At 71.7% G+C, this 115,343-nt stretch carries 91 protein-coding genes and 1 pseudogene (2 of these 92 only partly in view); 43 read left to right on the top strand and 49 right to left on the bottom strand.

The features are described 5' to 3' along the window. Nucleotides 1-322, top strand: the 3' portion of a protein-coding gene (locus tag LGI35_RS33935) for an HAD domain-containing protein (protein ID WP_227298099.1). It extends 212 nt beyond the left edge of the window; only the last 322 of its 534 coding nucleotides appear in the window; the start codon falls outside the window, past its left edge; the stop codon is at nt 320-322. A gap of 33 nt (nt 323-355) precedes the next feature. Here LGI35_RS33935 and LGI35_RS33930 read toward each other — a convergent pair whose 3' ends face one another. Together LGI35_RS33930 and LGI35_RS33925 are read right to left on the bottom strand one after the other, a co-directional pair. Further along, nucleotides 356-1,633, bottom strand: a complete 1,278-nt coding sequence (locus LGI35_RS33930; RefSeq protein WP_227298098.1) for an SWIM zinc finger family protein — start codon at nt 1,631-1,633, stop codon at nt 356-358. Next, a complete protein-coding gene (locus LGI35_RS33925) occupies nt 1,630-4,491 on the bottom strand; it encodes a DEAD/DEAH box helicase (protein WP_227298097.1) in 2,862 nt (953 codons plus the stop codon). The genes LGI35_RS33930 and LGI35_RS33925 overlap by 4 nt, the downstream gene beginning before the upstream one ends. 223 nt (nt 4,492-4,714) lie before the next feature. On the opposite strand from LGI35_RS33925, the gene LGI35_RS33920 reads away from it, so the two are divergent. From LGI35_RS33920 to LGI35_RS33910, 3 genes are all read left to right on the top strand, one after another. Next, entirely contained in the window at nt 4,715-5,308 is a 594-nt protein-coding gene (locus tag LGI35_RS33920; RefSeq protein WP_227298096.1) for a histidine phosphatase family protein, read from the top strand. Between the two features lie 116 nt (nt 5,309-5,424). Continuing rightward, nucleotides 5,425-6,063 carry a hypothetical protein gene (locus LGI35_RS33915; protein ID WP_227298095.1) on the top strand — a complete coding sequence of 213 codons (639 nt, stop codon included), beginning with the start codon at nt 5,425-5,427 and terminating at the stop codon, nt 6,061-6,063. A 61-nt stretch (nt 6,064-6,124) separates the two neighbouring features. Next, nucleotides 6,125-6,547, top strand: a complete 423-nt coding sequence (locus LGI35_RS33910; protein WP_227298094.1) for an acyl-CoA thioesterase — start codon at nt 6,125-6,127, stop codon at nt 6,545-6,547. 72 nt (nt 6,548-6,619) lie between these two features. Here LGI35_RS33910 and LGI35_RS33905 read toward each other — a convergent pair whose 3' ends face one another. After that, on the bottom strand, nt 6,620-7,474 hold the full coding sequence (locus LGI35_RS33905; protein ID WP_227298093.1) for an NAD(P)H-binding protein: 855 nt from the start codon (nt 7,472-7,474) through the stop codon (nt 6,620-6,622). A 102-nt stretch (nt 7,475-7,576) separates the two neighbouring features. Here LGI35_RS33905 and LGI35_RS33900 point away from each other — a divergent pair, with 102 nt between their 5' ends. Both LGI35_RS33900 and LGI35_RS33895 read left to right on the top strand, forming a co-directional pair. Further along, on the top strand, nt 7,577-8,482 hold the full coding sequence (locus LGI35_RS33900; RefSeq protein ID WP_227300639.1) for a helix-turn-helix domain-containing protein: 906 nt from the start codon (nt 7,577-7,579) through the stop codon (nt 8,480-8,482). Between the two features lie 196 nt (nt 8,483-8,678). Then, nucleotides 8,679-9,503, top strand: a complete 825-nt coding sequence (locus tag LGI35_RS33895; protein WP_227298092.1) for a chitosanase — start codon at nt 8,679-8,681, stop codon at nt 9,501-9,503. Nucleotides 9,504-9,634: 131 nt separating this feature from the next. Here LGI35_RS33895 and LGI35_RS33890 read toward each other — a convergent pair whose 3' ends face one another. After that, nucleotides 9,635-10,378, bottom strand: coding sequence for an AraC family transcriptional regulator (locus LGI35_RS33890; RefSeq protein WP_227298091.1), 744 nt, complete (start codon nt 10,376-10,378; stop codon nt 9,635-9,637). A gap of 153 nt (nt 10,379-10,531) precedes the next feature. On the opposite strand from LGI35_RS33890, the gene LGI35_RS33885 reads away from it, so the two are divergent. Then, entirely contained in the window at nt 10,532-11,710 is a 1,179-nt protein-coding gene (locus tag LGI35_RS33885; protein WP_227300638.1) for an MFS transporter, read from the top strand. Nucleotides 11,711-11,713: 3 nt separating this feature from the next. Here LGI35_RS33885 and LGI35_RS33880 read toward each other — a convergent pair whose 3' ends face one another. The 9 genes from LGI35_RS33880 to LGI35_RS33840 form a co-directional block, all read right to left on the bottom strand. Further along, nucleotides 11,714-13,180, bottom strand: coding sequence for a nucleobase:cation symporter-2 family protein (locus LGI35_RS33880; RefSeq protein ID WP_227298090.1), 1,467 nt, complete (start codon nt 13,178-13,180; stop codon nt 11,714-11,716). Nucleotides 13,181-13,309: 129 nt separating this feature from the next. Beyond that, complete coding sequence (locus tag LGI35_RS33875) at nt 13,310-14,686, bottom strand: nucleobase:cation symporter-2 family protein (protein WP_227300637.1); 1,377 nt, start codon at nt 14,684-14,686, stop codon at nt 13,310-13,312. Between the two features lie 345 nt (nt 14,687-15,031). Beyond that, nucleotides 15,032-16,420: an 8-oxoguanine deaminase gene (locus LGI35_RS33870; RefSeq protein ID WP_227298089.1), complete on the bottom strand. Its 1,389-nt coding sequence runs from the start codon at nt 16,418-16,420 to the stop codon at nt 15,032-15,034. A 45-nt stretch (nt 16,421-16,465) separates the two neighbouring features. After that, the gene (locus LGI35_RS33865) at nt 16,466-17,866 is read right to left on the bottom strand and encodes a nucleobase:cation symporter-2 family protein (RefSeq protein WP_227298088.1); all 1,401 of its coding nucleotides are present in this window, start codon (nt 17,864-17,866) and stop codon (nt 16,466-16,468) included. A 67-nt stretch (nt 17,867-17,933) separates the two neighbouring features. Then, nucleotides 17,934-18,866, bottom strand: coding sequence for a factor-independent urate hydroxylase (gene pucL, locus LGI35_RS33860; RefSeq protein WP_100591425.1), 933 nt, complete (start codon nt 18,864-18,866; stop codon nt 17,934-17,936). Between the two features lie 5 nt (nt 18,867-18,871). Continuing rightward, on the bottom strand, nt 18,872-19,261 hold the full coding sequence (gene uraH, locus LGI35_RS33855; protein ID WP_227298087.1) for a hydroxyisourate hydrolase: 390 nt from the start codon (nt 19,259-19,261) through the stop codon (nt 18,872-18,874). Continuing rightward, on the bottom strand, nt 19,261-19,776 hold the full coding sequence (gene uraD, locus LGI35_RS33850; RefSeq protein WP_376221601.1) for a 2-oxo-4-hydroxy-4-carboxy-5-ureidoimidazoline decarboxylase: 516 nt from the start codon (nt 19,774-19,776) through the stop codon (nt 19,261-19,263). Before uraD ends, uraH begins: the two co-directional genes overlap by 1 nt. Before the next feature lie 171 nt (nt 19,777-19,947). Continuing rightward, complete coding sequence (locus LGI35_RS33845; RefSeq protein WP_227298085.1) at nt 19,948-20,325, bottom strand: helix-turn-helix domain-containing protein; 378 nt, start codon at nt 20,323-20,325, stop codon at nt 19,948-19,950. Then, nucleotides 20,322-20,573: a YkoF family thiamine-binding protein gene (locus LGI35_RS33840; RefSeq protein WP_100591422.1), complete on the bottom strand. Its 252-nt coding sequence runs from the start codon at nt 20,571-20,573 to the stop codon at nt 20,322-20,324. The genes LGI35_RS33845 and LGI35_RS33840 overlap by 4 nt, the downstream gene beginning before the upstream one ends. Before the next feature lie 160 nt (nt 20,574-20,733). Between LGI35_RS33840 and LGI35_RS33835 the strand changes: the two genes are divergently transcribed. The 3 genes from LGI35_RS33835 to LGI35_RS33825 all read left to right on the top strand — a co-directional run bounded on the left by LGI35_RS33835 (nt 20,734) and on the right by LGI35_RS33825 (nt 24,183). Beyond that, nucleotides 20,734-21,573, top strand: a complete 840-nt coding sequence (locus LGI35_RS33835) for a TIM barrel protein (RefSeq protein WP_227298084.1) — start codon at nt 20,734-20,736, stop codon at nt 21,571-21,573. Between the two features lie 56 nt (nt 21,574-21,629). Then, nucleotides 21,630-22,520: a 2-hydroxy-3-oxopropionate reductase gene (locus LGI35_RS33830; RefSeq protein ID WP_227298083.1), complete on the top strand. Its 891-nt coding sequence runs from the start codon at nt 21,630-21,632 to the stop codon at nt 22,518-22,520. Between the two features lie 205 nt (nt 22,521-22,725). Beyond that, on the top strand, nt 22,726-24,183 hold the full coding sequence (locus LGI35_RS33825) for a catalase (RefSeq protein ID WP_227298082.1): 1,458 nt from the start codon (nt 22,726-22,728) through the stop codon (nt 24,181-24,183). Between the two features lie 316 nt (nt 24,184-24,499). Here LGI35_RS33825 and LGI35_RS33820 read toward each other — a convergent pair whose 3' ends face one another. Further along, the gene (locus LGI35_RS33820) at nt 24,500-25,756 is read right to left on the bottom strand and encodes a Shedu anti-phage system protein SduA domain-containing protein (RefSeq protein WP_227298081.1); all 1,257 of its coding nucleotides are present in this window, start codon (nt 25,754-25,756) and stop codon (nt 24,500-24,502) included. A gap of 106 nt (nt 25,757-25,862) precedes the next feature. Continuing rightward, nucleotides 25,863-27,650 (bottom strand): glyoxylate carboligase, encoded by a 1,788-nt coding sequence (gene gcl, locus LGI35_RS33815; RefSeq protein ID WP_227298080.1) that lies wholly within the window; start codon nt 27,648-27,650, stop codon nt 25,863-25,865. Between the two features lie 312 nt (nt 27,651-27,962). Between gcl and LGI35_RS33810 the strand changes: the two genes are divergently transcribed. Further along, a complete protein-coding gene (locus LGI35_RS33810; protein WP_227298079.1) occupies nt 27,963-28,763 on the top strand; it encodes a hypothetical protein in 801 nt (266 codons plus the stop codon). Nucleotides 28,764-28,877: 114 nt separating this feature from the next. Here LGI35_RS33810 and LGI35_RS33805 read toward each other — a convergent pair whose 3' ends face one another. Then, nucleotides 28,878-30,524, bottom strand: coding sequence for an AMP-binding protein (locus LGI35_RS33805; RefSeq protein ID WP_227298078.1), 1,647 nt, complete (start codon nt 30,522-30,524; stop codon nt 28,878-28,880). Beyond that, nucleotides 30,521-32,227, bottom strand: a complete 1,707-nt coding sequence (locus LGI35_RS33800) for an AMP-binding protein (protein WP_227298077.1) — start codon at nt 32,225-32,227, stop codon at nt 30,521-30,523. The genes LGI35_RS33805 and LGI35_RS33800 overlap by 4 nt, the downstream gene beginning before the upstream one ends. A gap of 109 nt (nt 32,228-32,336) precedes the next feature. On the opposite strand from LGI35_RS33800, the gene LGI35_RS33795 reads away from it, so the two are divergent. The 3 genes from LGI35_RS33795 (at nt 32,337) to LGI35_RS33785 (ending at nt 35,697) form a co-directional block, all read left to right on the top strand. After that, nucleotides 32,337-33,293: a helix-turn-helix transcriptional regulator gene (locus LGI35_RS33795; RefSeq protein WP_227298076.1), complete on the top strand. Its 957-nt coding sequence runs from the start codon at nt 32,337-32,339 to the stop codon at nt 33,291-33,293. 253 nt (nt 33,294-33,546) lie between these two features. Beyond that, nucleotides 33,547-34,191 carry a LysE family translocator gene (locus LGI35_RS33790; protein WP_227298075.1) on the top strand — a complete coding sequence of 215 codons (645 nt, stop codon included), beginning with the start codon at nt 33,547-33,549 and terminating at the stop codon, nt 34,189-34,191. 342 nt (nt 34,192-34,533) lie between these two features. Beyond that, nucleotides 34,534-35,697: a magnesium and cobalt transport protein CorA gene (locus LGI35_RS33785; RefSeq protein ID WP_227298074.1), complete on the top strand. Its 1,164-nt coding sequence runs from the start codon at nt 34,534-34,536 to the stop codon at nt 35,695-35,697. Between the two features lie 478 nt (nt 35,698-36,175). On the opposite strand, the gene LGI35_RS33780 is transcribed toward LGI35_RS33785, so the two are convergent. Continuing rightward, nucleotides 36,176-37,192 carry a hypothetical protein gene (locus LGI35_RS33780; RefSeq protein WP_227298073.1) on the bottom strand — a complete coding sequence of 339 codons (1,017 nt, stop codon included), beginning with the start codon at nt 37,190-37,192 and terminating at the stop codon, nt 36,176-36,178. A gap of 125 nt (nt 37,193-37,317) precedes the next feature. On the opposite strand from LGI35_RS33780, the pseudogene LGI35_RS33775 reads away from it, so the two are divergent. Further along, nucleotides 37,318-37,443: pseudogene (locus LGI35_RS33775) on the top strand (TetR/AcrR family transcriptional regulator); the annotation flags it as partial. 42 nt (nt 37,444-37,485) lie between these two features. Here the strand turns inward: LGI35_RS33775 and LGI35_RS33770 are convergent. Beyond that, the gene (locus LGI35_RS33770; RefSeq protein ID WP_385124365.1) at nt 37,486-38,823 is read right to left on the bottom strand and encodes a diacylglycerol/lipid kinase family protein; all 1,338 of its coding nucleotides are present in this window, start codon (nt 38,821-38,823) and stop codon (nt 37,486-37,488) included. Between the two features lie 125 nt (nt 38,824-38,948). On the opposite strand from LGI35_RS33770, the gene LGI35_RS46185 reads away from it, so the two are divergent. Further along, on the top strand, nt 38,949-39,077 hold the full coding sequence (locus LGI35_RS46185) for a hypothetical protein (RefSeq protein ID WP_264484692.1): 129 nt from the start codon (nt 38,949-38,951) through the stop codon (nt 39,075-39,077). A gap of 292 nt (nt 39,078-39,369) precedes the next feature. On the opposite strand, the gene LGI35_RS33765 is transcribed toward LGI35_RS46185, so the two are convergent. From LGI35_RS33765 to LGI35_RS33755, 3 genes are all read right to left on the bottom strand, one after another. Beyond that, nucleotides 39,370-40,062 carry a M24 family metallopeptidase gene (locus LGI35_RS33765; RefSeq protein ID WP_227298071.1) on the bottom strand — a complete coding sequence of 231 codons (693 nt, stop codon included), beginning with the start codon at nt 40,060-40,062 and terminating at the stop codon, nt 39,370-39,372. A gap of 140 nt (nt 40,063-40,202) precedes the next feature. Then, nucleotides 40,203-42,986, bottom strand: coding sequence for a molybdopterin-dependent oxidoreductase (locus LGI35_RS33760; RefSeq protein WP_227298070.1), 2,784 nt, complete (start codon nt 42,984-42,986; stop codon nt 40,203-40,205). Further along, a complete protein-coding gene (locus LGI35_RS33755) occupies nt 42,983-43,816 on the bottom strand; it encodes an FAD binding domain-containing protein (RefSeq protein WP_227298069.1) in 834 nt (277 codons plus the stop codon). The genes LGI35_RS33760 and LGI35_RS33755 overlap by 4 nt, the downstream gene beginning before the upstream one ends. Nucleotides 43,817-44,077: 261 nt before the next feature. On the opposite strand from LGI35_RS33755, the gene LGI35_RS33750 reads away from it, so the two are divergent. After that, a complete protein-coding gene (locus LGI35_RS33750; RefSeq protein WP_227298068.1) occupies nt 44,078-44,539 on the top strand; it encodes a VOC family protein in 462 nt (153 codons plus the stop codon). A 32-nt stretch (nt 44,540-44,571) separates the two neighbouring features. Here LGI35_RS33750 and LGI35_RS33745 read toward each other — a convergent pair whose 3' ends face one another. Both LGI35_RS33745 and LGI35_RS33740 read right to left on the bottom strand, forming a co-directional pair. Beyond that, the gene (locus LGI35_RS33745) at nt 44,572-46,422 is read right to left on the bottom strand and encodes a bifunctional sugar phosphate isomerase/epimerase/4-hydroxyphenylpyruvate dioxygenase family protein (RefSeq protein WP_227298067.1); all 1,851 of its coding nucleotides are present in this window, start codon (nt 46,420-46,422) and stop codon (nt 44,572-44,574) included. Between the two features lie 61 nt (nt 46,423-46,483). Next, nucleotides 46,484-47,359 carry a shikimate dehydrogenase gene (locus LGI35_RS33740; protein WP_227298066.1) on the bottom strand — a complete coding sequence of 292 codons (876 nt, stop codon included), beginning with the start codon at nt 47,357-47,359 and terminating at the stop codon, nt 46,484-46,486. Nucleotides 47,360-47,487: 128 nt separating this feature from the next. Between LGI35_RS33740 and LGI35_RS33735 the strand changes: the two genes are divergently transcribed. The 3 genes from LGI35_RS33735 to LGI35_RS33725 all read left to right on the top strand — a co-directional run bounded on the left by LGI35_RS33735 (nt 47,488) and on the right by LGI35_RS33725 (nt 50,803). Continuing rightward, a complete protein-coding gene (locus LGI35_RS33735; protein WP_227298065.1) occupies nt 47,488-48,153 on the top strand; it encodes a TetR/AcrR family transcriptional regulator in 666 nt (221 codons plus the stop codon). Nucleotides 48,154-48,370: 217 nt separating this feature from the next. Beyond that, nucleotides 48,371-49,735, top strand: a complete 1,365-nt coding sequence (locus tag LGI35_RS33730; RefSeq protein ID WP_227298064.1) for an MFS transporter — start codon at nt 48,371-48,373, stop codon at nt 49,733-49,735. A gap of 138 nt (nt 49,736-49,873) precedes the next feature. Then, complete coding sequence (locus LGI35_RS33725; RefSeq protein WP_227298063.1) at nt 49,874-50,803, top strand: oxygenase MpaB family protein; 930 nt, start codon at nt 49,874-49,876, stop codon at nt 50,801-50,803. Here the strand turns inward: LGI35_RS33725 and LGI35_RS33720 are convergent. Beyond that, on the bottom strand, nt 50,776-52,227 hold the full coding sequence (locus LGI35_RS33720) for a hypothetical protein (RefSeq protein WP_227298062.1): 1,452 nt from the start codon (nt 52,225-52,227) through the stop codon (nt 50,776-50,778). The two genes, LGI35_RS33725 and LGI35_RS33720, sit on opposite strands and share 28 nt — an antisense overlap. Nucleotides 52,228-52,921: 694 nt before the next feature. Here LGI35_RS33720 and LGI35_RS33715 point away from each other — a divergent pair. After that, nucleotides 52,922-53,722, top strand: a complete 801-nt coding sequence (locus tag LGI35_RS33715) for a polysaccharide deacetylase family protein (protein WP_227298061.1) — start codon at nt 52,922-52,924, stop codon at nt 53,720-53,722. Between the two features lie 26 nt (nt 53,723-53,748). On the opposite strand, the gene LGI35_RS33710 is transcribed toward LGI35_RS33715, so the two are convergent. Then, the gene (locus tag LGI35_RS33710; RefSeq protein ID WP_227298060.1) at nt 53,749-54,963 is read right to left on the bottom strand and encodes a cytochrome P450 family protein; all 1,215 of its coding nucleotides are present in this window, start codon (nt 54,961-54,963) and stop codon (nt 53,749-53,751) included. Between the two features lie 138 nt (nt 54,964-55,101). Here LGI35_RS33710 and LGI35_RS33705 point away from each other — a divergent pair, with 138 nt between their 5' ends. Then, nucleotides 55,102-55,542, top strand: a complete 441-nt coding sequence (locus tag LGI35_RS33705) for an SRPBCC family protein (RefSeq protein ID WP_227298059.1) — start codon at nt 55,102-55,104, stop codon at nt 55,540-55,542. Between the two features lie 18 nt (nt 55,543-55,560). Here LGI35_RS33705 and LGI35_RS33700 read toward each other — a convergent pair whose 3' ends face one another. Further along, nucleotides 55,561-57,024, bottom strand: coding sequence for a hypothetical protein (locus LGI35_RS33700; RefSeq protein ID WP_227298058.1), 1,464 nt, complete (start codon nt 57,022-57,024; stop codon nt 55,561-55,563). 85 nt (nt 57,025-57,109) lie between these two features. Here LGI35_RS33700 and LGI35_RS33695 point away from each other — a divergent pair, with 85 nt between their 5' ends. After that, on the top strand, nt 57,110-58,981 hold the full coding sequence (locus LGI35_RS33695) for a hypothetical protein (RefSeq protein ID WP_227298057.1): 1,872 nt from the start codon (nt 57,110-57,112) through the stop codon (nt 58,979-58,981). On the opposite strand, the gene LGI35_RS33690 is transcribed toward LGI35_RS33695, so the two are convergent. The 5 genes from LGI35_RS33690 to LGI35_RS33670 form a co-directional block, all read right to left on the bottom strand. Further along, nucleotides 58,930-60,105, bottom strand: coding sequence for an XdhC family protein (locus tag LGI35_RS33690; RefSeq protein ID WP_227298056.1), 1,176 nt, complete (start codon nt 60,103-60,105; stop codon nt 58,930-58,932). The two genes, LGI35_RS33695 and LGI35_RS33690, sit on opposite strands and share 52 nt — an antisense overlap. 55 nt (nt 60,106-60,160) lie before the next feature. Continuing rightward, entirely contained in the window at nt 60,161-61,618 is a 1,458-nt protein-coding gene (locus tag LGI35_RS33685; RefSeq protein WP_227298055.1) for an NCS2 family permease, read from the bottom strand. 307 nt (nt 61,619-61,925) lie between these two features. Further along, complete coding sequence (locus LGI35_RS33680) at nt 61,926-64,316, bottom strand: xanthine dehydrogenase family protein molybdopterin-binding subunit (RefSeq protein ID WP_227298054.1); 2,391 nt, start codon at nt 64,314-64,316, stop codon at nt 61,926-61,928. Nucleotides 64,317-64,318: 2 nt separating this feature from the next. Then, nucleotides 64,319-64,924 carry a (2Fe-2S)-binding protein gene (locus LGI35_RS33675; RefSeq protein WP_116508360.1) on the bottom strand — a complete coding sequence of 202 codons (606 nt, stop codon included), beginning with the start codon at nt 64,922-64,924 and terminating at the stop codon, nt 64,319-64,321. Further along, on the bottom strand, nt 64,924-65,814 hold the full coding sequence (locus tag LGI35_RS33670) for an FAD binding domain-containing protein (protein ID WP_116508363.1): 891 nt from the start codon (nt 65,812-65,814) through the stop codon (nt 64,924-64,926). The genes LGI35_RS33675 and LGI35_RS33670 overlap by 1 nt, the downstream gene beginning before the upstream one ends. A gap of 337 nt (nt 65,815-66,151) precedes the next feature. Here LGI35_RS33670 and LGI35_RS33665 point away from each other — a divergent pair, with 337 nt between their 5' ends. Beyond that, on the top strand, nt 66,152-67,882 hold the full coding sequence (locus tag LGI35_RS33665) for a PucR family transcriptional regulator (protein WP_227298053.1): 1,731 nt from the start codon (nt 66,152-66,154) through the stop codon (nt 67,880-67,882). Nucleotides 67,883-68,046: 164 nt separating this feature from the next. Next, entirely contained in the window at nt 68,047-68,808 is a 762-nt protein-coding gene (locus LGI35_RS33660; protein ID WP_227298052.1) for a hypothetical protein, read from the top strand. A 301-nt stretch (nt 68,809-69,109) separates the two neighbouring features. On the opposite strand, the gene LGI35_RS33655 is transcribed toward LGI35_RS33660, so the two are convergent. Beyond that, nucleotides 69,110-69,886: a GntR family transcriptional regulator gene (locus tag LGI35_RS33655; RefSeq protein ID WP_376567599.1), complete on the bottom strand. Its 777-nt coding sequence runs from the start codon at nt 69,884-69,886 to the stop codon at nt 69,110-69,112. 141 nt (nt 69,887-70,027) lie between these two features. Here LGI35_RS33655 and LGI35_RS33650 point away from each other — a divergent pair, with 141 nt between their 5' ends. Together LGI35_RS33650 and LGI35_RS33645 are read left to right on the top strand one after the other, a co-directional pair. After that, nucleotides 70,028-70,873 carry a (2Fe-2S)-binding protein gene (locus tag LGI35_RS33650; RefSeq protein ID WP_227298051.1) on the top strand — a complete coding sequence of 282 codons (846 nt, stop codon included), beginning with the start codon at nt 70,028-70,030 and terminating at the stop codon, nt 70,871-70,873. A gap of 216 nt (nt 70,874-71,089) precedes the next feature. Next, nucleotides 71,090-72,169, top strand: coding sequence for a DUF2637 domain-containing protein (locus LGI35_RS33645; RefSeq protein WP_227298050.1), 1,080 nt, complete (start codon nt 71,090-71,092; stop codon nt 72,167-72,169). Between the two features lie 61 nt (nt 72,170-72,230). Here the strand turns inward: LGI35_RS33645 and LGI35_RS33640 are convergent, their stop codons facing one another. The 4 genes from LGI35_RS33640 to LGI35_RS33625 form a co-directional block, all read right to left on the bottom strand. After that, nucleotides 72,231-72,707, bottom strand: coding sequence for an ATP-binding protein (locus LGI35_RS33640; protein WP_227298049.1), 477 nt, complete (start codon nt 72,705-72,707; stop codon nt 72,231-72,233). Nucleotides 72,708-72,954: 247 nt separating this feature from the next. Continuing rightward, nucleotides 72,955-74,700 carry a pyruvate dehydrogenase gene (locus LGI35_RS33635; RefSeq protein WP_227298048.1) on the bottom strand — a complete coding sequence of 582 codons (1,746 nt, stop codon included), beginning with the start codon at nt 74,698-74,700 and terminating at the stop codon, nt 72,955-72,957. 79 nt (nt 74,701-74,779) lie between these two features. Then, nucleotides 74,780-76,366 (bottom strand): protein phosphatase 2C domain-containing protein, encoded by a 1,587-nt coding sequence (locus LGI35_RS33630; protein ID WP_227298047.1) that lies wholly within the window; start codon nt 76,364-76,366, stop codon nt 74,780-74,782. 153 nt (nt 76,367-76,519) lie between these two features. After that, nucleotides 76,520-80,266, bottom strand: coding sequence for a S8 family peptidase (locus LGI35_RS33625; protein ID WP_227298046.1), 3,747 nt, complete (start codon nt 80,264-80,266; stop codon nt 76,520-76,522). A 198-nt stretch (nt 80,267-80,464) separates the two neighbouring features. On the opposite strand from LGI35_RS33625, the gene LGI35_RS33620 reads away from it, so the two are divergent. The 6 genes from LGI35_RS33620 to LGI35_RS33595 all read left to right on the top strand — a co-directional run bounded on the left by LGI35_RS33620 (nt 80,465) and on the right by LGI35_RS33595 (nt 88,280). Beyond that, entirely contained in the window at nt 80,465-81,490 is a 1,026-nt protein-coding gene (locus tag LGI35_RS33620) for a helix-turn-helix transcriptional regulator (protein ID WP_227298045.1), read from the top strand. Between the two features lie 85 nt (nt 81,491-81,575). After that, nucleotides 81,576-82,058: a DUF456 domain-containing protein gene (locus tag LGI35_RS33615; protein ID WP_227298044.1), complete on the top strand. Its 483-nt coding sequence runs from the start codon at nt 81,576-81,578 to the stop codon at nt 82,056-82,058. 153 nt (nt 82,059-82,211) lie between these two features. Further along, the gene (locus LGI35_RS33610; RefSeq protein ID WP_227298043.1) at nt 82,212-84,539 is read left to right on the top strand and encodes a glycosyl hydrolase family 95 catalytic domain-containing protein; all 2,328 of its coding nucleotides are present in this window, start codon (nt 82,212-82,214) and stop codon (nt 84,537-84,539) included. A gap of 176 nt (nt 84,540-84,715) precedes the next feature. Next, the gene (locus tag LGI35_RS33605) at nt 84,716-86,410 is read left to right on the top strand and encodes an MFS transporter (protein WP_227298042.1); all 1,695 of its coding nucleotides are present in this window, start codon (nt 84,716-84,718) and stop codon (nt 86,408-86,410) included. Continuing rightward, complete coding sequence (locus tag LGI35_RS33600; protein WP_227298041.1) at nt 86,407-87,837, top strand: amidase; 1,431 nt, start codon at nt 86,407-86,409, stop codon at nt 87,835-87,837. Before LGI35_RS33605 ends, LGI35_RS33600 begins: the two co-directional genes overlap by 4 nt. 74 nt (nt 87,838-87,911) lie before the next feature. Further along, complete coding sequence (locus tag LGI35_RS33595; protein ID WP_227298040.1) at nt 87,912-88,280, top strand: PPOX class F420-dependent oxidoreductase; 369 nt, start codon at nt 87,912-87,914, stop codon at nt 88,278-88,280. Between the two features lie 12 nt (nt 88,281-88,292). Here LGI35_RS33595 and LGI35_RS33590 read toward each other — a convergent pair whose 3' ends face one another. From LGI35_RS33590 to LGI35_RS33570, 5 genes are all read right to left on the bottom strand, one after another. Next, nucleotides 88,293-88,793: a methylated-DNA--[protein]-cysteine S-methyltransferase gene (locus LGI35_RS33590; RefSeq protein WP_227298039.1), complete on the bottom strand. Its 501-nt coding sequence runs from the start codon at nt 88,791-88,793 to the stop codon at nt 88,293-88,295. Continuing rightward, complete coding sequence (locus LGI35_RS33585; RefSeq protein WP_227300635.1) at nt 88,790-90,190, bottom strand: DNA-3-methyladenine glycosylase 2 family protein; 1,401 nt, start codon at nt 90,188-90,190, stop codon at nt 88,790-88,792. The genes LGI35_RS33590 and LGI35_RS33585 overlap by 4 nt, the downstream gene beginning before the upstream one ends. Before the next feature lie 127 nt (nt 90,191-90,317). Further along, nucleotides 90,318-91,421: a ribosome small subunit-dependent GTPase A gene (rsgA, locus tag LGI35_RS33580; protein WP_227298038.1), complete on the bottom strand. Its 1,104-nt coding sequence runs from the start codon at nt 91,419-91,421 to the stop codon at nt 90,318-90,320. Between the two features lie 229 nt (nt 91,422-91,650). Further along, nucleotides 91,651-92,628, bottom strand: coding sequence for a hypothetical protein (locus tag LGI35_RS33575; RefSeq protein WP_227298037.1), 978 nt, complete (start codon nt 92,626-92,628; stop codon nt 91,651-91,653). After that, complete coding sequence (locus LGI35_RS33570; RefSeq protein ID WP_227298036.1) at nt 92,625-96,098, bottom strand: DEAD/DEAH box helicase family protein; 3,474 nt, start codon at nt 96,096-96,098, stop codon at nt 92,625-92,627. Before LGI35_RS33570 ends, LGI35_RS33575 begins: the two co-directional genes overlap by 4 nt. A gap of 276 nt (nt 96,099-96,374) precedes the next feature. Between LGI35_RS33570 and LGI35_RS33565 the strand changes: the two genes are divergently transcribed. Together LGI35_RS33565 and LGI35_RS33560 are read left to right on the top strand one after the other, a co-directional pair. Then, nucleotides 96,375-96,716 carry a DoxX family protein gene (locus LGI35_RS33565; protein WP_227300634.1) on the top strand — a complete coding sequence of 114 codons (342 nt, stop codon included), beginning with the start codon at nt 96,375-96,377 and terminating at the stop codon, nt 96,714-96,716. After that, nucleotides 96,713-97,180 (top strand): peroxiredoxin, encoded by a 468-nt coding sequence (locus tag LGI35_RS33560; RefSeq protein WP_227298035.1) that lies wholly within the window; start codon nt 96,713-96,715, stop codon nt 97,178-97,180. The genes LGI35_RS33565 and LGI35_RS33560 overlap by 4 nt, the downstream gene beginning before the upstream one ends. A 67-nt stretch (nt 97,181-97,247) precedes the next feature. Here LGI35_RS33560 and LGI35_RS33555 read toward each other — a convergent pair whose 3' ends face one another. The 3 genes from LGI35_RS33555 to LGI35_RS33545 form a co-directional block, all read right to left on the bottom strand. Next, entirely contained in the window at nt 97,248-97,760 is a 513-nt protein-coding gene (locus LGI35_RS33555) for a cupin domain-containing protein (RefSeq protein WP_227298034.1), read from the bottom strand. Nucleotides 97,761-97,826: 66 nt separating this feature from the next. Next, nucleotides 97,827-98,249, bottom strand: coding sequence for a DUF4267 domain-containing protein (locus LGI35_RS33550; RefSeq protein WP_227298033.1), 423 nt, complete (start codon nt 98,247-98,249; stop codon nt 97,827-97,829). A 63-nt stretch (nt 98,250-98,312) separates the two neighbouring features. After that, the gene (locus LGI35_RS33545; protein WP_227298032.1) at nt 98,313-98,990 is read right to left on the bottom strand and encodes a hemerythrin domain-containing protein; all 678 of its coding nucleotides are present in this window, start codon (nt 98,988-98,990) and stop codon (nt 98,313-98,315) included. A 749-nt stretch (nt 98,991-99,739) separates the two neighbouring features. On the opposite strand from LGI35_RS33545, the gene LGI35_RS33540 reads away from it, so the two are divergent. Next, complete coding sequence (locus LGI35_RS33540) at nt 99,740-103,153, top strand: ATP-binding protein (RefSeq protein WP_227298031.1); 3,414 nt, start codon at nt 99,740-99,742, stop codon at nt 103,151-103,153. On the opposite strand, the gene LGI35_RS33535 is transcribed toward LGI35_RS33540, so the two are convergent. Together LGI35_RS33535 and LGI35_RS33530 are read right to left on the bottom strand one after the other, a co-directional pair. Further along, the gene (locus LGI35_RS33535; RefSeq protein ID WP_227298030.1) at nt 103,150-104,469 is read right to left on the bottom strand and encodes a radical SAM protein; all 1,320 of its coding nucleotides are present in this window, start codon (nt 104,467-104,469) and stop codon (nt 103,150-103,152) included. The genes LGI35_RS33540 and LGI35_RS33535 overlap by 4 nt on opposite strands. A gap of 61 nt (nt 104,470-104,530) precedes the next feature. After that, complete coding sequence (locus tag LGI35_RS33530; protein WP_227298029.1) at nt 104,531-105,223, bottom strand: pyridoxamine 5'-phosphate oxidase family protein; 693 nt, start codon at nt 105,221-105,223, stop codon at nt 104,531-104,533. Nucleotides 105,224-105,361: 138 nt separating this feature from the next. On the opposite strand from LGI35_RS33530, the gene LGI35_RS33525 reads away from it, so the two are divergent. From LGI35_RS33525 to mmuM, 5 genes are all read left to right on the top strand, one after another. Beyond that, nucleotides 105,362-106,588, top strand: coding sequence for an ROK family transcriptional regulator (locus LGI35_RS33525; RefSeq protein ID WP_227298028.1), 1,227 nt, complete (start codon nt 105,362-105,364; stop codon nt 106,586-106,588). A 15-nt stretch (nt 106,589-106,603) separates the two neighbouring features. Next, entirely contained in the window at nt 106,604-109,498 is a 2,895-nt protein-coding gene (locus LGI35_RS33520; RefSeq protein WP_227298027.1) for a glycoside hydrolase family 2 TIM barrel-domain containing protein, read from the top strand. Between the two features lie 99 nt (nt 109,499-109,597). Beyond that, nucleotides 109,598-110,680, top strand: coding sequence for a hypothetical protein (locus LGI35_RS33515; protein ID WP_227298026.1), 1,083 nt, complete (start codon nt 109,598-109,600; stop codon nt 110,678-110,680). Nucleotides 110,681-110,770: 90 nt separating this feature from the next. Then, nucleotides 110,771-111,691, top strand: a complete 921-nt coding sequence (locus LGI35_RS33510) for an SAM-dependent methyltransferase (protein WP_227298025.1) — start codon at nt 110,771-110,773, stop codon at nt 111,689-111,691. A gap of 51 nt (nt 111,692-111,742) precedes the next feature. After that, on the top strand, nt 111,743-112,657 hold the full coding sequence (mmuM, locus tag LGI35_RS33505) for a homocysteine S-methyltransferase (protein ID WP_227298024.1): 915 nt from the start codon (nt 111,743-111,745) through the stop codon (nt 112,655-112,657). Here mmuM and LGI35_RS33500 read toward each other — a convergent pair. After that, the gene (locus tag LGI35_RS33500) at nt 112,651-113,556 is read right to left on the bottom strand and encodes a LysR family transcriptional regulator (protein ID WP_227298023.1); all 906 of its coding nucleotides are present in this window, start codon (nt 113,554-113,556) and stop codon (nt 112,651-112,653) included. The two genes, mmuM and LGI35_RS33500, sit on opposite strands and share 7 nt — an antisense overlap. A gap of 117 nt (nt 113,557-113,673) precedes the next feature. On the opposite strand from LGI35_RS33500, the gene LGI35_RS33495 reads away from it, so the two are divergent. Together LGI35_RS33495 and LGI35_RS33490 are read left to right on the top strand one after the other, a co-directional pair. Continuing rightward, complete coding sequence (locus LGI35_RS33495; protein ID WP_227298022.1) at nt 113,674-114,501, top strand: oxidoreductase; 828 nt, start codon at nt 113,674-113,676, stop codon at nt 114,499-114,501. Nucleotides 114,502-114,578: 77 nt separating this feature from the next. Then, the gene (locus LGI35_RS33490; protein WP_227300633.1) at nt 114,579-114,986 is read left to right on the top strand and encodes a VOC family protein; all 408 of its coding nucleotides are present in this window, start codon (nt 114,579-114,581) and stop codon (nt 114,984-114,986) included. 15 nt (nt 114,987-115,001) lie between these two features. On the opposite strand, the gene LGI35_RS33485 is transcribed toward LGI35_RS33490, so the two are convergent. After that, nucleotides 115,002-115,343: the end of an amidohydrolase gene (locus LGI35_RS33485; RefSeq protein ID WP_227298021.1), read on the bottom strand. Its footprint extends 843 nt past the window's final position; only the last 342 of its 1,185 coding nucleotides appear in the window; its start codon lies beyond the right edge, outside the window — the gene reads right to left on this strand; the stop codon is at nt 115,002-115,004.

Here is a 115,343-nt window from a genome sequence, read left to right as displayed (position 1 = left end):
ACTGGCCTGGGCGACCACGTGGATGCACGAGGCGAACGAGATGATCGGTCCGGCGATCGGACTGCCCGCCGCGCTGCCCGTGATCGAGTGGCCCGAGCTGTTCGCCCGGGATCCCGACGGCCTCTACTGGAAGACGCGCCCGCTGCTCGACTGGGCGGCCGGCCGGCCCTTCGCCTGGGTCGACGACATGATCACGGACCTGGACTCCCGCCATGTGACGGCGCACCACGACGCCCCGGCGCTGCTTCTGCGTATCCACCCGCGCCATGGGCTGCGCGAGAGGGACTTCACGACGCTGACGCGGTGGGCCGAGGCGTTGTGAGTCGACGTGCTCGGCCGTCGCAGGCCCGGCCCGTCAGCGGCCGAGCAGTGCCGTGAGGGCGCCGACCGGGTCCGTGTCGGGGGTGCCTCTCGGCCACCAGTCCTCACGGCCGGGGTCCGACTCGTAGCCGTACCAGAGGCCTTCGCGGCCGAGGCGTAGCTGGAGGTTGTCGGTCGAGAGCCTGTTGCGGTGGGGGCGGAAGTGGGGGAAGTCCGCGGCGATGAGGGCCGGGCGGGCGCGGTCGAAGGGACCGGCCGGCGGGTCCCACTCCCCTTCGAGGACGTCCAGGCCCGCGAGTCCGCCCTGGCGCCAGGCGGCGACGGCGCGGGCCAGATCGGTGGCCGTGCGTCCGGTGCCCTGGGCGAGGGACTTGTACAGCGCGCGCGTGGACGCCGCGAGGCCGGAGCCGGGGTGGGCGGCGGCGAGCCGGACCGCGTCCTGCCAAGGGGTGAGTCCGGCGATGGGGTCGATACCCCGGGTGAGGAACGTGTGGGCGCGGGCCGCGGCCTCCGTGGCGAGGAGGTCGAGGGCGAGCGGGTCGGGGGCGCCGGACGCGTGCGGGTAGACGGGCGGGCGGCCCGGGTGCGCCGGGGCCGGGAACGGCGGGGGCAGGAGCGGCAGGGTGCGGGGGACGAGGGCTTCGCGGGCCTCGACCGAGGGCAGCGCGGGGGCCGTGGCGGAGCGCTCGCCCGCGGCATGCGCCGCGTTGCGCCGGGTCAGGTCGGCGAGGAGCTCCTGTTCGCCGCGGCCGCGCAGCAGGAACAGGACGAACGGGTCCTCGTCGAGCAGTCGTGCCGTCTGGTAGCAGAGCGCGGCCGCGTGCTTGCAGGGGTGACCGTCGTCCGGGCAGGAGCAGTCGGGGATCAGGTCGCCGGCGGCGGGCAGGAGGTCGGCGACGGCGGCCAGCGCGTGCGGCACGTCCTTGTCGAGGAGCGCGGCCATGTGGTCGGGGCGGGCGGCCGCCGTGTCGAGGACGCGCTCCCAGTCGTCGTCGTGGAGGGTGCGCAGACGGATCTCGGTGCGGTACGGCCGGGGGCGTGAGCCGTGGACGTAGGCCATGACGCGGCCGGGGGTCGCGGTGATGGCGTCGACGTGTCCTCGGTCGGCGTAGGCGCGTCCGCGGGTGAGGCGGGCCGGGTCGAGCGCCGTGTCCACGAGGGCGTCCACCCACGCGTTCCCCCACCACGTCAGCGCGAAGTCGTCGGCCGTGCGGGTGCGGGGCGGCAGGGGCGGGAAGGTGCGGCGGCGGTCGTCGACGCGGGCGCGGGCCTGGGCGTGCGCGCCGGCGCGGCCCGGCGTGTGGGGGGTCATGCCGTCCTCCTCAGGGAGACGAGGTCGGCGAGCTCCCGGTCGGTCAGCTCGGTCAGGGCGGCTTCGCCGGAGCCGAGCACGGCGTCCGCGAGGGCCTTCTTGGCGGCGAGCATCTCGGCGATGCGGTCCTCGACGGTGCCCTCGGTGATGAGGCGGTGGACCTGGACGGGCTGGGTCTGGCCGATGCGGTAGGCGCGGTCGGTGGCCTGCTCCTCGACGGCCGGGTTCCACCAGCGGTCGAAGTGGACGACGTGGCCCGCGCGGGTGAGGTTGAGGCCGGTGCCGGCTGCCTTCAGGGAGAGCAGGAAGACGGGGACCTCGCCGGACTGGAAGCGGTCGACCATGCGCTCGCGCTCGGCCACGGGCGTTCCACCGTGCAGGAGTTGGGAGGGGATCGCGCGGGCCGCCAGGTGGGTCGCGAGGAGTCGGGCCATCGACACGTACTGCGTGAAGACGAGGACGGAGCCGTCCTCCGCGATGATCGTGTCGAGGAGTTCGTCGAGCAGGGCGAGCTTGCCCGAGCGGCCGGTGAGGCGGGCGCGCGAGCCGTCCGCCTCCTTGAGGAACTGCGCCGGGTGGTTGCAGATCTGCTTGAGCGACGTCAGGAGTTTCATGATCAGGCCGCGGCGTGCGATGCCTTCGGCGGCCTCGATCTCGGCCATCGCCTCGCGGACGACCGCCTCGTAGAGCGAGGCCTGTTCGCGGGTGAGGGGGGCCGGGTGGTCCGACTCGGTCTTGGGCGGCAGCTCGGGGACGATGCCGGGGTCGGACTTCTTGCGGCGGAGCAGGAACGGCCGCACGAGGCGGGCCAGGCGCTCGACGGCCTCGGCGTCCTCACCGGTCTCCACGGCGCGCGCGTGCCGTGCGCGGAAGGACTTGAGCGGGCCGAGCAGCCCGGGCGTCGTCCAGTCGAGCAGGGCCCACAGCTCGGAGAGATTGTTCTCCACGGGCGTGCCGGTGAGGGCGACGCGGGCAGGGGACGGGATCGTGCGCAGCGCCTTGGCGGTGGCGGAGAAGGGGTTCTTGATGTGCTGCGCCTCGTCGGCGACGACCATGCCCCAGGTGCGCCCGGCGAGTTCGGCGGCGCGGGTGCGCAGGGTGCCGTACGTGGTGAGGACGAAGCCGCCGTCGAGGCCGTCGAGGGTGCGGTCGGTGCCGTGGAAGCGGCGGACGGGGACGCCGGGGGCGAAGCGGGTGATCTCCCGCTGCCAGTTCCCGAGGAGGGACGCCGGGCAGACGACGAGGGTGGGCGCCTCCCTGTTCCTGCGCAGGTGGAGCGCGATGAGGGTGACCGTCTTGCCGAGGCCCATGTCGTCGGCGAGGCAGCCGCCGAGGCCGAGCGAGGTCATGAGGTCGAGCCAGGCGAGGCCGCGCAGCTGGTAGTCGCGGAGCGTGGCGTGCAGGCCCGGGGGCTGGGTGGCGGCGGAGGGGCCTTCGACGAGGCGGTCGCGCAGGTGGGCGAGGACTCCGGTGGGGACGGCCTCGACGCGCTCGCCGTCGATCTCGGCCTCGCCGGTGAGGGCCACGGCGAGGGCGTCGACGGGCTGGAGCAGCCCCAGTTCGCGCTTGCGGGCCTTGCGTACGAGGTCGGGGTCGACGACGACCCACTGGTCGCGCAGCCGGACCACGGGCCGGTGGGCCTCGGCGAGTTCGTCCATCTCCCGCTCGGTGAGCGGGTCGCCGTCGAGCGCCAACTGCCAGTTGAACTTGAGGAGTTCCTCCCCGTCGAAGAACGGGGTGCCGTCGGTGGCGGAGCCGGGCGCGGCGGCGCGCACGACGGCGGTGGCGGTGAGGGCGCGGGCCAGGTCCCTGGGCCAGTGGACCTCGACGCCCGCGTCGGCGAGGCGGGCCGCGGCCGGGCCGAGGAGGTCGAGGAGCTCGCCCTCGGAGAGCGCGAGGACGTCGGGCACGTCGCGCTCCAGGACGCGGCCGAGCGGGGGCCAGACGCGGGCGGCCCGGCGCAGGGCGAGGACGGCGTCGATCCTGGCACGCGACCCGAAGTGCGCCTCGCCGTCGCCGGCCCAGAGGCGGGCCGCGTCGACGACCTGGGTGGGGTCGGCGAGGCTGTGCACCTGGACGAGCGCGGCCCCGGCCCGCCGCCGCTCCTCGGCACCGGCGCTCGGCGGACCGTCCTCACCGGCGGAGGTGTCGGCGGGGTCGGGGGCGTCGTCCGTGTCGAAGAGCGTGAAGTTCGACAGGTCGAGGCGCAGGGAGACCCGCACGCCCGCGTCCATGCCGGCAGCCGCCTCGACCGCCCACGCACGCGCGCGGGGCAGGTGCTGCGGCGCGAAGGAGGCGAAGGGCGCCCCGGCCGCGAAGGGGGCGGCGGGGCTGCGCGGCAGGGAGTCGGCGACCGCGTCGAGGAACGCGCGCACGAGAGCTTCGGGCTCGGGCAGCCGCAGCGGCTTGGATCCCTCCACGGGCGCGGCATGGGCCTCGTACGGCATGGCGGCGGCGATGGCGCGCAGCTGTGCGATGTCGTCCGCGTCGAGCGGACCCGCGCGCCACGCGTCGTGATCGGAGGCGGTGAGGCCGGGCAGGAGGCGGCCGCGGCCCACGAGGTGCAGGGCGTGCAGGGCGGCGGCGCCCCAGCAGGCCGCGGCGGGATGGGCGCCGGGCGTGTGCCGGGCCCGCACGAGCAGGGGCAGGGCGTCGGTGACGGGCAGCCGGACGGCGGGCACGGTCCTGGTGCGGGCGCCCGCGCCGTGCGGCCGGACGACGGTGAGCGGGGTGGCGCCGGGCAGGTCCGTGCCGTCCGGGTGCCAGAACGCGACCGTGCTGTCGCGCGGCAGGGGCGCGGGGAGGAACACGGCGGCCGCGGAGACGGTGACGCCCCTGTGGTCGGTCTGCTCCGTCATGGCCGGGCTCCTTTCCCTGATCCGCACGGCATGCGTCCGCCCTGGTCGGTGCGGCGCGCGTCGCCCTCGTCCGGTGGGACCGGCGACGTCTACGACCTTACGGGCGGGGTCTGACAATCAAGGCCGGGCGTCCCTCCCGCACCGCGTGTACGGTTCGAACGACGGGCCGGGCAAGATCGCCGGGCCCGACCGACGGCAGCCTCGGAGAGAACAGGACAGTCGCATGGGTGACCTGCTGCTGGTCCGGCACGGCGAGACCGAGTGGGCCCTGTCCGGGCAGCACACGAGCTGGACCGACATCCCGCTGACGGAGAACGGCCGCGAGCAGGCCCGCAAGCTCGCCCCGCTCGTCCACAGCTACCACGTGGGTGCCGTCTTCTCGAGCCCGATGGTGCGTGCGCACGAGACCGCGAAACTCGCCGGTCTCGGGAACGTGCGGGTCGACGCCGACCTCTGCGAGTGGGACTACGGCGCGTACGAGGGCGTCACCACGCTCGAGATCCAGCGCACCCGGCCCGGCTGGTTCCTCTTCACGGACGGGGTCGCGCCGGGACCTCCGGAGCACCCCGGCGAGAGCCCCGAAGAGGTCGGGGCGCGGGCCGACCGGATGCTCGCCAAGGTGGACGCCGCGCTCTCGGAGAACGAGGGCAGCGTCGTCCTCGTCGGCCACGGCCACTTCCTGCGGGTCCTCACGGCGCGCAGGCTCGGCCTGACCCCGGCGGACGGCGCGCACTTCCTGCTGGCGACGGGCACGGTCAGCAGGCTGAGCACGGAGCACGGCCGCCCGGTCGTCGCCGGGTGGAACCTGCGTCCCTGATACGCCGGCGGACCGGCCGTTGTCAGACCCTTGCTGCGCCAGTTGTCAGACCCTTGCTGCACCATCGGAACGTACGGAGCACGTACGGCCGAGGGACGGAATCAGGGGGTGGCTCCATGACCAGGCCGCTGTCCGCCGCGCAGCGGCGCATCGTCGAGGAGGCCGACCCGGTCACCGGGCGGCTGAAGGGCGGTGACGCCCAGCTCGCCCGCCTCGTCCTGATGAAGCTCGCGTTCCGGCACCCGCGCCCGCCGCACGACCACTTCCTGACGCCGGCCGGACACCGGATACGGGAGGCGGGGGACGAACCGGAGCGCGCCGAGCAGCCCCCGCCGCCGGACGCTTCGGGCGGCGGCCCGTTCGCGGCACGGGTGGGCGGAGAGACACCGGGTCCCCGCGGTCCGGCGCGGGCGCGCGAGGTGCGCAGCGCCTGGCAAGGGCTCGTGGAGATGCGCCGCATGACCAATCCGGACGGCGCCACCGACCGGCCGTGCGCCTGGGAGCGCGCGCATCTCGTGCAGGCCGCCGCCCTCGCCCTGGAGGCGGCGGGCTGCCCACCGGCAGAGGGCACCAACGGGGACGGCTACAGGGTCGGCGGCACACCACAGCCGGAGGCCGTGGCCGTGAGGGGGCGTGGGCCGGAGGGAATCGCGGGCTGCGCCGCCGCGTTGGAGCGGGCGGGGTGGCAGGTCAGCGAGCACGCGGAACCCCGCACCGGGGGCCGGTACTTGCTGGCGTCACCGAGAAGATCATGACGAACGAGCACCAGCCGTAGCGACCGAAGCAGCAGACCCAGTAGCCGACGAAGGGGACATCGTGGCCGAGCCGTTCACCGTGCACGTTCAAGTGCGCGGGTACGAGACCGACTCGCAGGGGCACCTCAATCAGAGCGTGTATCTGCAGTACGCGGAGCATGCGCGATGGGCGCTGCTCCAGCACGGCGGGATCCGGCAGGCCGACCTGCTGGCGAAGGGGGTCGGCCCGGTCACCCTGGAGACGACCATCCGCTACCGCCGCGAGCTGCGCGCGGGCGACGAGGTGGACGTGAGCTGTGCGTTCGTGTGGACGGAGGGCAAGACGTTCCGGATCGAGCAGTCGGTGCGCAAGACCGACGGCACGCTCGCGGCCGAGGTGACCGGGGTGGGAGGTCTGATGGACCTCAAGGAGCGCAGGCTCGTGGCGGATCCGCGCGAGTACTTCCGGGCACTCGCGTCGGATCCACGCGCCTTCGGTCTCTGATTCCGGAAGGACCACGCGCTTCCCGGGTCGGCGCGGCGAGCGACGGCGGGCAGGACCTTCCGCCCAACAGCCCTACACGAACGCCTCCTTGTGCTCCTCGGCCCACATGGCGAAGGTGCGGGGCGGGCGTCCGAGGATGCGCTCGACGTCGTCCGTGACGATCGCGTTGCGGCCGGCGCGGACGTACGCGAAGCCTTCGAGGACGCTGTCCACGGACTCCTCGGCGATTCCCGCGGCGAGCACGTACTCGCGAGCGGACTCCAGGGGCAGTTCGACGGTCTCGACGGGCCGGCCGGCCGCCGCGGCGACGGCGGCCGCCTGGTCGGGCACGGTGAGGAGTTCGGGCCCGGTGAGGGTGTGGACGCGGCCGTTGTGCCCGTCGGCGAGGAGGGCCTCCACGGCCGCTTCGGCGATGTCGCGCGGGTCGATCACGCCTTGGGCGCCGTCCCCGAACTGGTTGGGGACGGGCCGCCCCGCGCGGATCTCCGGCGCCGACCACAGGAAGTTCGACGCGAACGTCGTGGGGCGCAGCACGGTCCACTCCAAGCCGCTTGCCCGGAGCGCCTCTTCACCTGGGACGTGCCACATGCCGAAGCCTCCGGCGCCCGGCTCGCCCGTGCCGATCGCCGAGAGCTTCACGACCCGGCGCACACCCGCCGCCCCGGCCGCGTCCAGCAGGGCCTTGTCCTGGACGCCGGGCCCGGAGCCCGAGCCGGGCAGGGTCACCATGAAGACGGCCGTGGCGCCGGCCACCGCCGCGTCGAGGGTCCCGGGGTCGTCGAGGTCCCCGCGGACGACCTCGGTGGCGGGTCCGAAGGCGGCGCGGGCCGGATCGCGGGTCAGGGCGCGGTGCGGAACGCCGCGCACGGCGAGGAGACGGGTCACTTCACTGCCGATGGTGCCGGTGGCACCGGTGATGAGAATCATGACGTCGACGCTGCCGGTCAACGGGCCGCCGCAGCTAGGAAATTCCGGCACAGCCGGCGGTCTCCGGACGGCCCACCCCCCGGTTAACGTGGAGGGGTGACCATGCTGCGGGACAGGACGGCTGAACAGCCGGGGACGCCGGACCACACCGGCACCCCCGGGCGCTACAGCACCCCCGGGCGCTACGGCACCCCTGTCGCGCCGCCCGAGGCGCTGCGGCCCTGGATCACCGAGATCGACTCGGTCAACTCCGTCGACTCCCCGGACTTCGGCCAGGGGGACACCGGGGCGATCACCCATGTCCCGGACGCGGCGACGCGGCTCGTGTTCCGCGTGCTGCCGGACGGCGGCACCGACGTGGTCGCCATCGGGCCGCGCACCAAGGCGTCGTACTACGAGGAAAAGCGGCTCCCGCTGTGCCTGCAGCTGCGGTTCCGGCCCGGGGCCGCGCGCCCGCTGCTCGGGGTGTCCGTACGCGAACTCGTGGGCCGCGCCGAGCCGTTGGAGTCGCTGCCGGGCGAGGCGGGCCGGCGGATCGCGCGCGGGCTCGCCGCCCTCGGGCCCGCACCGGACCCGGACGCCGTGCTCGCGCGCATGGCGGAGCTGCTGCCGGCCGGTCTCACCCCCCGCGACCGGGGCGAGCGTGCCCGCGAAGGCCTGGTGCGGGCGGCGGTCGAGGCGCTGTCGACGGCCCCGGGGCGCGACCGGCCGGGGACAGTCACGGAAGTGGCCCGGCAACTCGCCGTGAGCGAGCGCCAGTTGCGCAATCTCTTCGCGGACGGCGTCGGCCTGTCCCCCAAGCATTTCGCGCGGATCGACCGAGTGCGCCAGGTGCTCGCCGGGGCGGGCGCCGAGGGGAACCCGCGGTGGGCGGGGCTCGCGCACGCCACCGGTTACTACGACCAGTCGCACATGACGGCGGAGTTCCACGCGCTGTTCGGTGTACCGCCGACGGCGTTCGTCTCGGGACGCCTCCCGGCCACGCGCCCCTGCGGCCCGGGTCACTGACCCCACCCGACATCTCCCCCTCTCCCCCACCACATACAAACCCGCCGTTCACGTGCAGGAACACCTGCGCAAGCGCGGCGACCCCCGCCCCGGACCCTCAACTCCCCTCCGCTTGACGGGTATACGTCACCCGCATTCTCTGGTAGGAAACCTTCCTAACAGTTCGCGGAAGAACGAGCTCCCCCATGGAGGTCCCGTGCACACCCCCCACATCCGCACGTCGCGTCGCACCCTGCTCGCCCTGATCGGCGCCTCGGTCGTCGCGGCCCCGCTCCTCACGACCCAGCTCGCGACGGCCACACCCGTCTCCGCGGGCGGGCTCGACAACCCGGCGAAGAAGGAGATCGCCATGAAGCTGGTGTCGAGCGCGGAGAACTCCTCGCTCGACTGGAAGGCCCAGTACGGCTACATCGAGGACATCGGCGACGGCCGCGGCTACACCGCCGGGATCATCGGTTTCTGTTCCGGCACCGGCGACATGCTCGACCTCGTGGAGCTCTACACCCAGCGCAGGCCCGGCAACGTCCTGGCGAAGTACCTGCCCGCCCTGCGCGAGGTGGACGGCACCGACTCGCACGACGGCCTCGATCCCGATTACCCACGCGACTGGGAGAAGGCGGCCGAGGACTCCGCGTTCCAGCAGGCCCAGAACGACGAGCGCGACCGCGTGTACTTCAACCCGGCGGTCGCACAGGGCAAGGCCGACGGCATCGGCACACTCGGGCAGTTCGCGTACTACGACGCCATCGTGATGCACGGTGACGGAGGCGACGCGACCAGCTTCCGCAACATCCGCAAGCGCGCTCTCGCCCAGGCGAAGCCGCCGGCGCAGGGCGGCGACGAGGTCGCGTACCTGAACGCCTTCCTCGACGCGCGGGTGTGGGCCATGAAGCAGGAGGAGGCCCACAGCGACACGAGCCGCGTCGACACCGCGCAGCGCGTCTTCCTGAAGAACGGCAACCTGAACCTGGACCCGCCGCTCGACTGGAAGGTGTACGGGGACAGCTTCCACATCGGCTGACAACTCCCCATGCGGGGCGGCGCGTTCGGCACTGATCCGTGCCGAACGCGCCGCATTCGTGGACGCCGAACAGCCACCCGCACGACGCGGTGCCCACCGCGGACAGCCGAAGGACTCACAACACACGACCCCTAGCGCCGGCTGTGCTCCCCCGGCGTGCAGCCGAACGCGCGGCGGAACACGTCGATGAACGCGCTGGTGGAGGACCAGCCGCAGCGGTGCGCGACCGCGGTGACCGCGTCGCCCTCGGCCAGCATCCGCAGCGCGTGGTAGAGCCGGAGCTGGGTGCGCCACTGGGGGAAGGTCATCCCCAGTTCGCGGCGGAAGAGGCGGCTCAGCGTGCGTTCACCGGCTCCGGACTCCCTCCCGAGCGCGGCCAGGGGGCGGGCGTCGGCCGGGTCCTCGTACAGGAGGTCGCAGACCGCTTTCAGGCGCGGGTCGGTGGGGGCGGGGAGTTGGAGGGGCTGCTGTGGGGACGCCCGCAGCTGGTCGAGGAGGACGGCGCGCAGGCGCCTGCTCTCGGGGCTGTCGTCGGAGGGGCCGCGCGTGGCGGCGAGGAGCAGTTCGCGCAGGAGCGGGCCGACGGTCAGGACGGTGGGCGCTTCCAGGCCGAGCGGGTTGACGCGGGCGGGCAGGCCGAGCGTGTGGAGGTCCAGGTGACCGTGGGCGCGGTGGGCGTGGACGCAGCCGGCCGGTACCCAGATGGCGCGGGTGCCGGGCGCGAACCAGGTGCCGGCGTCGGTGGTGACGGCGAGGACCCCTGAGCCCGCGTAGACGATCTGGTGCTCGTCGTGCCGGTGCGGGTCGATCCGCCCGCCCGCCGCCAGTGTCTGGGTGCGGGTGGGCGCCTGCGGGGTGTGGCGGATATCCGGCATACATTGACACTTTATCGGAAGCGCGCCAGCGTGGCCCGTACGGACGATGGGCGGGTGTCAGACAACCGGACCTCCGTTCCCCCTCCACCCACGACCGGGCCCACGACCGCACCGACATCGGTCCCCGGACCGCCGGCTTCCCGGCGCGGGTCCATCACCCTGCTCGCCCTGGGGCACGCCTGTGTGGACGTCTATCAGGGCGCGGTGGCGGCTCTGGTGCCGTTCTTCGTCTCCGAGCGGGCCTACACGTATGCCGCCGCCTCCGGGATCGTCCTGGCCGCGTCCCTGCTGTCGTCGGTGGTACAGCCCCTGTTCGGCGCGCTGACGGACCGGTGGGCGATGCCGTGGCTGCTGCCGGTGAGCTGCGTGGTGGGCGGGGCCGGTGTGGCGCTGGCCGGCGTCGGGGACTCGTACGCCCTCACCCTCTTGGTGGTCGCGGTGTCCGGGATCGGGGTCGCCGCCTACCATCCGGAGGCCGCGCGCGTGGCCCGCGTCGCGAGCCGTGGCAGCCACACGGCGATGGGCTGGTTCTCACTGGGCGGCAACCTCGGATTCGCCACCGCGCCCCTGCTGGTCGCCGCCGTCGTCGCGACCGGCGGGCTGCACGCCTCGCCGCTCCTCGTCGTCCCGGGCCTCGCCGGAGCGGCCCTGTGCGTGGCCGCCCTGCGCTCGGGCCGCAGAGTCGCCCCGGCGACGGGCGGGCCCGCGCTCGCGGCGGACGGCAGGGACGACTGGGCGTCGTTCCTCAAGCTGACGGGCGCCATCATGTGCCGCTCGGTCGTCTTCGTCGGCCTGAGCGCGTTCATCTCCCTGTACGCGCGCCAGCGGGCGGGCGGAGGTGAAGTGGCCGGGACGGCAGCGCTGTTCGTGCTCTACATCGGCGGCGCGGTGGGCACCGTGGCGGGCGGCAGGCTCGCGACCCGCTTCGGCCGCGTGCCGGTGCTCCGCTGGTCGTACGCCCTGACGGTCCTCGCCGTGGCCGGGGTCGTCTTCGTCCCCGGTCCCGCGCTCTACGGGTGCGTGGCGCTGACGTCGGCCGGTCTGTACGTGCCGTTCTCTCTGCACATCACGCTCGGCCAGGACTATCTGCCGAGGCGCGTGGGCACCGCGAGCGGCGTCACGCTGGGCCTTGCGGTCAGCGTCGGCGGCATCGCGAGCCCCGCGATCGGCGCCCTGGCTGACGCCACCTCCCTGCGGACCGCGCTCGCGCCTCTGACCGTTCTGCCGGCGCTCGGCTGGCTGCTCGTACGGACGCTGCGCGAGCCCGGCGGAAAGGCGGCGAAGAAGGAGACGAAGAAGGAGACGAAGGACGAGGCGAAGGAGACGAAGTAAGGGTCAGTGCGGGAGAGCCGGTTCGGGTGCGGTGGCCGAACTCGTCCTCCTGCCCAAGTGGTTGAAGAGAAGGTTCAGGCTGACCGCGAGGATGCAGCCCGTCGAGATGCCCGAGCCGAGGACGATCTGCGCCCAATCGGGGAAGGACGCGTAGAAGGAGCCGTTCACCGCCGGGATGAGGCCGACGCCGATGGTGACGACGGCGATCAGCGTGTTGTCACCGCGCTGCAGGTCGGCGCGGAGCAGCATCTGGATGCCCGAGAGGGCGATCGAGCCGAACAGGAAGAGGGAGACGGCGGCGAGGACCGGCATCGGGACCACCGCGATCAGCGCGCCCGCGGCGGGGCTGAGGCCGATGAGGATGAGGATCGCGCCGGACAGGGCGACGACGAAGCGGCTGCGGACGCCGGAGATCACGACCAGGCCGATGTTCTGCGCGAACGCCGAGTTGTGGAACCCGTTGAAGAAGGGGCTGACGGCCGAGCCGAGTGCGTCGGCCCGCAGGCCGCGGGCGATCGTCTTCTCGTCGACCGGCCGGTCCACGATCTTGCCGAGCGCGATCATGTCGGCGGTCGACTCGGTGAGGATCACCAGCATCACGACGCACATGGAGAGGATCGGCGCGAGGGAGAAGGACGGCGCGCCCCAGTGCAGCAGGCTCGGGAGGCCGAAGGCGTCCGCTTCCTTGAGGGCCGAGAAGTCGGCGAGGCCCATCGGGATCGCGAGGAGCGTGCCGAAGACCAGCGCGATGAGCATGGCGATCTGCTTGAGGAAGCCGGTGGTGAACTTCTGCAGGAGCAGCATGACCAGGACGGTCGCCGCCGTCAGGGCGATGTTCTTCGGGTCGTTGCGATGCGAGTGGGCGGTCGGGTCGACGATCCAGCCGTAGGCGACGGGGAACAGCGAGACGCCGATGAGAGTGATCACCGAGCCGGTGACGACCGGCGGGAAGAACTTCACCAGCCGCGAGAAGTACGTGGAGACGAGAAAGCCGAAGAGGCTGGACACCAGGATCGCGCCGAAGACGACCGGCATACCGGCCTGTACGCCGCCCTCGGTGGCGAGGATCGTCAGCATGACGCCCACGCCGGCGAACGAGACCCCGTTGACGAACGGGAGGCGCGAGCCGATGAAGTTGCCGATGCCGAGCGTCTGGAGGAGCGTCGCGAGGCCCGCCATCAGGAGGCTGCCGGCCATGAGTACGGCGGTGTCCCCCGCCGGCATCTTCGAGGCGACCGCGATGACGATCGGCACGGAGACCGCGCCCGCGTACATGGAGGCGACGTGCTGGAAACTCGCGACCAGCATCCGGCCGGGCGGCAGGATCTCGTCCACCGGATGCACGTCGGGCACGACGACCGCGTCGGACCCTTCGGACTCGGCGTGCGCGTCGAGGACGCCGGAACGGTGGCGCTCGCCGGGCACTTCGCGCCCGTCCCGTACGGCCTCCACGTCAGGGGTGTCATTCATGAGTGGCGCTTCTTCCGTGCTGTGACGCCGGGGCCGGTCCCGTCGCGCTGCGGCTCACGCGGGACCGGCAATCCGGGTTAACTGGAAAGTAACTTCCGCCATACGAACGGCGGCGTCACGCACGTTACGTCAGTGCACCCCTGCTGCGGAAGACCCTGCCGAGGTGGAGGACCCGGCGGCCGTACGCGTCTGAGCGATCTCACCGCCCGGCTCCATCGGGGCCGTCACGTCGTCCGCGCCTTCGCCGCGGCCGATGTGGTTGAACAGCAGGTTGAGGATCACCGCGGCCACACAGCCGGTGGAGATACCCGAATCCAGGATGATCTTCGCGGTCTCCGGGAACGCGTGGTAGAACTCCGGCGCCGCGATCGGGATGAGCCCGACGGCCAGCGAAACGGCCACGATCAGCACGTTGTTGTCCCGCTCCAGGTTCGCCTTGACGAGGGTCTGGATGCCGCTCGCCGCGACCGAGCCGAAGAGCACGACGCCCGCGCCGCCGAGGACGGGCCGGGGCACGACCGCGATCAGCGAGGCGGCCATCGGGCACAGGCCCATCAGAACGAGGAAGCCACCGCCCGTGGCGACGACGTACCGGCTGCGGATCTTCGTCATCGCGACGAGGCCGATGTTCTGGGCGAACGCGCTGCACATGAAGCCGTTGAAGAACGGGCTGAGCGCCGAGCCGAGCGTGTCGGCCCGCAGACCGGCCGCGATGGTCTTCTCGTCGGCGGGACGCTCCACGATCTCGCCGAGCGCCAGCATGTCGGCCGTGGACTCGGTCATCGAGACGACCATGACGACGCACAGGGAGACGATCGCCGCGGCGGCGAACTGCGGGGCGCCGAAGTGGAACGGCATCGGGAAGCCGATGACGTCCGCGTCGCCGATCGGGCTGAAGTCCGTGACGCCGAAGGGGATCGCGACGAGGGTGCCGATGATCAGGCCGAGGAGTACGGCGATCTGCTTCACGAAGCCCGTGGTGAACCTGCGCAGCAGCAGGACGATGACCAGGGTGATGCCCGCCAGCGTGAGATAGGTGGTCGAACCGTAGTCCTTCGCCGCGGGATTGGGTCCCTGGGCCCAGCCGAACGCGACGGGCATCAGCGAGACGCCGATGAGGGTGATGACCGTGCCGGTCACGACCGGCGGGAAGAACCGCACCAGCTTGCTGAAGAAGGGGGCGGCGATGAAGCCGAGAATGCCGGCGACGATCACGGCCCCGAAGATGATCGGTAGCGCGTCCTTCTTGTCGTCCGTCGAGTTGACGACCGCGATCATGGGCGCGACGCCGGCGAAGGTGACGCCGTTGACGAACGGCAGACGGGCGCCGATCTTCCAGAAGCCGAGCGTCTGGAGGAAGGTGGCGAGCCCCGCGGTGAACAGGCAGGCACCCGTCAGGAAGGTGAGTTCCTTCGGCGACAGGCCCACGGCGGCGCCCACGATGAGCGGCGGCGCGACGACGCCCGCGTACATGGCGGCGACGTGCTGAAGTCCGGTCGTCGCCATCTTCAGCGGCGGCAGCTTCTCGTCCACCGGGTGCTTGCCCGCCGGATGTTCGGTGTGCCCCTCGGATATCTCGTCGGGGGTGGTGCCTTGCTTGGTGAACCTGGGCTTGATGGCCACAGCGGCTCCTCCGTTTGTTTTCCAGTGCCTGGGCGGCACTCGCTTCTGGGAGGTGGTACGACGTGCAAGGACTTGCCGGTATTCGGTTGTGGGTACTGCGCCCAGGTAGTGCTGACCGCCCCGGGATCGTGAAGTGTTGGGCCACGATCCGGGGCGGCACTTGAGCAGCCCGCTCGGCAGCTCAAGTCCGGTCGGGGGCCGTCCCCCCCGACCGGAGTTCTAGGGTTGTCAGGCCTCGGCGGTGATCCGCGCGAGGCGCTGTGCCTCCTGACGCGCATCGCGGGCGATGGCGTCCTCGTCGGCGTGCAGCAGGCGTCCGCCCTCGACGACCGGCTTTCCGTTGACGAGGGAGAGGGTGACCGGGGCCGCCGCGCCGAAGACGATGGCGGTGACCGGGTCGGCGATCGAGGAGTGCCCGATGCCGTCGATCTTCCACAGGACCAGGTCGGCGAGCTTGCCCGCCTCCAGGGAACCGATCTCGCCGGCGCGGCCCAGGACCCGGGCACCGCCGGCGGTGCCGAGCCTGAGCGCCTGACGGGCGTTCAGGGCGGCCTCGCGGTGGGCGCCGAGCCGGTTGATGAGGAGCGCGTTGCGCAGCTCGGTGTGCAGCTCGCCGGACTCGTTGGACGCGGTGCCGTCGACGCCGAGACCGACGGGGACGCCGGCCTTGAGCATGTCGGGGACGCGGGCGATGCCGGCCGCCAGACGGGCGTTGGACGACGGGCAGTGCGCGACACCCGTGCCCGTACGGGCGAAGGCGGCGATGTCCGAGTCGTTCATGTGGACGCAGTGCGCCATCCACACGTCCTCACCGAGCCAGCCCGTCGACTCGAAGTAGTCGGTCGGGCCCATGCCGAAGAGCTCGTGGCAGAACTTCTCCTCCTCGACCGTCTCGCTGCCGTGAGTGTGCAGCCGTACCCCCAGGCGGCGCGCCAACTCGGCGCCCTGCTTCATGAGTTCGGTGGATACCGAGAACGGCGAGCAGGGCGCGACGGCCACCTGGGTCATCGCGCCGAAGGAGGCGTCGTGGTGCTTGTCGACGGTCTCCTCGGTGGCCGCGAGCGCGCCCTCAAGGGTCTCGACCGCGAAGTCCGGCGGCAGGCCGCCGTCCTTCTCGGAGCGGTCCATGGAGCCGCGGGCGAGCGTGAAGCGGACGCCCATGTCGGAGGCGGCGCCGATGATGGCGCCGGACAGGTCGCCGGAGCCCTTCGGGTACACGTAGTGGTGGTCCATCGCGGTGGTGACACCGCCGCGGGCCATCATCGCGAGGGAGCCCTGTGCGGCGACGCGGGCCATCTGCTCGTCGATGCGCGCCCACGTCGGGTACAGCGCGACCAGCCAGTTGAACAGGTTGTGGTCCGTGGCCAGGCCACGGGTGATCCACTGGTAGAAGTGGTGGTGCGTGTTGATCAGGCCCGGCGTGACGAGGTGGCCGGTGCCGTCGACGCGGCGCACGACGTTCTCCAGGCCCGCGGGGGCCTGACCTGCGCCGATGGACTCGATCTTGTTGTCGGCGACGACCACGTAGCCGGAGGCGTACTCGGTGTCGTCGGCGTCGACGGTCGCGATGGCCGCGTTCTCGATGACGATGCGGGAAGGGGCTGCCGAAGGCGCCATGGTGCTTCCTTCATGGGTGATTGGCGAGTGGGGCACGGCAGGACCCTAGGAGGATTTGAGTGCCGCGGCGGCGGTGGCGCGGCCGCGGGTGCCGAGATGGTGGAAGAACAGGTTCAGCGATACGGCGACCAGGGCGCCCGCGCTGATGCCGGAGCCGAGCACGGTCTGCGCCCAGGCCGGGAATTCGGCGTAGAAGGTGGGCGCGGCGAGCGGGATGATGCCCGCGCCGAGCGAGACGGCGACCAGGATGATGTTCGAGCTGTCGTCGAGGCCGGCCTCCGACAGCGTGCGGATGCCGCTGACGGCGATGGAGCCGAAGAGGACGATGCCCGCGCCGCCGAGTACCGGCATCGGCACCGTGGAGACCACCGCGCCGAGCACCGGGAAGGCGCCGAGGACCAGGAGCGCGCCTCCCGCGGCGGCGACCACGTAGCGGCTGCGCACCTTCGTCAGCGAGACGACGCCGACGTTCTGGGCGAAGGCCGAGGTGGGGAAGCCGCCGAAGACGGGGCCGAGGAGCGTGGCGAGGCCGTCGGTGCGCAGGCCGCGGGTGATGGTCCTGCCGCTGGTCTCGCGGTCGCAGATCTCGCCGATGGCGAGCATTCCGGCGCTGGACTCCGTCATCAGGACGAGCATCACCAGGCAGAGCGAGATGATCGCGGCGGGCTGGAACTCGGGCGTGCCGAACGCGAACGGCGTGGGCAGCGCGGCGACCGGCGCCGACCTGAGGGCGCCGAAGTCCGCCATGCCGAACGGGATCGCGGCCAGCGTGCCGATCAACAGGCCCAGAAGCAGGGCGACTTGCTTGACGAAGCCGCGCCCGAAGCGCTGGATCATCAGGATGACGACGAGCGTGAAGGCGGCGAGTCCCAGGTGCTTCATGTCGCCGAAGTCGGCGGCGGTCCTGTCGCCGCCCTGTGCCCAGGCCACCGGGACCGGCATCAGGGTCACCCCGATGAGGGTGATGACGACGCCCGTGACGAGCGGCGGGAAGAAGCGCAGGAGTCTGCCGAAGAACGGGCCGATCGCGAGGCAGAAGACGCCGGCGACCATCACCGCGCCGTAGATGGCGGGGAGTTGGTCACCCCGGGCGTTGGTCTCGGCGATGGCGAGCATCGGCGCGATGCCGGCCGAGGAGGCGGCGTTGACGAAGGGCAGCCGGTTGCCGACGAGTCCCTTGACGCCGAGGGTCTGCAGGAGGGTGGCCACGCCCGCGATGAGCAGGCTGGCGGCGATGAGCCGGGTCTGGCCCGCCGTGTCGAGGTGGACGGCCTGACCGATGATGAGCGGGGGCGTGACCACGCCCGCGTACATCGCGGCGATGTGCTGGAGTGCCGCGGGGACGAGCCGCGAGGGGTGGAGCTTCTCGTCCACCGGGTGGACCTCAAGTCCTGCCGGTGGGGTGGAACACGGGCCTTCAGCCGGCCCTTTTGCAGGCGTTGCCATTGCTGGTCCCTCCGGTGTGGCGCACCCCCCGTCCGACTGCGGGCGGGCGGGGGGTGCGCGCCCCGCGTCAGAGGTTGGTCATGTCGACCGGGATGTGCGGCTCGCAGCCGTCGCGCAGGATGGTGGCCTCGATCAGGCCGTAGGGGCGGTCGGCCGCGTAGTACACGGCGCCGTCCTTGGCTTCGTTCTCCAGACCGAAGGCGGAGAGGTCCTGCCGGAAGTGGTGCTTGTTGGGCGCGGAGAAGCGGATCTCGTCGATCTCGCTGCGGTTGTTGATGACCCGCGAACCCATTTGGTACAGCGTCTGCTGGAGCGAGAGCGAGTACGTCTCCACGAACGCCTGGAGGATGTGCTTCTTGGACTGCTCGTAGGACTTCTCCCACTGCGGCATGCGCTGCTCGTCGGAGGTCCAGTTGTGCCGCCACCACGTCGACAGGGACGTGGCGAGGATACGGTCGTAGTCCTCCTGGAGCGTCGTGTACTTGTCCTTGATGTAGCCCCAGAACTCGGAGTTCGTGGAGTTCATCACGGTCAGGTCCTTGAGCCCGGACAGGACTTCGAACTTCTCGCCGTCGTACGTGATCTGCGCGAGGCGGGTCTCCTGGCCCTTACGGACGAAGGAGTGCTTGACCTCGTCGGCGCCGATGAACTTGGAGTTGCCGTCGGAGCCGGCGATGCGCTCCCAGGAGTACTCCTCGATGCGGATGCGCGCGCGGTGGATGGACGGCTGGCTGTCCACGAAGTGCCGGGCGAGGTGGATGCCGTACTGCTCGGCCGACTCGATGCCGTATTCCTTGGCGAACGCGAAGCAGGTGTTCTTCGTCGTGTCCGTCGGAAGGCAGTTGGCGTTCGAGCCGTTGTAGTGGACGTCGTCGAGGTCGCCGGAGAGGGCGACGGAGACGTTCAGGTCCTTGATGTGGTGGGTGTCGCCGTCCCGCGTGATCTTGACGACGCGGTTCTCTGCTTTGCCGTACTGGTTCTGGCCGAGAATCGTGGGCATGTCTGCTAGCTCCCTCGGTAAACGGAGTAGCCGAACGGGTTGAGCAGCAGCGGTACGTGATAGTGCTCGCCCGGCTTGACGGCGAACGTGATCGCCACCTCCGGGAAGAACGCACCGCTGTCCCTTACGCGGGGGGCGTCCTGCTGCGCCTCGGCTTGCTTCTTTTCGAAGTACGTCTCGACGGCGAAGTCGAGGCGTACGTGGGTGGTGCCCTCCGGCAGCGCCGGCAGGTCCTTGCAGCGCCCGTCCGCGTCGGTCGCGGAGCCGCCGAGCGCCACCCACTCGGCGTCGCTGCCCGAGCGGGCGGCGAGCGAGATGGCGACGCCCTCGGCGGGGCGTCCGATGCTGGTGTCGAGAATGTGCGTCGACACCGACGCGGTGGTCGCGGTGCTCATCAGTCCTTGTCCTCTTCCACTTCTACGTCTTCTTCGGCGAGGCGGGTCAGGCGGATACGGTTGATCTTCCCCAGTTCGGTGCGCACGATCTCGCGCTCCGTCCCGGTGTCGTTCCCGATCCTGGCCTTCATCGCGTCGCGCATCTGCTCGCCGGTCGCCCCGGTGGCGCAGATCAGGAAGACATGACCGAACCGCTCCTGGTACGCCAGGTTCAGTTCGAGCATCTCGGCCTTGAGCTCCTCGGAGGCGCCGGCCATGCCCCGCTGCTCGCGGGACGAGGTCGGGTCGCCCGGCTTCGGGCGGCCGATCGGGGGGTGCCCCGCCATCGCCTCGGCGAGATCCTCCGCCTGGAGCTCGGCCATGGCGGCGTCGCTCGCGGCGAAGAGTTCCTCCGTGGTGGTGAAGGGGCGCTGGGCGAGGAGCTTGCTCCCCCACGCCGAGCTGGCACACACCTCGTGGAGCGTGGCGGCGGCCGCGTTCTCCTGAAGCGCGTTGAACCGGGAAAGCCCCGGCATCGGACGTGAAGTCACGGGAAGCCTCCGTGGCCTTGTGCTGAACGGGCTGCGGATAGCTAACGCCCTCCGAAACACCACGTCAACACTTTGTTGAAAACTCGGAGTTACAAAAACCGCCGCCCGGTATCCGGACGGCGGCTGGTTCGACACCTTGGCGTGCTAGAGGGCGACCTACTCCCCCTTGGCCGCGTTTTCCCTGTTCAGGTAGTTGTAGACGGTGAACCGGGACACTCCGAGCGCACCGGCCACGGTCTCCACTCCGTGCCGCACGGAGAAGGCACCTCGTGCCTCCAGTATGCGCACGACCTCCTGCTTGGCCTTGCGGTCGAGCGCGGACAGGGGCATGCCCTGTCCGCGCTCCATGGCCACCAGGATGTGATCCAGGGAGTCGGCCAGCTGGGGCAGCCGTACGGCGATGACCTCGCGGCCCTCCCAGTGCAGGACGACATCGTCCTTGCCCGCCTCCTGCGGCGGCAGCATCTCGCCCCCCATGGCGTCCACCAGCGGCTTCACCGCGTTGACGAAGGGGACGTCTCCTGTAGCGGTCACTTATCGCCCTCCCCCATCACATTGACCTGGAGCGAGACGCGGGTGGCGCCGGCCGCCAGGGCCTGGCGCAGCAGCGCGTCCACCGCGCCGAGCACGGCGTCCGCCTCCCCTTCGGCGGTGTTGCCGAAGGGTCCGACATCCACCGCGTCCAGTTCGGCCTTCTGGATGACGTCGCGGGCGACGACCGCATGGGGCGGCGCCTCGTCGAGGTCGAAGGGCTCGGTCGTGAACTCCACTCTCAATCGCACGGGGTCAACCTACTGCCGCGAGCTGTTTTTCCGGCAGCCCCTCTTGACAAGAGCGAAGCATCCCCGGCAGTCTTCCATCAAGCAGAAACGAACTTCCGCAATACGGAACTCGACACCGAGTGCCGTACGGATCTCGATACGGAAGGGAGCGCCGACCCCCATGGGATTCGCAGACCAGCGCTTCAACGTCAACCTGTCGATCCTCTTCACGGAACTCCCGCTCCTGGAGCGCCCCGCGGCAGCCGCCGCGGCGGGCTTCACCGCGGTCGAGCTGTGGTGGCCCTGGGTCGACGCCCCCACCCCCGAGCAGTCCGAGCTCGACGCCCTCAAGAAGGCGATCGAGGACGCGGGCGTACAGCTCACCGGGCTCAACTTCTACGCCGGACAGCTGCCGGGCCCCGATCGCGGCGCCCTGTCGGTCCCCGGCGAGGAGAGCGACAAGTTCCGCGCGAACATCGACATCGCGGCGGACTTCGCACAGTCCCTCGGCTGCACGGCGCTCAACGCGCTGTACGGCAACCGCGTCGACGGCGTCGACCCGGCCGTCCAGGACGAGCTCGCCCTGGAGAACCTGGCGCTCGCGGCCCGCGCCGCCGACCGCGTCGGCGCGATCCTCCTGATCGAGGCGCTGAACAAGCCCGAGTCGCCGCTGTGCCCGATCGTGAGCGCCCCCAAGGCGATCGAGGTCGTGGACAAGGTGAACGCGGCCACGGGCCTCGGCAACGCCAAGTTCCTGATGGACCTGTACCACCTGTCGATGAACGGCGAGGACCTGCCCGCGGTGATCGAGCAGTACACCGCGAAGACCGGCCACGTGCAGATCGCCGACAACCCGGGCCGCGGCGCCCCCGGCACCGGTTCGCTGCCGCTCGAGGAACTGCTCGACCAGCTGGCGAAGACGGGCTACGAGGGCTACGTCGGCCTGGAGTACAAGCCCGGCGACAAGCCGAGCGCCGAGGCCTTCGACTGGCTGCCCGCCGCGGCCCGCGCCGCGCGCTGAGCGCCCCGACGCGCGCCAACTCACTTACGTACGACCGCAGTTAGAGAGGCACCCTCATGAGCAACCTCCCCAAGATCGCGTGGATCGGACTCGGCATCATGGGCTCCCCCATGTCCGAGAACCTGATCAAGGCTGGTTACTCGGTGACCGGCTTCACCCTCGAGAAGGACAAGCTGGAGCGGCTCGCGGCCGCTGGCGGCACCGCGGCCGGCTCCATCGCCGAGGCCGTCAAGGACGCCGACGTCATCGTCACGATGGTGCCCGCCTCTCCGCAGGTCGAGGCCATCGCGTACGGCGAGAACGGCATCCTCGAGAACGCGAAGTCCGGCGCGCTGATCGTCGACATGTCGTCGATCACCCCGCAGACCTCGGTGGACCTCGCGAAGGCAGCCAAGAGCAAGGGCATCCGTGTCATCGACGCCCCCGTCTCCGGTGGCGAGGCCGGCGCGATCGAGGCCGTTCTGTCGATCATGGTCGGCGGTGAGCAGGCCGACTTCGACGAGGCCAAGCCGCTCCTCGACGCCCTCGGCAAGACCATCGTGCTGTGCGGTCCGCACGGCTCGGGCCAGACCGTGAAGGCCGCCAACCAGCTGATCGTCGCCGTGAACATCCAGGCGTGCGCCGAGGCCGTGGTCTTCCTGGAGAAGTCCGGCGTGGACCTGACGGCCGCGCTCGACGTCCTCAACGGCGGCCTGGCCGGCTCGACCGTCCTGACCCGCAAGAAGGACAACTTCCTGAACCGGGACTTCAAGCCCGGCTTCCGGATCGACCTGCACCACAAGGACATGGGCATCGTCACCGACGCCGCCCGCAACGTGGGCGCCGCCCTGCCCGTCGGCGGTGTGGTCGCCCAGCTCGTCGCCTCCCTGCGCGCCCAGGGCGACGGCGGCCTCGACCACTCCGCGCTGCTGCGCGGCGTCGAGCGCCTCTCCGGTCAGCAGGTCTGACCCCCCGGACTTCCGGGCCGTGGCGGCGCTGACACCTGTCCTGTCGCGCCCAGGCGTCGCCACGGCCCGGAACCATGCCTTTCAATTCAACAAACTGTTGACCACAACTTCAACAAACTGTTGACGTAGCTGTTCAGAGCCTCCTACGCTCCGGTTCACCGTCAGCAGTCCCAGCAGTTCCGTACGGAAGGTCACCCTCGCCACCATGTCGAAGCGTGTGCTCACGACCGAGTCCGGCGCTCCTGTCGCCGACAACCAGAATTCCGCCACCGCCGGCGTCGGTGGCCCGCTTCTCCTCCAGGACCAGCACCTCCTCGAGAAGCTCGCTCGCTTCAACCGCGAGCGCATCCCGGAGCGTGTCGTCCACGCGCGCGGTTCCGGCGCGTACGGCTACTTCGAGGTGACGGACGACGTCACCGGCTTCACCCACGCCGACTTCCTCAGCACGGTCGGCAAGCGCACCGAGACGTTCATCCGCTTCTCCACCGTCGCGGACAACCTCGGCGGCGCGGACGCGGTCCGCGACCCGCGCGGCTTCGCGCTGAAGTTCTACACCGAAGAGGGCAACTACGACCTCGTCGGCAACAACACCCCGGTGTTCTTCATCAAGGACCCGATCAAGTTCCCCGACTTCATCCACTCCCAGAAGCGCGACCCCTTCACGGGCAAGCAGGAGGCGGACAACGTCTGGGACTTCTGGGCGCACGCCCCCGAGGCCACGCACCAGATCACCTGGCTCATGGGCGACCGCGGCATCCCCGCCTCGTACCGCCACATGAACGGCTACGGCTCGCACACCTACCAGTGGACGAACGCCGAGGGCGAGGCCTTCTTCGTCAAGTACCACTTCAAGACGAACCAGGGCATCCGTTCCCTGTCCAGCGAGCAGGCCGCCGAGATCGCGGGCAAGGACCCCAACTCGCACCAGACGGACCTGCTCCAGGCCATCGAGCGCGGCGTGAACCCGTCCTGGACCCTGTACGTGCAGCTCATGCCGGTCGCCGAGGCGGACGACTACCGCTTCAACCCCTTCGACCTCACGAAGGTGTGGCCGCACAAGGACTACCCGCTGCAGCGCGTGGGCCGCCTGGTCCTCGACCGCAACCCGGACAACGTCTTCGCCGAGGTCGAGCAGGCCGCGTTCTCCCCGAACAACTTCGTGCCCGGCATCGGCCCCTCCCCGGACAAGATGCTCCAGGGCCGCCTGTTCGCCTACGCGGACGCGCACCGTTACCGCCTGGGCGTCAACCACACGCAGCTCGCGGTGAACGCGCCGAAGGCGACCAACGCCGACAACTACGGCCGCGACGGCCTGATGGCGTCGAACGCGTACGGCCGCGACCGCAAGAACTACGAGCCCAACTCGTACGACGGGCCCGCCGAGACCGGCCGCCCGCTGTCGGCCCCGCTCGCCGTCGCCGGCTACACCGGCACGCACGAGGCGCCCGCCCACACCAAGGACGACGACTTCTTCCAGGCGGGCGAGCTGTTCCGCCTGATGTCCGAGGACGAGAAGTCCCGTCTGATCGCCAACATCGCCGGCGGCCTCTCGCAGGTCTCGCGCGACGACGTGATCGAGAAGAACCTGGCTCACTTCCACGCCGCCGACGCCGAGTACGGCAAGCGCGTGGAGGAAGCGGTCCGCGCCCTGCGCGAGGACTAGCACCCGAGCCGCGTCCGGGGTCTGACGGGAGGTCAGGCCCCGGACGCGAAGCCCGCGCCACTGTGCAGACCCGGATGAGGGGTGGTCACACGGCGGTGCGGGCGGTCCGCCCCAGGCGGACAGGTACGGTCCGCGGCGGCTCTGCGAGCCAGTGCGGTGGTCAAGATCCTGGCGGCTCCTTCTCGACCTGAGGGAAAGGCAGCCGCCGGGGTTCATCTCAGGCCGCCGCGGTACCGTCCACACCACAGAATCCGCCCGGCGGCACGCATGCATGTCTCGCCAGTCGCGTGCCTTCGGGCGGCACCAACGTCAATGTTCATCTGACGTCAGGCCAGAGTGCCGGTACGGACGGTCCCGTACCGGCACTCTTCTGCGTGCCGAGCGCACGGTGCGCGTTGTCCAGGAGTTCCTTGTAGGTCAGGACCTCGACGCGGTTCACATGCGTGTTGAACGTGCGCAGTGCCTCGCTGATCTCGGTCTCCGGCACGTCGGCCTGAAGGGCGGGATGCCCGATCAGGACGATGGCACTCGCACGGCGTGCCTCGATGCGAAATTCCTCGCGGATGCGATGACGGTTCTCGTCAAGGCCCACGAGGTAGTTGACGGCCTGTCCCACGGCGTCGTGCACCTGGGCCGTCGGCACCCATGCGTCGCGGTACCTCTTGACCAGCGCTCCCTTCAGGCTCATCGCACGCTTGAGTTCCACGACGTGCAAAGCGCCGTCACCACGGATCAAAGGGATGTCCACCTCGTCGCCCGGCACCAGCCTTCGCCGAACGGCCTCGCCCACGTAGCGACCGCCGAAAATCCAGGGCTGGCCCTGGAGAGCCCGTTGCAGATCGTGCTCGGACGCCTCAGGGTTCTCGACGACCTTGCGCAACGCCTCCAGGCCGGCGGCTCTGCGCTGCAGCTCCACGGCCTGGAGCAGCAATTGCCCCTCGCCATCCGCCGCGAGCAGCGCCAGCATCTCCGGCCGCTTCACGATCTTCCGGGACGCCTCGACGGGGTCCTCCATGTCGATGCGGCTCTCGCGCAGTACGCGCTCCACCCACACCGCGGTTTCGGCCTGGCCGCGAGGGATGACGTAACGTCCTGGGCGGCTGTCGGGAGCTTCAAGGAACCTGGCGTCCTCGCCCTGGGCCCGGAAGTACTCCACCAGTTCCCCCGCAGTGGCGTCAGGACGGTCCTTCATGAACTCCCGGGCGGCAGACACCATCCAGTGGTGCGTCGCCCACAGGGTGCGCGCGAGGAAGTCACGGTTGCCCTCGTTGCGCGCCCCATCCTGGAAGAGCCGATAGCGCTCCTCGAAGTCGTGCCGGAGGATGTTCCCCTCCGCGTAGGCGATGGAATCGTGGAGCTGCCGCACGGCCTCCCACTCCCCCACTTGAGCGGCTGTCCGGCGCGCCAGGACGAGCAGGCGCACGAGCTCCTTGCCGCCGCGGCGTTTGCGGCCGCTCCCGCTGTTCATGTGCGTCACCACGGCGGAAATCGCCGCGCGCACCCCTTCGCCGGCGATCTGCTCCCCGATTTTGCGGAGCTGCCGCTCCAGCGACATGTCAACCCGTATCGGCATGCGCCGCATTCTGTCGCGCGGCACCGACAACGGCCCCGAGCACGCCGAAGGGGCGGCCCACCCCCCAACGGGTGGACCGCCCCCGGTCGGACCGGCAGGCGCCCGATCAGGCCGTCAGCGGCCGGATCGCGGTCGGCGCGTGGCCGGGCTCGGTGGCGAGCTCCTCGAACTCCTTGACGGCGCTGATGTCGGCCGTCGGGCTCATCGAGATGTTCGTGATGCGCTCCAGGATCGCCTCGACGACGACCGGCACGCGGTACTGCGCGGCGAGCTTCTTGGCCTCCTCGAAGGCCGGCAGGAGCTGGTCGGGCTCGGTGACGCGGATCGCCTTGCAGCCGAGGCCCTCGGCGACCTTGACGTGGTCGACGCCGTAGACGCCGAGCTCGGGGCTGTTCTGGTTCTCGAACTCCAGGTTGACCTGGAAGTTGATGTCGAGACCGATCTGCGCCTGGCGGATCAGGCCCAGGTAGGCGTTGTTGACCAGGACGTGGACGTACGGGATGCGGTGCTGCGCACCGACCGCCAGCTCCTCGATCATGAACTGGAAGTCGTAGTCGCCGGAGAGCGCGACGACCTGGGTGTCCGGGTCGGCGGTGGCGACACCGAGCGCGGCCGGGATGGTCCAGCCGAGCGGGCCGGCCTGGCCGCAGTTGATCCAGTGGCGCGGCTTGTAGACGTGCAGCATCTGCGCGCCGGCGATCTGGGAGAGGCCGATGGTGGTGACGTAGCGGGTGTCGGGCCCGAACGCCTTGTTCATCTCCTCGTAGACGCGCTGGGGCTTCATCGGCACGTTGTCGAAGTGCGTGCGGCGGTGCAGCGTGCCCTTGCGCTCCAGGTGGGAGGCGACCCACGCGGAGCGGTCGGGGAGCTTGCCCGCGGCCTTGAGCTCGCGCGCGACCTCGACGAACAGTTCGAGCGCGGCCTTGGCGTCGGAGGCGATCCCGTAGTCCGGGGCGAAGATCTTGCCGATCTGGGTCGGCTCGATGTCGACGTGGACGAACTTGCGGCCCTCGCGGTACACGTCCAGCTTGTAGCCGGTGTGACGGTTGGCCCAGCGGTTGCCGATGCCGAGGACGAAGTCCGACTCCAGGAACGTGGCGTTGCCGTAGCGGTGGCCGGTCTGCTGGCCGACCATGCCCGCGTTCAGGTCGTGGTCGTCCGGGATGGTGCCCCAGCCCATGAGGGTCGGGACGACCGGCGTGTTGGTGATCTCGGCGAACTCGACCAGGAGGTCGGAGGCGTCCGCGTTGATGATGCCGCCGCCGGCGACGATCAGCGGGCGCTCGGACTCCAGGAGGAAGGAGATCGCCTTCTCGATCTGGGCGCGGGTCGCGGCCGGCTTGTAGACGGGCAGCGGCTCGTACGTCTCCGGGTCGAAGTCGATCTCGGTCTGCTGGACGTCGATCGGCAGGTCGATGAGGACCGGGCCGGGGCGGCCGGAGCGCATCAGGTGGAACGCCTGCTGGAAGACGCCGGGGACCTGGGCCGCTTCGAGGACCGTGACGGCCATCTTGGTGACGGGCTTGGCGATCGAGGCGATGTCGACGGCCTGGAAGTCCTCCTTGTGCAGGAGGTGGCTGGGCGCCTGGCCCGTGATGCACAGGATCGGGATGGAGTCACCGGTGGCCGAGTAGAGACCGGTGATCATGTCGGTGCCAGCCGGGCCGGACGTACCGACGCAGACCCCGATGTTGCCCGGGTTCGTACGGGTGTAGCCCTCGGCCATGTGCGAGGCGCCCTCGACGTGGCGGGCCAGCGTGTGGCTGATGCCGCCGACCTCCTTGAGGGACTTGTAGAAGGGGTTGATGGCGGCACCCGGCACGCCGAACGCGTTCGTGACGCCTTCGCGCTTGAGGATCTCAACTGCCGCGCTGGCAGCGGTCATACGAGCCATTGAGTTCTCCTGCTTCGGCTGTCGGATTCGCGCTCCCGTCGCGCCCCGCGGCGAGCTGTGAGTCCGTGTCGTCTTCGTATCTGTCTTCAGCTTCTAATTTCCACATTGCGGAAACTAGGTTCTGCTATATGGAAGCAATGTAGGCGGCGGCCCCCCGACCGTCAAGGGACGGCCTTTCGCCGACGGGATCCGGAGGGATCTCGCCCGACTGCCTGCCGCGGCCGGGGAGTTTGGAGGACTATGGGCGCCGAGGGCGGCAAGCCATCGCGTGAGCCCGGGTGCGGAGCCCCGGGCGGATGCCGGGAGTGGGTCATGGCTCAGAACGTGCCGGTGCGGTGCCCCGCCTGCTGGCGTGAACAGGTGTATGCGCCACCGGTCTATCCGTGCTCGTGCGGCGCGCCCGTCGTGGCGCCGCTGCGGCGCGGAGCGCCCGCGGAGCCGGTCACGCACCGCACCTGGCTCGACGACTGGGTGACCGTGCGGTGCTCTGCCTGCGGGCGCCGGGACAGGTGGCCACGCCCGGAGCTCGGCTGCGCGTGCGGCACGGTGCTGCGGATCCCGGTCGAGGGCGATCCGGCGCCGAGCCATGACGCGTCGCCGGACACCGACGCGGTGGGCGGCGCGACGTGGCCGGGGCCCGCGCATCCCCCCACGGCGGACGGTCCGCATCCGGCCGATGCGGCGCGGCCGGGGCCCGCCCACATTCCGCTGCCGCCCACGGCTCCCGTCCCGCGCCCCGCGTTCCAGCCGGTGGCGATCCGCACGGCGCGCGACGCCGTGACCGCTGTCGCCCTCTATCTGCGCTGGCTCGGCTACCGGGACGTCCGCCGCGCCGATCAGCGCCCCTCGTCCGGCATCGGCCTCGCGGCCCGCGGAGTCGTCGCCCAGGTCGAGCCGTCGGTACGCCCCGCCACCCTGCGGGACGTGGAATGCCTGTGGCTGACCGGCATGACGGAGTCGGCGGTCTGCGTCTACTTCTCACTCGCGGGCTACGACGAGGACGCCCGCACCCGCGCCGACGAACTCGACGTCCCGCTCTTCGTCCTCGACCTGGCGGGGGTGCCCCAGCCGGTCAACAATCCGGCGGACGAACTCATAGCTGCCGGGGCGTAGGCCCTGCCGGGTCCCGTCTCCGGGACGGACAAGGGGGGCCGGGTACGCGCACGGGGGCGGGGCCCCACCCGCGCTGAACGCGCCCGGGTGAGGCCCCGCAGACATCCGTACGCCTCAGCCGGCGTCGCCGCCGTACCCCTCCCGCAGTTCGATCTTGCGGACCTTGCCGCTCACCGTCATCGGGAACGCGTCCAGGACGCGCAGCCGGCTCGGGGTCTTGTAGTGGGCCAGCCGGTCGCGGCAGTACGCGCGCAGTTCCTCCAGCGTGAGCATGTCCCCGGGGTCGCGGAGGATGACGCAGGCCAGGACCTCCTCCCCGTACCGCTCGTCGGGCACGCCCACGACCTGGACGTCCGCGATCTTCGGGTGGGCGTAGAGGAACTCCTCGATCTCGCGCGGGTAGACGTTCTCGCCGCCCCTGATGATCATGTCCTTGATGCGGCCGACGATCTGGACGTAGCCGTCCTCGCGCAGAACCGCCAGGTCACCGGTGTGCATCCACCGACCCGGGTCGATGACCTCGGCCGTCTTCTCCGGCTCGTCCCAGTAGCCGAGCATCACGCTGTAACCGCGCGTGCACAGCTCCCCCGGCTCGCCGCGCGGCAGCGTCACGCCGCTGACCGGGTCGACGACCTTGACCTCGATGTGCGGCAGGACGCGGCCGACCGTGCCGGTGCGGCGCTCCAGGTCGTCGTCGCGGCGCGTCTGCGTGGAGACGGGCGAGGTCTCGGTCATGCCGTAGCAGATGGACACCTCCGCCATGTGCATCTCGGCGACGACCCGCTTCATGACCTCGACGGGGCACGGCGAGCCCGCCATGATGCCGGTCCGCAGCGTCGACAGGTCGTACGTCGCGAAGTCGGCGAGGTTCAGCTCGGCGATGAACATGGTCGGGACGCCGTACAGCGACGTGCACCGTTCGCGCTCGACCGCGTGGAGTGTGGCGACGGGGTCGAAGGACGGGGCGGGGATGACGATGCAGGCGCCGTGCGACGTGGCGCCGAGGTTTCCCATCACCATGCCGAAGCAGTGGTAGAAGGGCACGGGCAGACAGACCCGGTCCTGCTCGGTGTAGCCGACCGTCTCGCCCACCCAGAAGCCGTTGTTCAGGATGTTGTGGTGGGAGAGCGTGGCGCCCTTCGGGAAGCCGGTCGTGCCCGAGGTGTACTGGATGTTGATCGGGTCGTCACAGCTCAGCTCGGCCTGTCTGGCGTCGAGTTGCTCGACCGTGACCGCTGCCGCGCCCGCCGTCAGGGCGTCCCATCCGTGGTCGCCGATGAAGACCGTCTCGCGCAGCTCGGGGCACCGCTCCCGCACCAGCCGGACAAGGGCCCGGTAGTCGCTGCCCTTGTGTTCGGTCGAGGCGACGAGGATCGAGACGCCCGCCTGCTTGAGCACGAACTCCAGCTCGTGGGCGCGGTAGGCAGGGTTGATGTTCACCATGACCGCGCCGATGCGCGCGGTCGCGTACTGCACGAGGACCCACTCGGGGCAGTTGACCGCCCAGATCCCGATCCGGTCACCCTTGAGCACGCCTCTGGCGAGCAGCCCACGCGCCAACTCGTCCACGTCCGCGCCGAACTGGGCGTAGGTCCAGCGCCGTCCTGACGGCACGTCGACCAGTGCGTCACGATCGGGGTGGGCGGCCACGGCCCGGTCGAGGTTGCGGCCGATCGTGTCGCCGAGGAGCGGCGCCGGGTCCGTCCCGTGCGTGTACGAGAGGGGCGGGGGCTGGGGTGTCGTGAGAGGTTCGCTCGTCATCGGAAGTCCTCCTCGCGGTACTCGGCCGTGGAACCCTGCGCCGTGCGCTCGCGCAGCTCGATCCGCCGGATCTTGCCGGAGACCGTCTTGGGCAGCTCGGCGAACTCCAGGCGCCGGACGCGCTTGTACGGTGCGAGGACGTCCCGCGAGTGCTCGAACAGCAGCTTCGCCGTGTCGGGCCCGGGTTCGTACCCCTCGGCGAGGACGACGTACGCCTTGGGGACGGCGAGCCGCAGCTCGTCGGGGGCGGGCACGACCGCCGCCTCGGCGACCGCCTCGTGCTCCAGGAGCGCGCTCTCCAGCTCGAACGGGCTGATCTTGTAGTCGGAGGCCTTGAACACGTCGTCCGACCGGCCGACGTACGTGAGATAGCCGTCGGCGTCACGCGAGCCGATGTCGCCGGTGCGGTAGTAGCCGCCCGCCATCGCCTCGGCCGAGCGCTCGGGGTCTCCGTGATACCCGACCATGAGGCCGACGGGACGTTCGGACAGGTCGAGGCTGATCTCGCCCTCCTGCACGCCGGGTTCGCCGGTGACCGGGTCGAGCAGCTCCACCTTGTAGCCGGGGCTGGGGCGCCCCATCGAGCCGGTCTTCAGCTCCTGACCAGGGCTGTTGGAGACCTGCACGGCCGTCTCCGTCTGCCCGAACCCGTCCCGGATGGTGACGCCCCAGGTCCGCCGCACCTGCTCGATGACCTCGGGGTTCAGCGGCTCCCCCGCGGCGACGACCGCGCGCGGCGGCGTCGCGAGCTGCGTCAGGTCGGCCTGGATGAGCATGCGCCACACCGTGGGCGGGGCACAGAAGGACGTGACGCCCGCGCGCTCCATGACCTCCATGAGCCGGCCCGCGTCGAAGCGCGTGTAGTTGTAGAGGAAGACGGTCGCCTCCGCGTTCCACGGCGCGAAGAAGTTCGACCAGGCGTGCTTGGCCCAGCCGGGCGACGAGATGTTGAGATGGACGTCGCCGGGACGCAGACCGATCCAGAACATGGTCGCCAAGTGCCCCACGGGATACGACACATGGGTGTGCTCGACGAGCTTGGGCCGCGCGGTCGTACCCGAGGTGAAGTACAGGAGGAGCGGGTCCTCGGCGAAGGTGACGCCGTCGGGCTCGAACGTCTCGGAGGCGTCGTCGGCGTCCTCGTACGAAAGCCAGCCGTTCGTGGCGCCCGCGCCGCTCGCGCCGACCACGGTTCGGGTGAAGTCGCCGGGGACCTCGGTGAACTTCTCGACGTCCTCGGGTCGCACGATGACGTGCCGGGCCCGGCCGCGGTCGACGCGGTCGCGCAGGTCGGCGGGGCCGAGCAGCGGCGTCGCGGGGATGACGACGGCCCGCAGCTTCATCGCGGCGAGCATGATCTCCCACAGCTCCACCTGGTTGCCCAGCATCAGCAGGACCCGGTCGCCCGCGTGAACGCCCTGGCCGCGCAGCCAGTTCGCGACGCGGTTCGAGCGGCGGCGCAGCTCGTCGAAGGTGAAGCGGCCCTCACGGCCGTCCTCCTCGACGATGTGCAAGGCCGTGTTCCCGTTGCCGTCGGCGATGGCGTCGAACCAGTCGAGGGCCCAGTTGAACCGCTCGGGGCGCGGCCAGGCGAAGCCCGCGTACGCGGTGGTGTAGTCGTCCGCGTTCCGCAGCAGGAAGTCCCTCGCCGCGCGGAACTGCTCGGTCGGGCTCGGATCCGTACCGCTGGTCGCCGTCGTCATGTGTCCTCCTCATTGCGGACCGTGCATGCCATCGTGTAATCCGTGACGCAGATCTCACCACCCCCGGACGGGGGTGGTGTACGACCCGCTCTCTGGAGGGACACGGCGAGTGAGCGCAGACGGAGCCGACGCGGTGGAGATACGTGCCGCTCTGGTGCGGCTGCGGCGGGGCACGGGACTGCCCGTCGCGTTCGGCGGACTCATGACGGGCGGCCCCGTGACGGGCGGCACCGGCTCGGTGCGCATCGGCGAGCTGAGCGGCGCGGTGACGGGCGCCCTCCGCGGCCTCGCCATCGCGACCGGCAACGGCCTGGGCGGCAAGGCTCTCGCCCTGTCCCGGCCGTGCGCCGTCACGGACTACCCGGTGTCGCGGCACATCAGCCACGAGTACGACGCGGCGGTCGCGGCCGAGGGCCTGCTCTCGGTCCTCGCGGTCCCCGTCGTCGTACGCCGCCGGGTCCGGGGCGTCCTCTACGGTGCCCTGCGCACCGCCCAGCCACTGGGCGACCGCACGCTCGGCGAGGCGGTCGCGGCCGCGCGCGACGTGGAACAGGCGCTGGTCGTACGGGACCAGGCGCGGGCGCTGCTGGCGGCGGTGACGGGAGCGGGGGCCGCCGGCTCGGTGGCCGGTGAGGCGGCCGCTCGCGGAGTGGCTCGTGGGGTGGCCGGGTCGGTTGCCGGCGCGGGTGGGGCGGGGGCCGGATCGGGGGCCGGCGCCGAGGTCGGTTCGGCGGCGTGGGAGGAGGTGCGGGAGGCGCACGGCGCGCTGCGGGCGCTCGCGCCTCGCGTGGTGGATCCGGCGCTGCGCGAGGAACTGCTCGCGGTGTGCGGGCGGCTGGCCTCGGCGACGGCTCCGCCACGGGTACGCGACGTGGGCCTCACGCCACGCGAGGTGGACGTCCTCGCGTGCGTGGCCACGGGCGCGACCAACGCGGTCACGGCCGAGCGGCTCGGCCTCCGGCCCGAGACGGTCAAGGGCTATCTGCGCTCGGCGATGCGGAAACTGGGCGCGCGCACGCGCCTGGAGGCGGTGGTGGCGGCGCGGAGGGCGGGGCTGCTGCCTTAGCCGACGCCGCGGGGGCTGCCACCTTGGTCGATGTCCTTGGGCGACCCCGCCCTCTCGCGTCCTGGGTGCGCCTCACGAGCAACTTGCTTCAGGGCGATGGCCTCGGGAGAGCCGGGAACACTGCCCTCAAGTGTCCCGTGGACGGGCCCCGTGCACGGGGCCCGTGCACGGGCTCCATGGACCGGCTTCATGAACGGGCTCTCCGGACGGGCTCCATGGACGGGAAAGGGGGGTGCGGGACATGCTGGGAACCATGGTGTCCACCGACCGGTATCTCGCCTTCGCGGCGATGTCGCTCCTCGTGATCGTGATCCCTGGGCCGAGCGTGCTGTTCGTGATCGGGCGGGCGCTCGCGCACGGCCGGCGGACGGCGGTCGCGACGGCGTTCGGCAATGTCATCGGTTCGTACGTGCTCGTGGTGGCCGTGGCGCTCGGGATCGGTTCCCTCGTGGAGCGCTCGGCAGCGGTGTTCATGGCGGTGAAACTGGCGGGAGCCGCGTATCTGGTCTTCCTCGGCGTGCAGGCTTTCCGGCACCGCAAGACGATGCGGGCCGGGGACATCCGAGGGCCGCAGGGCCCGCCGCGCGGCGATCTGCGAACGGTGGCGGACGGCGCGCTCGTCGGGGTCACGAACCCCAAGGGCATCGTCTTCTTCGCGGCGGTCCTGCCGCAGTTCGTGGACCACTCTGCCGGTCAAGTGCCCGTGCAGATGCTCCTGTTGGGGCTGCTGCCGATCTCGATCGGCCTGGTCACGGACACACTGTGGGGCCTGACGGCGTCCGCCGCGCGTACGTGGTTCGCCCGCTCCGACCGGCGCCTGTCACTGATCGGCGGCACGGGAGGCTTCGCGATGATCGGCCTGGGCGTGACGGTCGCGGCGACGGGCCGCGCGGACTGATCCCCGACGGTCGGCCCAGCGCTTCGGGTGCCACTACTCGGGCCGTACGGTCCCGAATCGGATGTCGCACGCGCCCATGCCCCCCAGCGTGCGCGCGGTGGTCTCGGCCTCGTCCCCCCGACGGGGCCGCGCTCCGCTTCGTGGTCATGCTCAGCACGCTAGCGGGAATTGCGGACAACCTCTGGCCTCAAGCCACTGGCCCGCCGACAGGGGATGGGCCCGGGGATGGGCCCGTCTTCGTACCCGTCCTCCCCCGACGATCACCCCGCACCGGCCGTATTTGGGCCATATATCCTGCACAGTGGCCGAAGTGACAGCCGTTTCGACACGCAAGGCGGAGACATGGCAGAGCGGCGAGCCCGCCCCGGAGCGGAACCGAAGAAGTACATGTGGCGCCGCACCGCCGGACAGCCGCCGGTGAACCCTCCCGAGCCCCACACCACCCCGCCCCCACCCGCCACACCCACCAACCCGGCGTCGGAGACGGCCAGCGTGGTGCAGGCGGCGCTGTACCGGGACGGGGTGCGAGTGTCGTCGCCCACGACGCTCGCCGAGACGTTCCGCGAACTGCGCGAGCAGCCGGACGGCATGGCATGGATCGGCCTGGCCCGACCGACCGAGTCCGAACTCGTCTCCCTGGCAGCCGAGTTCGACCTGCACCCGCTCGCGGTCGAGGACGCGCTGGAGGCACATCAGCGGCCGAAGCTGGAGCGGTACGGGGACACGCTGTTCGTCGTCCTGCGCGCCGCCCGCTACCTGGACGCGCCGGAGGAGGTCGAGTTCGGGGAGCTGCACGTGTTCGTCGGAGCGGACTTCGTCATCACGGTCCGCCACGGCGCGGCGCCCGACCTGTCCGGCGTGCGCCGCCGCATGGAGGACTCCCCCGAGCTGCTGAAACTCGGCCCCGAGGCGGTGCTCTACGCGATCCTCGACGCGGTCGTGGACGGCTACGCCCCCGTCGTCGCCGGCGTCCAGACCGACATCGACGAGATCGAGACGGAGGTGTTCACCGGCGCGCCCGAGGTGTCCCGGCGCATCTACGAACTCTCGCGCGAGATGGTCGAGTTCCAGCGCGCGACCCGCCCCCTGGTCGGCATGCTGCACGGCCTGATGGCGGGCTTCGCCAAGTACGGCACGGACGAGGAACTCCAGCGCTACCTGCGGGACGTGGCCGACCACGTCACGCACACCAGCGAACGGGTCGACGGCTTCCGCCAGGCCCTCGCGGACATCCTGACGGTGAACGCGACGCAGGTGACCCAGCAGCAGAACGCGGAGATGCGGGCACTGGCTGAGGCCGGCTTCGAGCAGAACGAGGAGATCAAGAAGATCTCGTCCTGGGCGGCCATCCTCTTCGCCCCGACCCTGGTCGGCACGATCTACGGCATGAACTTCGAGAACATGCCCGAGCTGGGCTGGGGGTACGGCTACCCGTTCGCGATCCTGCTCATGGCGGTGGTGTGCGTGAGCCTGTACTTCATCTTCAAGCGGCGGGACTGGCTCTGAGGGGTGGTGGCCGCGCATCAGGTCACTCCCACTGTCGCTCTCACATATTCCGGGAACGGAGCGGTGCCGCGCCCTGGGGAGAATCTGGGGAGAGTCGAGTGGCAGCCCAGGCCGCGCAGCGAGCCCGACAGCGTCCTCGTAGAGCCGCGGCGCTGCCGATATGAACCTCACCGACCCCTCCAGACAGGGCTACGGATCAGATGCCCCCCGTGCCACAACCGTGCCAGAACGAGCGGGGACTCACGGACAACAGCAGGCGTCAGCGGGCCGCGTGCCCCACGTCCGCCCCGTGCTCCTTTCACAGGCCAGCCGCAGGGTCGCCCAACCTCGCCCCTGAAGCGGGTGTCACAGGTTCGAATCCTGCCGGGGGCACAACGAGGCGGCCCCGCTCAGGAGGGGTTTCTCCCGGGCCGGCCCTTCGGCGTGCGAGAAGGACCCTGCGGGTCGTCCGTGACCCGGCCTTCACCGCGACCGCGGGTCAGGTGGCCACCCCAGTGCGCCGCCGCCTCAGGCGGGGGCGCAGGCTCACCAGAACCGCGGCGATCAATGCCCACAGTGCGAGGGTGGCCAGTGGTTGCACCGCCTGCGCGCCGTGGAAGTAGCTCAGGTCGGTCACGGCGCGGACGGCCGCGCCCGGCGGCAGCAGGGCGGAGACGGCGCGAGCGGCGGAGGGCAGGAGGTCCGGGCCGATGGTGGCTCCGCTCGTGGAGTTGCCGACCGTGAGCAGCAAAAGGGTGGCGACCGGCACGCCGACCGGGCCGAGGTAGGTGCCCAGCAGCTTGGTGGTGAACGCGGCTGCCGCGGCAAGCAGGGTCAGGCCGAAGGCCAGCGGCATCACCGGCGCGGGAACCGCCCCGAGGATGGGTCCGGCTATGACGGTGGCGACGATGCCGATGGCCACAGAGGCGCCGGACAGCAGCCAGAACCGGTGGCGCAGGCGCAGATGGTTCGCGAGCCCGAGGGCGTTCTGGGCGAGGACGAAGCCGGCCAGCGTGACGCCGAACGCCATGTAGAACCCAGCCAGTCCACGGGAGTCGAAACGGGCGAACGGGACGACGTCCACCGTGGTCAGGCGCCGGCTCGACCCGTGGGCATAGGCGCCGATCAGGCTCTTGACGGCCGACGTCGTCGACTGTCCGTTGGCCCCGCCGACCTCCAGGCGCAACCGGTCGGAGTCCGCGCCGCCGCTGAGCGCGGCCACGACATCGCGGCGCTCCAGCTCAGCGCGCCCCGTGGCGGCGTCGGCGACAGGATGGACGTCGACGCTGTCACCAAGGCCCTGGCGTATCTCGCCCGAAAGCTCCTGCCCGGCGACAGCCACCGGCACTCGGTGCGGCTGGGGGTTGCGCTGCAGACCGACGTAGCAGCCGACGAAGGCCGCCACGACGACCAGCGCGATCACGGCCGGCTGGAGCCAGAGCCGGACCGGCGGCGCGGTCGAGGAGGGAGCGGTGGTCAGGTCGGCTTCGGTGGCCGGGCCGAGGCGAGTGGCCATGAAATGTCTCCCGTGAAGGGGCGCGCCCTTGGATGAGGGGACGGGGGCACCCGCAATAGATTATGCATGCAATCTAAACAACATCGTACGATAGATGTCGTCCGACATCCAAAAGGAGGTGTCCTATGGGTCGCGTCTCACACGCACAGGCACAGGCGAACCGCCGGCGGGTCGTGGAGCGGGCCTCGCAGCTGTTCCGCGAGCAGGGCACGGGCGCGAGCGTCGCGGACCTGATGAAGGCGGCCGGACTGCTCCTCATGTTCCTGCGTCCCTGAGGGAGCGCGTTTTCGGCGTCAGCGGTGTCCGGTCCGCTCGGTGCGGCCGAGCGCGAGAGCGATGATCAGTCGCCAGTTCATGGCCGGCGCGGGTGCGACGACGCCCGGACGATCGCGTGGTACGCGGACCCGCAGCGCGCCCCGGCGCAGCGTGCACACGACCGGGGTGGGCATCTGCAGCGCCTCGCCGTCCACCGCGACGGGGATCTCGTCCGTGCCCGCGGTCACCTCGACCCGCTGCGCGGTCATGACGGTCAGCCCAGTGGACCCCGTCCCCCGTACGGCCAGGTCGGCGGCCTGCGCCGCGTCCTCCACCCGGATCCCGAGCACCCCCAGCTCGCCGTCGTCGAGCCTGGGCCGGCGGCCTCCGGCGCTGAGTTCGTCAGGTGAGACGTACGGGTTGTTGCTGACCAGCAGTGCCTGCTGGGCGGAGAGCACGGTGCCGTCGACCTGCGCGTCGAGTCGTCTCACTCCGTCGCCGAGCAGCAGGTCAGGCATGAGGGACAGCGCCGTGCCCGCCTTGTCGTCGCGGTACTCGGGCCGTTGCACGACGTCGGCGTACACCCCGAAGGACACGGTGTTGACGAAGGCCCGGCCCCCGACGTCGCCGAGATCGACCCGGAGCTCCTCCCCGTCGGTCAGCGCGTCGAGGCAGCGAGACGGGTCGGAGCGGTCGAGGCCCAGGTCCATGGCGAAGTGGTTACGGGTGCCGGCGGAGACGACGAGGAACGGCAGGTCGTGCTCGGCCGCGACCGCCGCGACCAATGCCTGGGTGCCGTCGCCGCCCGCGACGCCGAGCAGGTCCGCGCCGTCTGTCACGGCCTGCCGGGCCAGCGCGGCGACGTCGGCCGGGGCGGACGGGTCGAGCAGGATCACCCCGGCGCCGAGTTCCTCCGCGCGCTCGACCAGCCCGAAGCGGCCGACCTTGCCGCCCCCGGACTTCGGATTCATGATCAGGACCGGCCGGTTCGGCGGGGGCACGGCGATCGCCCGCCACGGGCGTTCGGGGCGCGACCTGCGCAACGCCGCCCGGGCGAAGGCCGCCGCCGCACCCCAGCACAGGCACAGCCCCAGAGCCGTCAGCCACAGACCGTCGTGCGCGAAGAGCACCAGGACGGCGACGGGTGCGACGACCGCGAGGAGCGCACCGAGCAGCCGCACCGCGCCGCGGTGCGCCACGAACCACCAGACGCCCACCGCGCAGGCGACCAGCCCGAGGAGTCCGGCCCCGACGATGACGAGCCCGCCCTCCCCCAGCGCCAGCGCGAGCACGGCCACCGAACCGATCGCCGCGAGCACGGCCAGACGCGCCAGCAGCCGCGCCGCCCCACTGTCTTCGGGGCCCTTCGCACGCATCCTGCCCATGGTGTCCTCTCCGTGCCGTTGCCGACCGCGAGCCCAGTCCGAGGCACCGGCCTGCACACTTCCGTACCGAACAGCATCCCAGCGGGCGGTGAGGCGGCCGCGCGCACCGCGCTGAGATGAGCCAGAACGAATCGATGCGCTCTGGATCGTCCACGACCGGGGAAGCGTCCTTCGGCGGCGAGCCGCTGCGCTGCGCGACGGTGGCGCCGATGCCCGCCCCTGCTCCGGTGACCACACCTGTCTGACCTCGGCCGCGCGCCGGCACAAATGCCGTGGCCGACTACCCACCTTCGTTCAGCGCCGTCGCATCTTCCGGGGATCTCGTCTCTGTCGCCGAGGGGCTTCGTGACGTCTGCGCGGTACCCACACCAACCGTGTCGACCCTCAATCCCAGTCCTCGATCACATCGTTGCTCCTGCGTCGAGGCTGTCGACGGGCAGGGAACCGGAGTTCTGCGCGTGGCGGTTCGAAACCCTCTCCACGCGACACCCCGGTACTCCACCTCACGTGTGCGAAAGGGGTGTTGGGGCGTCAGGGTCACCGTTTGCGGACTGCCCAGGTCACGCCAGGTCGAGGAGCCCCTTGTGCGAGCCGCCGAAGCCCCCGTGCTCGTCGAGCAGGTTGATCTCCAGCAGCCAGTGGGCCTGCCGGGCGATCGTCGGCCGGGGTGATGTACGCCTCGGGTGGGGCGTCATCGGCGTCCGTTCCCACTGTGTGGCCGGCGTTCCGTCCCGCCAGTGTCCAGCCCGCCTTGGTGGCCAGGGTCTGGATCTCGGCGTGCAGGTGGCTGCCGGTCAGGGTGCGGTCCGTGTGGAACACCTCGCGGGCCGCCGTGAACAGTCTCGGGAGGTCCTCGGCGAGGCGGCGCTTGTGCGGGTCCCGGCCTGTGGCGACCGTACGTACGAAGCCCGACTCGTAACCGGCGAGGAGCGGGCCGAGATCGACGATCACCATGTCGTCCTCCGTGATGATCCGGTCCTCCGGTGGCTCCTGGGCGGCGGGCAGGGCGGAGTGCGGGCCCGATCGCACGACCCACCAGGAGCCGCACCTGCCCCAGGCGGGTGCTTCCCGCGCCAGGGCGCCGATGCGGTCGCTCACCTCGCGTTCGCTGCGGCCCGGGACGATCAGGCCCCGGGCGGCGACCTCGGCGAACAGCGCCTGGGCCATCCGCTGGCCCTCCACGAGGCCCAGGGCACGCAGCCGTTCGTCCATCCGGTCGGGTGCTGCCATGGTGCCGTTCCTCTTCCGTTCCACCCAAGCTCGTTCCGCCCAAGCTCCGTTCCACCCGAACTCCGTTCCACCCGCACTGCGTTCAGACCGAGTTCCGTTCAGACCGAGATCCGTTCACCCCAAGACCCGCTCAGCCCGAGTCAGGCACCCGGAACGGACTTGTGCCGGTCGAGGGCGAGCCAGACGCGGTCCCGGGTGACCGGCATCTCGGTGAACCGGATGCCGGTGGCGTCGCGCAGCGCGTTGGCGAAGGCGGGGGCGACCGGGTTGAAGGGGCTCTCGCTCATCGACTTGGCGCCTAGCGGGCCGATGGCGTCGGTGGTCTCCATGAAGTGGACCTCGGTGCGCGGGACGTCGGCGTACTGCGGGAGGCGGTAGCGGCGGAAAGCGGCGGTCGTGACCTCGCCGCGGTCGTCGACGCGTACCGTCTCGAAGAGCGTCGCTCCGAGCGCCTGCGCGACGCCTCCCTCGACCTGGCCGCGGCACTGCATCGGGTTCATGACCTTGCCCGCGTCGGCGGCGTGGACGCTGCGCAGGATGCGGATCTCGCCGGTGCCGGGGTCGACGGCGAGGCGGAACCACTGGGCGTTGAAGGCGACGGAGCGGGGTGAGCCGCCCCAGTGGCCGTCGGCGGCGATCTCGTCCATCGCGCCGCCGGCCTTGGCTGCCTCGTACATCTCCTTCAGGGTCACCACACGGCCCGCGCAGTCGAACGCCTCGGCGCCGAGCACGCACAGGTGGCGGGCGACGCCCGTGTGCCGGGCGGCGAAGGTCCGCAGCCGTTCGGCGAGCGAGCCGGCGGCGAGGAGGACGGCCTTGCCGGCGACCACCGTGCCCGCGGAGCCGAAGGCGCCGGTGTCGTGGCGGACGACGTCGGTGTCGGACTGCCTGACGGTGAGGCGGTCCTCGGTGGTGTTCAGGGCGCCGGCGGTGATCTGTTTGTGGACGGTGGTGGTGCCGTTGCCGAACTCGGCCGTGCCGACGGCGATGTCGTACGTCCCGTCGGCCAGGAGGGACACGCGGGCGTCGGCGTAGTGCCCACCGGGCGGGCCGGTCGCGATCATCGCCATGGCGGTGCCCTGTCCGACCAGCCAGCCCTCGGGGGCCTGCTCGGCGCTGGTGTCCTCGGCGATCGCCTTGCGCACGACGCCCAGGCACTGGTCGAGGCCGTACGAGGCGATGTGGAGGTCCTCCTCCTCGCCGATCGGGCTGAGCATGTGTTCGCCGGGGCCGATGATGTTCTTCTCCCGGAAGACCAGCGGGTCCATGCCGAGGCGGCGGGCCAGCTCGTCCATGACCGATTCGACGGCGAAGGTGACCTGGCCGAGGCCGTAACCGCGGAAGGCGCCCGCCGGGACGACGTTGGTGTAGACGGAGAACGCGTCGACCTTCTTGTGCGGGGCGCGGTAGACGGCGAAGGACTCGCCGACGCTGTGGAACATGACGGCGGGGCCGTGGTTGCCGTAGGCGCCGGTGTTGGAGACGACGCGCATCTGGATCGCGGTCAGAGTGCCGTCGGTGCGGGCGCCGACCTTGATGCCGATGGTGAAGGGGTGGCGGGTGGTCGCTCCGTAGAACTGCTCGGCGCGCGTGTACTCCAGCTTCACCGGCCTCCGCAGTTCCAGGGCCGCCAGCGTGACGATGTCCTCGGTCAGCATCTCCTGCTTGCCGCCGAAGCCGCCGCCCACGCGCCCGGCGACGACGCGCACCTCGTCCTCGGGCAGCCCGTACAGGGCGCACAGGGCGCGGCGCGTCAGGAAAGGGGTCTGGGTGGAGGAGCGGACGGTGAGGCGTTCGCCGGTGCCGTCCTCCTTGGGCTCGAAGTAGGCGACGCAGCCGTGGGTCTCCAGACTGGCGTGCTGGACGCGCTGCGTGCGGAAGGTCTCCTCGTAGACGACGTCTGCGTCGGCGAAGCCGTCCGCGACGGAGCCGATCTCGCCGTGCACTTCGCCGGCGACGTTGTTCTCCACGCGGGAGATCCGCACCTCGGGGCCCTTGCCCTCGTGGATGACGGGGGCGCCGGGGGCCATCGCCTTCTCGGGGTCGGTGACGTAAGGCAGCTGCTCGTAGACGACTTCCACCCGTCGGCAGCCTTCTTCGGCGGCCTGTTCGCTGTCGGCGACCACGGCGGCGACGCGCTGGCCGACGTAGCGGACGGTGTCGTCGAGGACGCGGGTGTCGTCGGGGTCCTCGGTGGGGTGTTCGTGACGGGCCGAGGAGTACAGGGTCTCGGGGGCGTCCTCGTGGGTGAGGACAGCGTGCACGCCGGGCACGCGCAGGGCGTCCGCGGTGTCGATGGAGACGATGCGGGCGTGGGGGTGCGGGGAGCGCAGCAGCTTCATGTGGAGGAGCCCGGGCACCTCGACGTCGAAGGTGTAGCGGGCGGTGCCGGTGACGACCTGGGGGCCGGCGGGCGCGCCGAGGCTCTTGCCGACCGCCTTTCCCGCACAGGGGCGTTCGGTGTGCCGCACGCCCCGCACGGAGTCCTCGATGGCGCGGTATCCGGTGCACCGGCAGATGTTGCCCTTGAAGGCGCGGGGCAGGTCCGACAGCTTGCCGTCGTCGTGTTCGGTGCCCTGCTCGGCTTCGAGGGCGGCCGTCGTCATCAGGAATCCGGCGGTGCAGAAGCCGCACTGGAATCCCTGGGCGCCGAGGAACTTCTGCTGGACGGGGTGGAGTTCGCCCTCGGGGGACGCGAGGCCCTCGACGGTCGTCACGGAGCGGCCCTGTGCGCGTACGGCCGGGTACAGGCAGCTGTGGACCGGCTCCCCGTCCACATGGACGGTGCAGGCGCCGCAGTCGCCCGCGTCACAGCCCTTCTTCACCCCGAACCAGCCGCGCTCGCGCAGGTACGTGCGCAGACACTGGCCCGCCCGTGGCTCGGTGTCGAAGTGCTGGGCGTTGACCTCGATGTCGAAGCTCATCGTGCACCGTCCTGGGAGAGCTGGGTCAGTTCATGGCGGACTTCCTCGGCGAGGCGGAATCCCATGTGCCGCCGCCACTCGGGCAGTCCGTGGATGTCGTCGAACCAGTCGTCCTCGCCCACGGCCGCCTCGATCGCCCGCCTGAGTTCGCCCTTGTCGGGCGGCAGCGGGAACCAGAGGCGGAACGGCCGTACGGTCGCCGCGCTGATCGTCACCGCCATCGACCCGTCGACCGGATCGAGCGTCCCGATGACCAGCGCTCCCGAGCGGCCGAGCCCGTACAGCGACGCCTGGCGGAAGGCCGTACGGCAGCCGAGTGCCCGCGCGGGCACGGTGACCGAGCGGAGCAGCTCGCCGTCGCCGAGGTCCTTGCGGCCGGCGCCGGTGATGAAGTCGGCGACCTTCACGGTCCGCCTCATTCCTGCCTGCGACTGGAGCAGACAGGTGCCGTCGAGTGCGGCGGTCAGCGAGATCATGGGTCCGGCCGGCAGCCCGTTGCACAGGTTCCCGCCCACGGTCGCCATGTTCCAGATCTTGAACGAGGCCAGAAAGGCACGGCAGCACTGCTCGATCAAGGGAGCTGCCTGGGCCCCGAACTTCCGCCCGAAACGGGAGAGTTGGGCGATGGTGCACGTCGCCGCGATCTCCAGCGAGCCGTCCTCACCAAGGGTGAGCGACTCCCAGCCCATGCGGCTCAGATCCACCAGGCGCCGCAGATGGGGCTGCGGCTCGGAGAACAGGTACGTGCCCCCGCCCAGCCATGCGTCGCCCGGTTGCCAAGGCTCGCGCAGCCGCGCGTCACGCACTTCCTTCACCGTGTTCAGATCCATGTCTTCAACGCCCCTCAGCTGCTGCCTCACAGCCAGTGAAGCCGGGAGCAGGGCCGGAAACGACTGGTGCCCAACACGGAAATCGTCACCCCGGCGCCGTGGGCCTTGGTTGAACGACCAAGCAGCTTCCGGCGCCGGCACACCGGGATCGCGGACCATTTATGTCCGCAAGAGGTGTCAGGGTGGCTTCAGGGACGCGGACGCACCGTCCTGCGGACCTCTTGCCCGCACACACGCACCCCGTGACGAACGGAGCACCCCGTGAGCCGCCACATCCAGGTCACCTTCGACGCCCACGACCCGAGGGCGCTGTCGTCGTTCTGGCGCGACGCGCTGGGCTACGTCCACCCCGGACCGCCCGGCGTCGAGGTGCCCGAGGGCGCCGACCCGCTGGCCGCGTGGGACGACTTCCTCGCGCGGATCGGCGTACCGGAGGAGCAGCGCAACACGCGGTCGGCCATCGAGGACCCGGAGGGACGGGGCCCGCGGGTGTTCTTCCAGCAGGTGCCGGAGGGCAAGACCGCCAAGAACCGCGTCCATCTCGACGTCCGCGCGGCCCCCGGACTTGAGGGGGAGGAGCGGATGACGGCGCTCGAAGCCGAGTGCGCCCGGCTCGTCGCGCTCGGCGCCGTGCGGGTACGCCGCGACGAGCCCGCGCCCCCGCTGAGCACGGGCTACATCGTGATGGCCGACCCGGAGGGGAACGAGTTCTGCCTGGACTGACGCGTCGCGGCGGTACGGGGGGCGGCGGGGGCCTACCTGCGTCCGGGGCGCAGCGCGTGCTGGGCGGCGAGGCGGACGGGGGCGTTCTGGGCTCCGTAACCGCGGTATCCGCCGTCGCGCTGGACCACTTCGAAGAAGACCCGGCCGACCGTCTCCGTATAGAAGTGCCGGAAGGTGCCGTGCTCGTCGCGGTCGTAGAGGATGCCGAGCTCCCGGTACGTCTCCGCCTCGCCCGGGGCGAACTCGAAGCGCGCCGCCAGGTCGTCGTAGTAGTTGGGCGGTACGGGCAGCGGGCGCCCGCCCGCGTCGTGAAAGGCGCGCGCGGCGGCGACCACGTCGTCCGTCGCCAGGGCGATGTGCTGGGCGCGGCCGGCGTCGTCGGCGGGGCCGGGGCCGATGCCGAGGGCGATCCGCACCCGGCCGTCGTCGTTCGTGACGGCGCGGCTGCGCAGCAGCCCGTAGGGGTCGGCGACGTCGACGCTTTCCTGGGGCCTGAGTCCGAGGACCGTGCGGTGGAAGAGCGCGGCCTCGTCGAACTGGTGCCAGGGCTGGGTCAGGGCGAGGTGGTCGATACGCAGGACGGCGCCCCGCGGGTCCCGGCCCCCGTCTCCGTCTCCGTCCCGGTCTCCGTCCCGGTCTCCGTCCCCGTCGTCGGAGCCGGTCAGGGGCGGGAAGTCCTCCCGCCAGTTCGGCAGGCCCTCCCGGTCCGTCGCGCAGAAGAAGATCTCCACGCCGTCGGGCGCCGCCACCGCGTCGAGCGAGGCGTCCTCCGGTGCGCGGTGACGCGGCAGTACGGGGGCGAGGAGCGACTCGGCGCGGGCCGCCGCGCCCGCCGGGTCGGGGGATTCCAGGCCGAGCGCGGCGAGGGCGAGCCCGTCGCGGTGACGGACCGGATCCGTGGTGACGAGGATGCGGGCGTCGCCGCGCTGCCACAGTTCGACGGGCTTGCTGCGGTGCCTGGCGGTCCTGGCCAGGCCGAGCGCGCCGAGGAGCGAGGACACGGCACCGGCGTCCGGGGTGGTGAGTTCCGCGAAGGCGAAGCCGGTGGGCTGGACCGGTGCGGGCGGCGCCGCGATCCCGGCGGCCTCCTGGAGGAGCATCAGGGAGCGCCGGGCGTCGACGGCGGTGGGGCCCGCGTCGGCCTGCCGGAAGACGTCGTTGAACACCTCCAGCGAGAGCGGGCCCGTGTAACCGGCGTTGATCACGTGTCGGACGAGTCCGGTCACGTCCAGGCCGCCCTGCCCGGGGAAGCAGCGGTAGTGGCGGCTCCACTGGAGCACGTCGAGCGCCATCAGCGGGGCGTCGGCGAGCTGGAGGAAGAAGATCTTCTCGCCGGGGATGTCTTCGATGCCCTTGGGGTCGGAGCCGCGGGCGAGGATGTGGAAGCTGTCCAGGCAGGTGCCGAGCGCGGGGTGATCCGCCGCCTCGACGATGCGCCAGGCGTGGTCGTACGTGCTGACGTGGCGGCCCCAGGCGAGCGCTTCGTAGGCGACGCGGACGCCGTGCTCCTGCGCCGACTCCGCGAGCCGGTGGAGGTGTTCGGCGGCGAGGGCGTCGTCGTCGACGGCATGGGGCGAGACGCTGGAGCACACCAGGACGGTGTCCGTGCCGAGCCGGTTCATCAGCCGGAACTTGTGCTCGGCGCGGCGCAGGTTCCGCTCGAACTCCTGCGGCGGCACGGCCTCGATGTCCCGCATCGGCTGGTAGAGGTCGACGGTCAGGCCGAGGTCGGCGGTGCGGGCCTTGATCTCCTCGGGGGTCAGGGGACTGGCGAGGAGGTCGTTCTCGAAGATCTCCACCCCGTCGAATCCGGCGGAGGCGGCGGCGGTGAGTTTCTCGGTCAGGGATCCGCTGAGCGAGACGGTGGCGATCGAGGTGCGCACGGCGATGCTCCTTGGGAGGGGGACGGGGTGGGGGTGGACGAGTCGGCTGTGGTGGGCGGGGTCAGCCCCGTGCGGCCGCCGTGCCCGCCAGTTCGGCGATGTCCGCGAGCATCCGCGTGCTGTCCGGCTCGTGGCGCGTGAAGAGCCGGAACGCGTCGGCGGCCTGGAACACCGCCATGCCTCCGCCGTCGAGCGTGGCGCATCCCAACTCCCGCGCGGTGAGCAGCAGTTCTGTTTCCAGCGGCCGGTAGACGACTTCTGCGACCCACAGGGACGGGCGCAGCAGCCGGGCGGGGAGCGGGAGTCCGGGGTGGGCGGCCATGCCGGTGGGTGTGGCGTGGACGAGGCCGTCGGCGCGGGCGAGGTGCTCCTCGATACGGTCCGGGGTCCCGGCGGACGCGCGGCCCTCGCCGAAGTGCCGGTTCAGCGAAGCGGCCAGGTCCGCGGCGCGTTCGGACATCGCGTCCACGATGGTGAGGTGACCGCCGCCCAGGGTGAGCACGGCGTGCGCGACGGCCGCACCCGCGCCGCCCGCGCCGAGCTGCACGACCCGGTCGAGCGGGGCGTCGGGCAGGCCACGGGCGAAGGACGCCGCGAATCCGGTGACGTCGGTGTTGTGGCCGACGGCGCGCCCACCCTCGAACACGACGGTGTTGACGGCGCCGAGCGCCTCGGCCTGCGGGGCGAGCTCGTCGAGGTGCGGGATGACGAGCTGCTTGCAGGGGTGGGTGATGTTCAGGCCGTCGTAGCCCACGGCCCGGGCCGCCCTCACCAGGTCGCCGACCTGGTCGGGGGTGGCCCCCAGGGCGTCGATGTCGATCAGCCGGTAGAGATAGCGCAGGCCCTGGCGGTCGGCCTCCCGCTCATGGAGCGCGGGGCTCAGCGAGGGGCCGATGCCCGAACCGATCAGACCGACGAGGCAGGAGTCCTGAGGCACCGTTTCTCCTAATGTACGAACTGGTTCGTTAGTAATACCAGGAAGGAGGCATCCTGGAAAGGGCAGCCGCTCGCCGGCCCCGGCGCTGCTTCTACAATCACCAGCACCGAACCGACCCGGAGGAACGCATGGCCACAGTCGAAGAGCCGACGCGACCCGCCGGACGGATCCGTGACGCCGCCCGCACCAAGGCCGAGATCCTCGACGTCGCCACTCAGGAGTTCGCCCGCGCCGGTTACACGGGCGCCCGCGTCGACGAGATCGCGGCCCGCACCCGCACCACGAAGCGGATGATCTACTACTACTTCGGCGGCAAGGAACAGCTGTTCACGGCGGTCCTGGAGCACGCGTACTCGGCGATCCGGCAGGCCGAGCAGGAGGTCGACGTCGACCACCTGGACCCGGTCGCGGCCATCCGCCGGCTGGCCGAGCTCACCTTCGACCACCACGAGGCGCACCCCGACTTCATCCGCCTGGTCGCGATCGAGAACATCCACGAGGCGGAGCACATCGCCGCTTCCGAACAGCTCGGCGCGCTCAATTCGCCCGCGATCGAGGTGATCCGGCGCATCCTCGACGCCGGGCGCGCGTCGGGCCTGTTCACGGCCGAGATCGACGCCGTCGACCTGCACGCGATGATCAGCTCGTTCTGCTTCTTCCGGGTCTCCAACCGGCACACGTTCGGCGCCCTCTTCGGCCGCGACCTGGTGGCGACGGAGCAGCGCGAGCACTACCGGACCATGCTCGGCGACATGGTCATCGCCTACCTGACGGCGGACCGCGCCGAGGGCTGAGGCCGGGCGCCGGACGGGCACCCGGTACGGAAGTTTTCGCGGCCCACCTCTTGACACGCGGGTAACGCCAGCGCAACATCCGTAGCCATCCGCTACTAACTACCCAGTGGGTTAATTAGCCGCACCGCCCCACCCCAGGGCCGGCGAAAGACAACACGACACCACCCCGCACCCCTCCGCTCGCTTCATCGCCGAAGCGTCCCCCTAGGAGTACGCCGTGACCGTCCCCTCCCCCGGCGCCGCCGCGCCGCCCCAGGCCCCCGAGGGCCAGCCACGCAAGGCAGCGCTCGCGGCCTGGACCGGCAGCGCCCTGGAGTACTACGACTTCTTCATCTACGGCAGCGCCGCCGCGCTGATCTTCCCCAAGGTCTTCTTCGACGAGTCCGACCCGGCGAACGCGACACTGCTCTCCCTCGCCACCTTCGGCGTCGCCTACGCCGCCCGCCCCGTCGGCGCGCTCTTCCTCGGCCACATCGGCGACCGGCTCGGCCGCAAGAAGATCATGGTCTTCACGCTGATCCTCATGGGGCTGTCGACTTTCCTCATCGGCTGTCTGCCCAGCCGCGCGCAGGTCGGCTCCCTCGCCCCCCTCCTGCTCGTGCTGTGCCGAGTGCTCCAGGGCATCTCCGCCGCGGGCGAGCAGGCGAGCGCGAGCTCGATGACGCTGGAACACGCGCCACCGGGCCGCCGCGGCTTCTTCACCAGCTTCACCCTCAGCGGCACCCAGGCCGGCCAGCTCATCGCCACCCTCGTCTTCATCCCGGTCGCGGCCCTGCCCGAGGACCAGCTGCTCTCGTGGGGCTGGCGCGTCCCGTTCTGGCTGAGCGTCGCCGTCGCCGTCGTCGGGTACGCGATCCGGCGCTCCCTGGAGGAGACCCCGGCCTTCGCCCAGCAGGCCGTGACCGAGGGCGTCGTGAAGCTGCCGCTGGCCGTCCTGCTGCGCGACCACTGGGCCGACGTCCTGCGCGTCGTCGCCGGCTCCCTCATCGCCTCCGTCAGCACGATCTTCACCGTGTGGGCCCTGTCGTACGCGACGAGCGACTCGGTGGGCATGGACCGGACCGGGATGCTGTGGGTGGGCGCCCTCGCCAACGTCGCGGCCCTCGGCGCGATCCCGCTCTGGGCGAAGCTCTCGGACCGTATCGGCCGCAGGCCGGTCTACCTCGTCGGCGCCGTCGGCAGCGCCGTGCTGATGGCCTGCTATCTGTGGGCGATCAGCACGGGCTCGTACCCGCTGGTCCTCGTCCTCGGCATCCTCACCTTCGGCGTCGTGTACAGCGCGGCCAACGGCATCTGGCCGTCCTTCTACGGCGAGATGTTCTCGACCCGGGTGCGGCTCTCCGGTGTGGCGATCGGCACGCAGATCGGCTTCGCGGTGGCCGGGTTCGCGGTGACGTTCGCCGCGCAGACAGCGGGTCCCGACGGAGACGACTGGTCCGCGGTCGCCCTGTTCACCGCGGCGCTGTGCGTCCCGCCGGTCATCGCGGCCCTCACCGCGCGCGAGACACACCGGGTGCCGTCGGAGCAGCTCGGCCTGAGCCGGGAGGCCGTGGCCGCCGGCCGCGTACCGACCAAGGTCTGACCCGGCCATCTACCGCCGGAGTCCGAACTGCCCTGCGCCGCCCCGCACTTCACCGCCGGAATTCATACCGCGCCGAAGCGGTCCCGGTGCGGCGGCGGCGCCGTAGGGTTGATCTCCCGGCCACAGATGGGGGATGGCATGCAGCGCTACGAACGACTCCGGCAGATCCGGCGGCTCGACCCGGACCGGGACTGGCTGACGATCTACCGGCTGACCGCCACCTACGAGTTCCCGTGGGACCTCACGCGGGCCCTGGAGCTGGCGCTCTACCGCACCTACGCGGTACCGAGCATCGGCCAACTGCTGGACCGGACAGCCGAACTGACGGAGCGTACGCAGAAGCGGTACGACGACACCTCGCTGCTGCTCGACACCGTCGTCGAGCACGGCTTCGACAGCATTCAGGGGCGCACGGCGATCCGCCGCATCAACCAGATGCACCGCAGCTACGACATCAGCAACGACGACATGCGGTACGTCCTGTGCACGTTCGTCGTCGTGCCCAGGCGCTGGATCGACACCTACGGCTGGCGCCGCCTCTCGCGCCACGAGGTGATCGCCTCGGCGCACTACTACCGCGCGCTGGGCCGGCACATGGGAATCCAGGGCATCCCGGAGTCCTACGAGGAGTTCGAGACCTGCCTCGACACCTACGAGGCCGAGCACTTCGGCCGGGACGAGGCCGGGCGGCGGGTGTCGGACGCGACGCTCACCCTCATGGCGTCCTGGTATCCGGGCGTCCTGGAACCGGTACTGAAGAAGGCGACGGTCGCCCTCCTCGACGAGCCGCTCCTGCGCGCCTTCGACTACGAGCCGCCGAGCCCACTCACGCGCACGCTCGTGCGGGGCGCCGTCCGCCTGCGCGGCCGTGCGGTACGACTGCTGCCGCCCCGCCGCGCGCCGCACCAGGCCCGCCAGAACTGGGAGATCAAGAGCTACCCGAAGGGCTACCGGGTCGATGAACTCGGCACGTTCCCCACGCCGGGCCTGCGCGGCTGCCCCGTCCCGCACGCGGCGCCGCCCGGCGAGGGGTCAGCCGATCACAGGCCGCCGCCGCGCACGACGTAACTGCACTGCGTGTACGAGTATCCCGGCCTGATCTCGCTCCCGGCGGCGCGGTCGGAGACGGCCGCCGTCGTGTCCGCGCTGTGCTTGTGGAGGAAGTGGTAGCTCCCGGCGGGCAGCCTGATCGTGGCCTTCGGGTACTTCCTGTCCGCCTTGCAGGCCTTGCTCCTGCCCGCCGACTCGCTCGAGTACATCGCGCAGGAGCCGCAGGCGGCCAGCTTGACGCTGCCGGTGACCGGACCTGTGTAGAGGACCTCGACGGGGCCGGGACCGTCGTTGCTGACGACGAGCGTCATCCGGGCGCCGCCCGGACTCCCGGCGGGCGGCAGGTGATTGCCGGCGGCAGGCAGCAGCCCGGCGATCTCGGCGGCGATCGCGATGTCCTCGGCCCTGGCCCGGTGCTTGCTGTTCTTGTACGTGTCCGCGAAGTCGGCCAGCGTCTTGCGGGCGTCGCCGAACTTCTTGTCCTCGAACTCGTCGACCCCGCAGGCGTAGACGCCCTTCTCGACGGCCTTGTCGACGTCGTCCGCCACGCCCGCCCCCGCATCGTCAGGGAGCGCCTCGGCCGTCCGACCGATGCTGCGCACTTCGTCGGTGGCGGTGCAGGGTTCGGCGCCGCCCAGGCTGCGGCCGCGTGCGGCGACAGCGTCGCGCAGGGCGCCTCCCACCCGTCCCGCCTGCTCCGACTTCGGGAACGTACGCAGGAGTTGGCCGAGTTCACCACCGTCGGCCGTGGCGGTCTCGGCGCCCAGCCTGCCGGTGCCGCACGCGTACAGGGAGGCGGCGAGTGGCTTGTCGGGCCAGGTGGCGAGGGAGCCGAGCACGTCGCGGTCCATGTGCTCGCCGGGCACGGTCCGCAGATAGGTGAGCGGCTCGATCGCCTCGCAGTCCTTCTTGTCCGTGTACGGCTTGGCGACGGCCTTGTAGTACGCGTCCAGCCGGTCGGGGACGAGTCCGGCGGCCTTGGATCCGGCGTGGTCGTGGGCGAGTTCGCGGTAGCGGGCGAGCGCGGTCGTGTAGTCGGCGCGGCCCTCGGCGAACGAGGTGCGGGCTGCGGCCTTCGCGACGAGCGCGTCGGCGTCGTCGAGGCGGCCGAGCAGCATCTCCTCCACGGCGTCGTCGCGCGCCGCGCCGTACGCGACGACGCCTCCGGCGGGCACGGCGAGCAGCACGATTCCGAGAGCCATCGCCATAACTGGACTACGCAGTGGGCTGGTCGAGGCCCTCCGTGCGCCGTCCAGGGCGGCGACGAGCAGCAGGAGCCCGTACCCGACGAGCAGTCCGGCCGGTACGCCGTCGGGTTCTGCGGGCAGCGCGATCACGAGCAGCGCGGCGGTCGCGGCGAGGCAGACGGCGGCCAGGATCCAGCGTCGCAGGAGAAGGTATCCGGCCCCGAGTCCGGTGAGGTTGAGCAGGCCGGCGGCCACGGCTCGCACGGGATCGGCGGGAGCCCTGGGTGTGGGGGCCGTCGGTGGTTGTGGCGGTGGCGGCGGTGGTCCGAATGTCGGCGGACGGGCGGGCGGGGGCGGTGCGGCGGGGTACGCCTGCGGCCCTGGAGGGTTTGGCGGTTGGGGTGCGGCCGGTCCGGACGCCGACCCCGTCGTGACGGGCGCCCCCGACCCGGGAGGCCCGAAGCTCGGCGCGGCGGGTGCCCCTGGCCCGGGAGGTCCGAAACTCGGCGCGGCACCTGGGCCCGGATCTGCGCCGGCGCCAGGGCCAGTGGCGGCCGAGCCACTCCGGCCGGTCTCGTGATCATGATCCGACTCCGGCCCCGCCTTCACCGCATCCCGAGGAACCGCGTCCGCCGGCACCGCGTCCCGCGGCTCCCGCTCCCCCGGTCCCGAAGGCGCCCCGGACCTCGATTCCGCGTCCGACCCGGATACCGACCCCGCCTGCCCGTCCCCCACACCCATCTCGGTCCCCCAACCGTCAGGCGTCGCGCCAGGAGGACACCATCCGCAACGGCGCACGCGCTGTCAATCGTGCGCGCACACCCCGGTCGGGCCCTCCCCGCCGCGACCATCGGGAGGATCAGCACCCGCCCAACGGCATCGCAGCAGGCCGGACGGCTATGCACCCCGGCTATACATCGTGCGTATACACGCTATGTATAGTCCTCGCATGCCTACCGCGATTCAGAAGACGAGGAAATCCAGGGCCGCGTTGCGCGCCGCCGCCGCGCTCTGCACCGCAGCCGCCCTGGCCTACGGCCTGAGCGGCTGCACGTCGTACGACACGACCTCCCCGAGCGGGGCCAGGGCCGACAGGAGCCAGGCGGACGCCAAGAACGCGGGGGTCTCGCTGGGGACCGTCGACTGCCGCAAGGTGAAGTGTGTGGCGCTCACGTTCGACGCGGGACCGAGCGAGCACAGCGCGCGGCTGCTCGACATCCTGAAGGAGAAACACGTCCCCGCGACGTTCTTCCTGCTCGGCAAGAACCACATCGCGAAGTACCCGGAGCTGGTCAGACGCATGGAGCGCGAGGGTCACGAGGTCGCGAGCCACACCTGGGACCACAAGATCCTCACCGACATCGACGACGCGCAGATACGGGAGGAGTTCGTGCGGCCGGACGACGCGATAGAGAAGCTGACGGGGAAGCGGCCGACGCTGATGCGGCCGCCGCAGGGCCGCACGAACAACCACGTCAGCGAGCTCGCCGAGAAGGAGGGGCTCGCCCAGATCCTGTGGAGCGTGACGGCCAAGGACTACACGACGAACGACTCGGCGCTGATCAGGAAGCGCGTCGTCGACCAGACGAAGCGCGACGGCATCATCCTGCTGCACGACATCTACCAGGGCACCGTGCCCGCGGTGCCCGGCGTCATCGACGAACTCAAGGCGAAGGGCTACGTGTTCGTGACCGTGCCGCAGCTCTTCGCGCCGGGGAAGGCCGAGCCGGGCAAGATCTACCGGCCCTGACCCGCCTCCCCCTCATCACACAGGCCCTACAGGGTGACCCTCAACTCGCTGTAGCCGTAGCCGATGAAGGACTCCACGTGCGGGGCCGCGCCCTCACTCACGTCGAGGGCCAGGCCGGGGAAGCGCGCGAACAGAGCGGGCAGCGCGATCTCCGCCTCGAGCCGGGCGAGCGGCGCACCGACGCAGAAGTGGACGCCGTACCCGAAGGCGAGGTGCTCCTTGTCCACGCGCGTGACGTCGAAGGATCCCGCGTCGTCGCCGTGGCGGAGCGGGTCGCGCCCGGCCGAGGCGTACGTCGCGAGGATCGGGTCGCCCTGGGGGATCTTGACGCCGTCGGGCAGTTCGATGTCCTCGACGGCGTACCGAAGCGGCAGGTTGGCGATCGAGGGGGCCCAGCGCAGGGTCTCCTCGATCACGTCGCTCCAGGGGATCTCGCCCGCGAGGACGCGGGCCAGCTGATCGGGGTGGCTGAGCAGGGCCTGCACGGCGTTGCCGATGAGGTTGACGGTCGTCTCGTGGCCGGCGCCGATGACGAGCAGCAGCGTGTCGATGAGCTCCTGCTCGGTGAGGCCCGAGCCGTCCTCGTCGTCGCGGGTGGCGATCAGGACGCTGGTGAGGTCGTCGGCGGGCGTCTCGCGCTTGAGGGCGACCAGGCCCCCGAGGAGCTCCTGCACCTCCTGCCAGACGGCCATGGCCTGCTCGGGCGTGACGGTGGTGTCCATGATGCCGGCGATGAGGCGGGCGGCATCGGCCTGCCGGTCCTCGGGCAGCCCGAACAGCTCGCAGATGACCTGCATGGGCAGCGGGTGCGCGTATGCGGCGCGCAGGTCGACGCGGCCGTCGGGTGACCCGGCCATCCGGTCGAGGAGGCCGGCGGTCAGCTCCTCGATGCGGGGGCGCAGGCCGTCGGTTCGGCGCTTGGTGAACGCGGGCGAGATCAGTTTGCGCAGGCGGCGGTGGTTGCTGCCGTAGGCGGTGAACATGTTGGTCACGCCCACCCAGGAGTTGACCCAGGTCTCGCGGAACTCGCCGTTCATCCAGGCGGGCCAGTGCTGGTTGGGGTCCTTGGACACGCGGTCGTCGGCGAGGAGCTGCTTGAGGACCGTGTACTGGGTCGGGGCCCAGGCCCGTATGCCGCCCGGGAGTTCGACGAGTGCGGCGGAGCCGCGCGTGCGCAGCAGCTCGGCCTCCTCGTGGAGGCCGCGGCCCGCGGGGTCGATGACGTGGGGGTCGTGTGCCATGTGGCGCTCCAACCGGCGTGGGGGGATCATGATCAAATCGGCACAACAGATCGTAGGGTCTTAGGAGTTAGGAAGCACGGAGATCCGGCGCGCGCCGGGCAGCACCGGGAAGGGCGCCCGCGGTTCTAGGATCCGGGCGTGGCCTTCTTCCGAATCACCCGTGAATCGCCGCTTTCCGCCGCCGAGGCGTGGCGCCGCATGACGGACTGGGAGCGGCACGGGGACGTCGTCCCCCTCACCCGCGTCAGGCTCGCGACCCCGCCCCCGACCGGCGAGGGCACCGTCTTCGTGCCGCGGACCGGCGTCGGTCGTCTCACCTTCGACGACCCGATGGAGGTCGTCGACTGGGCACCCCCGTACGGCGATTCGGCCGGCCGGTGCCGCCTGGAGAAGCGCGGAACCTTCGTCACGGGCTGGGCCGAGATCGAGGTGGCGCCGTACGGCGCCGGATCCCTCGTCGCGTGGCGCGAGGAGATCCGCGTGGGCCCGCTGCCGCGCTGGTGCGACCCGCTGCTCGCGAGGGCGGGCCGCATGATGTTCGGCCACGCCGTCAAGAAGCTTCTTCAGTACGGAACTTGAGACCCTCCGACCGATCACTCACCCTCTCCCGATGACGCGCCTGGCGCCCGCGAGGACCGCCGTCGCCAGTGTCCAGCCGGAGACCACGAGGAAGACGGCGACGGCCTTGCCCACGCCCTGCGGATCCCACGACCCGCGGTAGCCGAGGCTCGCCACGGGAATGAGCAGGTCCACGCTGTACAGGACCGGGTCCCAAGCCCGCTGCCCGGAGCCGCCGACCGCGCGCGGCTCGTGGTAAGCGAACCACAGGGAACCCGCCGCGGCCAGGGAGAGCAGCCAGACGAGCGCCCTGCGCGGGGCGTAGCCGTAGCCGAACAGGAGGTCCTGGACCAGGCCCCAGGCGCGCCCCGACAGCCGGTCGAGGCGGCGCACATGACGCTCCCTGGCGTGCCGCACGATGCGTGCGGACCGCTCGTCGCCCGCGCTCTCGTACGACGTCGCCAGCTGCTCGAAGGAGCCCGCGCCCGCGTTGGGGTCGCGGGTCAGCCAGCCGATGCGAGTGCGGACGTCGACGGGTCCGGCGGTTTCGAGGCGCTTGTACGTGAAGCCCTCGAGGTTGAGCCGGCCCGGGGCGGGCCAGGTGGCGGCCGAGTCCACGAGTACGTCGACGGCCGCGTCCTGGAGGACCACCGCGCCCGCCGGTGCGTCGCGCAGATCGAGGCGGAGCCGTGGCACCCGGAGCCGGCTCAGAAGCAGCGCGCCCGCGGGCCCGTCGATGACACTGTCGTGGAACGTGACCACGCCCTCGATCGTGGCGGCGCGCAGCAGGACCTGCCCGGCGCTGCGGAAGCCCCAGTCGGCGTACAGGCCGCGGCCGCAGGCGAGTCCGGTGCCGTCCAGGCCCCCGACGTCCGCGCCGTTGAGGTTGAGGGCGTAGGTGATCTGGGCGTCCCTCAGATAGAGGGCGCCGGAGGCGGTGAGGCCGCGTGCGTGGACCGAGCCCGACACGTTGAGGCGAGGGGCGAGCAGGGACCAGGGGCCCGAGTCGGCGACGGTCAGCTGTTCGACGACGAGGTTGCCGTCTATGCGCGCGTCGGCCAGTTCGACAACGGCCGAGGTGGAGTCCTCCGGCAGCCGGCGCGGCACTCGCGGGCCGTCCCCTGCCGCGGGCGGGCCGGTCAGCGGCTGCGGTACGGGCGTTCCGCTGCCGAGCGTGGCCCCGGACAACCGCAGGTCGCCGTCGACGGTGATCCGGTTCGCGTGCAGGGCAGGCGCTCTCGACCCGGACAAGTCCAGGGCGCTGACGGTGAGTTCGGCGAAGCGCAGTGGCTCGTCGAAGACGCAGTCGACCAGTTCGAGGACGGCGTCGACGCGGCAGCGGGACAGATCCAGCCGGCCGCGTACGCGCAGCCCCTCGAATCTGAGCGGGCCGCCGGTGCTGTCCTCGTGCCCGGTGATCTCCTCGCGCAGCCGTGCCGCGTCGACCGTGTCACCCGGCGCCGGGCGCCACCTCGGGCGCCTGCTCCCCCTGAGACGTGCCATCGTCGCCTCCCCCTTCTCGTCCTCCTCGCAGGAGATATCACGCGAGGGCGAACACGCGCGCGGTCCTTGCGGTGATACTGAATTGATGGACCGCTCAACCCAGTTCGCCAAGTTCGGGGCACGCGCTGCCGCGTTGCTCGACCAGTGGCAGCAGCAGAACCACCGCCCGCTGACCGCCCCGGCCTGGCTCGACACCGGGGGCAGCGGCGCGTCCCTGGCCTCCGTGTTCGTCCGGGACAGCGATCCGGGACGCACCACACGCCGGATGATCATCAAACTCTGCTCCCCGGACGGCGACTCCTCGATGGAACCGGGGCGGCTGATCGCCGCGAGGCGGTCCCTGCCGAACGGCGAGTCCTCGTTCCCCCGCGCCCATCTCGTGGAGCAGCTCTACGATCCGATGCCGGTGGACGACGCCTGGCTGATGTTCCAGGGCTTCGCGGGCAACGACGAGACCATGGTGACGCTCAGCACGATCCTGCGGCAGCGGCGCATGCCCGGCGTCGCGGGGCAGATCACGCGGTCCCTGCTGGCTGACTGGAATCCGGACGAGAAGTGGGACGGCGAGATGACGGCCGCCGCTTTCGTCTCCGAACTCCTCGACCGGCGCCTCGAACCGGAGGAGCCACTGGCCGTATGGGTCCGCGACAAGCTGGGCCTCGACCTCGAAACCGCCTGGATCAGACCGGGCCGCACCAACGCCGGCCCCTTGCCCAACCCCGTACATCTGACGGGCAGTTGCCCGCTCGCGGAGCACACCCTCGACTATCCGATGCGCGGCCGCGCCCACGGCGATCTGCACCCGGGCAACATCATGGTGCCCAAGGAGCCCGACGCGGACATCGGCCGCTACGTCCTGATCGACCTGTCGCGCTTCGACGAGCAGGCCCTGCTCGCCCGCGACCCGATGCATCTGCTGCTCTGCCTGGTGGCCGACTTTCTGCCGCATCTGTCCGACGACGCCCGCGCAGAACTCCTCGAACTGCTCGTCGGCCGGGACACCCCCGGGCTACTGATCCCGCAGGGCCTCGCCCGGACGGTCGACGAGGTGCGCAAGGCGCCGGACGACTGGCTGCGCCAGCGCACCATCTCCGGCCAGTGGCCCGGTCAGTGGCTCCTGTCGATGCAGGCGAGCGCGCTCATGTTCACGGCCCGCGCCCGGTACGACGCGAGGGACCGGTGGTGGTTCTTCCGGCTCGCGGCGGAGGCGGCCGGCGCGTACCTGCGGTCGGTCGACGCGTACGAGCCCGGCGAGGCGGTGCTCGTGCCGGGGCCACGTGAGGCCGAACCGGCGGTGGTGGAGGCGGTGGTGGCCGCGGTGAAGCTGCCGCAGCAGGCGGCACCGCCCGACGCGAAGCGCGAAACGAAGCCCGAGTCGACGCCCGCGCCCGACCCCGTACGCATCCCCGCCCCCGCCCCCACACCCGTACAGGAGTCCGTCGCGTCCGGCCTCGCAGCCGCAGCCGCCGACGAGTCACTCCCGGACGCCGCCCCCTCGACTCCCGCGCAAGCGCTGCCGGACGCCCTCCCGGCACTCCTCATCGACCTCCGCAACACCTTCGCGGACCGACAGGGAGAAGTCAGGGAGTACCACGCGGGGTCGGTCGCCGCCAGGACTCTCGGGCTCATCAGGGAGCAGTCCGAGCGGGGACAGGCCGACCTCAAGGCGCTCCTGACCTCGCGCCACGACGCCCTCGACGAGGAGGCCCGCAACCGTCTCGACGCGGTCCTCGGCCGGCTCGCCCATGTCACCGAGGCGGCGAACGCCCCGGGCTTTTCGTACGAACAGCCGCTGTTTTTAAGGGATTTGGCCCATCGGGCTCTCGTCGTGGCCCTCGACACGCTGCTCGAATCCACGCGGCAGGCGGCGCTCGACCATGAGGCCGGTGAAGCCGATGGGGCCGGTCAGGCCACGGACCCGATCCGCCCGGAGGGCGCCCGCACTCCGTCGGGGTGAATCGGCGTGTGGGCGCCCGTCAGCGCGACACCGCTGCCGCCGCGCCGGTTGGCGACGATCTCCGAGGCGATGGACAGGGCCGTCTCCTCGGGGGTGCGGGCGCCGAGGTCGAGGCCGATCGGCGAGCGCAGGCGCGCCAGTTCGAGCTCGGTGACACCGACGTCACGCAGGCGTTCGTTGCGGTCGAGGTGGGTGCGGCGGGAGCCCATCGCGCCGACGTAGGCGACGGGCAGGCGCAGCGCCAGCTGGAGGAGCGGGACGTCGAACTTGGCGTCGTGGGTGAGGACGCACAGGACGGTGCGTCCGTCGGTCCGCGTGCGCTCCAGGTATTTGTGGGGCCATTCCACGACGATGTCGTCGGCGTCGGGGAAGCGGGCCGGCGTCGCGAAGACGGGGCGCGCGTCGCACACCGTCACGTGGTAGCCGAGGAACTTGCCGATCCTGACGAGCGCCGCTGCGAAGTCGATGGCCCCGAAGACGATCATGCGGGGCGGGGGGACCGACGACTCGACCAGGAGGGTGAGGGGCTGTCCGCAGCGCGAGCCGCTCTCGCCGATCTCCACCGTGCCGGTGCGTCCGGCGTCGAGGAGCGCGCGGGCCTCGCCGGCCGCGGTGCGGTCCAGTTCGGGGTGGCCGCCGAGGCTGCCCTCGTAGTCACCTGCGAAGCCGCCGTCGGAGTCGCTGTCGTCGCGTACGAGGATGGCGCGGCCCATGAGTTCGGCCGGTCCCTGGGTGATGCGCGCGACCGCCGCCGCCCTTCCTCGGGCGGCGGCGGACAGCGCCGCCGCGAGCACCTCCCGTCCCGGGGTGTCCGCGCGAACCGGGGTGACCAGGATGTCGATGATTCCGCCGCAGGTGAGCCCCACGGCGAAGGCGTCGTCGTCGCTGTAGCCGAAGCGTTCGAGGACGGTCTCGCCGTCCTGGAGCGCCTGCTGGCACAGTTCGTAGACGGCGCCCTCCACGCAGCCGCCGGAGACCGAGCCGATCGCTGTGCCGTCGCTGTCGACGGCGAGTGCGGCTCCCGGCTGCCGGGGCGCGCTCCCGCCGACGGCCACCACGGTGGCCACGGCGAAGTCGCGTCCCTGCTCGACCCACCGGTGCAGCTCTTCGGCGATGTCCAGCATCTCTAGGTCTCCTTCTCGGTTGCGTGGAGGGCGCGGGGCCCTCTCGGGCCGGGCGTCAGTGGACGCCCAGCCATCCTTCGATCGGGTTGAGGGCGAAGTACACGAGGAAGATCGCCGTGAGGCCCCACATGAAGGCCCCGATCTCCCGTGCCTTGCCCTGGGCGATCTTGATGGCGACCCAGGAGATGACGCCCGCGGCCACACCGGTGGTGATGGTGTACGTGAAGGGCATCAGGACCACGGTCAGGAAGACCGGGATCGCGGTGGCCCGGTCCGCCCAGTCGACGTGCCGGGCGTTCATCATCATCATCGCGCCGATGACGACGAGCGCGGCGGACGCGACCTCCTGGGGCACGATCGCGGTGAGCGGGGTGAAGAACAGACAGGCCGCGAAGAACAGGCCGGTGACGGCGGACGCGAGTCCTGTGCGGGCTCCCTCGCCGACGCCGGTCGCGGACTCGACGAACACCGTCTGGCCCGAGCCGCCGGCGACGCCGCCGATGGCACCGCCCGCACCGTCGATGAACAGGGCCTTGGACAGGCCCGGCATGCGGCCCTTGTCGTCGGCCAGCTTGGCCTCGGTGCCGACGCCGATGATGGTGGCCATCGCGTCGAAGAAGCCGGCGAGCACCAGGGTGAAGACGATCATGCCGACGGTCATCGCGCCGACCTTGCCCCAGCCACCGAACTCGACGTGGCCGAAAAGCGAGAAGTCGGGCGTGGAGACCGCGCTGCCGTGCAGCTCGGGGGCTCCGTTGGCCCACTGCTTGGGGTTGATCACGTCGAGCGCGTTGAGGATCATCGCGACGACGGTGCCGGTGATGATGCCGATGAGGATGGCGCCGGGGGTGTTGCGGGCCTGGAGCATGAAGATCAGGAGCAGGGTGCCCGCGAAGAGCAGGACGGGCCAGCCGGCGAGTTCCCCGGCGGGGCCGAGCGTGAGCGGGGTGGCCTTGCCGACCTGCACGAAGCCGGACTTGTAGAGGCCGATCAGGGCGATGAAGAGGCCGATGCCCATCGTGATGCCGTGCTTGAGCGCGAGCGGAATCGCGTTCATGATCATCTCGCGGAGGCCGGTGACCACCAGGAGCATGATCACCACGCCGTACATCACGCACATGCCCATGGCCTGCGGCCACGTCATCTGGGGAGCGACCTGCGAGGAGATCACACCTGAGACGGAGAGGCCGGCGGCGAGCGCGAGCGGCACCTTGCCGACGAAGCCCATGAGGAGCGTGGTGAACGCCGCGGCGAAGGCGGTGGCGGTGATGAGGGCCTTCTGGCCCATCATGTCGCCCGCCACGTCCTTGCCGGACAGGATCAGGGGGTTGAGCAGCAGGATGTACGCCATGGCCATGAAGGTCGTGACGCCACCACGCACCTCACGCGCGACGGTGGATCCTCGTTCGGATATGTGGAAGTACCGGTCGAGCCAAGACCTGCCGGCCGACGGACGCGAGCCTGCGCCCGCGTCTTCGGCGGTGGTCTTCGGCTCCAGAGACTGCTGGGTCATGGTGCCTACTCCCAAGGTTCACAGGGACACCCGCACGAACGTGGTTGGAGATCGCGGGATTTGGGATGGTGCGTGGGCTGCACGACCCGGGGGACGGCCCGAGACGAACGGGGTGATGCGTAGCTGTGTTACGCAAGAAACCGTGCTGCTGGTGGTGAGTCGATGCCTGTGGTGCTGGTACTGCCGGTGGTACCTGAACTGCCGGTGGTGCTGAAAGGACCGCGAGCGGTGCGGTACTTGAAGGCTCCGGACGGTGCGGGCTGGGAAGTGTGACGTTCCTGGGAGGCACGCACCGTCCGGAGAGCTGTTACGCCGGGCCCGTTCCCGTGAGGTGCTCGGGGCGTACCGGGGTCCGGTCGAGCTCCAGGCCCGTCGCGTTGCGGATCGCCGCGAGGACGGCCGGCGTGGACGACAGGGTCGGGGCCTCGCCGATGCCGCGCAGCCCGTACGGGGCGTGGTCGTCGGCGAGTTCGAGCACGTCGACGGGGATGGTCGGCGTGTCGAGGATGGTGGGGATCAGATAGTCCGTGAAGGAGGGGTTGCGCACCTTCGCGGTCTTCGGGTCGACGATGATCTCCTCCATGACCGCGACGCCGAGGCCCTGGGTGGTGCCACCCTGGATCTGGCCGATCACGGACAGCGGGTTGAGCGCCTTGCCGACGTCCTGCGCGCAGGCCAGTTCGATGACCTTGACGAGACCGAGCTCGGTGTCGACCTCGACGACGGCGCGGTGCGCGGCGAAGCTGTACTGGACGTGGCCGTTGCCCTGCCCGGTGACGAGGTCGAACGCCACGGTCGGGCGGTGGCGCCACTCCTCCTCCAGCTCGACGACGTCGTTCTCCAGCACGTCGACGATGTCGGCGAGGACCTCGCCGCCGTCGGTGACGACCTTGCCGCCCTCCAGGAGGAGCTCGGCCGTGGCCCACGCCGGGTGGTAGGTGCCCTTCTTGCGGCGCCCGATCTCCAGGACCTTCTCGCGCACCAGCTCACAGGCGTTCTTGACGGCGCCGCCGGTGACGTACGTCTGACGGGACGCGGACGTCGAACCCGCGGAGCCGACCTGGGTGTCGGCCGGGTGGATGGTCACCTGCGCGACGCCCAGCTCGGTGCGGGCGATCTGCGCGTGGACGGTGACGCCGCCCTGGCCGACCTCGGCCATGGCCGTGTGGACCGTGGCGACGGGCTCGCCGTTGATGACCTCCATGCGCACCTTGGCGGTGGAGTAGTCGTCGAAGCCCTCGGAGAAGCCGACGTTCTTGATGCCGACCGCGTAGCCCACACCGCGTACGACGCCTTCGCCGTGCGTGGTGTTGGACAGACCGCCGGGCAGCTGGCGCACGTCGGAGCCCTCGGAGGACTCCCACTGGCGCTCGGGCGGCATCGGCATCGCCTTGATGCGGCGCAGGAGTTCGGCGACGGGGGCCGGCGAGTCGACCGGCTGGCCGGTCGGCAGCAGGGTGCCCTGCTCCATCGCGTTGAGCTGGCGGAACGCGACCCGGTCCATGCCCACCTTGTCGGCGAGCTTGTCCATCTGGGCCTCGTAGGCGAAGCACGCCTGGACCGCGCCGAAGCCGCGCATGGCGCCGCAGGGCGGGTTGTTGCTGTAGAGCGCGATCGCCTCGATGTCGACGTCCTCGATGACGTACGGGCCGACCGAGAGGGACGAGGCGTTGCCGACGACCGCCGGGGAGGCGGACGCGTAGGCGCCGCCGTCCAGGACGATCTTGCACTTCATGTGCGTGAGCTTGCCGTCCTTCGTCGCCCCGTGCTCGTAGTAGAGCTTCGCGGGGTGCCGGTGGACGTGGCCGAAGAACGACTCGAACCGGTTGTAGACGATCTTGACGGGCTTGCCCGTGCGCAGCGCGAGGAGGCAGGCGTGGATCTGCATCGACAGGTCCTCGCGGCCGCCGAAGGCACCACCGACGCCGGAGAGCGTCATGCGGACCTTGTCCTCGGGCAGGCCGAGTACGGGGGCGATCTGCTTGAGGTCCGAGTGCAGCCACTGGGTGGCGACGTACAGCTCGACGCCGCCGTCCTCGGAGGGCACGGCGAGGCCGGACTCCGGGCCGAGGAAGGCCTGGTCCTGCATGCCGAAGGTGTACTCGCCCTTGACGACGAAGTCGGCCTTCTTGGCGGCCTCGTCGGCGTTGCCGCGGATGATCGGCTGGCGGTGCACGATGTTCGGGTGCGGGACGTGGCCGATGTGGTGGTCGTCGCGGTTCTCGTGGATGAGGATCGCGTCGGGCGCGGTCGCGGACGCCTCGTCCGTGATGACCGGCAGTTCGCGGTACTCCACCTTGATCTTGGCGGCGGCGCGGCGCGCGGTCTCCGGGTGGTCGGCGGCCACGATGGCGACGGGCTCGCCGTGGTGGCGGACCTTGCCGTGCGCGAGGACCGGGGTGTCCTGGATCTCCAGGCCGTAGTTCTTCACGGCCGTGGGCAGGTCGTCGTAGGTCAGGACGGCGTAGACGCCGGACTGGGCCAGGGCCTCGGAGGTGTCGATGGAGACGATCTCCGCGTGGGCGACCGTGGAGCGCAGGATCTGGCCCCACAGCATGTCCTCGTGCCACATGTCGGACGAGTACGCGAACTCGCCGGTGACCTTGAGGGTGCCGTCCGGGCGGAGCGTGGACTCGCCGATGCCGCCCTTGGTCTTGGAACCCTGCGTGATGTTCGTGGGTGTACCGGTGGTTCCCATGGTCAGACCGCCTCAGACTGACGGGCGGCCGCGAGGCGGACCGCGTCCATGATCTTCTCGTAGCCGGTGCAGCGGCAGAGGTTGCCGGAGAGCGCCTCGCGGATGTCCGCGTCGGTCGGGCTCGGGTTGTGCTCCAGCATCTCGTCGGCCGCGACGAGCAGACCGGGGGTGCAGAAGCCGCACTGGACGGCTCCGGCGTCGATGAACGCCTGCTGGATCGGCGAGAGCTCGTCGCCCTCGCCCGTCTGCGAGTCGCTCGGCTTGGACTGCCACTGCTGGGCGTCCTGGAGGGAGGTGCCCGCCTTGCCCGCGTCGTCGCCGCAGGCGCCGCTCGCGCAGCCCCCGTGCTGGGCGCGCTGCTTGGCGAAGTCGGCGAGGCCCTCGACGGTGACGACGTCGCGGCCCTCGACCTGGCCGGCCGCGACCAGGCACGAACAGACCGGCACGCCGTCGAGGCGGACGGTGCAGGAACCGCACTCGCCCTGCTCGCAGGCATTCTTGGAGCCTGGCAGCCCCATGCGCTCACGCAGGACGTACAGGAGGCTCTCGCCCTCCCACACGTCGTCGGCTTCCTGCTGACGGCCGTTGACCGTGAAATTGACGCGCATTACGCGACTCCCTCCGTGCTGGCGGCGGTGCCGCGGTACGACTCCCAGGTCCACGTCAGGGTGCGACGGGCCATGATGCCGACGGCGTGCCGGCGGTAGCTCGCGGTGCCCCGGACGTCGTCGATCGGGTTGCAGGCGGCCGAGCAGAGATCCGCGAACTGCTTGGCGACCGAAGGAGTGATGATCTTGCCGTTGTCCCAGAAGCCGCCCTCTTCGAGCGCCGCGTTGAGGAACTCCTCGGCGGCCTTGGCACGGACCGGGGTCGGCGCGGCCGAGCCGATGCCGGTGCGGACCGTACGGGTCTCGGGGTGCAGCGCCAGGCCGAAGGCGCACACGGCGATGACCATCGCGTTGCGGGTGCCGACCTTGGAGTACTGCTGCGGGCCGTCGGCCTTCTTGATGTGGACGGCCCTGATCAGCTCGTCGGGGGCGAGCGCGTTGCGCTTCACGCCGGTGTAGAACGCGTCGATCGGGATACGGCGCGAACCGCGTACGGACTCCACCTCGACCTCGCAGTCGGCGGCGAGGAGCGCGGGGTGGGCGTCACCGGCGGGCGACGCGGTGCCGAGGTTGCCCCCGACTCCGCCGCGGTTGCGGATCTGCGGCGAGGCCACCGTGTGCGAGGCCAGGGCCAGGCCCGGCAGCTCGGCGCGCAGATTCTGCATGATCTTGGTGTAGGGGACGGAGGCGCCGAGACGGACGGTGTCCTGCCCGACCTCCCATTCGCCGAGCTCCCCGATGCGGTTCAGGTCAAGGAGGTACTCGGGGCGCCGGTGGTCGAAGTTGATCTCGACCATCACATCGGTGCCACCCGCGAGCGGCACAGCGGTGGGGTGCTCGGCCTTGGCGGCGAGCGCCTCCTCCCAGCTGGCGGGGCGAAGGAAGTCCATGAGCGGCTCTCTTCTTCGTGATCTCGTGGTCGGTCGTTCGAACGGATCGAGCCACGGGATGTGCGGACCTCGAAGGCTCGTTCATGTGCTGTTTACGTGGAGTGGGCTCAGTACACAGCGCGGCACTCCGCCGTGGTCAGTCACGGAAACCATGAAGGAGTTGGCTGGCCAACCTGGACGTCTTGTAGATTCATATAAACGGCGGTCACCGGAAACCTCACCGCTTTCCCCTGGAAACGCAGAACCACGCGCAACACGGACGCGGCACCCGGGGAGCGGCCCCGGCCGCCTCACCTTCAGACAAGCACAATCTTCGAGACAGATCGGCGGCAACGAGATGCGGCTGCGCGCCCTACTTGATACAGACGCGCTGGGCCTCAGGCTGCTCGGCGGCGAGGACGAACTGGACCGCACCGTGCGCGGTGTGATGACCACGGACCTGCGGGACCCCAGCCGCTACCTCTCCGGCGGCGAGCTGGTCCTCACCGGACTCGCGTGGCGCCGCGACGCGGCGGACTCCGAACCGTTCGTCCGCATCCTCGCGACGGCCGGCGTGGCCGGGCTCGCGGCCGGTGAGGCCGAGCTCGGGGCGATCCCCGACGACATCGTCGAGGCCTGCGCGCGCCACCGGCTCCCGCTGTTCGCGGTGAACGAGTCCGTCGCCTTCGCGACGGTCACCGAGCACGTCGTGCGCCAGGTCTCGGGCGAGCGGGCCGGCGACCTGGCCGCCGTCGTCGACCGGCACCGGCGCCTCATGACGTCCGGCCCGGCGGGCGGCGGCCCCGACGTGGTCCTCGACCTCCTGGGCACCGACCTCGACCTGCGCGCCTGGGTGCTCTCCCCCGCGGGCCGGGCCATCGCCGGGTCGAGCGCGGCGGGCCCCGAGCTGCCCGCCGCCCTGTGCGCCCGCCTCGCGGCCGAGCACCTGGCGGCCACCCGCACCGGGCGGCGCGGGCCGCACCGGGTGACGGTCGAGGGGGGCGGCGCGAAGCGTCTCGACGAGGGGCGGCGGCCGGGCGACGGGTCGGGAGGCACGACGTACTCGCTCTTCCCGATCCGCAGCGCGGGCCGCGGCGCGACGCCCGCCTCCCGCGACGTGCGTGAGACGGTCCTGTCCGACTGGCTGCTGGCCGTCGAGGCGGACGCGAGCGACTGGCCCGAGGAGCGGCTCGACCTGCTCCAGGGAGTGACCCAGCTGATCGCCGTCGAGCGCGACCGCCGCGACGCGGCCCGCACCGTGCGGCGCCGGCTCGCGCAGGAGGTCCTCGAACTGGTCCAGACGGGGGCCGCCCCCGCCGAGATCGCCGCGCGCCTGCGCGTCGCCGCACCCGTGCTGCTCCCCGGCCTCGGCGCCGCCCCGCACTGGCAGGTCATCGTGGCGAAGGTCGAGTGGGACGGCGGCGACATCGAGGGCGGCCCGGTCGCCCAGTCGCTCCTGGAGGAGATCCTCGTCGACCCCCTGTCGGCCGGGCCCGAGCCCTCCGACCGCATCGCCGTCGCCCACAACGGCGACGAGGCCATCGCCCTCGTGCCGCTGCCCGCCGTGCCGGACGAGCACGACGGGGCGGAGACGGGGCTGCACGCCGACGCGCTCCTGGACTCCGTACGCGACCCGCTGACGGCGGGCCTCGCGGACGACGGCCGGCTCACGCTGGGCGTCAGCGCCGCCGTGCACTCGGCGGAGGGGCTGCGCGGGGCCCTGGAGGAGGCCCGGCACGCCCGGCGCGTCGCCGCGGCCCGCACGGGGCGCGTGTGCGCCGCGGGCCACCAGGAACTCGCCTCGCACGTCCTGCTGCTGCCGTTCGTCCCGGACGACGTGCGCCGCGCCTTCACGGCCCGCCTCCTCGACCCGCTGCGCGACTACGACCGCAAGCACCGCGCCGAGCTCATTCCGACCCTGGAGGCGTTCCTCGACTGCGACGGTTCGTGGACGCGCTGCGCGAGCCGTCTGCACCTCCACGTCAACACGCTGCGCTACCGCGTCGGGCGGATCGAACAGCTCACCAACCGCGATCTCTCGCGGCTCGAGGACAAGCTGGACTTCTTCCTGGCCCTGCGTATGAGCTGAACTCGGGCCCCTCGATGGGGGTTTCGAACCCCGTCCGCCACCCCATGCGTTTGTGAAATCTTTCACCTACCCCCTTGGCCGAGTGCGCACATCCATGCTGAGATGCGCGCACGACAGCTCGGCTCAATGGTGTGCTCGGGGAGGGCAACGTGGCGCATACCGCCATGTCTGGTTCCGGAACGACTGCAGGGGACGATCCACTCCAGACCGCGGTATGGCGGCTGCGCTCGCGCGCCTGCTGGACCGACGCGGCCGCGCTGCTCGAGCGGCTCGCCGCGACGGACGCGCGGGCCGCGCTCCAGCGGGCGGCGCTGCTCGGGGAGCGCTGCCTCTACACCGAGCAGGGCTGGGCCGCCGCGGAGGACGCGCTGCGCGCCGCCGAGGCCCTGGCCCACGACGACGGCGAACGCGGCGCCGCGGCCTGCGAGCGCGGTCAACTCGCCTACTCGGCAACACTGTTGGGGGTACGCGACCGGGCCGACGAGGCGCGCTCCGCGCTCGGCAGGGCCGCCGCGCTGCTTCCCCCCGGCGCCCCTGGACGCGCCCTGCTCGACTTCCGGCGCGGCCTGATGGCGGAGAACCTGTCCGACTCACCGCAGGCGGCCAGGGCCGCGTACCGCAGGGCCCACGCGGGCGCGACGGCGCACCCCGATCCGCTGCTGCTCTCCTTCACCTGGCGCCACCTGGCCGGACTCGCCCTGCGCGACGGGGAGTTGGCGGAGGCGCGGCACGGCTTCGCCGAGTCGCTGCGCATCCGTGAGGAGCTCGGCTACCTGGTCGGCACGGCCCCCGCGCTCGCGTCCCTGGCGGAGGCGGAGCCCGATCCGCAGGAGGCGGCGCGGCTGCGCACGGAGGCGTCCCGCCTGTTCCGCCTCCTGGGCGGCGTCCCGACGTGGCTGGCGGAGCACTTGCCGACGGCGGCGTGACGGTCCCCGAGGGGTGACTGTCCGGCGGCCTGACGGTCCAGGGGGCGCGACGACCCGGGGCCGGACGGTCCGGGGGCCGACGGCCCGAGGGCGCGACGACCCAACAGCGTGACAGTCCGGGACGCCCAACACAGTCCAGGGACCTAACCAACCAGGGGCCCGAACGACCCGGGAGCCAGACGGCCCGAGGGCGCGACGACCCAACAGCGTGACAGTCCGGGACGCCCGACAGAGTGCGGGGCCGAACGATCCGGGGCCGGCGGTCCGGGCGGCGTGACGATCCGGGCGCCTGATGGAGGCCCTAGTCCGCCGCCCCGGCGAAGTGCTCCCGCACCAGCGCCTGCACCACCGTGAGGTCCTGGGCCTCCAGTGCCGCGAGGAGCGCCATGTGTTCCGCGGCGTCGGCCACCAGGTCGGCGCGGCGGGACAGCGGTCCGCCTCCGGGCAGGGGCCACTGCGAGCGGCGGTGCAGGTCGTCGGCGACCCGGACGAGCTGTTCGTTGCCGCCGAGGGCGAGCATCGCGCGGTGGAAGGCGCGGTCCGTCTCCGCGTAGTGCGCGCGGTCGCCGCCGGCGGCCGCGACGGCCGTCGCGTCGGCCAGGGGCCGCAGCTCGGCCCAGCGCGCCACCGGCACCGTACGGGCGAGCCGCAGCACCACCGGCACCTCGATCAGCGCCCGCACCTCGGCCAGCTCGGCGAGCTCGCGTGCGCTGCGCTCGGTGACGCGGAAGCCGCGGTTGGGCACGACCTCGACGGCACCTTCGCGGGCCAGCTGCTGCATCGCCTCGCGGACGGGAGTGGCCGAGACGCCGAGACCGTCCCCGAGGGCGGGCGCGGAGTAGACCTCGCCGGGCACGAGCTCGCCGTCGACGAGCGCGGTGCGCAGCGCGTCGAGCACCTGCCCGCGCACGGAGGTCCGCTCGACGCGGGGGCGCGGCGGCAGCGGCGTCTCGCTGTGGGTGTGCTCGCCCCGGGTCTGCTCGGGCACCTGGTGCCACCCGGCGGCGCCCCGCTGCTCGGGAACGCCCGCGGGCAGCCCTGAGGCGGCGCTGTCGGCGCGCGTTCTGGCCTGCTCCACCCAGGTCCTCCCCGGTCGTCGGTATTCCGTGGAATTCGTCCAACGCAGAACCATAGGCCGCCGGGCCCCCAGTTCAAACCCCCGATCGTTCGGGTAAGGTAAGGCTTACCTGCAAACGATCGCGATTCGGTGGTCCCCTGCATGCCTTTTCCCGCATCGGCCCCCGTGGCCACCAGCGCGCTCACCCCCGCGTACACCCGGCTGACCGAGGTGTTCACGGGCCTGCGGATCACAGAGCTCGCCGAGACCGAGCAGCCCCCTCAGGGCAGCGGCTGGGTCGCCGCCGCCCAGCTCGCGGAGGGCGGACCCGCCCTCGACGCGTTCCTCGCGTGGGACAACGCGCAGGTGCTCAAGGACTACGGGCAGCAGGCCCGCCCGGACGTCGTCGCCAGCTTCGGCCTGCACCGCTATGCCTGGCCCGCCTGCCTGCTGGTCACGGTGCCGTGGTTCCTGGACCGCCGCGTCCCGCGCTTCCCCGTGACGAACGTCGCCTTCCAGCGCACGCTGGGGCGGATGGCCGTACGCGTCACCGACTTCGCCTGTCTGCCGGGAGACCCGGCCGCCGCGTTGCCCGGCGCCCATGTCGTGCCGGACGAGGAGGCGCTGCGGGCCGAGGTGCGCGCGGCCGTCGCCGACCACCTGGGCCCGGTGCTCACCGGATTCGGACCGCGGATGCGGCGCGGCCCGCGCGCCCTGTGGGGCATGGCGACGGACGAGATCGTCGAGAGCCTCTGGTACATCGCCCATCTGCTCGGCGAGGAGCGCCGGGCGATGCGGGAGCTCGACCTGCTGCTGCCCGGCACGGCGAAGCCGTACGTCGGCAAGCCCGCGTTCCGTGAACTCACCGGCCCCGAGGGGCAGTCGCTGCCGACCCGCGACCGGGCGAGCTGCTGCCTCTTCTACACGCTGCGCCCCGAGGACACCTGTGTGACGTGCCCCCGCACCTGCGACGCGGACCGTGTGGCGAGGCTGAGCGCAACCGCCTGAACGCGACGACGGCAACCCTCTCGTCATGAACCACCCTTTCGGGTGACGTGATTCGAACTCAACTTCCCTCATTCTCAAGGGAGTTCGAGCGCATGACCGCTTCGTACGCCCCCTCGCACTCCAATGGCGTTCTCTTGTCCCGAAACTCCTTGCGCACGGGTGGCCTTGAGTCAATATGGCGGCCGAAAAGCCCTACCGCGACGCAAGGGACCCCAGATGAGACTGACCGACATATCGCTGGACTGGCTGCTTCCCGGCGCCGTGCTGCTCCTGGGCCTGCTGGCGGCGGTGGCGGTCCTCGCGCGCAGCAAGCGCGCCGGGGAGAGGGCGGCCGCATCGTCCGACGACTCGTGGGAACGCAGCGAGGAGCGCCGCAGGCGCAAGGAGGCCGTCTACGGCACCGCGTCCTACCTGCTGCTGTTCTGCTGCGCCGCCGTGGCCGCCGCGCTCTCCTTCCACGGGCTTGTCGGCTTCGGCCAGCAGAACCTGAACCTGTCCGGGGGCTGGGAGTACCTCGTCCCGTTCGGCCTCGACGGCGCGGCCATGTTCTGCTCCGTGCTGGCGGTGCGCGAAGCGAGCCACGGCGACGCGGCGCTCGGCTCCCGGATACTCGTGTGGACCTTCGCGGGCGCCGCCGCCTGGTTCAACTGGGTGCACGCGCCGCGCGGCATCAGCCACGCGGGCGCCCCGCACTTCTTCGCCGGCATGTCCCTGTCGGCCGCGGTCCTCTTCGACCGCGCGCTGAAGCAGACGCGCCGCGCGGCCCTGCGTGAACAGGGCCTGGTGCCAAGGCCGTTGCCGCAGATCCGGATCGTGCGGTGGCTGCGCGCGCCCCGCGAGACGTACGGCGCTTGGTCGCTGATGCTGCTCGAGGGTGTGCGCACCCTGGACGAGGCGGTGGACGAGGTGCGGGAGGACAAGCGCGAGAAGGAGCAGACCCGGCTGCGCAGGCGCGAGCACGAGAAGCTGGAGCGGGCCCAGCTCAAGGCGATCAGCCGGGGCCACCCCACGCTCGGCGGGCGCGGAGGGCGCCAGGTGGACATGCAGACCGCCGTCTCCGCGGGGGCAGGCACGGGGCAGGCGGGCGCGGACCCTGCCATATCGGAGGACCCGCCGCCCTCATCCCCGGAACAGCTCCCGCTGCGCCCGCGTCCCTCTCTCCAGGCCGTCAGAGGCGGCCCTGAAGCCGGCAAGCCCGTCACGGTCGACCTCACGGCGGAGGACGACACCCAGGCCCTGCCGCGGCTCGACTCACTGGAGCGGAAGCTCAAGGACCTCGAGCAGCAATTCGGCTAGGGGGCGTCCGAAGGGAGTTCGGCCGGGCGGGCGTGCCGTTCCTGGCGGCGGTCCCGCGGTGTCACGCGGGGCCGCCGTCCAGTTCGAACCAGACCACCTTGCCCACGCCCAGCGCCCGTACGCCCCAGGCGTCCGCGAGGGCCTGCACCAGGACGAGGCCCCGGCCGTTCGTACCGTCGTCGGCGACCGGTACGCGCAGCTTCGGCCTGCGCCCCACGAAGTCCCTGACCTCCACCCGCAGCCGCTTCGGCCCGACGGTGGCCGTGAGGACGGCGTCGTGGTCGGTGTGCACCAGGGCGTTCGTCACCAGTTCGCTGGTGAGCAGCTCCGCGGTCTCCGACCTCTCCGGTGGGCCCCACTCGTCCAGGAGTTCGCGCAGTGCGCGCCTCGCCTCGGGCACCGCCCGCAGATCGGACCGCCCCAGCGTGCGCCTCAGCAGCCCGCCTCCGCCGTCGTCCGTCGTGCCGTCGTCCGTCGTGCCGTCGTCCGTCGTGCCGTCGTCCGTCGTGCCGTCGTCCGTCGTGCTGTCGTCCGTCATGTTGTCGTCGGTTGTGCCGTCGTTCGCCGCCCCGTTGCTCCCTGGCGCTTCCTCCGTCGGGGAGCGTCCGGCCACCGTGGTGGGAACGCGCCCTCGTACCAGCCGTTTCATGACCCCCGCCCGCACGCCGATGACCTTGCCCCTTCTCCTGCGACCACGCTCGAACGCGTACACGGGAATGCATGCCCCGCCCGCATGTCCGCACTCCTGTGGATTCATCCACCAACGAACTCGTGGCCCGGCGGTGCTAGGGGCGCGGCATGTTGCGGATGTTGGAGCGGGCCATCTGGACCATGCGGCCGACGCCACCGTCCAGGACGATCTTGGATGCGGAGAGGGCGAAGCCCGTCACCATCTCGGCGCTGATCCTGGGCGGGATCGACAGGGCGTTGGGGTCGGTGACGACGTCGACGAGGGCGGGGCCCTTGTGCTTGAAGGCGTCTTTCAGGGCTCCGGCGAGCTGTTTCGGCTTCTCCACGCGCACCCCGTACGCTCCGCACGCGCGGGCGACGGCCGCGAAGTCGGGGTTCTTGTTCGTCGTCCCGTACGACGGGAGCCCGGCCACGAGCATCTCCAACTCGACCATCCCGAGGGAGGAGTTGTTGAACAGGACGACCTTGACCGGCAGGTCGTACTGGACGAGGGTCAGGAAGTCGCCCATCAGCATGGAGAACCCGCCGTCGCCCGACATCGAGACGACCTGGCGGTTCCGGTCGACGAACTGGGCGCCGATGGCCATCGGCAGCGCGTTGGCCATGGAGCCGTGCGAGAACGAACCGATCACGCGGCGGCGGCCGTTGGGCGAGATGTAGCGCGCCGCCCACACGTTGCACATGCCCGTGTCGACCGTGAACACGGCGTCTTCGGCGGCGAGTTCGTCCAATACGGAGGCGACGTACTCGGGGTGGATCGGGACGTGCTTCTCGACCTTCTTCGTGTACGCCTTGATGACGCCTTCGAGGGTGTCCGCGTGCTTCTTCAGCATCTTGTCGAGGAAGCGCCGGTTCGTCTTCTGCTGCACCCGCGGGATCAGACAGCGCAGCGTCTCGCGCACGTCGCCCCACACGGCGAGGTCCAGCTTCGAGCGCCGGCCGAGGTGCTCGGGCCTGACGTCGACCTGGACGATCTTCACGTCCTTCTGCGGCAGGAACGCGTTGTACGGGAAGTCCGTGCCGAGCAGAATGAGCAGATCGCACTCGTGCGTCGCCTCGTACGCGGCGCCGTACCCGAGCAACCCGCTCATGCCGACGTCGAACGGGTTGTCGTACTGAATCCATTCCTTGCCGCGCAGGGCGTGTCCGACCGGTGACTTGATCTTCTCGGCGAAGTCCATGACCTCGGTGTGCGCGCCGGCGGTGCCGCTGCCGCAGAAGAGGGTGACCTTGGAGGCGTCGTCGATCATCTCGACGAGCCGGTCGATCTCGGTGTCGCCGGGGCGGATGGTCGGCCGGGACGTGACGATCGCCGTCTCGATCGACTTCTCGGGGGCGGGCCGGTCGGCGACGTCGCCGGGCAGCGTGACGACGCTGACGCCCGACTGGCCGACCGCGTGCTGGATCGCCGTCTGCAGCACGCGCGGCATCTGCTGCGGGTCGGAGATCATCTCGCTGTAGTGCGAGCACTCCTGGAAGAGCCGGTCGGGGTGGGTCTCCTGGAAGTAGCCGAGGCCGATCTCGCTCGACGGGATGTGCGAGGCGAGGGCGAGGACCGGGGCCATGGAGCGGTGGGCGTCGTAGAGCCCGTTGATGAGGTGCAGATTGCCGGGCCCGCAGGAGCCGGCGCAGGACGTCATCTTCCCGGTGATCTGCGCCTCCGCCCCGGCGGCGAACGCGGCGGTCTCCTCGTGCCGTACGTGGATCCAGTCGATCGCGGAGTTGCGGCGGATCGCGTCGACGACCGGGTTCAGGCTGTCGCCGACGACGCCGTACATGCGCTTGACGCCCGCGCGGACGAGGATGTCGACGAACTGCTCGGCGACGTTCTGCTTGGCCATGACTCACGCGCCCCTTCACGAACCGGGTCCTGAGGACACTCTGGACACTCGTGGTCCCATGAATCCACAGCGGGCGCGGTTACGCCTCCCAAACGGCGGCGGCCGTGCGGTCGTCCGCATACCCCTTGACCCGTACCTGGGTGTCCGCGAGGAAGGCGGCGAGGCCGGGCGGGCCGCTCCCGTCCCAGCGGCGCGTGAGGTGTCCGGACAGCTCCGGCTCGCCGCGCAGCGGCTCGGCGAGGCCCGCCGTGCACAGCAGGAGCGTGTCACCCGGGCGGGCGACGGAGGCGCGGAAGCGGAACGGGTCGCGAGGCTGCTCGGGCGCCGGCTCGTAAGGGCTCGGGGGCGTGGTGATCCCTAGGTCCATGGTCAGGCGGTCGCCGTCGGGGGTCTCCGGCGGCGGCGAACCGTAGCCGACGACGGGGGCGCCCGACACCTCGGAGACCTGCGGCTCGATGTCCTGCCACTCGCCGTCGCGCAGCCGGAACAGGCCGCCCCCGCCGACGCCGAAGAACACGCGGGTGCGGCAGCCGGGGTCGGCGGGCAGCAGCAGGCAGCGCAGGCTCGCCGTGTACTCCTCCGGTTCGAGGCCCTGCTCGGCGGCGCTCGCCCTGAGCTTGCCGAGGCTGCGGTCGGTCAGGCGGTGCAGGCCCGATTTGAGGTCGCCCCGGTGGGCGGCGCGGATGTCCTCGGCGAGGCGGGCGTGGCTGCGGCCTACTGCGCGGCCGATCCAGTCGCAGGCCTCGGCCGCCGCGCGGTGCGCCCCGGGTGCGGCGCGGGCGCCGGTGGCCATGGCGACCAGGATGAGGGCGCCGGATCCCGTGCCGAACCGGGCGGTGAGCAGGCAGTCGCGGCGGGGCTCGCCCCGGTAGCGCGCGGAGTCGCCGCGCACGGACACCGCGCGCAGCGTGGAGGTGCCGTACCTGGCGCCGTCCAGGACGGTGTCGGCGACGAGGTCGTCGAGGGTGTCGGGGTCGGCGGCCGGAAGCGCGGTGGGTTCGGCGTCGTAGGTGGGCGGGCCGTCGCCCACGTAGGGGATGAACGGGGGTTCGGGGCGGGCCGCGGGCTCTTCGGTGACGGGCGCGTCCTGACCGGGGCAGGCGTCGGGGGCCGTGTCAGAGGCGGGCGCATCGGCGTCGGGCGCGCGGACGTCCGGCGCGGCGGTGGGAGGGGGCGGTGGTGGCCGGTGGCCGGGCGGCGGTGGCCCGGGCGGAAAACTCTGGGGGCGCCCCGGAGCGTGTGCCGGGGGTTCCCACGGGGCGCGCGGGGCGCCCGGATCCGGCGGCGGGTCCACGGGGCGGGCAGGCGCGGGCGGCGGTGGCGACTGGGTCGGCGGTGGTGTCGGTGGTGTCGGTGGTGTCGGTGGTGTCGGTGGCGGCACCATCCGCTGCTCCGGGACCGGCGCACGCCCGGTGACCTGCTCCGGGACAGGATCCCGCTCCGGGACCTGTTCCGGGACCGGCGCCCGCTCCGCGACCGGCACCTGCTCATCGCCGCGTTCAGGCCCCGCCGCCGACACCGTCCCCGATGCCGAGGCGAAGCGGTCGTCGAGGCTGTCCGGGGCCGGGGCCGGACCCGTGTCGTCGGTGGAGTCGTCGTACAACTGCCCCCACCAGTCGTCGCCTTGACCGCGTCGGCCGGAGTTCCTCTCCCCCTGCTGGCTCATGCCCTTATTGTCCACCGCACGGGCCGTACGAAAACGGGACACTCGAAAACGACCAGAAATGGCCCGGAACGACCCGGCTTGAAGCGAAAGAGGTCCGCCGGACGACCCCACCCCCCACGGGAAGGACGCCCGGCGGACCGGCTCGTTCGGTGATCAGCGCACGTCGTACGCGCGCGTCACCGTCTGCTCGACCGAGTTGCCGTTGGCGTCGGTCAGTTGGGCCTTCAGGGTGACCGGCTTGCCGGAGGCGCCCGCGTGGTTCACGGTCGCGCTCCACTTGCCGTCACGCTCGGCGGTCGGCGCCTCGGTCCAGGTGGCGCCGCCGTCGTAGGAGTACGACAGCTTGGCCGAGGTGAGCTTGCCGGGCGTGTAGCCGGCGTGGCCGGTCGCGGTGAGCGTGATCCGCTGGCCGTCCGTGGCGGGCAGCGTCTTGAGGTCGTCCTGCGGCAGGGCGTACTGCGGGAAGAGCAGCGGGATGCCCTGCGAGTAGACGTTCTCCTCCAGGTGCGAGCGGAACGACCAGGTCGTCTGCGTCTCCGGGGAGCGGTTCCAGGCGCCGAAGCTCTGCTTGAAGGTGTGCAGCGACAGGTCGTACGAGGCGTCGTCGGCCGGGACGTCGAAGACACCGAACGGGTAAGGGCTGTGGCTGACGACCTCACCGTCTCGCTTCAGGTCCATGGAGCCGAAGTCACCGAAGCTTCCCTGGACGCCCTGGTGCTCGCTGTCGCCCCAGAAGCCGGGCGCGACGCCGATCAGGTTGCCCTGGCGTTCGGCGGCGAGGGCCGGCTTGCCCGCCTCGTCGAGAGGTGTGGTGGGCGCGAGCACTCCGCCGTACCACTCCTCGGTGCGGTGCTCACCCCTCTTGTAGGTGCGCACCGGATCGATCATGAACTCGCCCCAGGGGAAGCTGCTGGAGACCTGGTGGCCGAAGCCGGTGGTGCCGGGCGAGTAGAGCTCGGTGCGCCGTGAGGGCGCCGCGACCGTCTCGAAGTCGCCGAAGTAGGCCGACAGTCCGCTGGGGCGCGTGACGTCGGGGATGTCCATGTAGTCGGTGGGCGTGCCCATCGCGCGGTACGTCGCCTTGTTCTCGGCGAGGTCACGGTCGCGGACGGTGTAGGTGCGCGCGCTCTGTACCGGGCCGGTCTCGGGGAAGGCCAGGTTGTACATGTACGGGCTCTTCGCCGTGGCCTTCCAGTGAAGGGTCACCTCGCCGCCCGCGATGCGGGCCAGCAGGTCGGCGGCCTCGTCGGACGGGATGCCGATGACGGCCAAGGGGCCGCCGATGAAGCCGACGGACGGGTAGAAGCGGCCCGGGACCGAGCGGTATGCGAGGACGGCGGTGGCTCCGGCGTCCTTGGCCGCCTTGGACACGGCCGCGGCCGCGCCGCTGTCGGCGAGCTTGACCAGGGCGATCTTGCCCTTGACCCCGGCCGCTGCGAGCTCGGCCGCCGTACCGGACTTGGCGTCGACGACCTGCGCCTTGCCGGTGCCGTCGAGGTTCGCCGAGTTGGTCGAGCCGGTGAGCCCGTGCAGCGCGGGGCCGCCGACGACGCCGAACTCCGCGAGCTGCGGGGCCGCCGCGCGCCAGAAGGAGTCGAACTCGAAGGTGCCGTCGGTGGCGCGGCCCTCGATGTCGGCGTAGTACCCGGCGATGGAACGGCCACCGGCCGCGGTGGCCGCGTGCAGCCAGGTGTCGTCCCAGCTGCGGGCGAACCCGAGGGTGGCGCCCCGCACTTCGGACGCCTTGTCGGTCTTCACCTTGAGGCGGCCTGCCGTGCGCGCGTCGAGGACGACGGTGGTGTCCTTCTTCACGTCGACCTGCGGACGGGCCAGGTAGGAAAGGGAGTTGATGAGGTTGCCCTCGGTGTCGGGCGTGGTGACGAAGCTGGAGAGGAAGTAGCGGCCCGGACGCACCTGGTACGTCTGGTCGGCCGCTCCCTCGTTGAAGCGGCGCTCCCCGCTGGCGTCGTCGGTGCCGATCAGGTCGACGGACGACTGCCCGGCCGCGGGCTTGCCGGACCGGTCGACGAGCTTGACGCGCAGGGTGACCGTCTCGGGCTGCACGTACAGCGAGAAGGGCGTGGAGACGCCGACGCCGTCGGCGGTGGCGAGCACGCGGCCGGTGACGTCGCCGTACTGGGCGGCCTTGAGCGAGGCCGTGGGGTCGAGCTTCAAGGGGACCTTGACGGTCGCGCCCGCCGGGACGGTGACCGTACGCTCACCGAGCTTCGCCACCGAGGAACGGACGGCGGAGCCGTCGTTTCCGGTGACGCCCTTGACGTCCAGGCTCAACCGCACCGGCTTGTCGGTGGTGTTGGTGTAAGGCACGTCGACGGTGGTGCGGTCGCTGCTGTCCTGCGGCCAGTTGAAACTGCCGCCCTGGACGGCGCTCGCGCCGAGCACCTTCTCGTCGATCGCGGCCTTCACGTCGAGGCGCCCGCCGCCGGTCTCGCGCACGTCGCCGGGGATGGCCGCGTCCGCGGAGGACACGAGGGCCGCCTTGATCTGCTGGGCGCTCCAGTCGGGGTGGCGCTGCTTGACGATGGCGGCGGCGCCCGCGACGTGCGGGGTCGCCATCGACGTACCGCTCATCGACTGGTACGCGTAGATGCCACGGCCGCCGGCGGCGGCGGCCGAGATGGCGACGCCGGGCGCGGTGATCTCGGGCTTGAGGGTGTGCGAGCCGTAGGCCGGGCCGCGGCTGGAGAAGCTCGCGGTGGAGTCGTCGCGGTCGACGGCGCCGACGGTCAGGACGCTCGGGGCGCAGCCGGGCGAGGAGACGGTGTTGTTGCCGGGGCCGGTGTTGCCCGCCGCGATGACGAAGAGGGTGTTCTTCGAGGACCGCGCGAGTTCTTCGGTGGCGGTGGCCATCGGGTCGGTGCAGTCGGTCTGCGCGGGGTTGCCGAGGCTCATGGAGACGACGTCGGCGCCCTGGTCGACGGCCCACTGCATACCGGCGATGATCCACGAAGTGGCGCCGGAGCCCGAGTCGTTGAGGACCTTGCCGTTGAGGAGCGTGGCGCCGGGGGCGACGCCGCGCTTCTTGCCGTCGCTCGCCGCGCCGGTGCCGCCGACGGTGGACGTGGTGTGGGTGCCGTGGCCCTGGTGGTCGCCCGCGTCCTCGGAGTCGGTGAAGTTCTCCGACTCGGCGACGCGCCCCTTGAGGTCGGGGTGGTCGGTGTCGACACCGGTGTCGAGGACGGCGACCTTGGTGCCCTTGCCGTCGTAGCCCGCCGCCCACGCCTCGGGGGCGTGCACCTGCTTCGTCGACCGGTCGAGGCTGGCCTCCACCTTCTCGTCGAGCCACAGCTTCTTGAGGGAGCCGGCGGCGCGGGAGCGCTTGTCGGTGACGTCGGCCCAGAAGTCGGCCGCCTTCTTCTTGTCGGCCTTCAGCGCCACGCCGTCGACGGGGTCGAGCACGAGGCCGCGCTCGGCGCCGCGCGGGGCGGCGGGCGCGCTGCGGGCGACGTCGACGGACTTGTCGTAGACCGCGATGAGCGGCAGCGACTTGGTGTGCGCGTCGTCGTAGCCCTGGCGGACGAGGCCGGTGACGTTGAAGAGTTCCTCGTCGACGCGGCCGTCGGCGATCGCCTCGACGGCGCCGGCGGGGTAGACGTAGAGGTTCTGGCCCGAGGTTCGCGTCTGCACGAGCGGGGCGGTGCCGTCCTCGCCGGGGAGCGCGGTGGCCGTGCTGTGGCCCGAGCCGTCCTTGGTCACCAGGATCCGGTCGCCCGTGACGAGCGTGACGACGGATCCCGCCCCCTCCTTCGCGGCCGCCTCGCTGCCGACGAGCGGTCTCTTGGCGTCCTCCCGTGGTGCGGCCACGGTAGGCAGGGCCGCGGTGACGGCCAGGACGACGGCGGTCGCCGCCACCGAGGCCGTACGCGATATCGCGCGCATCGCTCTCCCTCTCCCCAGGTGAAAGCGCAGGTGAATACGGCGCAAAGGCCCTATTCCCGGCGGATGTTGGTGCTGCGGTGGCGCCACATTGGCAGAGAGAGCGGTGGTACGGGGAAGATGGGGCGCGGCGGGTTTGCGCCGTGGCCGTTTCCCGCCACGGTGCCGCCGGAACCGAGGCTCGGGGAGGGGCATCGCCGCATGCTGGGTGCGATAGGTCTGGACGAGATGCACGAGAGCGCCTACCGCGCGCTCGTGTCGCTGGGCGCGGCCGACGTGCCCGATCTCGCGGGGCGGCTGGCCCTAGCCGAGTACGAGACCGAGCACGCGCTGCGCCGGCTGGAGCGGCACGGGCTCGCGGCGCAGTCGTCCGCGCGGCCGGGGCGCTGGGTCGCGGCCCCGCCGGGCGTCGCGCTCGGCGCGCTCCTGACGCAACAGCGGCACGAGCTGGAGAAGGCGGAGCTGGCGGCGGCGCTGCTCGCGGAGGAGTACCGGGCGCAGGCCGATGAGCCCGCCGTGCACGATCTGGTCGAGGTGGTCACGGGCGCCGCGGCCGTCGCACAGCGGTTCCTCCAGCTGCAGCTGGGCGCGACGGACGAGGTGTGCGCGCTGGTCACCGGCAATCCGATCGCCGTCTCGGGGATGGACAACGAGGCGGAGGAGCAGGCCACCAGCCGGGGCGTCGCGTACCGGGTCGTGGTGGAGCGCGAGGTGCTCTCGATGCCGACGGGGCTGACGGAGCTGTCGGCCGCGATCGGGCGGGACGAGCAGGTACGGGTCGTGGACCGGGTGCCGACGAAGCTGGTGATCGCCGACGGGGCGCTCGCGATGGTGCCGCTGACCTCGCGCACGGCCGAGCCCGCGGCGCTCGTCGTCCACGCGAGCGGGCTCCTGGAGTCGCTGTCCGGTCTGTTCGAGGCGGTCTGGCGGGACGCCCTGCCGCTGCGGCTCGGCGAGAGCAGCCGCGCCATCACCGAGCAGGAGCCGGACGGCCCCGACAGCACGGACCTGGAGGTCCTCTCCCTTCTTCTGGCCGGACTCACGGACGCGAGCGTCGCCAAGCAGCTCGACCTGGGGCTTCGAACGGTCCAGCGCAGGGTGAAGCGCCTGATGGAACTGGCCGGTGTGACGACGCGGCTCCAGCTGGGCTGGCACGCGTACGAACGGGGCTGGGTGTCCCGGGACGTGCCGACGCAGCCGCGCGGGGAGCACGTCGCGGAGGGCTGAGTTCCGCGGCCGGAAGCCGTCGGTGGTGGCGGAGAGTGAAGCTCTGCGATCTGCGGGTTCCGTCGTTGTCCGGCACTCTTGGCAGATGGGCGTGTGGGAACTCCTGCTGGTGGGAGTGGTGATGCTGCTCGGCCTGTGCGGGGTGCTCGTGCCCGGGGTGCCCGGGTCGTGGCTCGTGTGGGCCGCGGTCCTCGTATGGTCGCTCCAGGACCCGAACGGGCTGGCCTGGGGCGTTCTGGTCGGCGCGACCGCCGTCCTGCTCGCCGCCCAGGTGCTTCGCTGGCAGCTCCCGCAGCGCCGGCTGCGCGAGAGCGGGGCCACGCGCCGCACCGCGATCTGGGCGGGGACCGGAGCCCTCGTCGGTTTCTGCGTGATCCCGGTGATCGGATCGATCCCGGGGTTCATCGGAGGTATCTACCTCTGCGAGCGCCTGCGCCTCGGCCGGCACGGCGACGCCGTTGCCTCCACACGGACCGCGATGCGCGCCGGTGGCTCCAGCGTCCTGGCCGAACTCTTCGCCTGCCTGCTCATCGTGGGCGCCTGGATCGGGGCTGTGATCTGGGGCTAGGCGCTCCTGTTCACGTACACGGACAGCATCCACGTAGCGCGAGTTACATCGGATCTCTCCCGGCATATTGACGGGCTCTCGTCACCTCTCTAGCTTGCCGCAGGGGATAGCTCCGATGAATCGACGTCTGCTTCGACACGTGGAGGCCGCGCCATGCCAAGACCGTCCAGAAGGACCGTGCTCGCCACCGGATCCACCCTCGCCGGGGCCGCACTGGCGGGCGGGCTGTCGTCACAGGCGACCGCCGCCACCCCCGTCGCGACTCCCGCCGCAACGGCGAGCGCCCCCTCCGAAGACGCCTGGCGCACCGTCCTCGACGACGCCGACCTCGTCTGGCAGAAGATGCCGAAGACCTGGTACGAGGGCCCGTACCTGGGCAACGGCCTGCTCGGCTCAGGGATCTACCAGGAGCCCGGGAAGAACGCGATCCGCTTCAACGTCCAGCACTCCGAGGTCCAGGACCACCGCCCGGAGTTCGGCTCCCTGTTCGGTCTGGCGCGGCTGCCCATCGGCTACTTCACGCTCGAACCCGTCGGCGCCGTCACCGGCCTCGACTGGCGCCTGCGCCTTCGCGACGCGGAGCTGACCGGCACCCTCACCACCGACAAGGGCACGCTCACCATCCGCGCCCAGGTCACCAACGCCCTCTCCGTCCTCGCCGTCGAGGTCACCCCGTCCGAGGGCGAGCGCGGCTTCGCCTGGGTCTTCCACCCCGCGCCGTCCATCAGCCCGCGCGCCGCGTTCCAGCCGATCCCGGCCGGCTACGAGGGCAATCCGCCCGCCGAGACCGGTGAGGACGACGGCGTCTCCGTCTCCGTCCAGCCGCTCCTGTCCGGCGGCCAGTACGTCACCGCCTGGCGCGAGCGCACCCGCGGCGAGCGGCGGACGCTGTACGTGAACGTGGCGCACTCCTTCCCGAAGTCCACCGCCCGCGACCGGGCCGTCTCGACCGTGCGGGCCGCGGCCCGGCTCCCGTACGACGCCCTCGCCGTGCCCCATCGCGCCTGGTGGCACGCGTACTACCGCAAGAGCTTCCTGTCCGTCCCCGACGCGCGGATCCAGCGCTTCTACTGGATCCAGCTCTACAAGACGGCGTCCGCCGCCCGCCGGGACGCCCCCGTGATGGCGACCAGCGGCCCCTGGCTGGAGCCGACACCGTGGCCCGCTACCTGGTGGAACCTCAACGTGCAGCTGGAGTACTGGCTGATCCACGGCTCGAACCACCTCGAACTCGACGCCGTCACACGGGCGCTCGGCGAGTTCCGGGACAACCTCACCGCCGAGATGGCCGCCCCGTACCGAGCCGACTCGCTCGGCATACCGCGCACCACGGACATGCACCTCGTGAACGGTGGCGCGACGAGCAACGCGCAGGGTTACGGCGTCGGCATCCCCGGCCAGGACACCCCGACCCCCGAGGTCGGCAACCTCACCTGGGCGCTCCACAACGTGTGGCTGAGCTACCGCCACACCATGGACGAGAAGATCCTGCGCGACGTCCTCTTCCCTCTGCTGCGCAAGGCGATCAACTACTACCTGCACTTCCTGGAGCCGGGCGCCGACGGCAAGCTGCACCTGCCCGCGACGTTCTCGCCCGAGTACGGCGGCAACACCCGCGACTGCAACTACGACCTGATGCTCCTGACGTGGGGCTGCCGGACCCTCCTGGAATCGGCCGAACTCCTCGGCGTCGAAGACGAGTTGGCGCCACGCTGGCGCGAGGTGCTCACCAGGCGGGTGGCCTACCCGACGGACACGAACGGCTTCATGATCGGCGCGGACATCCCCTTCGCGAAGTCCCACCGCCACTACTCGCACATGCTCGCGGTGTACCCGCTGTACGAGCTGACCGGCCGCACCCCCGACGAACTCGCCCTGATCGAGAAGTCGTTGGCACACTGGGTCGGCTTCGAAGGGGCCCTCCAGGGCTACACGTTCACGGGCGCGGCCTCGATGTCGGCGCTGCTCGGCAAGGGCGAGGACGCGCTCAAGTACCTGGGCCAGCTGATGTCCCGCTTCATCCAGGCCAACACCATGTACAAGGAGTCGGGCCCCGTCATCGAGACGCCGCTGTCGGCCGCCCAGTCCCTGCACGACATGGTGTGCCAGTCCTGGGGCGGCGTGATCCGCGTCTTTCCGGCCCTGCCCGCCGCCTGGCAGGACCTCACCGTCCACAACTTCCGTACGCAGGGCGCCTTTCTGCTGAGCGCGGTGCGCAAGGGCGGCACGACGCGCTGGGTGCGACTGGCGAGCGAGGCGGGCGCGCCGTGCGTGGTGCGGCACGGCATCGCGGGCGCGGTCGACGTACGCGACGGGCGGGGCAGGCCACTTCACCACGAGGACGCGGGCGACGGGGCGATCCGGATCACCCTGCGCAAGGGTGACTCGGCGCTCGTCACGGCGCGGGGCGACCGCCCCGACCTGAGCGTCGGGCCGGTCACGGCCAACGCGCCGGCCACGCGCTGGGGACTGCCCGCCTGATGTGAACCCACGGCCGGGGTCCCGGTCCTGCCCGGCTCCGGGCAGGACCGGGACCCACGCTCCCGCCATAACGGGATCACAAATCCTTGTCCCACCCCTAGGAGATACCGACTGGACGGTATTAGCCTCCCCGACCATGCACGCGCTGGCGTGTGTCTCGACAGCAGGGAGGCATGATGTCGGTTTCGTCACCGGCGGACACGGCGGGGCGCACCAGCCGGCCGTTCCCGTCGACACTGAACGGCCTCGGCGGCAGACGGCTCGACCGCTACCCCGAGAGCGGTCCCCGGTACTGGTACCTGGCGATCGTCGTGCTCGCGACGATCGTTCTCTACTACCAGCTGTACATCCAGTACGCGGTGTCGACCGCCATCATCAGCCACTACCACATGACGTTCCTGTACTTCGTGTACATATCGGTGGCCGCCAACGCGGTGGGCGCCTTCTCGTCCCTGGTGGCCGGTCTCGCCGACCGCTGGGGCCGGGCGAACATCGTGGTCTACGGCCTGCTCCTGGTCGGCCTGCTCACCACCTTCGTCCTGCCCAACGCGCCGGGCAAGGCGAGCTATCTGGTCGTCTACTCACTCGTGTCACTCGTCGAGGGCATGATCCTGGTCGCCACCCCGGCACTCATCAGAGACTTCTCGCCGCAGCTCGGCCGGGCCTCGGCCATGGGCTACTGGACCATGGGGCCGATCATCGGCAGCCTCGTGGTCACCGCCGTCACCTCCCGCACCTTCAGCGGCGCCACCACCTGGCAGGACGAGATCCGCTACGCGGGCATCAGCGGCCTCGTCGTGTTCGTCGTCGCGCTGTTCGGGCTGCGTGAGCTCGCCCCGGCGCTGCGCGACCAGATCATGGTGAGCCTGCGCGACCGCGCGCTGGTCGAGGCGCGGGCCAAGGGGATGGACACCGAGGCGGCACTGCGTGGTCAGTGGCGCCAGATGCTCCGCCTCGACGTCATCGGCTCCGCCGTCGCCATCAGCGTCTACCTCCTGCTGTACTTCGCCGCCGTCGGCAACTTCGTGCTCTACTTCGCCACCACCTTCGGGTACACCCCCCAGCGCGCCAACGCCCTGCTGAACTGGTATTGGGGAGCGAACGCGATCTCCCTGGTCCTGGCCGGCCTCTTCTCCGACCGCCTGCGCGTGCGCAAGCCCTTCATGCTGCTCGGCGCGCTCGGGTCCATCGGCTTCACGCTGGCCTTCACCCTGCACGCCACCCAACCGCACACCGGCTACTACACGTTCGCGTTCATCGTGGCGGGCATCGGCGTCACCAGCGGCATCGCGTACTCGCCGTGGATGGCGAGCTTCACGGAGACGGTCGAGCGGCACAACCCGGCGGCCACCGCCACGGGTCTCGCCGTGTGGGGCTGGATCGTGCGGATCACCGTCGCCCTGTCCGCCGCCTTCGTGCCGCTCGTGGTGAGCACCGTGACCCCGCTGATCGAGCACGGCGCCGAGGTCAAGGCCGCGTCGGTGCAGGCGGCTCCGGCCCTCGCCATCACGAAGGCCCACCCGAAGCTCTTCGCCGAACTCGGCACCTACGCACCGGGCAAGGTGCCCGCCCCCCTGCTCGCCCAGGCACAGAAGGAGGTCGGCGCCGAAGGGCTGACGACCGTGCAGAAGGCGGCGCCGCAACTGAAGATCCTGCGCGAGCACGGACCCGAGGTACAGCGGGCGAGCGCGGACAACGCGCACGCGTGGCAGACCTGGTGGTGGGTGTGCCTCGGCGGACAGGTGCTGTTCCTTCCGTTCATCTTCGTGATGACGGGCAGGTGGCGGCCGCGCGACGCCCGCCGCGACGTCGAGGAGCACGAGGAACTGGTGGCCCGGCAGGTCGCCGAACTGAAGGAGAGCACCGCATGACCGCCCCGACCCAGCTGCACGCACTCGGCGCGCTCGAACAGGCAGCCGCCGTCCGCAAGGGCGAGGTCGGCCCGGTGGAACTCGTACGGCATCACCTGGACCGGGTGGAGCGCTACGACGAGCGGTTCGGCGCCTTCGTGACGGTGACGTCCGACGCCGCTCTGGCCGGGGCGGCGGCCGCGCAGGAGCGGCGCGCGGACGGGGACCTGCCACCGCTTTTCGGCGTACCGACGGCGGTGAAGGACCTGGTCGACACGGCCGGCGTACGCACGACGTACGGGTCCAAGGCCTTCGCCGGCCATGTGCCGCAGGCCGACGCCTACAGCGTGACTCGGCTCCGCGAGGCAGGCACGATCAGCCTCGGCAAGACCAACACCCCCGAGTTCGGCTGCTGTTGCTACACCGACAACGACGTGACCGGCCCGGCCCGCAACCCGTGGGACCCGGCCCTGTCCGCCGGGGGATCCAGCGGCGGGGCCGCGGTGGCCGTGGCGCTCGGCCTCGTACCGGTCGCCCACGCCAGCGACGGGGGCGGCTCCATCCGGATCCCGGCAAGCGTCTGCGGCCTGTTCGGCATCAAGCCGTCGCGGGGCCGGGTCAGCTCGGGACCCGCCGGCATCGAGGTCAACGGCCTCTCCGTACAAGGCCCGTTGGCGCGCAGCGTGCGCGACGCGGCGGCACTGCTCGACGCGCTGGCGGGGCCCGAGCAGGGCGACCCGCACTGGGCGCCGCCGCTCCCGCCGGGCGAGACGTTCCTCTCCCACGCCGAGCGCTCCCCCGGGCGGCTGCGCATCGGCCGGTACGCGCGGCCCGCCGCCGAAGGCGTGACGGTGGACCCGGTGTGCGTGGCGGCCTGGGAGCACGCCTCGCGGCTGCTCGAGGATCTCGGCCACATCGTGGAGGACATCCCGACGCCGTTCGGCCCCGAGATCAGCGGCCACTTCGTGACGGCGTGGGGGGTGCAGTCGCTCGGCCACGCCCTCGACGCCGGGGCGGAGGAGCTGTTGCGGCCGGTGACCCGGGCCTGGCGCGCGTTCGGGCGCGGGGTCAGCGGCGAGCAGCTCGCGGCCGCGATCACCGGCATGCAGCGCGCCGCACGCCACGCGGTACGGGCGACGTCCGGTTACGACGCCGTACTCACCCCGACCCTGGCGACGCTGCCGCAGCCGCTCGAGTTCTTCGACGAGTCCGGCGACCCGCTCGACAACCTGCGTCGCCAGAGCGCGTTCAGCGCGTTCACCAGCCCGTACAACATGACGGGCCAGCCGGCGGTCAACGTCCCCCTGTACTGGACCCCGCAGGGCGGCATCCCGGTGGGCGTCTCCCTGGTGGGCCGCCCCGCCGACGAGGCCACCCTGATCGCCCTGAGCGCACAGCTGGAGGAGGCGCACCCCTGGCACGACAGGTACGCACGCCTCTTCGCGTAGCCGTCGGGCATCGGGCAACGGCCCTAGGACCGGGGCCCGATGCATGGCGGGGGCGATCGTGTTTGGCTGAGGCCATGACCGAATTCAGCGAGGCCGAGATCACGTATCTGAAGTCCCAGCGCCTGGGACGGCTGGCCACCGTCGACCCGAAGGGCCAGCCGCAGGCCAACCCGGTGGGGTTCTTCCCGCAGGACGACGGGACGATCCTGGTCGGCGGATACGCGCTCGGGACGACGAAGAAGTGGCGCAACCTCCAGGCGAACCCGAAGGTCGCGCTCGTCGTCGACGACATCCTCAGCCTCGATCCGTGGAAGGTGCGGGGCGTCGACATCCGTGGTGAGGCGGAGCTCCTCACCGGCCCGCACCACCTGGGCGCGCACTTCAGCGAGGAACTCATCCGCATCCACCCGCGCAAGATCCACAGCTGGGGGCTCGACGACTAGGCGCCTCGGCGGCTAGTGGTCCTGGAGGACTCCCTCCACTCCCTCCAGGGACAGCAGCTGCTGCTTGCGCTCCAGGCCGCCCGCGTAGCCGGTGAGCGAGCCGTCCGCGCCGATGACGCGGTGGCAGGGGCGGACGATGAGGAGGGGGTTGGCCCCGATCGCGCCGCCGATGGCACGGACCGCGGCGCGTGAGGCGCCGATGCTCGCGGCCACCGCGCCGTACGTGGTCGTCGCGCCGTACGGCACGGCGTCGAGCGCCGCCCACACCTTCTCGCGGAACTCGGTGCCCTCCGTGCTGAACTCCAGGTGGAATTCCTTGAGTTCACCGGCGAAGTAGGCGGCGAGCTGCTTCTCGGCGTCGGCGAAGCGCTCGGGGGCGCGCCGCCATCCGGGCTGCACCGTGCGGCCGCCCTTCTGCCCGGGTACGGACAGTGAGGTGAGGGCGCCCGACTCGTCGCCGGTGAGCAGGAGTTCACCGACGGGGCTGTCCAGCACGGTGTAGTAGACGGTCATGACTGCTGCTCCAACTGTCGCTGTGTCCAAAGGTGTTGCTGTGCGTACGTGCGCCAGGGGCGCCAGGTGTCCGGTACGGGTTCCTGCCCCGGCCCGTCGGGCAGGGCCACGTCCGGGTCGGCCAGGGACCGCATGCGGATGAGGGCGGCGGTGCGGGCGTCGACGCCGGGGAGGGCGCGCAGGGTGGCCTCGGCGTCGTCGCGGTCGGCGCCCGGGTCGAGGCGCAGGGCGCCGTCGGCGAGGGCCGTGGCGAGCGCGCCGACGGGTCCCGGTTCCCCGGCGAGGTCGTCGGGTGAGGGGAAGACATGGGTGAGGGTGCCGCAGGGCGCGTCGACGGCCTTCGCGTACCGCTCGACGAGCCGCGCCGACTCCGCCCGCCCGGCGAGGATCCGCACGGCCAGCTCGTCGGGGTCGGCGGCGCCCGGTGCCCGCAGCCCGGGCCGCGCGGCGACGAGCGGCGCGAGGCGCGGGTCGGCGCCGAGGCGCTCGTCGATCGCGTACGGGTCGCTGTCCAGGTCGAACAGGCGTCGCAGGCGCCCCACGGCCGTCGTCAGGTCGCGCAGGTCGGTGAGGTGGATGCGGGCGTCGAGCCAGCCGCCGTGGTGCGCGGCGCGGCTCGCGGGCGTGGACCTGGTGCGCTCGTCGACGGAGACGACGCCGGTGCCGTAAGGCAGGCGCAGGGTACGCCGGTAGGTGCGGGCGCCCGGCGTTCCGGTCATCTCCTCGACGCCGTCGAGGGCCTCGCGGGCGAGGGTGTCGAAGAGGGGGCGGGCCTGGTAGGGGCCGCGGTGGGCGAGGCGCAGGGGGATGCCGGCTGCTGTGGCGGTGGCGCGGGTGGCGGGGGCCTCGGCGCGCAGTTCCGTGGGCGTGCGGGCGTAGACCGCGCGGATGGTGTCGTTGAACTGGCGCACGCTCGCGAAGCCCGCGGCGAACGCGATCTCCGTGATCGGCAGGCCGGTCGTCTGGAGCAGGACGCGCGCGGTGTGGGCGCGCTGGGCGCGGGCCAGGGCGACGGGTCCGGCGCCCAGCTCGGTGGTGAGCTGGCGTTGCACCTGGCGGGCGCTGTACCCGAGGCGCACGGCGAGCCCGGCGACGCCCTCGCGGTCGACGACGCCGTCGCCGATCATCCGCATGGCGCGGCCCACCACGTCGGCGCGTACGTTCCAGTCGGCCGAGCCCGGCACGGCGTCGGGGCGGCAGCGCCGGCAGGCGCGGAATCCGGAGCCCTGCGCCGCCGCGGCCGTGGCGTAGTAGCGGACGTTCTTTCGCTTGGGGGTGACCGCGGGGCAGCTGGGGCGGCAGTAGATGCCGGTCGTCTCGACGGCGAAGAAGAACTCCCCGTCGAAGCGCGCGTCGCGGCTGCGCACCGCTTCGTACCGCGTGTCCTCATCGATCATCACGCCCTCCAGTGTGCGCCTGCGCGCCGCCGGGGGCTGGCGGAATTCGGACATGGCGCTGGGGCGCGGGGTGTGCCGCGGCCCCCGCGCCCCGTGAGGGACGGCGGGGGCCGCGCGCGAGGCCGGCTCAGCCGAGGCGCCCCCGCTTGGCCTCCATCGCGGCGCGGCCCTGGGCGCCGCGCATCTTCCAGACGCGTCGCATCTCGTCCCGCAGGCGGGCGTCGGTGCGGGCGGCGAGCCGCTGGTTCTCGCGCAGCAGCTTGCGGTAGCTGTCGAGGCGGCGCGGGGGCAGCGTCCCGTCGTCGAGCGCGGCCAGCACGGCGCATCCCGGCTCGGCGTCGTGGGCGCAGTCGTGGAACCTGCACCCCTCCGCCAGGGCCTCGATCTCCGAGAAGACCTGACCGACGCCGGCCTCGGCGTCGAAAAGCCCGACGCCCCGCAGCCCGGGGGTGTCGATCAGGACGCCGCCGGTCGGCAGGACCAGCAGGTTGCGGGTGGTCGTGGTGTGCCGGCCCTTGCCGTCGACGTCGCGCACGGCGTGCACGTCCATGACGTCGGCGCCGAGCAGCGCGTTGGCGAGCGTCGACTTGCCCGCTCCGGACTGGCCGAGGAGTACCGACGTCCCGTCGAGGAGCGCGCCGAGCACGTCGATGCCGTGGCCCTGCTCGGCGCTGACCGCGAGGACCTGCACGCCGGGCGCCGCCGTCTCCACGTCGGAGACGAGGTGCGCGGTGGTCGCGGCGTCCGGCACGAGGTCGGCCTTGGTGAGGACGACGACGGGCTGGGCGCCGGACTCCCACGCCAGGGCGAGGAACCGCTCGATACGGCCGAGGTCCAGCTCGGCGGCGAGCGACACGGCGATCACGGCGTGGTCGACGTTGGCCGCCAGGATCTGGCCCTCCGACCGCTTCGACGAGGTCGACCGCACGAAGGACGTGCGGCGCGGCAGATACGTACGGACGTAGCGGGGATCGCCGCCGTCCGCGTCGACCACCGCCCAGTCACCGGTGCAGATGACCCGCAGCGGGTCGTGCGGGGTGACGAACTCGGTGTCGGCACGCACGGGTCCTTCGGGCGTGACGAGGTCGCACTGACCGCGGTCGACACGGACGACGCGACCGGGTACGAAGCCCTGCGCGGCGTACGGGGCGAACCCGGCCGCCCAGTCGTCGTCCCAGCCGAAGTCGGCGAGAGGATGCCGGGAAATGTCAGTGGAGAAAGGGGAGTTCAAGGGGTGACCCTTCACAAGGGTGGCCCCGGCGCGCGCTCACAGGCGCGGGAGAAGTGGTCGGTCAGCCGGAGGCCACGGAGGTGGGATGAACGGGCTTCTGGACGCGGGCAGCGCCCTGCGTGACGGCATTCATCGAAGTCCACCTCCTGGCTTCTCGCATGTGTGCGCACACCACTGCGTGGCGGGCGTCGCCGAGCGTACGGGACGGAACGGCCCGCGCGCCAAGCATTTATTCCGGCGACCCTTCCGGCCGCCTACGCCCCGTCGTGCCCCCGCCCCTCGCGCCCCAGAAGTCGGCCAGGAGGGCGAGCAGCGCCGACCGGTCGAGGTTCGGGTGGAGGCTGTACATGACCTGGCCGAGGCGCAGCGCCACCGCCACCTGTTCGCCCGGCTGGAGCCGCAGGCGCTCCATGACGTCCGCGGCCGTGATCGGCAGGCGCCTGCCGATCTCCGCGAGGAGCGCCGTCTCCATGTGGCGGCTGGTCTCCTCTTCCAGGTCGGCCGCCGCGGGGACCAGGGACAGCGCGTCCGACCAGCGCTTGCGGTAGCGGTCGCGGATCTGGACGAGGTCGAGGCCCTCGCACCCCAGGTCGCCGGCCGCCCGCTGAAGGGCTTCCAGGTAGTCGACGACGACGTCCGTGCGGCTGAGGCGGTCCCGCCACTGGTTGGCCAGGCTCACGCTGTCGGGGTGTTGCTCGACGGCCCGCGCTATGTCGATGGCGACTTCGAGGTGGGCGAGCGCGGATTCGAGCAGCTTCGCCAGGCACGGTTCCCACTGGGTGGGCCCCGGGACCCGCGATCCGCAGGCCTCCTTGAACCAGGTGTAGCAGGTGTCCCGGGTCGCACGGTCGCGCGTCGAGCCCGGGTCGAGGTTGTGCGCGAAGAACGTACGCAGCCGGCCGAGCGCGTGCTTGAAGCGCCCCGCCTCCTCGGCGTCCACGCCCACCCGCCCGGCCTGTGCCAGGAGGTACTTCAGGCTGGCCCCCCACGCCTCGTCCAGCCACGAGCTGAGCCAGATGGTCGTGGTGACGAAGCCGTGCTGCGGGCTGGACAGGTCGGGCCGTGGCGCCGTGACCGGGTTACCGACCCGGCAGGACGTCAGCGCGTCACACAGGAGCTCCAACTCGGCTTTGCGGGAGTCCAGTGCGGAGAGGGTGACGAGCAGCCCGGGGGGCGCGACGGTCAGTTGCCGGCCGGCTCCGCTCACTTTTGCACCGGTCCGGCGGGGGTCCGCCTCGCCTGTGCCGGGATGCCGGTGACGATGGTGGGCCCTCGCCGGTCACCGGGCCTGCGAGCGGGCTCGAGGAGGAGGCCGCGCAGGTTGAACGCCACGTAGGCGTCGGGCAGCGCCTGCCCCTGGGCCGGGTCGCTGATGCCGAAGTCGTAGGGCTGGAAGGCCACTTCGCGCCCGAGCTCCTCGACCCAGCACAGCCCCTTGCGCTGGTCGGGGTCGACGCGGCGCACGACGGGGTGGTACGTGCGCGGATTCCCGCCTGGCTCACTGGCCAGGTACATCACGACGACGCGTCGGCGATAGGCGTACGACTGCTGGTCCGCCCTGCGGAACGAGTCGAAGGCGGACGACACCTGACCAAGGTGGAAGAGCGCGAGGGCACGCATGAACTCGACGCGCAGCAGGGACAGTTCGTCCGCGGCCTGGAGCCGGCCCGCGAGTTCCAGGCACTCGGACCAGTCCCGCTGGGTGAGCGGCAGCGTCAGACGTTCCCCTCCCATGAACCGGTGGCCGGTCTTGGCCAGCCAGAACAGGTCGACGAGGAGGCGGATGCAGCGCTTGTCGTTCACGGCCTCGGCGTGGGTGCGCAGGTGCTCCAGCGCGACGAGGATGCCCTCGGGGTCCGGTTCGTTGCGGATGAGGCCGCTCACCCTGAGCGCGTACAGATAGGCGGCGAGGGGCGCGTCGTGCCGCGCGAGCTCCTGGAGCCGCTCGTCGGCGACCCGGTCGTCGCCCGCGATGGTCGCGATGTCGGCGAAGCGCGCGTTGTACTTGGCCTCCTGCTTCGGGCTGAGCTCACCGACGTCGATGAGCAGCAGCCGTGACAGGCATTCGGCGAGCAGCATGGTGGCCTCGCGCTGAGGCAGGGCCTTCTTGTCGAAGACGTCGGCGGTGACCCAGCACAGGACGTCGACCGGATAGTACTTGTCGGTCGCCTGGCTCATCGAGTCGGTCGTGATGCGCAGCACCCGCAGGACGAGTTCGACGACTTCGGTCTCCGGCATCGGCGAGGGCACGGAACCGTTCGGTCCGCTGCGCAGCAGCTCGTATATCTTCGCTCCGGCGACGCTGGCCTGTTCCACCATCAGGTTGGCGCGGACACCGGTGCGCGACGAGGGCGACAGGGTGGTGAGGGCCGCCTCGACGACCAGCTCGGCGCGCTCCAGTACCTCCGCGCGCTGGTCCACGTTGGGCTGCCGGTTGCGCTGCGCGAACTTGACCCACTCGCGGCACAGGTTCGTCTCCAGCAGGGCAAGCCGCGGATTGGCGATCACACTGGCCCCGTTGGCCTGCGCGATGGCGTCCGCCATGCGCAGGAAGTGCTGGGCGTAGCGCGCCTCCTGCTCCCCCTGCGGGCCGATGCGGTTGAGGAGGTCGACCGCGAACTGGACCTCGGGGCCGCCGACGTACGTGCTGTCCGGGCGGATCGCGGAGAGGACCTCGGCGATGGCCTTGATCTCGGACTCTCCGCTGGTCTGCTCGGCCGTCACGAGGATCTGCGCCTCCAGCTCGTTGCGGGCGGACAGCAGGTAGTTCCCGTGCCGGTCCTCGAGCCAGCGGATGAGGTCGACCTTCCCCAGGAGCTGGGGAAGGTTGCGCACGCCGTCGCGTCCGACGACACGCAGGGCGAGTTCGAGGGGGATGGACTGGCCGTGGCGGGAGGCCACGAGGACGACGTTGACGAGCCGCTCGTACGGGCCGCGGAAGGCCTCCGACCCCGAGGAGTCGTCCATCTCGCTGAGTGCGGCCTCCAGGTTGTCGACCAGACCTGCCTTCTCCAGGGCCGCGGCCATCGCGGTCGGCGGCACGTACTCGGACGACGCGCTGATCGCGGAGGCCAGGGCCGACTCGGTGTGCCGCAGTTCGAGCACGAGGCCGCCGCTGACGGTGCCCCGGCTCTCCGGGAGCAGCCGGTAGAGGGCCGACAGGAAGGTCTTGTCCTTCTGGATCAGGTTCTTGTCGCGGTCGGCGATGGTGATCCCGAGGGATTCGAGGTGCTGCGAGAAGCGGGTCATCTCGGCGCCGCTCAGCGACGCGGGGGCCTGGACGACGTGCCGGGTCGCCTTGCCGGTGTCGTCGGTCCGGTAGCAGCTGCCCACCAGCACCGCGCGGCGGCCCCTCGAGTCGAGGTACTTGGCGAGCCGGAAGTACTCGTCGGGGTCGACCATGCCGTCCCAGACGAGGAGCGTGGTCGGGATGGACACCTTCTCGGCCCACTCGCAGAACGAGTCGATCGCCTCGAAGGAGGGACGGTTCGCCCGGCGCGGGATGTGTACGACCGCGTGCTGCCCCTCCCGTGCGATGGCGTGCGCCAGCGACGCAAGGGCGATCGTCTTGCCGCTGCCCGTCTGCCCGCGCAGCAGCAGCGGTCGTTCCAGGAAGCCGCGGCTGGCGAGCGCCGCGTCGACCCGGTCGCGCAGCACGGTCTCGTAGTCCCGGCGGAACGGCAGGCCACCGGCGACCGCCGACCAGATGTTGGACGACTCCGTCGCGCCGAGGAACTCCCGGAACTTCAGATAGCGCAGCTCGTGCGACTGGGCGGGCGGTGCGGTGAGGAGGTCCACGTCGAGCGGCTGCCCGAAGGAGGCGACCGTGTTCCAGATCTCGCGGGGCACCTCGTGCAGTTCGCGGCCGTGCCGGATCTGGTGGCCGCCCGTGTCGAAGCGCTGGAGGTCGGTGAGGCGTCCGCGGCGCCTGGCGTCCTCGACGTAGCTCGCGAAGTCCTCGGCGTGGGTGACGAGGGTGCCCTCCTCGACCGCCGCCGCGATGTACTCGTCCTCCAGCTCCGCGGACGTCGCCGAGAACAGGTGCGCCTGCTCGTGGCCGAGGCGGTGCAGGACCCCGTACAGGTCCTCGGGGCTGAACCAGTCGTCGACGCCCCACGCCTCGATGACCAGCACGCCGCGTGGGGTGATGAGTTCGTCGGGCAGGCGCTGGGCGAGGGCGCGCGCCTCCGACTTGCGGGCGCCGAGTTCGAGCTTGCCGGTCGGCGGCCGGCTCTCGGGCGGCTGGTCGGCGCCGCCGAAGAGGAGTACGGCCTGCACCTGGCTCGTGCTGCGGGGCGCGGACGGGCGGAACGCGGACGAGGCCACGGGCTGCACCTGACGCCACTCGTTGCGCAGGGCCCGCAGAAACATCGAGTCGACCGCGGTGCTGAACACGCCGTTCCACGGCAGGCCGGCCACCATGCCGAGCCAGGCGGGCGCGGTGAGTCCGGAGGCCGCCGAGGCCAGTGCGGACAGGACCGCTTCCTTGCGGTCCTTCTTGACGCTCAACAGGAGCTGATACAGGTCGAGTTGTCCGGTGACGTCGTCCGCCGCGCGCGAGACGGGTCCGACGAGCGGATCCTCACCGCTCTCCAGGCTCAGGTATTTCTGACCCAGGAGGAGGAAGTTGGGACCCTGCTCAAGACGGTTGACCAGGTCCTCGTAGTGAGCGCTCATCGCTCTCCTCACGAACGGCGTGCCCGACCCGCCCAGCATAGAGATCGCCGGATCGGAGCGGCGCGAGTCGGCGGAATCGGAATCGCTCCCGACAGCGCTTCCCGTGAATACTTACCGACCAGTAATGTTGCGGGCGTCAGGCTCCCGCTCTCCCCTGGAGGCCCCGTGCCCCGATCACCTGCCGGACCCGACGCCGATACCGGCTCCCGATCCGGCCCGGCGACCTGTTCCCAGGCCCGTGCCTCATCCACGCGCAAGTCACTCGCGCTCGCCGGGCTGCTCGCCGGCGCCGGGGTGACGCACTTCGTCGCCCCGAAGCCCTTCGACGCCACGGTGCCCCGCGCGCTGCCGGGCTCCGCGCGCGCCTGGACGTACGCGAGCGGCGCCGTCGAGCTCGCGCTCGCGGCCGGTATCGCGCTGCCGTGGACGCGCCGCAGGGCCGCGCAGGCCACGGCCGCGTTCTTCGTGGGCGTCTTCCCCGCCAATGTGCAGATGGCGGTCGACTGGCGCGACAAGCCGGCGCCGCTGCGGACCGCGGCCCTCGTACGGCTTCCCCTTCAGGTGCCGCTCGTCCTGTGGGCGCGCGGTGTGGCCAAGGCCCAGGAGGCCGGATCATGAGCAAGCGCGTCGAAGCGGGCGACACCGTCGAGGACTTCACCCTGCCGGACGAGAGCGGCACCCCGACGCGGCTGTCGGAGCTGCTGAGCGAGGGCCCCGTCGTCCTGTTCTTCTACCCGGCGGCCATGACGCCCGGATGCACGGCCGAGGCCTGTCACTTCCGGGATCTCGCGGCCGAGTTCGCGGCCGTCGGCGCGCGGCCCGTGGGCGTCAGCGCCGATCCGGTCGAGCGCCAGGCGGAGTTCGCCGGGAAGCACACGCTCGGCTTCCCGCTGCTCTCGGACGCGCAGGGCGAGGTGCGCGAGCGGTTCGGGGTCGCCCGCGGCTTCTCGATCGCGCCGACGAAGCGGGCCACGTTCGTCCTCGGACAGGACCGCGTCGTCCTCGAAGTGGTCCGCAGCGAGTTCCGGATGAGCGCCCACGCCGACCGGGCCCTCGCGGTGCTGCGCGAGCGAGCGGCCTGACCACGGCCGGACCGGGCGGGCGTCCGGTCGGCACCGCACCACTGCGACAACCGGGACGGCCCGCCGGTCAGCTCCGGGCCCGGCTCCATCGCTCGCTGCGGGTGAAGTACGTGTCGTAGAGCTCCTGGACGTCCAGAAGCGACTCCGGCGGCACCTTCCCGTACGCGATGCGCTCCAGGTGGCGGAAGTACTCGAAGCGTTCGACACCGGGAGTGATGACGATGAGGATGTCGGCGTTCTCGCCCGGCGCGGCGGCGAAGGCGTGGGCCAGGCCGGGCGGGACGACGACCAGGTCTCCGCGCTCCGCGGTCACCACCTGCTCGCCCGAGAGCAGTTGCGCCGTGCCGTCGAGCAGGTAGAACAGCTCGGCGGACCGGGAGTGGTGGTGGGGTGCCGCTCCGTCCGCGCCGTCCAGCAGCGTCACGCGCTGGGTGGACAGCGCGCCGCCGGTGGAACTGCTGTCGGCGAGCAGACGGAGGGTGGTGGGGCCGCCGCCGATGGTCTCGGCATCGGCCGAGCGCACGATCACGGACTCGTCGAACGCGTCGGCGTCACCGGAGGAAGGAACGATCAGAGACACGGCATCTCCTTGAAGAGGCAGGGGCAGAGGCAGAGGCAGGGGCAGAGGTGGGGATGTGGCCGGTGGTCAGCCGGTGACACGTTCGGCCTCGGGTCGCGCGGCGGTCACCGTACGCTCGCGAAGGAGCAGCACGGCGGTCAGCGCGACGCACACGGCGGTGGCGCCGTGGACCCCGTAGGCGGTGGCGGCCGATCCGCCGTTGCTCAGGACGATCACCATGTCGCCGATCGGCACGAAGGTGATCGCGGCCATCGCCCATCCCAGCGCCCGGCGCTGCCCGGTCAGCAGGAGAACGAGGAGGACCAGGCCGCTCGCGACGTCGCGCACCCCCTTGACGGCGAGGAAGGCCGTGCCGTCGTGCCGGGGCCAGGTCGGTACGCCGAAGTCCGGCGCGGTGTCCTGCGGTGCGATGAGGTAGCTCAGGCCTACGTAGATGATGAACGCCGCACCGAGGGCGGCCAGAGCACTGGCGAAGTGCTTGACGGTCATGGCGGATCTCCTGGGGTGAGATGGTGCCGGGCGGGGTGAGGCGGTGCCGGGCGCGGGGAGTCGTCAGCGCGGCGGGCGGCGGATGGTGCGCACCGTGCGGGCGTACGCGGGCCGGCCGATGACGTGCCAGAGCACACGGGCCGGGAAGGGGAGGCCGGCGAGCATCGACCTGCGCTCCGCCCGATCGGCCTCCTCCAGCGCCATGCCGAGGAAGAACAGGAGCTTGGGCTTGGGCGCACTCGCCGCGAAGTGCTCGCCCATGGCGTTCCACTCGGCGCCGGTCAAGTGCCGTGCGGCGAGCGGGAGCAGCGACTGCTCCTCCTCGTCGAGGTGCTCCACCAGGACCGTGCGGTGTTCACAGAGCACCGCCGTGAGCGCGTCCCGCTCCGCCTCGCCGGCCGTGCGCTCCCAGGCGGGCAGTGCCTCATCGACGCCTCTGAGGGTCTCGGCCACCCGGTCGTGCTGCGCCTCCATGCGCAGCACCACATCGGCTTCGAGGTCGACGCGGGCCAGCAGGAGCGGCCAGAGATGCTCGTCCTCGCCGGTGTGGTGGTTGTGCAGGCCGAGACGGTAGGTGCGGATGTGCTCCGCGAGGAACCGGGCCCGTGCGGTGTCTCCGGGGGCAACCGCTGCGACCAGTTCGACCAGCAGGCGGGCCTCGCGGCGCAGACCGCGGTGAATGACGACCATCTCGTGGGTGTTCGGGACCTCGGTGACCGTGTGTGCGTTCGTCGTCTCCATGGCAAGAGCGTCGCCAACTGGACGTGGAGGGCGCTTGGAAGGCACTTGGAGGGGTCGCGCGAGCGCCTCGGGCGGGTGGTCCGTAAGCAGCTCGGGCGGGTGGTCCGCAGGCCGTTCAGGCGTGTGGTCAGCAGGCGGTTCGGGTCGGGTGCTCCGCAGACGGCTCGGGCGGGTGGTCCGCAGGCCGTTCAGGCGGGTGGTCAACAGGCGGTTCGGGTCGAGTGCTCCGCAGACGGCTCGGGCGGGTGGTCCACAGGCCGTTCAGGCGAGTGGTCAACAGGCGGTTCATGCCGGGCGCTCCGCAGACGGCTCGGACGGGTGGTCCACAGGCCGTTCAGGCGAGTGGTCAACAGGCGGTTCATGCCGGGCGCTCCGCAGACGGCTCGGGCGGGTGATCCGCAGGCGGTTCAGGCGAGTGGTCAACAGGCGGTTCGGGTCGGGTGATCCGCAGGCGGTTCAGGCGAGTGGTCAGCAGGCGGTTCATGCCGGGTGCTCCGCAGACGGCTCGGACGGGTGATCCGCAGGCGTCTCGGGCGGGGTGGTCCACAAGCACCTCGGCCTTGGTGGCCTGCAGGCGGCTCAGGCGACGACCTCCGCAAGCGCCTCAGGAGTGCAACAGGCCGCAGCCCCGGCCAGGTTCGCGCCAGGCCGTCGTTCGGTGTCGTCCGGCCGTCGTCCGGTCTCGTCCGGCCGTCATTCGGTTTTGACCGGGCGGAAGCCGCTCGGACCCGTCTACGTTGTACGGCGTCATGGTCTACATACGCGTGCTCGGGTCCTTCGCGGCCGAACGGGACGGCGAGGCGATCCCGCTCGGCGGCCACCGGCAGCGTTCCGTCCTGGCCCTGCTGGTGTCCGCGCGTGGCGGGGTCGTCTCCGTCGACCGGATGATCGAGGAACTCTGGCAAGGGGCCGCCCCGACCCGGGCGGTGGCCTCGCTCCAGGCGTACGTGTCCAACCTCCGCCGCCTCCTCGAACCGGGCCGTGCCCCACGCGCGGCGGCACGCCTGCTGGTGAGTTCCCCGCCGGGGTACGCGCTGCGGCTGCCCGGGGACGCGGTCGACGCATGGCGCTTCGAGCGACTCCTGGAGGAGGCGCGCAGCCATGCCGCCGCCGAGCCCGGGACCTCCAGGAAGCTGCTCAGGGAAGCACTCGCGCTGTGGCAGGGCCCGGCCTACGCGGAGACCGCCGACGAACCGTGGAGCCACGCGGAGATCACGCGGCTGAGCGAACTGCGCCTGGCTGCACGGGAGATGACCCTGGCCATCGGGCTGCGGGGGCAGGACGTCGCCGGTGTCGTCTCCGAGGCTGCGCTGCTCACCCGCGACGAGCCCCTGCGCGAGGAGGCCTGGCGTCTGCACGCGCTGGCGCTGTGGGCCGCCGGACGGCAGGCCGACGCGCTGGCCGCGCTGCGCCGAGCGCGTCACGTGCTGGCCGAGGAAGTGGGGTTGGACCCCGGCGCCGCCCTGGTCGCGCTGGAGAGCGCGATCCTCACCCAGGACGAAAGGGTCCTGCGCGAGGCCACGTCCCCGGTGCCGGAAGCAGCACCCGCACCGCCTGCGAAGCCGGCCCGTACGTCATCGGCTCCCCGCCCGGGCCACCCGGCCGCGCTTCGCGGGGTGGACGACGAACCGGCGTCCGGGCACGGCGACGCGGGCGAACCGGACCTGTTCGTGGGACGGGACGAAGAGCTGGCGCTGCTGACGGCGGCGGCGGAGCGGGCGCTCCCCCTCGGACCGCGGATCGCCCTGGTCACCGGCGAGGCGGGACTCGGCAAGTCGGCGCTGCTGGACCGCCTCGGCGACCGGCTGCGCCGTGCCGGGTGGCGCGTCGCCTTCGGCCGCACCACCGACGCGGAAGGTGCGCCGCCGGCGTGGGCCTGGGTCGAGGCGCTGCGCGGCGTCGCCGCGGGCGCACCGCCCCGGCGCGAGACGGCCGCCGCCCTCGCACCGCTGCTCTCCGACGAGCAGCAGCACGGCGCCGAACCGCCCGCGTCGGGCGGCGAGTCGGAGGCCGGGCGGTTCCGACTGCACCGCGCGGTGTGGCAGTGGCTCGGGGCGACCGCTCTGGAACGGCCCGTCTGCATCGTGCTGGACGACCTGCACTGGGCGGACGCCGAGACACTCGCGCTGCTGGCGGGGGCGGCGGACGTGCCGTCGGGGACACCCCTCCTGGTGGTCTGCGCGTACCGGCCCGACGAGGTGGCGGGCCGTCTCGCCGACACCCTCGCGGCCCTGGCCCGGCGCTCTCCCGCGCGGGTGGCGCTGCGCGGCCTCGCCGAACCGGCCGTCGCCGAGGTCGTCCGTGCGCTGGGCGGCCCGCAGCCGGACCCCGAGACGGTGGCCGCGCTCACCGAACGCACCGGCGGCAACCCCTTCTACGTTCGTGAAAGCGCCAGACTCCTCGTCAGCGAGGGCACCCTCGTGGCGCTGTCCGACGTGCCCGAAGGTGTACGGGACGTGCTGCGCCGCCGGCTCGGCCGGCTCCCCGAGGAGGCGGTGGCCGTACTGCGCCTCGCCGCGGTGGCCGGACGGGAAGCAGGCGTCGAGGTCCTGGTCGCGGCGGCGGAGAGCGCCGAGGACGGGGTGCTGGCGGCGCTGGAGGCCGGGCTGGTCGCCGGGCTGCTCGTCGAACCCGCGCCAGGCCGCGTCCGCTTCGCGCACGCGCTGGTGCGCGACACACTGCTGGCCGATCTGAGCCTGCTCCGCTCCACCCGGATGCACGCGCGGATCGGGGCATCCCTGGAAGGGCTCGCCCCGGACGACGTGTCCGGCCTCGCCCACCACTTCGTACGGGCCGCCTCCTCGGCGACCGCGGCGAAGGCCGTGGCCTACTGCCTGCGCGCGGCCGACCTCGCCGAGGGGCGCTACGCGCACGACGCCGCCGCCTCGCTGCTCGCCGACGCCGTGGAGAGCTTCGGGCGCATCCCGGTGGCGTCCGGGGAAGCCGGGACAGACAGGGACGCGGAACTGACCGGGCTGCTCGGCCGCCTGGTGCGGGCCCAGGTGCGCGCAGGTGCGGTGGCGGCTGCCCGCACGACGCGCCGTACCGCGATCGACCACGCCGTCGGCGCGGGGCGTGACGATCTGCTGATCCGCGCGTTCACGGCCTGGTCCGAGCCGACACCGTGGCAGACGCGGCCCTACGGCATGGTCGACGAGCCGGTCGTGGCGCATCTGGAACGCCTGCTGGAGCGGCCCGGTCTGGAACCGGCGTTGCGGTGCCGCCTGTTGGTCGCCCACACGGCCGAGCTCTCCGACGCCCGGCTGCCGCGGGTGCGGGACGCGGCGCGCGAGGCCGTGGCACTGGCGGACGACCTGGGCGACCCGGTGCTGCGGGCGATGGCCGGCGCGGCGCTGGTCCGCGAGCTCGACGCGGATCTGGAATGGCGTGAACGGGCTCGCCTCGGCCGCGAACTTGAGGTGCTCGGCACCGCGCACGACCTGCCCGTCCACCGCTGGTACGGGCTGTTCATCCGCTCCACCGCCGTGGCGGCCCAGGGTGACGCGGCCGGGGTGCAACAACTCGTCGAGGAGTACGTGGAGTTCGCCAGGGCCTACCGGATGCCCGGGGCGTCGGCCGTGGGCGCGTGCGTCGAGGCGACGCTCGCGCACATCGAGGGCCGCACCGACGAGGCCGAGGTCATGTACGAGCGGGCTGCCGCCCTGATGGCCCGGCAGGGTTCACCGCACGCGCGGGGCTACCACGCGCTCGCCGTCGCGACGCTCCGGGCGAACCAGGGGCGGCTGGGCCGGTCCCTGCCGTGGGCCCGGCAGCTGTACGCCGAGTTCGGCCCGATGACCGCGGACATCCTGGCGGCCGCGCTCGCCGAGGCGGGAGAGGCAGCGGAGGCCCGCGCGGTCCTGGCGCAGGCCGGACCGCTGCCGGCGAACTACTTCTTCAAGGTCTTCGGCACGTTCCGCGCGATGACCTTGGTGGCGCTCGGGGAGACGCGGGGCGCCGAGGAGTTGTACGCGTCCCTGCTGCCCTACCGGGACGCCCCGCCGCCCTCCTCGGGCTTCACGGTGGCGACCCGGCCGGTCGCGTACACACTCGGTGAACTGGCCCTGCTCCTGGGCCGGAAGGGCGATGCCGCCGCCCATTTCGCGCGGGCGACGGCCGTCGCCGACCAGTGGCACAGCCCGTGGGGACGCAGCCGCGGCTAGCCGGCCGGGGTGGTCTCCGGCGCGAGGCTGTCCATGAACGAGCTGACGGAGAACACGGCGCGGCCGGCGCCCGCGGGGCCGTAGCCGGGGGGCGAGGAGAGGCCGTACTCCTCCATCGTGTTGCGGTAGGCCTCCAGGAGCCGGATGTGGTACTCCAGCGGCGCGCCCTGCGGATTGGCCTTGCCGAGCGGGGTGGTCGGCTCGGGGCACCACGTGGTGAAGCGGGGCGTGATGCCGTGCGACATGAAGAAGCGCAGGCCCTCGGTGGTGGAGGCGATGGCCTCGTCGACGGTGGTGAAGCCGGAGGGCTCGGCCATCTCGACGCCGGCCACGAAGTTCGGGATCACGTTGCGCGCGCCGAAGACGTCCGCCGAGTCGAGGATGCGCTTGTGCCACTCGTCGCGGCCGACGTAGCGCTCCTTGCCGGGGCAGTACAGCTCGAACAGGCGGCGGTCCCACACCTCGTAGTTGGGGTGGTAGATCTGCACGCCGTAGTCCTTGAAGCGCTGCACGTCGTCCTTGGGCAGCGCCTGGGCGACGACCTTGCCGATCCAGCGGCCGGGGAAGTGCTCCTCGATGGCCTTGGCGTACAGGCCGTAGAAGTCGGCCTCGTCGCGGCCCTGGAGCTTGGAGGTGATCGCGCCGCCGGTGAGCGTGTAGGCGGTGGACGCCTTCGTGGTGTCGTACTTGTCGATGATCTCGAGGGCTTCGAGAACCTCGTCGACGTCCTTGACGCCGGTGTACGGGCGGCCGGCCGCCTTGTGCTGGCGCCAGTTGTGGTTGATGTCGCAGTACTGGCACTCCTCCTTGGCGCCGAAGTACTGGCAGACGCGGAAGACGGTCAGATAGATCAGGTAGCCCCACTGGATCGTGGGGGCCACCTCCATGACCGACTTCCCGTTGGAGAGCTTGTGCCGGTAGTACTCCGGCATCGGCGGGACGCCGACGTCCGAGATCCGCTTCCCGTCCAGGTAGAGGCCGAGCATCCCGTCCTCGTCGGCCGCGACCCGGTAGGGCGACGACGGGTTCACGCGGACCGAGACGACCGTGCGCCGCAGGTCGTACGGGCCGCCGGTGAGGATGATCTCCTCCGGCGGGCGACGCAGCGCGGCCTCGCCGAGCTCGGGGAGTGTGCCGTGGTCGAAGGAGAAGATGAAGTACGACTTCGGCTTGACGTCACCGGACTCGTTGTCGCTGAGCGCGGACTTGTCGAACGCCACGCCGCCGCGCAGCAGGTCCTCCTTGAACACCGCTTCCCGCGGTACGTGCGGGAAGCGCTCCATCAGGTCCTCGACCAGCGCCGTGCGGCTCTGCATCCCGTACTCCTCGCTCCCAGAATCAGTGCTCGAGAACTCACGGTATGCCCCCGCTTGCCGGTCAGCCCTGCCGGGTCCCCGCGCGCGCCACGATGTGGGCCGGCGCGGTGATGCCGGGCGGCAGCAGCGGGTCGGCGGTGGGGGCGCCCCAGCGGGAGGTCAGGGGCAGGGTGCCGGCCCACAGGCCGAGGGCGGCGTCGGGCCCGTCGCCGTCGTCGGGTGCGCCCGAACGGATCTTGACGGAGGCCTCGTCGAGGGGCAGCACCAGGAGGGTGGTGGCGGCCAGTTCCTTGCGGCTGGGCCGGCGGGCGTAGGTCCACTGGCCGGGGGTGGCGTGCTCGGTGAGGCGGCGCAGGCCCGCGAGTTTCTCGTCGGGGTCGGTGACCGTGCGCGGTACGCCGTGGATCATCGCGCTGCGGTAGTTCACGCCGTGCTCGAAGACGGAGCGGGCGAGGACCAGGCCGTCGACGTGGGTGACGGTCACGCATATCGGCGCGTCGGGTTCGGCGGCCAGGCTGCGGCTGGCCACCGATCCGTGCAGGTAGAGCCGGGTGTCGTCGCGGCCGTAGACGGTGGGGACGACGACAGGGCGGCCGTCGACGAGGACGCCGAGGTGGCAGACGAACCCCGCGTCGAGGATCGCCTCGAGGTCGGAGCGTTCGAGGCTGCCCTGCTCGCGGAGCCTGCTGTGGCGGGTGCGGTCGGTCTGCGGGAGCGTGCGCGACAGCGTTGTCGCGTTCTCGGTCTGGGTCATGCGGTCGGACGCTACTCCGTGGTGATCACCTCCTCGCGGGCGGGGACTTTTGACAACCCCTTTTCAAACCCCTTGTCGAAAGAGAGCGGGCGGCCGTAGCGTCGAAGCGGGCCGCGAGGGCCGCAGGGAGGGGACACGGTGAAGCGCACATCCCGCGACATCAGGACGGCGAACCGGTACGCGGTGCTGCGCCACCTCATCGCCAAGTCCCCCGCTTCCCGGGGCGAGTTGGCGGAGGCGACCGGGCTCAGCCAGGCGACGGTCGCCACGCTCGTGGGGGAGCTCACCGCGCTCGGCCTGCTCGTCGAGGTCGGCTTCGAGGAGTCCGCGGGCGGGCGTCCGCGCTCGCTGGTGGCGGTGGACGCGGCGGGCGGCGCGCTCGTCGGCGTCGACGTGGCGGAGACGTACGTACACGTGGAGCTCTTCGATCTCGCGCTGGGTGTCGTGGCGCGCGCCGAACAGGAACTGCGGCCCGGCGAGTCCGCCCCGGAGGACGTCGTCGGCCGGATCGCGGCGGCGGTGGGGGCCGTGGTCGCCGCCGCGGACGCGCGCCGCCCGCCGCGGGTGCTCGGGGTGGGCGTCACGATGCCGGGGCAGGTCGACCGCGAGCGCGGCGTCGCGGTCCGCGCGTCGAACTGGGGCTGGCACGACGTGCCGCTGGCCGCGCTGCTCGGCAAGCGGCTCCCCTACCCGGTCCACCTCGACAACCCGCTGCGGGCGGCGACGGTCGCGGAGCTGTGGTTCGGTGCCGCGCGCGGCCGCGACGACGCCGTAGTGATCAACCTCGGTACGGGCGTCGGCGCGGGCCTCGCGCTCGGCGGCACCCTGCACCGCGGCGTCACGAACAGCGCCGGCGAGTGGGGTCACACCACGCTCGTGCTCGACGGGCGGCCATGCCGCTGCGGCGGCGCCGGGTGCGTGGAGACGTACGTGGGCGCGCCCGCCATCATGCGGACCCTGCGTGAACTCGCCCCGGACAGTGCGCTGTTGACCGACGAGGACCAGACCACCACGATCGGCGCGCTCGGCCGCGCGGCCGCCGACGGCGACCCGCTGGCGCTGCGGGTCGTCCGGGAGACCGCCCGCCATCTCGGCGCCGCCGTCGCGGACCTGGTGAACCTGCTCAACCCCGAAGTGATCGTGCTCGGCAGCTGGGTGGCGGCCGCGCTCGGTACGCCCCTGCTGACCGAAGTGCGCGAGGCCGTCGCGCGGAACGCGCTGGGCAGCCCGTTCGCGGCCACCGAGATCGTCCTGTCCCCGATACCGACCGACTCCGTGAGCCTGGGCGCGGCGACCTTCGCCCTGGAAGGCGTGCTGTCGTCGCCGGGCCTGACCGGCACCACCCTCACCCCGCACACGACCTGACCGCCAAGGAGAACGATGTCCCTCCCCGAGGTGTCCCTCCCTGAGGACTCCGCACTCCCCTACTACGAGCAGGTGTCCCCCGGGACCGGCGGTGTCGCGCCGCGCTCCTGGTACGCCGCCTCCGACGCCAAGTTCCTTTCCCTGGACGGCCCGTGGCGCTTCCGCCTCTCGGCGACGGTCGACGCGCACGACGAGTCCTTCGCGCTACCCGGCCACGACGCGTCCGCCTGGACGGATGTGACGGTGCCGGGGCACTGGGTGCTCCAGGGCGAGGGGGCCCACGGGTCACCGGCGTACACGAACACCGTCTACCCGTTCCCCGTCGACCCGCCGCGTGTCCCGACCGAGAACCCGACCGGTGACCATCTGCGCGTCTTCGACCTGCCGGACGACTGGCCCGCGTCGGGGGCGGCCGTGCTGCGCTTCGAGGGGGTCGAGTCATGTGCGCGGGTCTGGCTGAACGGCGAGGAGCTCGGCGAGTTCAAGGGCTCGCGACTGCCGCACGAGTTCGCGGTCGAGGGGCTGCTGCGCGCGGAGGGCAACGTCCTGGCCGTACGCGTCCATCAATGGTCGTCCGGCTCGTACCTGGAGGACCAGGACCAGTGGTGGCTGCCCGGCATCTTCCGTGGGGTCACGCTGCTGCACCGGCCCGACGGCGCGGACGCCGACTTCTTCGTCCACACCGCGTACGACCACCGCACCGGGAAGGGCACGCTGCGGGTCGAGGCGAGCGCGGGAGGGCGTGTGACCGTGCCCGAACTCGGCGTGGAGGTCGGGGCGGGTGAGCCGGTGACGCTGCCGGTGGAGCCGTGGACGGCCGAGACGCCGCGCCTGTACGCCGGTGAACTGGCCACGCCGGGCGGGGAGATCATCCCCTTCCGCGCCGGATTCCGTACCGTCGCCGTGGAGGACGGCGTCCTCAAGGTCAACGGGAGGCGGATCCTCTTCCGCGGCGTCAACCGGCACGAGTTCCACCCGGAGCGCGGCCGCGCCGTGGACGAGGAGACGATGCGCCACGACGTCCTCCTCATGAAGCGGCACAACATCAACGCCGTGCGGACCTCCCACTACCCGCCCCACCCCGCCTTCCTCGACCTGTGCGACGAGTTCGGCCTGTGGGTGATCGACGAGTGCGACCTGGAGACGCACGGCTTCACCCACGAGCGGTGGCGGCGCAATCCGGTGGACGACGAGCGCTGGACCCCGGCGCTCCTCGACCGGGCGGCCCGCATGGTGGAGCGCGACAAGAACCACGCGTCGGTGATCATCTGGTCGCTCGGCAACGAGTGCGGCACGGGCGCGGGCCTGAGCGCGATGGCCGGCCTGATCCGCGACCGCGACCCGTCCCGCCCGCTGCACTACGAGGGCGATCCGTCGTGCGCCGACACCGACGTCTACTCACGGATGTACGCGGACCACGCCGAGGTCGAACGCATCGGCCGGTACGAGGACGAGGGCCCCGAGGCGCGCCGCGCACTCCCCTTCATCCTGTGCGAGTACGCGCACGCGATGGGCAACGGACCCGGCGGACTCTCCGAGTACCAGCGCCTGTTCGAGACGCACGACCGGCTCCAGGGCGGGTTCGTCTGGGAGTGGATCGACCACGGCCTCGCACACGGGCGGTACGGGTACGCGTACGGCGGTGACTTCGGCGAGGAGCTGCACGACGGCAACTTCGTGTGCGACGGGCTCCTCTTCCCCGACCGCACCCCCTCGCCCGGACTCGTGGAGTACAAGAAGGTGATCGAGCCGGTCCTGATCGAGGGCGACGGCACGGCCGGCACGGTCCGCGTCACGAACCGCCACGACTTCGCGGACCTCGCCGCGCTCACCTTCACATGGTCCTACGAGGTGAACGGCGCGCCGGTGGAGTCGGGCCCGCTTCCCGTGCCCGCGCTCGCGCCCGGCGAGAGCGCGGACGTCAAGCTGCCCGCCCCGCCGGACGCGGCGCGGGGCGCGGAGACGCAGTGGACGGTACGGGCCGCGCTCGCCGACGACACCGCGTGGGCGGACCGGGGCCATGTGGTCGCATGGGGCCAACTCCCCGTCTCGGGCCGGCAGTCGGTGGTTCCCGCGGGCGGGGTGTCGCCGGTGCGGGACGCGGAGGTCATCACGCTCGGCCCGGCCGTCTTCGACGCGCGTACGGGCGAACTGCGGAGCGTCGGACGGGTGCCGGTCACCGGGGTGCGCCTGGACGTGTGGCGGGCGCCGACGGACAACGACAACGGCGCCGACTGGCAGGCGGACCGGCGGTTCAGCCTCCTGTGGCGCGCGGCCGGGCTGCACCGCATGCGGCACCGACTCGACCAAGTCACCCTGGAATCAGGCGCGTTGACGGTACAAACCCGGGTGGCCCCCGCGGCCGGGCAGTTCGCGCTCGGCACGGAGTACCGCTGGACGGCCGACGAGGCGGGCCGTCTGACCCTGACGGTCTCGGTGACCCCCGAGGGCGACTGGACGGTGCCGCTCCCCCGCCTGGGAGTCCGCCTCGGCCTGCCGTCGTCCGCGACGCAGGCGCGCTGGTTCGGCGGCGGCCCCGGCGAGGCCTACCCGGACACGCGTGCCGCGTCGCGGCTCGGCCTGTGGGAGGCGTCCGTCGACGAGCTCCAGACCCCGTACGTGCGCCCGCAGGAGAACGGTGCGCGCGCGGATGTCCGACGGGCGGAGATCGGCGGCCTGCGGATCGACGGCGAGCCGGAGTTCTGGTTCACGGCCCGCCGCTGGACGAGCGAACACCTCGACGCTGCCGGGCACCGCACGGACCTGGTGCCCGGTGACATGGTGTGGGTGAACCTGGACCACGCCCAGCACGGCATCGGCTCCCAGTCCTGCGGCCCGGGCCCGCTCCCGCAGTACGTGCACGAGGTGGCCCCGGCCACGTTCGCCTTCACGTTCTCGGCGGCGGGCTGAGCCGGGGGCGAACACCGGAAGGTCCGGCTCCGCGCTCGGTTCGATCACGTCTGGGACACGAGGGGTCCGCAGGAGCCGGCGGCGCCTCAGCCTGACGGTGTGGAGAGACAGCGCGGTGGATGCCTGCTCAACGGCTGTGTGACGTTGCTCGTCCTGGCCCTGGCCCTGGTCGCGTACGGCTGGTGGCGGCTCGAAACCGCCCCGGGGCGTACCCGGGCCAGGGCCGAGGACGACGTCACGCGGGCCGCCGCCTCGACGCGGACCCAGCTGTCGGCGGCGGCCGCCGGAGGCACACTGTTCGAGACGGAGCTGGACCGCGTGTTCCGCAAGAGCCCGGACGACGGCTGGGCCGAGAAGCGCGAGGGCGGGCACGTCACCGTCACCGCGCTCCTCACCGGCAGCACGGGCGTATGGATGGGGACCGTGACCGCCCACGGCTGCTACGAGTTCACCGTCACCCCGGCCGCCGCACCGCCCCCGGTCCGCGAGCACGAAGTCCCGGACGAGCGGTGCGAACGGCTGCCCTCGCGCCCCGTCCGCGAACCCGCCGACGTCGCCCGCGACCTGACCGCCGAGCTCCGCGCGACGGCGTCGAAGGGGACCGCCGGCGACTCCGCGCGCTGGACGATCCTGACGTCGACCCCCGGGGTGCGGCTCCAAGACCGCGCGTACGAGGGCAGCGGGGCGGCGCAGGTCACCGTGGCGCTCGTCTGGCTGGACGGCGGGAGCGGGCCGCGGGGCTGGGACTGCTACGAGTTCCGCGTGCGGGCCCCGCGCACCGCCACCTTCAAGTCGCTGAAGCCCGACGGCTGTCACCGGATTCAGCGAGAGCGGGACGCGCAGTCGGAGGCGGCCCGACGGGACCAGCTCGACGAGGTGGCCGGAAGGATCCGGCGGGCGCTCGCAGGCGCGGTGGCGGGGGACGGCAGGCTCACCGACGCCGAGACACGGCGGGTGTTCGCGCTCCGGCAGGAGGACGCGGTCACGTCGGGGCAGGTCCTGGCGAACCTGACGCACACGGACCGCTCGGCGGACGGGTCCCGGATGACCCTGACCGCCCGCGTGAACGGGTTGCGCAGCATGCCCTGGTACGAGGGCTGCTACGCGTTCCGGGTCGACCTGCGCGCCCGCTCGGTCACGGCCCGTACGACGACCAAGACCTGTCCTGTGCCCGGGAGTTGACGGTACGGGCAGGCCGGAGTCGATCACGAGCCCATGCTCGCAGGGGCTAGGTTGTTGTCCCTACAACCACCAGCTACGAGGGATGGCCTCATGGGCGACGACGCTCCCCAGCACGACTCCGCCGAGCAGCTGCACCAGCGGATCGACAGCTCCAGGGCGCACCCGGCGCGGGTGTACGACGTCTTCCTCGGCGGCAAGGACAACTACGCGGCCGACCGGGAAGCGGCGGCCGCCGCCCTCGCGGCGAACCCGCGCGGCTACCTCGACGTGCGGCACAACCGCGACTTCATGCGGCGCTCGGTGAACTACCTGACGCGCGAGGCGGGCCTGCGCCAGTTCCTCGACATCGGCACGGGCCTGCCGACGCAGGAGAACGTGCACCAGGTCGCCCAGCGCATCGCCCCCGAGGCGCGGATCGTCTACGTCGACAACGACCCCGTCGTCCTCGCGCACGCCCGCGCCCTCCTGGCGAGCGGCCCTCAGGGCGCGACGGCCTACATCGACGCGGACCTGCGCGACCCGGCGAAGATCCTCCAGGACGCCGCGAGCACCATCGACCTGGACGCGCCGATCGCGCTCGGTCTCGTGGCGATCCTGCACTTCATCGAGGACGCGGAGGCGTACGACATCGTGCGCGCGCTCGTGGACGCGCTGCCGGTGGGCAGTGCCCTGTTCCTGAGCCACCTCACCTCCGACCTGAACGCCGAGAAGATCGCCAAGGTGGCCGAGACGTACCACGAGCGCGGCTTCACGTTCGTGCTCCGCTCGGCGGACGAGGTGCGCCGGTTCTTCACGGAGAACGGCCTGGAGATCGTCGAGCCGGGCATCGTGCCCGCCCATCACTGGCGGCCCGACCACGTCGCCGACCATGACACCGACCACGCCGCCGCCGGCCGCGACGAGGCGTACGTGGCGAGCCTCGACCCGATCGAGCGGACGATGTACCGCGACATCAACGACGTCACCGACGACGACATCAACGTGTACGCGGCGGTGGCCTTCAAGCGCTGATCCCGTACGGGATCCGACAGGGTCGGCGTCGTTCGGGGTTAGCGTCGTCGTATGACGTCACCTCCTCTTGCCGAAGCCCTCGCCGCGGGGCCTGTCGTCCTGGACGGCGGGCTGTCCAACCAGCTGGAGTCCGCCGGGTACGACCTGAGCGACGAGTTGTGGTCGGCGCGGCTGCTCGCCGAGCGGCCCGAGGCGATCGTGGCCGCGCATCTCGCGTACTACGAGGCGGGGGCCTCGGTGGCGATCACGGCGAGCTACCAGGCGACGTTCGAGGGGTTCGCGCGGCGCGGGGTCTCCCGTGAGCGAGCCGCCGAACTGCTCGCCCTGAGCGTCGAGTCGGCGCGCGAGGCGGCCCGGCGCGCGGAGGCGAAGGGGGTGCGGGGTCCGCTGTGGGTGGCCGCGTCGGTGGGCCCGTACGGGGCGATGGCGGCCGACGGTTCGGAGTACCGGGGCCGCTACGGCCTGACGGTGGCCGAGCTGGAGGCCTTCCACCGGCCTAGGCTCGACGCCCTCGCCGCGGCCGGGCCGGACATCCTCGCCCTGGAGACCGTGCCGGACACCGACGAGGCGCGGGCGCTGCTGCGGGCCGTGCGGGGGCTCGGCGTCCCTGCGTGGTTGTCGTACAGCGTCGCCGGTGACCGCACCCGCGCCGGGCAGCCCCTGGAGGAGGCGTTCGCGCTCGCCGCCGACGCGGACGAGATCGTGGCGGTGGGCGTCAACTGCTGCGCCCCCGAGGACGTCGAACCCGCGGTGGCGCTGGCCGCGCGCGTCACGGGGAAGCCGGTGGTGGCCTATCCGAACAGCGGCGAGTCCTGGGACGCGCGGGCGCGCGGCTGGCGGGGCGCGGCCACGTTCACCGCGGACCGCGTGGCCGGCTGGGAGCGGGCCGGGGCGCGGCTGATCGGAGGATGCTGCCGGGTGGGCCCTGACCGGATCGCGGCGCTGGCTGACGCCGTACGTCACTGAGCGGCGCGGGTGGCCTCCCGGGCGGCCCGCGCGTAGTCGCGTACGAGCGGCCGCAGGTCGCCGTCGCGCCAGGCAAGCGCCAGTCGGGAGGGTGAGATGCCGCGTACGGGGCGGGTCACGACGCCGCCGAGCGTGATGAGCGCCGCGTTGCCCGCCGCGACCAGGCACACCCCGAGCCCGCCCACGAGCGCCTCGTACGTCTCGTCGGTACCGGCGATCTCGGCGCCGACGCGTGGCGGCGTGCCGTCGCGGGCATCCGTGGCGAGCCAGTGGTCCCGCAGCGCTCCGGCGCTGCGCGGCAGCGCGAGGAACGGTTCGTCCGCGAGGTCCGCGAAGTCGATCTCGTCCAGGGCCGCGAGGCGGTGGGTCTGCGGGAGGGCGACATGCCGGGGCTCCTCGGCGACGACGACCCACCGGTAGCGGTCGGCGTCCTGGAGCGGCAGCCACACGAACGCGACGTCGGCGGTGCCGTCGGCGAGCCCCGCGGTCGCGTCGTCCCAGCCGAACTGGCGCAGCCGGATCCTGGCGCTGGAGTGGGCCTCGGTGAAGCGTGACCGGACCGCGGGGAGCAGCCCGCCGCGGCCGGGGCTCGTGCTCATTCCGACGACCAGCGTGGCCAGTTGCTCGGCCTTGGCGCGTTCCACCGCCGCGGCGCCGGTCTCCCACGCGGCGAGGACGGCGCGCGCGTGCGGCAGGAGCGCGGTGCCGGCGGGGGTGAGCCGCACGCCCTGCCGGTCCCGGTCGAACAGTTCGGTGCCGAGCTGCCGCTCCAGCATCCGGATCTGCTTGCTCAGCGCGGGCTGAGAGACGTAGAGCCGCTCGGCCGCGCGGGTGAAGTGCAGCTCCTCGGCCACCGCCACGAAGTAGCGCAGATCTCTGCCGTGTACGTCCATAACCATCAGTTATCACGCCGGGTCTTGGACCGGCCACCGGTTCCGGCGCCATGGTTGATCCAGAACAGCACGGCACGGCACGGCACGGCAGCGGGAAACCATTCTTTTCACAGGGAGTTCGAGATGGCGAAGGTATGGCTGGTCACCGGGGCGAACAGCGGCTTCGGGCGGGCGATCACCGAGGCGGCGGTCGCCGCCGGTGATGTCGTCGTGGCCACCGCGCGCAACGCGTCGGCTCTGGACGACCTGGTCGCGGCCCACCCCGACCAGGTCGAGGCGCTCACTCTGGACGTGACGGACACGGCCGGCATCGGCACGGCGGTGACGGACGTCGTCACCCGGCACGGCCGGATCGACGTCCTGGTCAACAACGCGGGCCGCAGCCACGTCGGCGCCGCCGAGGAGACCACGGACGCGGAGCTGCGCGGCCTGTTCGACGTGCACTTCTTCGGGCCTGCGGCGCTGGTCCGCGCGGTCCTGCCACACATGCGGGCGCGCCGCTCGGGGGCCATCGTGCAGATGAGCAGCATGGGCGGGCAGATGTCGTTCGCCGGGTTCTCCGCGTACAGCGGGACGAAGTTCGCGCTCGAGGGCTTCTCGGAGGCGCTCGCGGCCGAGGTGGGGCCGCTCGGCATCAAGGTCCTCGTCGTGGAGCCGGGCGCGTTCCGCACGAGCCTGTTCGGCAACACCAGCGTCTCCGAGGAGCTCGACGACTACGCGGCCACCGTCGGACCGACCCGGCGCATGGTCGGCGGCGGCGACGGCGAGCAGCCCGGCGACCCGGCGAAGGCCGCCGCCGCGATCGTGACCGCGCTCGATGCGGGCGTGACGCCGCTGCGGCTGCCGCTCGGCGACGACGCGGTGGAAGCGGTCGTGGGCCACCTCGACGGCGTGCGCGCCGAGATCGGTGCCTGGGAGAAGGTGGCGCGGGCCACCGCGTTCAGCGACTGAGCGGGACGCGGCGGAGCGGTGTCCGATTCGTTCAAGACCGGCGCGGGGCGCGTGCCTACGGTGGGGCCATGACCGAGATCACCGCACGTCTCGACGCCGTGGGCGTCGTCGTCTCCGACATGGCCGCAGCCGTCACGTTCTACCGCCGCCTCGGCCTCGCGTTCCCCGAAGGGGCCGAGGAACAGCCGCACGCGGAGGCCGTCCTGCCCGGTGGCCTGCGCGTCCTGCTCGACACCGAGGAGACCGTGAAGTCGTTCCACCCGTCCTGGCGGGCGCCGGCACGTGGAGCCTCCCGGCACGGGCTGGCCTTCGACTGCGGCGACGCGGCCGGGGTGGACGCCGTCTACGAGGGGCTGCTGGCCGCCGGGTACGACGGAGAGCTCAAGCCGTGGGACGCGTTCTGGGGCCAGCGGTACGCCGTGGTCCTCGACCCGGACGGGAACGGGGTCGACCTGTTCGCACCGCTGGCCACCACCTCCTCGTAGACGGCGCCCGCCCGGCTAGGAGGCGTTCGCCCGGCGCTTGCGCACCCCGTCGAGCAGCCGGGCGCGCTGTGCCTCGGACGTCGCGAGGTCGACGCCGACGAGGGCGAGGGCCGTGGCCCCGTCGAGCACCGCGAGGTCGGCGCCCGGGGTCTTGCCGTGGGCGGTGAACTCGGGGGTGTGCTGCTTGGCACCGCCCGTGTCGTAGCCGACCGTCGGGTGGATCGAGGGGATGCGCTGCGAGACGTTGCCCATGTCGGTCGACGCCATCGTCTCGCCGTGCAGCGAGGTGACCGTACGGCCCAGATCAGCGGCGGCCCTCGCGTAGGACCGGGTCATCTCCTCGTCCTGGCGCAGGTC

Source organism: Streptomyces longhuiensis, assembly GCF_020616555.1.
Lineage (GTDB): Bacteria > Actinomycetota > Actinomycetes > Streptomycetales > Streptomycetaceae > Streptomyces > Streptomyces longhuiensis.
Note: the sequence above shows the minus strand (reverse complement) of the source record. Positions and strands in the feature narration are given on the sequence as shown.

Excerpts from the sequence above, each read along its gene's own strand:
- LGI35_RS33930 (WP_227298098.1), bottom strand. The coding sequence starts at position 1,633 with ATGACCCCCCACACGCCGGGCCGCGCCGGCGCGCACGCCCAGGCCCGC.
- LGI35_RS33925 (WP_227298097.1), bottom strand. The coding sequence starts at position 4,491 with ATGACGGAGCAGACCGACCACAGGGGCGTCACCGTCTCCGCGGCCGCC.
- LGI35_RS33920 (WP_227298096.1), top strand. The coding sequence starts at position 4,715 with ATGGGTGACCTGCTGCTGGTCCGGCACGGCGAGACCGAGTGGGCCCTG.
- LGI35_RS33915 (WP_227298095.1), top strand. The coding sequence starts at position 5,425 with ATGACCAGGCCGCTGTCCGCCGCGCAGCGGCGCATCGTCGAGGAGGCC.
- LGI35_RS33905 (WP_227298093.1), bottom strand. The coding sequence starts at position 7,474 with ATGATTCTCATCACCGGTGCCACCGGCACCATCGGCAGTGAAGTGACC.
- LGI35_RS33900 (WP_227300639.1), top strand. The coding sequence starts at position 7,577 with ATGCTGCGGGACAGGACGGCTGAACAGCCGGGGACGCCGGACCACACC.
- LGI35_RS33890 (WP_227298091.1), bottom strand. The coding sequence starts at position 10,378 with ATGCCGGATATCCGCCACACCCCGCAGGCGCCCACCCGCACCCAGACA.
- LGI35_RS33880 (WP_227298090.1), bottom strand. The coding sequence starts at position 13,180 with ATGAATGACACCCCTGACGTGGAGGCCGTACGGGACGGGCGCGAAGTG.
- LGI35_RS33875 (WP_227300637.1), bottom strand. The coding sequence starts at position 14,686 with ATGGCGACGACCGGACTTCAGCACGTCGCCGCCATGTACGCGGGCGTC.
- LGI35_RS33870 (WP_227298089.1), bottom strand. The coding sequence starts at position 16,420 with ATGGCGCCTTCGGCAGCCCCTTCCCGCATCGTCATCGAGAACGCGGCC.
- LGI35_RS33865 (WP_227298088.1), bottom strand. The coding sequence starts at position 17,866 with ATGGCAACGCCTGCAAAAGGGCCGGCTGAAGGCCCGTGTTCCACCCCA.
- pucL (WP_100591425.1), bottom strand. The coding sequence starts at position 18,866 with ATGCCCACGATTCTCGGCCAGAACCAGTACGGCAAAGCAGAGAACCGC.
- uraH (WP_227298087.1), bottom strand. The coding sequence starts at position 19,261 with ATGAGCACCGCGACCACCGCGTCGGTGTCGACGCACATTCTCGACACC.
- uraD (WP_376221601.1), bottom strand. The coding sequence starts at position 19,776 with ATGCCGGGGCTTTCCCGGTTCAACGCGCTTCAGGAGAACGCGGCCGCC.
- LGI35_RS33835 (WP_227298084.1), top strand. The coding sequence starts at position 20,734 with ATGGGATTCGCAGACCAGCGCTTCAACGTCAACCTGTCGATCCTCTTC.
- LGI35_RS33830 (WP_227298083.1), top strand. The coding sequence starts at position 21,630 with ATGAGCAACCTCCCCAAGATCGCGTGGATCGGACTCGGCATCATGGGC.
- LGI35_RS33825 (WP_227298082.1), top strand. The coding sequence starts at position 22,726 with ATGTCGAAGCGTGTGCTCACGACCGAGTCCGGCGCTCCTGTCGCCGAC.
- LGI35_RS33820 (WP_227298081.1), bottom strand. The coding sequence starts at position 25,756 with ATGCCGATACGGGTTGACATGTCGCTGGAGCGGCAGCTCCGCAAAATC.
- gcl (WP_227298080.1), bottom strand. The coding sequence starts at position 27,650 with ATGGCTCGTATGACCGCTGCCAGCGCGGCAGTTGAGATCCTCAAGCGC.
- LGI35_RS33810 (WP_227298079.1), top strand. The coding sequence starts at position 27,963 with ATGGCTCAGAACGTGCCGGTGCGGTGCCCCGCCTGCTGGCGTGAACAG.
- LGI35_RS33805 (WP_227298078.1), bottom strand. The coding sequence starts at position 30,524 with ATGACGAGCGAACCTCTCACGACACCCCAGCCCCCGCCCCTCTCGTAC.
- LGI35_RS33800 (WP_227298077.1), bottom strand. The coding sequence starts at position 32,227 with ATGACGACGGCGACCAGCGGTACGGATCCGAGCCCGACCGAGCAGTTC.
- LGI35_RS33790 (WP_227298075.1), top strand. The coding sequence starts at position 33,547 with ATGGTGTCCACCGACCGGTATCTCGCCTTCGCGGCGATGTCGCTCCTC.
- LGI35_RS33785 (WP_227298074.1), top strand. The coding sequence starts at position 34,534 with ATGGCAGAGCGGCGAGCCCGCCCCGGAGCGGAACCGAAGAAGTACATG.
- LGI35_RS33780 (WP_227298073.1), bottom strand. The coding sequence starts at position 37,192 with ATGGCCACTCGCCTCGGCCCGGCCACCGAAGCCGACCTGACCACCGCT.
- LGI35_RS33770 (WP_385124365.1), bottom strand. The coding sequence starts at position 38,823 with ATGCGTGCGAAGGGCCCCGAAGACAGTGGGGCGGCGCGGCTGCTGGCG.
- LGI35_RS46185 (WP_264484692.1), top strand. The coding sequence starts at position 38,949 with ATGAGCCAGAACGAATCGATGCGCTCTGGATCGTCCACGACCGGGGAA.
- LGI35_RS33765 (WP_227298071.1), bottom strand. The coding sequence starts at position 40,062 with ATGGCAGCACCCGACCGGATGGACGAACGGCTGCGTGCCCTGGGCCTC.
- LGI35_RS33760 (WP_227298070.1), bottom strand. The coding sequence starts at position 42,986 with ATGAGCTTCGACATCGAGGTCAACGCCCAGCACTTCGACACCGAGCCA.
- LGI35_RS33755 (WP_227298069.1), bottom strand. The coding sequence starts at position 43,816 with ATGGATCTGAACACGGTGAAGGAAGTGCGTGACGCGCGGCTGCGCGAG.
- LGI35_RS33735 (WP_227298065.1), top strand. The coding sequence starts at position 47,488 with ATGGCCACAGTCGAAGAGCCGACGCGACCCGCCGGACGGATCCGTGAC.
- LGI35_RS33725 (WP_227298063.1), top strand. The coding sequence starts at position 49,874 with ATGCAGCGCTACGAACGACTCCGGCAGATCCGGCGGCTCGACCCGGAC.
- LGI35_RS33715 (WP_227298061.1), top strand. The coding sequence starts at position 52,922 with ATGCCTACCGCGATTCAGAAGACGAGGAAATCCAGGGCCGCGTTGCGC.
- LGI35_RS33710 (WP_227298060.1), bottom strand. The coding sequence starts at position 54,963 with ATGGCACACGACCCCCACGTCATCGACCCCGCGGGCCGCGGCCTCCAC.
- LGI35_RS33700 (WP_227298058.1), bottom strand. The coding sequence starts at position 57,024 with ATGGCACGTCTCAGGGGGAGCAGGCGCCCGAGGTGGCGCCCGGCGCCG.
- LGI35_RS33695 (WP_227298057.1), top strand. The coding sequence starts at position 57,110 with ATGGACCGCTCAACCCAGTTCGCCAAGTTCGGGGCACGCGCTGCCGCG.
- LGI35_RS33690 (WP_227298056.1), bottom strand. The coding sequence starts at position 60,105 with ATGCTGGACATCGCCGAAGAGCTGCACCGGTGGGTCGAGCAGGGACGC.
- LGI35_RS33685 (WP_227298055.1), bottom strand. The coding sequence starts at position 61,618 with ATGACCCAGCAGTCTCTGGAGCCGAAGACCACCGCCGAAGACGCGGGC.
- LGI35_RS33680 (WP_227298054.1), bottom strand. The coding sequence starts at position 64,316 with ATGGGAACCACCGGTACACCCACGAACATCACGCAGGGTTCCAAGACC.
- LGI35_RS33675 (WP_116508360.1), bottom strand. The coding sequence starts at position 64,924 with ATGCGCGTCAATTTCACGGTCAACGGCCGTCAGCAGGAAGCCGACGAC.
- LGI35_RS33670 (WP_116508363.1), bottom strand. The coding sequence starts at position 65,814 with ATGGACTTCCTTCGCCCCGCCAGCTGGGAGGAGGCGCTCGCCGCCAAG.
- LGI35_RS33665 (WP_227298053.1), top strand. The coding sequence starts at position 66,152 with ATGCGGCTGCGCGCCCTACTTGATACAGACGCGCTGGGCCTCAGGCTG.
- LGI35_RS33660 (WP_227298052.1), top strand. The coding sequence starts at position 68,047 with ATGTCTGGTTCCGGAACGACTGCAGGGGACGATCCACTCCAGACCGCG.
- LGI35_RS33650 (WP_227298051.1), top strand. The coding sequence starts at position 70,028 with ATGCCTTTTCCCGCATCGGCCCCCGTGGCCACCAGCGCGCTCACCCCC.
- LGI35_RS33645 (WP_227298050.1), top strand. The coding sequence starts at position 71,090 with ATGAGACTGACCGACATATCGCTGGACTGGCTGCTTCCCGGCGCCGTG.
- LGI35_RS33640 (WP_227298049.1), bottom strand. The coding sequence starts at position 72,707 with ATGACGGACGACAGCACGACGGACGACGGCACGACGGACGACGGCACG.
- LGI35_RS33635 (WP_227298048.1), bottom strand. The coding sequence starts at position 74,700 with ATGGCCAAGCAGAACGTCGCCGAGCAGTTCGTCGACATCCTCGTCCGC.
- LGI35_RS33630 (WP_227298047.1), bottom strand. The coding sequence starts at position 76,366 with ATGAGCCAGCAGGGGGAGAGGAACTCCGGCCGACGCGGTCAAGGCGAC.
- LGI35_RS33625 (WP_227298046.1), bottom strand. The coding sequence starts at position 80,266 with ATGCGCGCGATATCGCGTACGGCCTCGGTGGCGGCGACCGCCGTCGTC.
- LGI35_RS33620 (WP_227298045.1), top strand. The coding sequence starts at position 80,465 with ATGCTGGGTGCGATAGGTCTGGACGAGATGCACGAGAGCGCCTACCGC.
- LGI35_RS33615 (WP_227298044.1), top strand. The coding sequence starts at position 81,576 with ATGGGCGTGTGGGAACTCCTGCTGGTGGGAGTGGTGATGCTGCTCGGC.
- LGI35_RS33610 (WP_227298043.1), top strand. The coding sequence starts at position 82,212 with ATGCCAAGACCGTCCAGAAGGACCGTGCTCGCCACCGGATCCACCCTC.
- LGI35_RS33605 (WP_227298042.1), top strand. The coding sequence starts at position 84,716 with ATGTCGGTTTCGTCACCGGCGGACACGGCGGGGCGCACCAGCCGGCCG.
- LGI35_RS33600 (WP_227298041.1), top strand. The coding sequence starts at position 86,407 with ATGACCGCCCCGACCCAGCTGCACGCACTCGGCGCGCTCGAACAGGCA.
- LGI35_RS33595 (WP_227298040.1), top strand. The coding sequence starts at position 87,912 with ATGACCGAATTCAGCGAGGCCGAGATCACGTATCTGAAGTCCCAGCGC.
- LGI35_RS33590 (WP_227298039.1), bottom strand. The coding sequence starts at position 88,793 with ATGACCGTCTACTACACCGTGCTGGACAGCCCCGTCGGTGAACTCCTG.
- LGI35_RS33585 (WP_227300635.1), bottom strand. The coding sequence starts at position 90,190 with ATGATCGATGAGGACACGCGGTACGAAGCGGTGCGCAGCCGCGACGCG.
- LGI35_RS33570 (WP_227298036.1), bottom strand. The coding sequence starts at position 96,098 with ATGAGCGCTCACTACGAGGACCTGGTCAACCGTCTTGAGCAGGGTCCC.
- LGI35_RS33560 (WP_227298035.1), top strand. The coding sequence starts at position 96,713 with ATGAGCAAGCGCGTCGAAGCGGGCGACACCGTCGAGGACTTCACCCTG.
- LGI35_RS33550 (WP_227298033.1), bottom strand. The coding sequence starts at position 98,249 with ATGACCGTCAAGCACTTCGCCAGTGCTCTGGCCGCCCTCGGTGCGGCG.
- LGI35_RS33545 (WP_227298032.1), bottom strand. The coding sequence starts at position 98,990 with ATGGAGACGACGAACGCACACACGGTCACCGAGGTCCCGAACACCCAC.
- LGI35_RS33540 (WP_227298031.1), top strand. The coding sequence starts at position 99,740 with ATGGTCTACATACGCGTGCTCGGGTCCTTCGCGGCCGAACGGGACGGC.
- LGI35_RS33535 (WP_227298030.1), bottom strand. The coding sequence starts at position 104,469 with ATGCAGAGCCGCACGGCGCTGGTCGAGGACCTGATGGAGCGCTTCCCG.
- LGI35_RS33530 (WP_227298029.1), bottom strand. The coding sequence starts at position 105,223 with ATGACCCAGACCGAGAACGCGACAACGCTGTCGCGCACGCTCCCGCAG.
- LGI35_RS33520 (WP_227298027.1), top strand. The coding sequence starts at position 106,604 with ATGTCCCTCCCCGAGGTGTCCCTCCCTGAGGACTCCGCACTCCCCTAC.
- LGI35_RS33510 (WP_227298025.1), top strand. The coding sequence starts at position 110,771 with ATGGGCGACGACGCTCCCCAGCACGACTCCGCCGAGCAGCTGCACCAG.
- mmuM (WP_227298024.1), top strand. The coding sequence starts at position 111,743 with ATGACGTCACCTCCTCTTGCCGAAGCCCTCGCCGCGGGGCCTGTCGTC.
- LGI35_RS33500 (WP_227298023.1), bottom strand. The coding sequence starts at position 113,556 with ATGGTTATGGACGTACACGGCAGAGATCTGCGCTACTTCGTGGCGGTG.
- LGI35_RS33495 (WP_227298022.1), top strand. The coding sequence starts at position 113,674 with ATGGCGAAGGTATGGCTGGTCACCGGGGCGAACAGCGGCTTCGGGCGG.